118 protein-coding genes, 2 tRNA genes and 2 pseudogenes (1 of these 122 cut by a window edge) are annotated in these 115343 nt (G+C 42.0%); 16 read left to right on the top strand and 106 right to left on the bottom strand.

The window, feature by feature from the left end; genetic code table 11:
• Positions 1-2450: the 3' portion of a GH36-type glycosyl hydrolase domain-containing protein gene (locus ACTNDS_RS02040; protein WP_441033086.1), read on the top strand. Its footprint begins 250 nt before the window's first position; 2450 of the gene's 2700 nt are visible here — the last part of the coding sequence; the start codon falls outside the window, past its left edge; it ends in the stop codon at positions 2448-2450.
• Between the two features lie 78 nt (positions 2451-2528).
• A complete protein-coding gene (locus ACTNDS_RS02035) occupies positions 2529-4940 on the top strand; it encodes a GH36-type glycosyl hydrolase domain-containing protein (protein ID WP_441033083.1) in 2412 nt (803 codons plus the stop codon).
• 97 nt (positions 4941-5037) lie between these two features.
• Here the strand turns inward: ACTNDS_RS02035 and ACTNDS_RS02030 are convergent, their stop codons facing one another.
• From ACTNDS_RS02030 to ACTNDS_RS02015, 4 genes are read right to left on the bottom strand one after another with little or no spacing between them, the layout of a single operon-like run.
• Positions 5038-5835, bottom strand: a complete 798-nt coding sequence (locus tag ACTNDS_RS02030; protein WP_441033080.1) for a helix-turn-helix transcriptional regulator — start codon at positions 5833-5835, stop codon at positions 5038-5040.
• 9 nt (positions 5836-5844) lie between these two features.
• Positions 5845-6513: a YkgJ family cysteine cluster protein gene (locus tag ACTNDS_RS02025; RefSeq protein WP_441033077.1), complete on the bottom strand. Its 669-nt coding sequence runs from the start codon at positions 6511-6513 to the stop codon at positions 5845-5847.
• Positions 6513-6890, bottom strand: a complete 378-nt coding sequence (locus tag ACTNDS_RS02020) for a DUF6483 family protein (RefSeq protein WP_173742914.1) — start codon at positions 6888-6890, stop codon at positions 6513-6515. The genes ACTNDS_RS02025 and ACTNDS_RS02020 overlap by 1 nt, the downstream gene beginning before the upstream one ends.
• A 30-nt stretch (positions 6891-6920) precedes the next feature.
• Positions 6921-8411 carry an AAA family ATPase gene (locus ACTNDS_RS02015; protein ID WP_441033073.1) on the bottom strand — a complete coding sequence of 497 codons (1491 nt, stop codon included), beginning with the start codon at positions 8409-8411 and terminating at the stop codon, positions 6921-6923.
• Positions 8412-8623: 212 nt separating this feature from the next.
• Between ACTNDS_RS02015 and trpS the strand changes: the two genes are divergently transcribed.
• Positions 8624-9685, top strand: coding sequence for a tryptophan--tRNA ligase (gene trpS, locus ACTNDS_RS02010; protein ID WP_441033070.1), 1062 nt, complete (start codon positions 8624-8626; stop codon positions 9683-9685).
• Between the two features lie 117 nt (positions 9686-9802).
• On the opposite strand, the gene ACTNDS_RS02005 is transcribed toward trpS, so the two are convergent.
• From ACTNDS_RS02005 to ACTNDS_RS01990, 4 genes are all read right to left on the bottom strand, one after another.
• Positions 9803-10732, bottom strand: a complete 930-nt coding sequence (locus ACTNDS_RS02005) for an AEC family transporter (RefSeq protein ID WP_441033067.1) — start codon at positions 10730-10732, stop codon at positions 9803-9805.
• A gap of 46 nt (positions 10733-10778) precedes the next feature.
• A complete protein-coding gene (locus ACTNDS_RS02000) occupies positions 10779-11969 on the bottom strand; it encodes a phosphopentomutase (protein ID WP_173742918.1) in 1191 nt (396 codons plus the stop codon).
• Positions 11970-12008: 39 nt separating this feature from the next.
• Entirely contained in the window at positions 12009-14219 is a 2211-nt protein-coding gene (locus ACTNDS_RS01995) for a DNA topoisomerase III (RefSeq protein WP_441033064.1), read from the bottom strand.
• A 163-nt stretch (positions 14220-14382) separates the two neighbouring features.
• On the bottom strand, positions 14383-15063 hold the full coding sequence (locus tag ACTNDS_RS01990) for a response regulator transcription factor (protein WP_441033061.1): 681 nt from the start codon (positions 15061-15063) through the stop codon (positions 14383-14385).
• A 261-nt stretch (positions 15064-15324) separates the two neighbouring features.
• Here ACTNDS_RS01990 and ACTNDS_RS01985 point away from each other — a divergent pair, with 261 nt between their 5' ends.
• Positions 15325-16008 carry a phosphatase PAP2 family protein gene (locus ACTNDS_RS01985; protein WP_441033058.1) on the top strand — a complete coding sequence of 228 codons (684 nt, stop codon included), beginning with the start codon at positions 15325-15327 and terminating at the stop codon, positions 16006-16008.
• Positions 16009-16126: 118 nt separating this feature from the next.
• Here the strand turns inward: ACTNDS_RS01985 and ACTNDS_RS01980 are convergent, their stop codons facing one another.
• The 7 genes from ACTNDS_RS01980 to ACTNDS_RS01950 form a co-directional block, all read right to left on the bottom strand.
• Entirely contained in the window at positions 16127-17143 is a 1017-nt protein-coding gene (locus ACTNDS_RS01980) for a glycosyltransferase family 2 protein (RefSeq protein ID WP_441033055.1), read from the bottom strand.
• Positions 17140-18195 (bottom strand): A/G-specific adenine glycosylase, encoded by a 1056-nt coding sequence (gene mutY, locus ACTNDS_RS01975; protein ID WP_441033052.1) that lies wholly within the window; start codon positions 18193-18195, stop codon positions 17140-17142. The genes ACTNDS_RS01980 and mutY overlap by 4 nt, the downstream gene beginning before the upstream one ends.
• Before the next feature lie 173 nt (positions 18196-18368).
• On the bottom strand, positions 18369-18665 hold the full coding sequence (locus ACTNDS_RS01970; protein WP_303242042.1) for a DUF3784 domain-containing protein: 297 nt from the start codon (positions 18663-18665) through the stop codon (positions 18369-18371).
• 63 nt (positions 18666-18728) lie between these two features.
• A complete protein-coding gene (locus ACTNDS_RS01965) occupies positions 18729-20294 on the bottom strand; it encodes a L,D-transpeptidase family protein (protein ID WP_303242041.1) in 1566 nt (521 codons plus the stop codon).
• 182 nt (positions 20295-20476) lie between these two features.
• Entirely contained in the window at positions 20477-22018 is a 1542-nt protein-coding gene (gene gpmI / locus ACTNDS_RS01960) for a 2,3-bisphosphoglycerate-independent phosphoglycerate mutase (protein WP_173742926.1), read from the bottom strand.
• 158 nt (positions 22019-22176) lie between these two features.
• Positions 22177-23472 carry a homoserine dehydrogenase gene (locus tag ACTNDS_RS01955; RefSeq protein WP_441033048.1) on the bottom strand — a complete coding sequence of 432 codons (1296 nt, stop codon included), beginning with the start codon at positions 23470-23472 and terminating at the stop codon, positions 22177-22179.
• 132 nt (positions 23473-23604) lie between these two features.
• The gene (locus ACTNDS_RS01950; protein ID WP_433844956.1) at positions 23605-23835 is read right to left on the bottom strand and encodes a hypothetical protein; all 231 of its coding nucleotides are present in this window, start codon (positions 23833-23835) and stop codon (positions 23605-23607) included.
• A 104-nt stretch (positions 23836-23939) separates the two neighbouring features.
• On the opposite strand from ACTNDS_RS01950, the gene ACTNDS_RS01945 reads away from it, so the two are divergent.
• The gene (locus ACTNDS_RS01945; RefSeq protein ID WP_019162302.1) at positions 23940-24173 is read left to right on the top strand and encodes a helix-turn-helix domain-containing protein; all 234 of its coding nucleotides are present in this window, start codon (positions 23940-23942) and stop codon (positions 24171-24173) included.
• A 39-nt stretch (positions 24174-24212) separates the two neighbouring features.
• On the opposite strand, the gene ACTNDS_RS01940 is transcribed toward ACTNDS_RS01945, so the two are convergent.
• The 5 genes from ACTNDS_RS01940 to gap all read right to left on the bottom strand — a co-directional run bounded on the left by ACTNDS_RS01940 (position 24213) and on the right by gap (position 29724).
• On the bottom strand, positions 24213-24743 hold the full coding sequence (locus ACTNDS_RS01940; protein WP_441033043.1) for a GNAT family N-acetyltransferase: 531 nt from the start codon (positions 24741-24743) through the stop codon (positions 24213-24215).
• Between the two features lie 40 nt (positions 24744-24783).
• On the bottom strand, positions 24784-25986 hold the full coding sequence (gene rlmD / locus ACTNDS_RS01935; RefSeq protein WP_303242037.1) for a 23S rRNA (uracil(1939)-C(5))-methyltransferase RlmD: 1203 nt from the start codon (positions 25984-25986) through the stop codon (positions 24784-24786).
• A 632-nt stretch (positions 25987-26618) separates the two neighbouring features.
• Positions 26619-27368, bottom strand: a complete 750-nt coding sequence (gene tpiA / locus ACTNDS_RS01930; RefSeq protein ID WP_441033040.1) for a triose-phosphate isomerase — start codon at positions 27366-27368, stop codon at positions 26619-26621.
• A gap of 33 nt (positions 27369-27401) precedes the next feature.
• Positions 27402-28595, bottom strand: coding sequence for a phosphoglycerate kinase (locus ACTNDS_RS01925; protein ID WP_441033037.1), 1194 nt, complete (start codon positions 28593-28595; stop codon positions 27402-27404).
• A gap of 109 nt (positions 28596-28704) precedes the next feature.
• On the bottom strand, positions 28705-29724 hold the full coding sequence (gene gap / locus ACTNDS_RS01920) for a type I glyceraldehyde-3-phosphate dehydrogenase (protein WP_441033035.1): 1020 nt from the start codon (positions 29722-29724) through the stop codon (positions 28705-28707).
• A gap of 224 nt (positions 29725-29948) precedes the next feature.
• Between gap and ACTNDS_RS01915 the strand changes: the two genes are divergently transcribed.
• The gene (locus tag ACTNDS_RS01915; protein WP_441033032.1) at positions 29949-30767 is read left to right on the top strand and encodes a histidinol-phosphatase HisJ family protein; all 819 of its coding nucleotides are present in this window, start codon (positions 29949-29951) and stop codon (positions 30765-30767) included.
• Position 30768: 1 nt separating this feature from the next.
• Here ACTNDS_RS01915 and ACTNDS_RS01910 read toward each other — a convergent pair whose 3' ends face one another.
• From ACTNDS_RS01910 to ACTNDS_RS01895, 4 genes are all read right to left on the bottom strand, one after another.
• Complete coding sequence (locus ACTNDS_RS01910) at positions 30769-33222, bottom strand: cation-translocating P-type ATPase (RefSeq protein ID WP_441033029.1); 2454 nt, start codon at positions 33220-33222, stop codon at positions 30769-30771.
• 135 nt (positions 33223-33357) lie between these two features.
• On the bottom strand, positions 33358-33807 hold the full coding sequence (gene nifU / locus ACTNDS_RS01905) for a Fe-S cluster assembly scaffold protein NifU (RefSeq protein WP_019162310.1): 450 nt from the start codon (positions 33805-33807) through the stop codon (positions 33358-33360).
• A 30-nt stretch (positions 33808-33837) separates the two neighbouring features.
• A complete protein-coding gene (gene nifS / locus ACTNDS_RS01900; RefSeq protein WP_441033025.1) occupies positions 33838-35022 on the bottom strand; it encodes a cysteine desulfurase NifS in 1185 nt (394 codons plus the stop codon).
• A 68-nt stretch (positions 35023-35090) separates the two neighbouring features.
• A complete protein-coding gene (locus ACTNDS_RS01895; protein WP_173742937.1) occupies positions 35091-35525 on the bottom strand; it encodes an RrF2 family transcriptional regulator in 435 nt (144 codons plus the stop codon).
• A 123-nt stretch (positions 35526-35648) separates the two neighbouring features.
• Between ACTNDS_RS01895 and ACTNDS_RS01890 the strand changes: the two genes are divergently transcribed.
• Together ACTNDS_RS01890 and ACTNDS_RS01885 are read left to right on the top strand one after the other, a co-directional pair.
• Positions 35649-36980 carry an oligosaccharide flippase family protein gene (locus ACTNDS_RS01890; protein WP_441033021.1) on the top strand — a complete coding sequence of 444 codons (1332 nt, stop codon included), beginning with the start codon at positions 35649-35651 and terminating at the stop codon, positions 36978-36980.
• Positions 36981-36996: 16 nt separating this feature from the next.
• A complete protein-coding gene (locus ACTNDS_RS01885; RefSeq protein WP_433844951.1) occupies positions 36997-38061 on the top strand; it encodes a 3-deoxy-7-phosphoheptulonate synthase in 1065 nt (354 codons plus the stop codon).
• Positions 38062-38100: 39 nt separating this feature from the next.
• Here ACTNDS_RS01885 and xerD read toward each other — a convergent pair whose 3' ends face one another.
• The 42 genes from xerD to ACTNDS_RS01675 form a co-directional block, all read right to left on the bottom strand.
• Entirely contained in the window at positions 38101-38985 is an 885-nt protein-coding gene (gene xerD / locus ACTNDS_RS01880; RefSeq protein ID WP_441033018.1) for a site-specific tyrosine recombinase XerD, read from the bottom strand.
• A 211-nt stretch (positions 38986-39196) separates the two neighbouring features.
• Complete coding sequence (locus ACTNDS_RS01875) at positions 39197-39775, bottom strand: stage II sporulation protein M (RefSeq protein WP_441033015.1); 579 nt, start codon at positions 39773-39775, stop codon at positions 39197-39199.
• A 155-nt stretch (positions 39776-39930) separates the two neighbouring features.
• A complete protein-coding gene (gene rny, locus ACTNDS_RS01870; RefSeq protein WP_441033013.1) occupies positions 39931-41490 on the bottom strand; it encodes a ribonuclease Y in 1560 nt (519 codons plus the stop codon).
• A gap of 67 nt (positions 41491-41557) precedes the next feature.
• A complete protein-coding gene (locus ACTNDS_RS01865; RefSeq protein WP_441033010.1) occupies positions 41558-42061 on the bottom strand; it encodes a regulatory protein RecX in 504 nt (167 codons plus the stop codon).
• A gap of 2 nt (positions 42062-42063) precedes the next feature.
• Complete coding sequence (gene recA / locus ACTNDS_RS01860) at positions 42064-43110, bottom strand: recombinase RecA (protein ID WP_303242028.1); 1047 nt, start codon at positions 43108-43110, stop codon at positions 42064-42066.
• Between the two features lie 171 nt (positions 43111-43281).
• Positions 43282-44730, bottom strand: coding sequence for a glycogen synthase GlgA (glgA, locus tag ACTNDS_RS01855; protein ID WP_441033007.1), 1449 nt, complete (start codon positions 44728-44730; stop codon positions 43282-43284).
• A gap of 54 nt (positions 44731-44784) precedes the next feature.
• The gene (spo0A, locus tag ACTNDS_RS01850; RefSeq protein WP_441033004.1) at positions 44785-45591 is read right to left on the bottom strand and encodes a sporulation transcription factor Spo0A; all 807 of its coding nucleotides are present in this window, start codon (positions 45589-45591) and stop codon (positions 44785-44787) included.
• Between the two features lie 204 nt (positions 45592-45795).
• Positions 45796-47016, bottom strand: coding sequence for a SpoIVB peptidase (gene spoIVB / locus ACTNDS_RS01845; protein ID WP_441033002.1), 1221 nt, complete (start codon positions 47014-47016; stop codon positions 45796-45798).
• Positions 47017-47111: 95 nt separating this feature from the next.
• Positions 47112-48803, bottom strand: a complete 1692-nt coding sequence (gene recN / locus ACTNDS_RS01840) for a DNA repair protein RecN (protein ID WP_441032999.1) — start codon at positions 48801-48803, stop codon at positions 47112-47114.
• Positions 48804-48854: 51 nt separating this feature from the next.
• A complete protein-coding gene (argR, locus tag ACTNDS_RS01835; protein WP_173743216.1) occupies positions 48855-49313 on the bottom strand; it encodes an arginine repressor in 459 nt (152 codons plus the stop codon).
• A gap of 12 nt (positions 49314-49325) precedes the next feature.
• A complete protein-coding gene (locus tag ACTNDS_RS01830) occupies positions 49326-50186 on the bottom strand; it encodes an NAD(+)/NADH kinase (protein ID WP_441032996.1) in 861 nt (286 codons plus the stop codon).
• Positions 50187-50221: 35 nt separating this feature from the next.
• Positions 50222-51034: a TlyA family RNA methyltransferase gene (locus ACTNDS_RS01825; RefSeq protein ID WP_441032993.1), complete on the bottom strand. Its 813-nt coding sequence runs from the start codon at positions 51032-51034 to the stop codon at positions 50222-50224.
• Entirely contained in the window at positions 51031-52902 is a 1872-nt protein-coding gene (gene dxs, locus ACTNDS_RS01820; protein ID WP_441032991.1) for a 1-deoxy-D-xylulose-5-phosphate synthase, read from the bottom strand. The genes ACTNDS_RS01825 and dxs overlap by 4 nt, the downstream gene beginning before the upstream one ends.
• 13 nt (positions 52903-52915) lie before the next feature.
• Positions 52916-53812, bottom strand: coding sequence for a polyprenyl synthetase family protein (locus ACTNDS_RS01815; RefSeq protein WP_441032988.1), 897 nt, complete (start codon positions 53810-53812; stop codon positions 52916-52918).
• Complete coding sequence (xseB, locus tag ACTNDS_RS01810) at positions 53787-54035, bottom strand: exodeoxyribonuclease VII small subunit (protein WP_173743221.1); 249 nt, start codon at positions 54033-54035, stop codon at positions 53787-53789. The genes ACTNDS_RS01815 and xseB overlap by 26 nt, the downstream gene beginning before the upstream one ends.
• Positions 54022-55242, bottom strand: coding sequence for an exodeoxyribonuclease VII large subunit (gene xseA / locus ACTNDS_RS01805; protein WP_441032985.1), 1221 nt, complete (start codon positions 55240-55242; stop codon positions 54022-54024). The genes xseB and xseA overlap by 14 nt, the downstream gene beginning before the upstream one ends.
• Complete coding sequence (gene nusB / locus ACTNDS_RS01800) at positions 55239-55703, bottom strand: transcription antitermination factor NusB (protein WP_173743223.1); 465 nt, start codon at positions 55701-55703, stop codon at positions 55239-55241. Before nusB ends, xseA begins: the two co-directional genes overlap by 4 nt.
• Before the next feature lie 69 nt (positions 55704-55772).
• Positions 55773-56159 carry an Asp23/Gls24 family envelope stress response protein gene (locus ACTNDS_RS01795; protein WP_173743224.1) on the bottom strand — a complete coding sequence of 129 codons (387 nt, stop codon included), beginning with the start codon at positions 56157-56159 and terminating at the stop codon, positions 55773-55775.
• Positions 56160-56267: 108 nt separating this feature from the next.
• Positions 56268-57857, bottom strand: a complete 1590-nt coding sequence (locus ACTNDS_RS01790) for a peptide chain release factor 3 (RefSeq protein WP_441032981.1) — start codon at positions 57855-57857, stop codon at positions 56268-56270.
• Between the two features lie 111 nt (positions 57858-57968).
• On the bottom strand, positions 57969-58667 hold the full coding sequence (locus ACTNDS_RS01785; protein WP_441032979.1) for a SpoIIIAH-like family protein: 699 nt from the start codon (positions 58665-58667) through the stop codon (positions 57969-57971).
• 10 nt (positions 58668-58677) lie between these two features.
• Positions 58678-58992, bottom strand: a complete 315-nt coding sequence (locus ACTNDS_RS01780; RefSeq protein ID WP_441032976.1) for a hypothetical protein — start codon at positions 58990-58992, stop codon at positions 58678-58680.
• Positions 58985-59548, bottom strand: a complete 564-nt coding sequence (locus ACTNDS_RS01775) for a stage III sporulation protein AF (RefSeq protein WP_173743228.1) — start codon at positions 59546-59548, stop codon at positions 58985-58987. The genes ACTNDS_RS01780 and ACTNDS_RS01775 overlap by 8 nt, the downstream gene beginning before the upstream one ends.
• Positions 59549-59595: 47 nt before the next feature.
• Positions 59596-60759 (bottom strand): stage III sporulation protein AE, encoded by a 1164-nt coding sequence (locus ACTNDS_RS01770; protein ID WP_441032973.1) that lies wholly within the window; start codon positions 60757-60759, stop codon positions 59596-59598.
• Positions 60756-61142, bottom strand: a complete 387-nt coding sequence (locus tag ACTNDS_RS01765; RefSeq protein ID WP_026077024.1) for a SpoIIIAC/SpoIIIAD family protein — start codon at positions 61140-61142, stop codon at positions 60756-60758. The genes ACTNDS_RS01770 and ACTNDS_RS01765 overlap by 4 nt, the downstream gene beginning before the upstream one ends.
• Before the next feature lie 43 nt (positions 61143-61185).
• On the bottom strand, positions 61186-61380 hold the full coding sequence (gene spoIIIAC / locus ACTNDS_RS01760; protein WP_173743230.1) for a stage III sporulation protein AC: 195 nt from the start codon (positions 61378-61380) through the stop codon (positions 61186-61188).
• A gap of 27 nt (positions 61381-61407) precedes the next feature.
• The gene (locus tag ACTNDS_RS01755) at positions 61408-61926 is read right to left on the bottom strand and encodes a stage III sporulation protein AB (protein WP_441032968.1); all 519 of its coding nucleotides are present in this window, start codon (positions 61924-61926) and stop codon (positions 61408-61410) included.
• Positions 61911-62849 carry a stage III sporulation protein AA gene (gene spoIIIAA, locus ACTNDS_RS01750; protein ID WP_303242017.1) on the bottom strand — a complete coding sequence of 313 codons (939 nt, stop codon included), beginning with the start codon at positions 62847-62849 and terminating at the stop codon, positions 61911-61913. Before spoIIIAA ends, ACTNDS_RS01755 begins: the two co-directional genes overlap by 16 nt.
• 66 nt (positions 62850-62915) lie before the next feature.
• Entirely contained in the window at positions 62916-64061 is a 1146-nt protein-coding gene (locus tag ACTNDS_RS01745) for a hypothetical protein (protein WP_303242016.1), read from the bottom strand.
• A 3-nt stretch (positions 64062-64064) separates the two neighbouring features.
• Positions 64065-64625, bottom strand: coding sequence for a 4'-phosphopantetheinyl transferase family protein (locus ACTNDS_RS01740; protein WP_173743233.1), 561 nt, complete (start codon positions 64623-64625; stop codon positions 64065-64067).
• Positions 64622-66448 (bottom strand): ATP-dependent helicase, encoded by a 1827-nt coding sequence (locus tag ACTNDS_RS01735; protein ID WP_441032965.1) that lies wholly within the window; start codon positions 66446-66448, stop codon positions 64622-64624. The genes ACTNDS_RS01740 and ACTNDS_RS01735 overlap by 4 nt, the downstream gene beginning before the upstream one ends.
• Before the next feature lie 2 nt (positions 66449-66450).
• Entirely contained in the window at positions 66451-67902 is a 1452-nt protein-coding gene (gltX, locus tag ACTNDS_RS01730; RefSeq protein WP_441032962.1) for a glutamate--tRNA ligase, read from the bottom strand.
• Positions 67903-68129: 227 nt separating this feature from the next.
• Positions 68130-69845 (bottom strand): acetyl-CoA carboxylase carboxyltransferase subunit alpha, encoded by a 1716-nt coding sequence (locus ACTNDS_RS01725; protein ID WP_441032960.1) that lies wholly within the window; start codon positions 69843-69845, stop codon positions 68130-68132.
• 107 nt (positions 69846-69952) lie between these two features.
• A complete protein-coding gene (locus tag ACTNDS_RS01720) occupies positions 69953-71299 on the bottom strand; it encodes an acetyl-CoA carboxylase biotin carboxylase subunit (protein ID WP_441032957.1) in 1347 nt (448 codons plus the stop codon).
• A gap of 3 nt (positions 71300-71302) precedes the next feature.
• Entirely contained in the window at positions 71303-71734 is a 432-nt protein-coding gene (gene fabZ / locus ACTNDS_RS01715; protein WP_441032954.1) for a 3-hydroxyacyl-ACP dehydratase FabZ, read from the bottom strand.
• 26 nt (positions 71735-71760) lie between these two features.
• Positions 71761-72237, bottom strand: a complete 477-nt coding sequence (accB, locus tag ACTNDS_RS01710) for an acetyl-CoA carboxylase biotin carboxyl carrier protein (RefSeq protein ID WP_441032951.1) — start codon at positions 72235-72237, stop codon at positions 71761-71763.
• Positions 72238-72343: 106 nt separating this feature from the next.
• A complete protein-coding gene (gene fabF / locus ACTNDS_RS01705) occupies positions 72344-73579 on the bottom strand; it encodes a beta-ketoacyl-ACP synthase II (RefSeq protein ID WP_173743239.1) in 1236 nt (411 codons plus the stop codon).
• Positions 73580-73590: 11 nt separating this feature from the next.
• A complete protein-coding gene (fabG, locus tag ACTNDS_RS01700) occupies positions 73591-74331 on the bottom strand; it encodes a 3-oxoacyl-[acyl-carrier-protein] reductase (protein ID WP_019162352.1) in 741 nt (246 codons plus the stop codon).
• Positions 74332-75252 carry an ACP S-malonyltransferase gene (fabD, locus tag ACTNDS_RS01695; RefSeq protein WP_441032947.1) on the bottom strand — a complete coding sequence of 307 codons (921 nt, stop codon included), beginning with the start codon at positions 75250-75252 and terminating at the stop codon, positions 74332-74334. It abuts the gene before it with no gap.
• 185 nt (positions 75253-75437) lie between these two features.
• Positions 75438-75671 carry an acyl carrier protein gene (gene acpP / locus ACTNDS_RS01690; protein ID WP_173743241.1) on the bottom strand — a complete coding sequence of 78 codons (234 nt, stop codon included), beginning with the start codon at positions 75669-75671 and terminating at the stop codon, positions 75438-75440.
• Between the two features lie 146 nt (positions 75672-75817).
• On the bottom strand, positions 75818-77053 hold the full coding sequence (locus tag ACTNDS_RS01685; protein WP_441032944.1) for an FtsW/RodA/SpoVE family cell cycle protein: 1236 nt from the start codon (positions 77051-77053) through the stop codon (positions 75818-75820).
• 75 nt (positions 77054-77128) lie between these two features.
• Entirely contained in the window at positions 77129-80179 is a 3051-nt protein-coding gene (locus tag ACTNDS_RS01680; RefSeq protein ID WP_441032941.1) for a hypothetical protein, read from the bottom strand.
• 60 nt (positions 80180-80239) lie between these two features.
• On the bottom strand, positions 80240-82330 hold the full coding sequence (locus ACTNDS_RS01675; protein WP_441032938.1) for an efflux RND transporter permease subunit: 2091 nt from the start codon (positions 82328-82330) through the stop codon (positions 80240-80242).
• A 219-nt stretch (positions 82331-82549) separates the two neighbouring features.
• Here ACTNDS_RS01675 and ACTNDS_RS01670 point away from each other — a divergent pair, with 219 nt between their 5' ends.
• Positions 82550-83158, top strand: coding sequence for a TetR/AcrR family transcriptional regulator (locus tag ACTNDS_RS01670; RefSeq protein WP_441032936.1), 609 nt, complete (start codon positions 82550-82552; stop codon positions 83156-83158).
• 29 nt (positions 83159-83187) lie between these two features.
• Here ACTNDS_RS01670 and ACTNDS_RS01665 read toward each other — a convergent pair.
• The 8 genes and pseudogenes from ACTNDS_RS01665 to ACTNDS_RS01630 form a co-directional block, all read right to left on the bottom strand.
• Positions 83188-83628, bottom strand: a pseudogene (locus ACTNDS_RS01665) (manganese catalase family protein); the annotation flags it as partial.
• Between the two features lie 76 nt (positions 83629-83704).
• A complete protein-coding gene (locus ACTNDS_RS01660; RefSeq protein WP_441032933.1) occupies positions 83705-84682 on the bottom strand; it encodes an N-acetylmuramoyl-L-alanine amidase in 978 nt (325 codons plus the stop codon).
• A gap of 17 nt (positions 84683-84699) precedes the next feature.
• Positions 84700-84936: a hypothetical protein gene (locus ACTNDS_RS01655; RefSeq protein WP_441032930.1), complete on the bottom strand. Its 237-nt coding sequence runs from the start codon at positions 84934-84936 to the stop codon at positions 84700-84702.
• Positions 84937-84982: 46 nt separating this feature from the next.
• Positions 84983-85276: a phage holin family protein gene (locus tag ACTNDS_RS01650; RefSeq protein ID WP_441032927.1), complete on the bottom strand. Its 294-nt coding sequence runs from the start codon at positions 85274-85276 to the stop codon at positions 84983-84985.
• A gap of 2 nt (positions 85277-85278) precedes the next feature.
• The gene (locus ACTNDS_RS01645) at positions 85279-85530 is read right to left on the bottom strand and encodes a hypothetical protein (RefSeq protein ID WP_117674585.1); all 252 of its coding nucleotides are present in this window, start codon (positions 85528-85530) and stop codon (positions 85279-85281) included.
• A gap of 180 nt (positions 85531-85710) precedes the next feature.
• Positions 85711-85926 (bottom strand): hypothetical protein, encoded by a 216-nt coding sequence (locus tag ACTNDS_RS01640; protein ID WP_441032924.1) that lies wholly within the window; start codon positions 85924-85926, stop codon positions 85711-85713.
• A gap of 13 nt (positions 85927-85939) precedes the next feature.
• Complete coding sequence (locus ACTNDS_RS01635) at positions 85940-86092, bottom strand: hypothetical protein (protein ID WP_441032921.1); 153 nt, start codon at positions 86090-86092, stop codon at positions 85940-85942.
• 152 nt (positions 86093-86244) lie between these two features.
• On the bottom strand, positions 86245-86433 hold the full coding sequence (locus tag ACTNDS_RS01630; protein WP_441032918.1) for a hypothetical protein: 189 nt from the start codon (positions 86431-86433) through the stop codon (positions 86245-86247).
• A 149-nt stretch (positions 86434-86582) separates the two neighbouring features.
• Between ACTNDS_RS01630 and ACTNDS_RS01625 the strand changes: the two genes are divergently transcribed.
• Complete coding sequence (locus ACTNDS_RS01625; RefSeq protein ID WP_441032915.1) at positions 86583-86750, top strand: hypothetical protein; 168 nt, start codon at positions 86583-86585, stop codon at positions 86748-86750.
• Here ACTNDS_RS01625 and ACTNDS_RS01620 read toward each other — a convergent pair.
• Together ACTNDS_RS01620 and ACTNDS_RS01615 are read right to left on the bottom strand one after the other, a co-directional pair.
• Positions 86740-86901 (bottom strand): hypothetical protein, encoded by a 162-nt coding sequence (locus ACTNDS_RS01620; RefSeq protein ID WP_441032912.1) that lies wholly within the window; start codon positions 86899-86901, stop codon positions 86740-86742. The two genes, ACTNDS_RS01625 and ACTNDS_RS01620, sit on opposite strands and share 11 nt — an antisense overlap.
• A gap of 27 nt (positions 86902-86928) precedes the next feature.
• Positions 86929-87162: a DUF739 family protein gene (locus ACTNDS_RS01615; RefSeq protein WP_441033147.1), complete on the bottom strand. Its 234-nt coding sequence runs from the start codon at positions 87160-87162 to the stop codon at positions 86929-86931.
• A gap of 172 nt (positions 87163-87334) precedes the next feature.
• Between ACTNDS_RS01615 and ACTNDS_RS01610 the strand changes: the two genes are divergently transcribed.
• The 6 genes from ACTNDS_RS01610 to ACTNDS_RS01585 all read left to right on the top strand — a co-directional run bounded on the left by ACTNDS_RS01610 (position 87335) and on the right by ACTNDS_RS01585 (position 92110).
• Positions 87335-87799 (top strand): helix-turn-helix domain-containing protein, encoded by a 465-nt coding sequence (locus ACTNDS_RS01610; protein ID WP_441032910.1) that lies wholly within the window; start codon positions 87335-87337, stop codon positions 87797-87799.
• A 9-nt stretch (positions 87800-87808) separates the two neighbouring features.
• A complete protein-coding gene (locus tag ACTNDS_RS01605; protein WP_441032907.1) occupies positions 87809-88594 on the top strand; it encodes a DUF3800 domain-containing protein in 786 nt (261 codons plus the stop codon).
• 201 nt (positions 88595-88795) lie between these two features.
• Positions 88796-89260, top strand: a complete 465-nt coding sequence (locus ACTNDS_RS01600; protein ID WP_441032904.1) for a hypothetical protein — start codon at positions 88796-88798, stop codon at positions 89258-89260.
• A gap of 156 nt (positions 89261-89416) precedes the next feature.
• Complete coding sequence (locus ACTNDS_RS01595) at positions 89417-90004, top strand: coiled-coil domain-containing protein (RefSeq protein WP_441032902.1); 588 nt, start codon at positions 89417-89419, stop codon at positions 90002-90004.
• 21 nt (positions 90005-90025) lie between these two features.
• A complete protein-coding gene (locus ACTNDS_RS01590) occupies positions 90026-90370 on the top strand; it encodes a hypothetical protein (RefSeq protein ID WP_441032899.1) in 345 nt (114 codons plus the stop codon).
• Positions 90371-90541: 171 nt separating this feature from the next.
• On the top strand, positions 90542-92110 hold the full coding sequence (locus ACTNDS_RS01585; RefSeq protein WP_441032896.1) for a recombinase family protein: 1569 nt from the start codon (positions 90542-90544) through the stop codon (positions 92108-92110).
• A gap of 22 nt (positions 92111-92132) precedes the next feature.
• Here the strand turns inward: ACTNDS_RS01585 and ACTNDS_RS01580 are convergent.
• The 30 genes and pseudogenes from ACTNDS_RS01580 to ACTNDS_RS01435 form a co-directional block, all read right to left on the bottom strand.
• A pseudogene (locus ACTNDS_RS01580) lies at positions 92133-92249 on the bottom strand (manganese catalase family protein); the annotation flags it as partial.
• A gap of 85 nt (positions 92250-92334) precedes the next feature.
• A complete protein-coding gene (locus ACTNDS_RS01575) occupies positions 92335-93753 on the bottom strand; it encodes an N-acetylmuramoyl-L-alanine amidase (RefSeq protein WP_441032893.1) in 1419 nt (472 codons plus the stop codon).
• Positions 93754-93799: 46 nt separating this feature from the next.
• Positions 93800-94093 carry a phage holin family protein gene (locus ACTNDS_RS01570; RefSeq protein WP_368221515.1) on the bottom strand — a complete coding sequence of 98 codons (294 nt, stop codon included), beginning with the start codon at positions 94091-94093 and terminating at the stop codon, positions 93800-93802.
• Between the two features lie 2 nt (positions 94094-94095).
• A complete protein-coding gene (locus ACTNDS_RS01565) occupies positions 94096-94347 on the bottom strand; it encodes a hypothetical protein (protein ID WP_117674585.1) in 252 nt (83 codons plus the stop codon).
• Between the two features lie 573 nt (positions 94348-94920).
• Entirely contained in the window at positions 94921-95199 is a 279-nt protein-coding gene (locus ACTNDS_RS01560) for a hypothetical protein (protein WP_441032888.1), read from the bottom strand.
• A gap of 103 nt (positions 95200-95302) precedes the next feature.
• Positions 95303-96772 carry an SGNH/GDSL hydrolase family protein gene (locus tag ACTNDS_RS01555; RefSeq protein ID WP_441032885.1) on the bottom strand — a complete coding sequence of 490 codons (1470 nt, stop codon included), beginning with the start codon at positions 96770-96772 and terminating at the stop codon, positions 95303-95305.
• Between the two features lie 11 nt (positions 96773-96783).
• Positions 96784-97749 carry a hypothetical protein gene (locus tag ACTNDS_RS01550; RefSeq protein ID WP_441032882.1) on the bottom strand — a complete coding sequence of 322 codons (966 nt, stop codon included), beginning with the start codon at positions 97747-97749 and terminating at the stop codon, positions 96784-96786.
• 11 nt (positions 97750-97760) lie between these two features.
• On the bottom strand, positions 97761-98372 hold the full coding sequence (locus ACTNDS_RS01545) for a putative phage tail protein (protein WP_441032879.1): 612 nt from the start codon (positions 98370-98372) through the stop codon (positions 97761-97763).
• The gene (locus ACTNDS_RS01540; RefSeq protein ID WP_441032877.1) at positions 98363-99427 is read right to left on the bottom strand and encodes a baseplate J/gp47 family protein; all 1065 of its coding nucleotides are present in this window, start codon (positions 99425-99427) and stop codon (positions 98363-98365) included. Before ACTNDS_RS01540 ends, ACTNDS_RS01545 begins: the two co-directional genes overlap by 10 nt.
• A complete protein-coding gene (locus ACTNDS_RS01535; RefSeq protein ID WP_441032874.1) occupies positions 99420-99827 on the bottom strand; it encodes a DUF2634 domain-containing protein in 408 nt (135 codons plus the stop codon). Before ACTNDS_RS01535 ends, ACTNDS_RS01540 begins: the two co-directional genes overlap by 8 nt.
• Positions 99824-100147 (bottom strand): DUF2577 family protein, encoded by a 324-nt coding sequence (locus ACTNDS_RS01530; RefSeq protein ID WP_441032871.1) that lies wholly within the window; start codon positions 100145-100147, stop codon positions 99824-99826. Before ACTNDS_RS01530 ends, ACTNDS_RS01535 begins: the two co-directional genes overlap by 4 nt.
• A gap of 26 nt (positions 100148-100173) precedes the next feature.
• Complete coding sequence (locus ACTNDS_RS01525; RefSeq protein WP_441032868.1) at positions 100174-102135, bottom strand: CHAP domain-containing protein; 1962 nt, start codon at positions 102133-102135, stop codon at positions 100174-100176.
• Complete coding sequence (locus ACTNDS_RS01520) at positions 102132-102821, bottom strand: LysM peptidoglycan-binding domain-containing protein (protein WP_441032865.1); 690 nt, start codon at positions 102819-102821, stop codon at positions 102132-102134. Before ACTNDS_RS01520 ends, ACTNDS_RS01525 begins: the two co-directional genes overlap by 4 nt.
• Before the next feature lie 8 nt (positions 102822-102829).
• Positions 102830-104959 carry a phage tail tape measure protein gene (locus ACTNDS_RS01515; RefSeq protein WP_441032862.1) on the bottom strand — a complete coding sequence of 710 codons (2130 nt, stop codon included), beginning with the start codon at positions 104957-104959 and terminating at the stop codon, positions 102830-102832.
• Positions 104960-105136: 177 nt separating this feature from the next.
• On the bottom strand, positions 105137-105541 hold the full coding sequence (locus ACTNDS_RS01510) for a phage tail assembly chaperone (protein ID WP_279031702.1): 405 nt from the start codon (positions 105539-105541) through the stop codon (positions 105137-105139).
• Between the two features lie 11 nt (positions 105542-105552).
• A complete protein-coding gene (locus tag ACTNDS_RS01505; protein WP_441033144.1) occupies positions 105553-105960 on the bottom strand; it encodes a phage tail tube protein in 408 nt (135 codons plus the stop codon).
• A gap of 40 nt (positions 105961-106000) precedes the next feature.
• Positions 106001-107062 (bottom strand): phage tail sheath C-terminal domain-containing protein, encoded by a 1062-nt coding sequence (locus tag ACTNDS_RS01500; protein WP_441032858.1) that lies wholly within the window; start codon positions 107060-107062, stop codon positions 106001-106003.
• On the bottom strand, positions 107062-107508 hold the full coding sequence (locus ACTNDS_RS01495; protein WP_441032855.1) for a phage tail terminator family protein: 447 nt from the start codon (positions 107506-107508) through the stop codon (positions 107062-107064). The genes ACTNDS_RS01500 and ACTNDS_RS01495 overlap by 1 nt, the downstream gene beginning before the upstream one ends.
• Positions 107498-107974 carry an HK97 gp10 family phage protein gene (locus ACTNDS_RS01490; RefSeq protein WP_441032852.1) on the bottom strand — a complete coding sequence of 159 codons (477 nt, stop codon included), beginning with the start codon at positions 107972-107974 and terminating at the stop codon, positions 107498-107500. Before ACTNDS_RS01490 ends, ACTNDS_RS01495 begins: the two co-directional genes overlap by 11 nt.
• Positions 107955-108299 (bottom strand): phage head closure protein, encoded by a 345-nt coding sequence (locus ACTNDS_RS01485; RefSeq protein WP_441032850.1) that lies wholly within the window; start codon positions 108297-108299, stop codon positions 107955-107957. Before ACTNDS_RS01485 ends, ACTNDS_RS01490 begins: the two co-directional genes overlap by 20 nt.
• Before the next feature lie 9 nt (positions 108300-108308).
• Complete coding sequence (locus tag ACTNDS_RS01480) at positions 108309-108605, bottom strand: head-tail connector protein (RefSeq protein ID WP_441032847.1); 297 nt, start codon at positions 108603-108605, stop codon at positions 108309-108311.
• Positions 108606-108633: 28 nt separating this feature from the next.
• Positions 108634-109752, bottom strand: coding sequence for a phage major capsid protein (locus ACTNDS_RS01475; RefSeq protein ID WP_441033141.1), 1119 nt, complete (start codon positions 109750-109752; stop codon positions 108634-108636).
• 149 nt (positions 109753-109901) lie between these two features.
• Entirely contained in the window at positions 109902-110420 is a 519-nt protein-coding gene (locus ACTNDS_RS01470) for an HK97 family phage prohead protease (protein WP_441033139.1), read from the bottom strand.
• An 11-nt stretch (positions 110421-110431) separates the two neighbouring features.
• Positions 110432-111643 (bottom strand): phage portal protein, encoded by a 1212-nt coding sequence (locus tag ACTNDS_RS01465; RefSeq protein WP_441032844.1) that lies wholly within the window; start codon positions 111641-111643, stop codon positions 110432-110434.
• 13 nt (positions 111644-111656) lie between these two features.
• Positions 111657-113348, bottom strand: coding sequence for a terminase TerL endonuclease subunit (locus ACTNDS_RS01460; RefSeq protein ID WP_441032841.1), 1692 nt, complete (start codon positions 113346-113348; stop codon positions 111657-111659).
• A complete protein-coding gene (locus tag ACTNDS_RS01455; RefSeq protein ID WP_441032838.1) occupies positions 113345-113857 on the bottom strand; it encodes a hypothetical protein in 513 nt (170 codons plus the stop codon). Before ACTNDS_RS01455 ends, ACTNDS_RS01460 begins: the two co-directional genes overlap by 4 nt.
• Before the next feature lie 152 nt (positions 113858-114009).
• On the bottom strand, positions 114010-114393 hold the full coding sequence (locus ACTNDS_RS01450; protein WP_441032835.1) for an HNH endonuclease: 384 nt from the start codon (positions 114391-114393) through the stop codon (positions 114010-114012).
• Between the two features lie 18 nt (positions 114394-114411).
• Positions 114412-114482: transfer RNA gene (locus tag ACTNDS_RS01445), tRNA-Arg, on the bottom strand.
• A 66-nt stretch (positions 114483-114548) separates the two neighbouring features.
• Positions 114549-114621 (bottom strand) — tRNA-Ile (locus ACTNDS_RS01440).
• A gap of 234 nt (positions 114622-114855) precedes the next feature.
• Positions 114856-115260 (bottom strand): type II toxin-antitoxin system HicB family antitoxin, encoded by a 405-nt coding sequence (locus tag ACTNDS_RS01435; protein WP_441032832.1) that lies wholly within the window; start codon positions 115258-115260, stop codon positions 114856-114858.
• Positions 115261-115343: the final 83 nt, after the last annotated feature.

Here is a 115343-nt window from a genome sequence, read left to right as displayed (position 1 = left end):
TAACAGGTTCCTCTACTCAGCAGGAAGCCGACCGTTTTACTGACAGGCAGGAAGACAGTGAACTAACCGCCGGATTCATGTGGCATACTTTGAAAAGGACTTCCAGAGAACTTGGGCTCATCTCCACAGTTACTTCTTTTATCCCCAAAAGTGATAATGTGGAGATTATGTATGTGACGGTTGAAAACCAGACAGATACTGTACAGAAATTTACTGCATATGGTGCAATTCCTGTTTACGGAAGAAGTGCGGATAACATTCGTGATCATCGAAATGTCACTTCCATGCTCCATCGTATCGAGACAACAGAACATGGAATCAACGTCTGCCCAACCATGTCATTTGACGAGCGGGGACATCAGCCAAATCATAAAATCTATTATGTAAATGGCTGTTCCGGAAAGGGAGAAAATCCGATTTCCTATTATCCGACTGTAGAAGATTTTATCGGAGAAGGTGGTACCTATACACATCCACGCACAGTATATGAAGGATATAAAGGAGTTCCCGCACACAGTATGGCAGCAGGAAAGGAAGCAATGGGTGCTTTCTGTTTCTCATCTTTCACACTGGCTCCTGGTGAAAAAACAGACTTTATTTTATTATCAGGTATTGCTGACAGTAAAGAAGAAATTGAAAATATTTTTGAAAAATACACTACTTCCGATAAAGTAAAAAATGCACTGGAAGAAACCAGAATTTACTGGAAAAAACAGGTAAACGTTGACTTCCACACACAGGATCCTGACTTTGACAGTTATATGAAATGGGTAAGTTTCCAGCCATTCCTGCGCCGTTTATTTGGCTGTTCTTTCCTTCCTCATCATGATTACGGACGTGGTGGACGCGGATGGCGTGATCTGTGGCAGGATTGTCTTTCTCTTCTGCTGATGAATCCTCAGAATGTAGGTGCCATGATTGAAAAGAATTATGGCGGCGTACGTATTGATGGTACAAATGCTACTATTATCGGAGACGGTGACGGCAATTTTATCGCTGACAGAAACGGAATCGCACGTGTATGGATGGATCATGCACTCTGGCCGCTAATCACGACCAGTCTTTATATTAATCAGACCGGAGATATAGAAATCCTTAAGAAACAGGTTCCTTATTTTAAAGATGCACAAACCATGCGCGGCACAGAAATTGATACTCTCTGGAATGACGCATATGGAAATAAACAGCGCACCGAAGACGGTCAGGTATATACCGGAAGTGTTCTGGAGCACATTCTGATCCAGCAGCTTGCCGCTTTTTATGATGTAGGTGTTCATAATATTTACCGTCTCCGCGGAGCTGACTGGAACGATGCCCTGGATATGGCAGCAGAAAATGGTGAAAGTGTTGCCTTTACCTGTGCTTATGCGGGCAATCTCCACACTCTTGCTTCCATATTACGCCTTATGGAATCTGCAGGCGAAACCAGTATCCCGCTGTCAGAGGAAATTGAAATCCTGCTGAACGACCAGACAGATATGTTTGACAGTGTATCTGAAAAGAAAAAGATTCTTACTGAATATGCCAAAAGCTGCAGGCATAACCTGAGCGGCAGAAAGAAAAACTTCTCTCTCTCCACACTTGCCGCCAACCTGATCCAGAAATCCAACTGGCTGACAGATCATATCCGTTCACAGGAATGGATTGATGGCAAAGACAGCGAAGAAGGATGGTATAACAGCTATTACGATAATCATGGAGAGGCAGTGGAAGGTTTCCACCATGAACAGGTGCGTATGATGCTCACGGGCCAGGTTTTCTCTATTATGGGAAATGTTGCCACTGATGCGCAGATCAGAAAAATCGTAAAAAGCGCAGATCATTATCTTTACAGAAAGGAAATTGGCGGTTACCGCCTGAACACAGATTTTCAGGAACTGAAGTTTGATATGGGACGTATGTTCGGTTTCGCTTATGGCGAAAAAGAAAACGGTGCTGTTTTCTCTCATATGGCAGTTATGTATGCAAATGCCTTATATCAGAGAGGCTTTGCAAAAGAAGGCTGGAAAGCATTGCGTTCTCTGTCTGATACAGCTCTCGACTTTGATACCAGCCATATTTACCCGGGAATTCCTGAATATTTCCGTTCAGACGGACGTGGCATGTATCATTATCTGACAGGTGCTGCAAGCTGGTATCTTTTTACCATGATCACAGAGGTCTTTGGTGTCCGTGGAGTTTTCGGAAACCTTCTGGTTCATCCAAAACTTCTGGCAGAACAGTTCGATGAATCAGGAACTGCTTCTGTCTCTGTTACTTTTGCAGGAAAACAGTTCCATGTTACCTACCGAAACACAGATAGAAAAGATTATGGTTCTTATCATATCGCCGCTGCGGACTGCGACAAAACAGCAATAGAAATCGCAGAAGATTCCCATATTATGATCTCCAGAGAATTTATTAACAACCTCTCTTCTGATCTTCATGAAATTACAGTGACACTTGCCTGAAAACAATAGCTGCTCAGCCTCCATAAAAGCAGTCGACAGGCAGTTATAAATATTGTTCTGACAGAAAGGATTTACTATATGAAATACGGATATTTTGACAATGAAAACCGAGAATACGTGATTACTAATCCGGCAACACCTGCACCATGGGTAAACTATCTGGGTTCCCCGGAGTACGGTGCAATCATTTCCAATAATGCAGGGGGCTACAGTTTTGCAAAATCCGGTGCAAACGGACGTATCCTGCGCTATGTTTTTAATAACTTTGACCAGCCGGGACGTTACATTTACATTCGTGATGACAGATCATCAGACTTCTGGTCTGCATCCTGGCAGCCTGTAGGCAAAGATCTGACTCAGTATAAGAGCGAATGCCGTCACGGAATCGGTTATACAAAAATTTCTGCCGACTACAGCGATATTCACTCAGAAGCCCTTTACTATGTTCCTCTTGGAAAAAGTTATGAAGTATGGGCATTATCTGTGACCAATCATTCTGATCACGAAAGGAACCTGACTCTCAGCGGATATGCAGAGTTTACCAACCACAGCAATTACGAACAGGATCAGGTTAATTTACAGTACTCTCTTTTTATTTCTCGTACACTGTTCGAAGGAAACAGAATTACTCAGCAGATTCATGGAAATCTTGATGCAATTCCTGAAAATGAGAAAGTAGATGAGAAAAATGTGACAGAACGTTTCTTTGGAATTGCAGGTGCTGAGGTTTCTTCTTACTGTGGGGACAAAAATGAATTTCTCGGAAGTTACCATGGATATGGAAACCCTGAAGGTATTGTCTGTGGTGATCTTGGTGATAAGACAAGCTATAATGAAAACTCCTGTGGTGCTCTCTCCTGCAAAATAACTCTTAAAGCAGGTGAAACCAGAACAATTGCTTTTCTTCTTGGAATGAAACCGTCATCTGAAGCTGCTGAAGTAATCAGATGTTACGAAAATCCGGCTCCAACTGTAGCAGAAGAACTGGAAGCATTAAAAGCTGACTGGAACAGTAAGCTTGATAATCTTAAAGTCAGCACTCCAAGTCCGGAATTTGATACTATGATTAATACCTGGAACGCATACAACTGTTTTATGACTTTCATCTGGTCCCGTGCAGCTTCCTTCATTTACTGTGGACTCAGAAATGGATACGGATACAGAGATACTGTACAGGATATTCAGGGAATCATCCATCTGGCACCGAAAATGGCACTGGAAAAGATTCGTTTCATGCTGTCTGCGCAGGTAAATAACGGTGGCGGACTCCCTCTTGTCAAGTTTACTCACACACCTGGAAAAGAAGATACTCCGGATGATGCTTCTTATGTACAGGAAACCGGCCATCCGGCTTACCGTGCAGATGATGCATTATGGCTTTTCCCAACTGTATATAAATATATTTCAGAAACCGGAAACACTGCTTTTCTTGATGAAGTGATTCCTTTTGCCAACAAAGAAGAAGCTACTGTATACGAGCATCTGAAACGTGCAGTTGCCTTCTCCCTTGATCACCTTGGACCGCACGGAATGCCCGCCGGACTTTATGCAGACTGGAATGACTGTCTCCGTCTGGGTGCAAACGGAGAATCTTCTTTTGTTGCTTTACAGTTCTATTATGCAATGACAATCCTGAAAATCTTTGCCGAATATAAAAAAGATACAGAATATGTACAGTATCTTGAAGAAACTCAGAAAGCATTTGGCGAAAAAGTTCAGGAACTGTGCTGGGATAACGACCGCTTCGTACGTGGTTATACAGAATCAGGAGAAAGAATCGGTGAAGCTGCTGCTCCTGAAGCAAATATGTGGCTGAATCCTCAGAGCTGGGCAGTCATCAGTGGTCTTGCTACCCCGGAACAGGGAGACGCAGCACTAAATAATGTATATGAACGTCTGAATACGGAATATGGCGCAATCCTTATGGATCCTCCTTACCATTCACATGCTTTCGATGGTGCACTGGCAGTTATCTATAATCAGGGTACCAAAGAAAACTCCGGTATTTTCTCCCAATCCCAGGGCTGGCTGATTCTTGCTGAAGCACTCCGCGGTCATGGAGAACGTGCTTTTACCTATTTTATGGAAAATTCTCCTGCTGCGCAGAATGACTGTGCCGAAATCCGTCGTCTTGAACCATACTGCTATGGTCAGTTTACAGAGGGAAAAGCAAGCAAACACTTCGGACGCTCTCATGTTCACTGGCTGACAGGAACTGCTTCTACTGTAATGGTAGGATGTGTGGAAGGTATCCTCGGACTTCGCCCTGATCTTGAAGGACTTCGACTGTCTCCTTCTGTGCCAAAAAGCTGGAAACACTTTGAGATTGAGAAAGTTTTCCGTGAAAAACAGCTTCATATCTCTGTAGAAAATCCAGACGAAAAAGAATCTGGCTGCTGCAGTCTGATTCTTAACGGACAGAAATTAGCAGATAATTATATCCCTGAAAAACTTCTTCAGGATAAGAACGAAATCATATTAACTCTTTAATCCCCCGATATTACCAGATGAAAATAAGCGGCCGGCTTACAGAAAATTTATATTCCCTGTAAGCTAGCCGCCTGTTTTTCTTATCTTAATATTTTGATTAATCCTGTTCTTTTTTCAGTTCCGACTCTGATGCGACACAAAGTTCTTTTTCTATATCCCAGTGTATCATATAATGTTCATCCCTGTATTTGCCCGGTGTCATTCCCGTAACTTCCCGAAACTGCTGGATGAAATGACTCTGGGAAGAAAAGGAAAGACGGTTTGCAATCTCAATGATTGGATAATCACTGTACTGCAAAAGATTTTTCGCCATTTCTATCTTCTGTCTGCGGATATAGGCACTGACCGATATTCCTGTTTCTTTTTTAAATAATCTGGAGAGATAGCTCGCAGATACTCCAAGTGAATCTGCAAGATCTTCTATTGTAATTCGTTCTTTGATATGAGAATAAATGTATTCTTTACTTGCGTTGATATGTTTAGAATAGGTGTTGTCTTTGAAATATCTGCGCATTTTTTCAGTATAATCCATCACCATCTCATCATGAAGGCTCTGAACCTCTTCTACTGTATGAATGCCATCCAGCTTTTGAATATAAAAATCACTCAAGCGAAATGCCTGTTCCATCTCCATTCCATTTTGTTTACAGAGTCTGGTTATCATTGCGGTAGTGATAACAAAATGATATTTCATATTTGTGACCGCATTCTTTGACAGTACTCCCACACCATCACACTCTGTAAATCTCTGCCGTTCACAATTCTTCTTAACAGTTTTTATATCTCCACTTGCAACTGCACGATAGAACAATAATTCCTCTGTCGGTTCTCTGTGCTTAATTTCATCAAACTCATCTTCCGCCTCAAAAAGAATCCATTCGTTCTGATAACTCATATGTCTCTCCTACGCCAATGCCAGCAATTCTTTTCCTTCTTTCAGTCTCTCATAAAACTGTATGTAGAAATCCTGATTTTGATCATATGGTTTGAGATAGAATCTGTTCACCACAAAAAGGTTCAGATTTCTGATCAGATCTGGATCCTCAGCATTGTACAGTACTTCCTGCACATCCAGCAAAAAATAATGCCAGTCATTGACAAATTTCTCATAATTTTTCAGATCCGGTGTGTCGATCCATTTTTTTACCTTGATTTTACTTCTGTTTGTTTTGGGACATTCATGGATCTGAAGAATATATTTAAATCCCCCGTCTTCATAAAGTCTTCCCAGAGGAAACAGCCTGCAGAAGCCTGGTCTGACAGCATGAATATTGCAGCGGCCCTCTTTATTCAAAAATACGCATTGTTCCTTCTCACCTGTCATCCGGAGATGAGGCAGGATATTTCCATCTGATACTCCCAGTTCCAGGCATTCCTGCAGAAGCTGCTCTACAGGCTTCTTAAGTCCCACAGATAATCTGTGTACATCATATGGATCCAGGATCACAGAATCTCCCATTCCCTGACAGCAGTCACAGCATCCCTCACAATCATGACAGTCTGCCTTTACCATGTCATTGGAATCATATAACTTTCCGTCGGAAATCTCTTCCAGTGTCTGTTCTCTTCGCATCAGAAAGTCTCCAGTCCTGTAACGCCCCAGTCTGAAGCTAGATCTTTCATACCTTCCAGAACTTCCTCCCTGGAATAATCATTATCGTCCAGAAAATCTCCGTCCATATCATTCAGATACAGATAAAAGGTCAGTGCCAGTTCCAGATAATCTGCATCATCTTCTACCATACCCATGTATAATTCGTTTTCTGCTTCATTGATTTTTCCTTCTTCTGCCAGCTTCATAACAGTTGAAAAAAGCTTATCTGCCTCTGTGTAATCTTCCTCGTTCTCAGGAAGTCTGTAATCCGGCTGCTGCTCATGAAGCAGAAGCTTTGCGATCAGTCTTCCCACATCCTGAATATTTCTTATCATATGATCATCCTGTACTGCCATAACTTTTTCTTCCTTTCTAATTTTATCTCATTAGGAAAGTAACTTCCTTACCATCTCACCGTCAAAGACCACACCTGTCAAATGATCAACCTCAATCTGATACAGTGCATTGGCCGCAATATGCTCTGCTGCCTGCTCCAAATCACGAATACCACTTGTGTTTTTGTGTTTTTCAACAACAGCTTCCGCTCCTTCCTCTGTCACTACACATTCCTCTGCCTTCAAGCTCATTCGTTTCAGTACCTTTGGCAGAACATATTCTGAAAAAATAATTTTCTTTTCTTCAGATGTGTAATCTGGAATATCAATGACCGCAAAACGGGACATTAACGGTGCACTGATCTGGTCTTTCTCGTTGGCTGTGGCAATAGGATAAACGCCAACTGTAGGCACCATACATTCCATATAGTTATCTGTAAATCCAAGATTATCAAGAAGTGTCAGAAGCACATCTGCAGGATTTCCGTTTCCTTTTCCGGAAGCTGCTTTGTCCAGCTCATTGATAATAAATACCAGGTTGGACTCTCCTGCTGCCGAAAATGCTTCCATAATAATTCCAGGCTTTGCATTTGCATAGATCCTGGAGCTTCCTGTAAGCTGTTCAGGGTCATTAATAGAACTCATATCCAGAGTTGTCCACGGAAGCTTCAGGATGCGGGCAACTGCATAGGCAATCTGAGACTTACCGGTACCTGCCGGTCCTACAAGAAGCAATCCATAGGCAGGCAGTGTATGGGTACGGTTGATCTGGATGATCGTCTCAATAATACGCTGTTTTACAGATTCCATTCCATAGAGTTCTTCATCAAGAATTCTGCGGGCTTCCTGAGGGTCAATTGCTTCAAAATAATTATTTTTCCATTGAATGTTCATCATAATGGACAATGCTCTCTGTGCATGTCTTCTCTCCTCAGGAGATACTTCATGAGAGCGGGCAACTGCAAGGTTTCTTCGTGCCCACAGACGAATATTATCCGGCAGGGTTCTGCCTGCGCAGGTCATAAAATCAGTAATGCTCTGAATACTTGTCAGCTTCATCTCATCACCGGTTTCCTCGTCCTCTTCTTCCTCTGTGGTTTCTATGGGTGCACTGCTTGCCAGAAGTCTCTCAATCATAAACTGGAGAAATCCATCTTCTGCAGAAAGCTTTGTTCCACCTCCAAATGCAGTCTCCCGAATCTTATAAACTGTATAACCATTCTCCTGATTTTCCCCTGAGAGGCGCACATTGATATGATTCTCTCCCAGCCATTTCAGAAGGCTTACAAATCTGGAATCAATACTAAGGATATCTGCGCTGAAAACACCATCCTCTTCTTTAAATTCAAAAGAAGTGCGTTTGATAGGGTTTGTAAAAATGCCGCAGGAATGATGCTTCCACCTGCGTCGGCTGTTATCCAGGACCATAATCGGCTGTTCTGGAGATGTTTCGTTTCTATCAGACTTAAAAGTAGTATAAGTACATTCAGACTGTACATCTGTTTTCTTGTCTGAAGCACCACTGAAATCAAATACTGGCATAATAAATACTCCTTTTATTTTATCTTTCACCTGTATAAAACAGTAACTTTCCGTATTTTTTTATTCTAGCAGAATCTTTCCTTTTAATCAATTCCGGAAATGAAATCCTTTCCCAAAAATGTTGACGGTATCCGTCACAGGCTTTATAATAGTGATAACTTAGAATTTCCAGAACTCTCTGGGAAATCGAAATTCACTTTTAGGAGAGCAAAATGAGCAAAATTATTTTAACCGGTGACCGTCCAACCGGCCGCCTTCATGTTGGACATTATGTTGGTTCATTGTCTGAGCGTGTTCGTTTACAGAACTCTGGCTTATATGATGAAATTTATATTATGATCGCAGATGCGCAGGCATTAACAGATAATGCGGAACACCCTGAGAAAGTTCGTCAGAATATCCTTCAGGTTGCCCTTGATTATCTTTCATGCGGCATTGATCCTGAGAAATCCACTATCTTTATCCAGTCTATGGTTCCGGAGCTTACAGAGCTTACTTTTTATTATATGAACCTTGTTACTGTAGCACGTGTACAGCGTAATCCTACAGTTAAATCCGAAATCAAGATGCGTAATTTCGAAGCAAGTATCCCTGTTGGATTCTTCTGTTATCCCATCAGCCAGGCTGCAGATATTACGGCATTCCGGGCTACTACTGTTCCGGTTGGTGAGGACCAGCTTCCAATGCTTGAGCAGTGCAAGGAGATCGTGCACAAATTCAATACGGTATACGGCGAAACCTTAACAGAGCCGGAGATCATCCTGCCATCCAATAAAGCCTGTTTACGTCTTCCAGGTACCGATGGAAAAGCAAAAATGAGCAAATCTCTTGGAAACTGCATCTATCTTTCAGATGAAGAAGCAGATGTGAAAAAGAAAGTTATGTCTATGTTCACAGACCCTAACCATCTTCGCGTGGAAGACCCGGGTCGTGTAGAAGGAAACCCGGTATTTATTTATCTGGATGCTTTCTGCAAACCGGAATACTTCCCGGAATTCCTGCCTGAATATCAGAATCTGGATGAACTGAAAGCTCACTATACACGCGGCGGTCTTGGTGACGTTAAAGTCAAAAAATTCCTGAACAAAGTGCTTCAGGCAGAGCTTTCTCCGATCCGTGAGAGACGTAAATACTGGGAACAGCATCTGGATGACGTATATGAAATCCTCAAAGAAGGAAGTAAGACAGCCGAAGCAAAGGCTGCACAGACACTTCATGATGTACGTTCTGCAATGCAGATCAATTATTTCGATGACAACAGCCTGATCAAATAATTGAGCAGTAATAATTTTTCATTTAAAACTTCTTGAGACGATAAAGAGCCTGTAAAAAACATCTCTTATTTTTTACAGGCTCTTTTTATCATTTATTTATATGATTTCTCTCTTCTGTCAGCAGATGGCAACTGCCAGGATTATGTATACCAGAATAGAAACCAGACAATACATGGAATTGGTTGTAGATACATAAGCGCTGCCTTCTTCATCCTTCATAAAGGTCTGCATACTAAAGGTAGCCGGTGATGACATATAGGTAATAATGGCCAGATTTACAATCTGAGAATCCCCAACCAGAGAATGTACTGCAAAAAGTACTCCAGCCATCATCACTCCCTGCAGAATCATCCTGATCAGGATGGTGGTAATACAGGGTTTCAGCAAATTGGCATTTAGTTCCATACTATAGCCCACCACAAGAAGAATGATAGCAGTTACAGATGTGGTGAGAATATTCTCCACACTCTGATATACACCGCCAAAAGGGCTGTCCAGAAGTATTATAATAATATTTGACAAACCTGCTATAATTCCCAGAACGCTGGCAATAAATGCAGGCGTTCTTATTGCACTGCTGAAGAGTTTTTTTACATCTATTTTTCCACCGTCTTCTACCTGTCCCAGCATTCCCATATAAATACTGAATCCAAAGAGAAGTCCCGCAATATCCAGCACTGCCACATGTGACAGATTTTCGCTGCCACACAGGCTGGTATACAAAGGATATGCCATCAGACCGCCCTCATATACACTTACCATAAAAGGCAGATACCTCTGATATTTTCCCTTGAGAAAGGGCTTCAGCACAAATCCAAGGCTGAAGGAAACAATCAGCATGATCAGCATGATCAGTATGAGAATTCCTGTTTCTTTATTATATTCTGCTGTTGCCAATGCATGAAAAATAGCAACCGGCAGCATAACATTCGTTACCAGGACCTTCATGTTGGCGACTCCCTCACCCGTGAGAATCTTCCATTTACGGCATAGCATACCAAGAATGATCATTACCAGAACCGGCATGACAATTTGCAAAACATCCAATTTTTTCACTCCTTCTGATCAAATTTGAAAAATAACTGCTTTCTGCTTATATTAACTTATCCAGAATAGAGTGTCCAATTGTTCCTTCCGGCATTTTGACATGGAAATTGTCTGCAACAGTTGCACCGATAATCGCAAATGTATTCTCTTCCTCTAAACAGCCTCCCTCAGCCATTGCAGGTGACCAGGAAATAAAAGGAACATATTCTCTGGTATGGTCGGTACCTGTATATGTGGGATCATTGCCGTGATCTGCAGTGATGATCAGCAGGTCATCGGATGTCATCTCTTCCATCAGAACTCCCAGATTCTTATCAAATTTTTCGATTTCCTGTCCATAACCTTCCGGATTTCTGCGGTGTCCCCATAATGCATCAAAATCTACCAGATTCGTAAAACACAATCCATGAAAATCTCTCTTTCCAATTTCAATAGTCTGTTCCATTCCATGTACAGAGCTATTGGAATGCAGAGCCTCTGTCACTCCTTCCCCACAGAAAATATCATTGATCTTTCCTACACTGATCACATCATATCCTGCATCCTTCAATACATTCATAGCTGTCAGTCCAGTAGGTTTCAGCGCATAATCATGTCTGTTACTTGTACGCCTGAACTCCCCTTTTTTCTTGCCCACATATGGACGCGCAATAATACGTCCCACACGCCACTGGTCTTTCATGGTAATCTCACGGGCAATCTCACAGCAGCGATACAGGTTCTGGAGATCAAAGGTCTCCTCATTTCCGCAAATCTGCAGCACTGAATCAGCAGATGTATATACGATCATAGCTCCTGTGTTGATTTCTTCCTCACCCAGCTCCTCAATAATCTCAGTACCGCTGGCACTCTTATTGCCAATCACGCGTTTCCCGCAGCGCTTCTCCAGCTCTGCGATCAGTTCCTGCGGAAACCCTGTTTCTGTGAATGTTTTAAATGGCTTATCTGTCCTGATTCCCATCATTTCCCAGTGTCCGGTCATAGTATCCTTGCCGTTGCTCGCTTCACTGACACGCATAAATCGTCCCATGGGTTTCTCCACAGGAGTCATATTTCCGGCCTGATGAAGATTGATCATTCCCAGTTTCTGCAGATTGGGAATGTCCAGTGTTCCCATACGTTCCAGAATGTGCCCAAAGGTATCTACCCCTTTGTCACCAAATTTCTCAGAATCCGGCATTGCCCCAATTCCCAGTGAATCCAGTACGATCACAAATATTCTTTTATATTTTTCCATATATCATTTCCCCCATTCTTGGTATCATCTTGTTTTTAATCAGTTATTTATTTGTCCCTTTAATCCTGCCAGCGCCTGTGCAAATGCATTGTTCACCGGCTCTTTGGCTTCTTTCTGTTGCTGCCTCATATATTTCTGAACATCACGTTTATTCACTCCTGCCCCTTCTTTGGCTCTTCGCGCCTGAAAAGCAGAAAGTTTTTCTTTATATCCGCAGCCGCAGATAAAGGTCTCTTCTTTGCCTTTGACATACATTTCCATTCGTTTATGGCACTTGGGGCAACGGGCATTTGTTGTTCTGGATACCGTTTCTCTGTAACCACATTCTCTGTCCTGGCATACCAGCATCTTTGCATTCTTTCCGCTCACTGCCAATAGCTTCTTTCCACAGTTGGGACAAATCTTGTTTGTAAGATTATCATGGCGGAAAGTTCCCTGTCCTGTTTTAATCTCTTCCACAATATCACAGGTATAATTTCGGATTTCTTTGAGAAATACCTCCTGCTTTATCCTGCCTTTGGCGATATTTCCAAGTTTCATCTCCCAGTCTGCTGTCAGTTCCGGCTTGCGCAGTTCCTCCGGTACCAGCTCCAGAAGCTGTTTTGCCTTGGAGGTCAGGTAGATTTCATTTCCTTTTTTTTCCATCAGGAAACTGTTAAAAAGCTTCTCTATGATATCCGCCCTTGTTGCAACTGTTCCAAGTCCGCCTGTTTCCCCAAGCGTCTTGGCCGCTTTCGCATCATGGCTTTCCATATACCGCACCGGATTCTCCATTGCAGCAAGAAGTGTAGCTTCTGTAAATCTTGCAGGCGGTTTTGTCTTACCTGTATTCATAGATACATTTTCAATATACAGCTTCTCACCTTTTTTCATCTGAGGAAGCTTCTGGTCCTTCAAAAGCTTTCCTTCCTCGGCCGGCTCAAGGTCCTCCTCTACATCCGTATTTTCGTATACTTCTTTCCAGCCTGCACTTTTCACAACTTTTCCGCTGGCCGCAAACATTTCTCCTGCAGCCATTCCTTCCATGCTTACCTGCTCATAAACAAAGGGTGGATACAGTACACTTAAAAATCTGCGAACTACCATATCATAGATTTTCCGTTCTTCATTTGTCATATGATCAAGCTGGACAAACTGCTCCGTAGGAATAATTGCATGATGGTCACTGACCTTTTTATCATCCACAAAACTTCCATTTGCACGGATTGGCTGATTCATCAAAACACCTGCCAATTTTCTGTAGGGTCCCACTGCACAAGCCTTCAGGCGTTCTTTGATCGTAGGAACAATATCCTTTCCGATATATCTGGAATCTGTTCTCGGATAAGTGAGAACTTTATGATTTTCATACAAACGCTGCATAATATTCAGTGTCTGCTTTGCCGAATATCCATATCTCTGATTTGCTTCTCTCTGCAGCGTAGTAAGATCATATAACCCCGGTGCAAAAGTTTTCTTTTCTTTACTGGTTATTGAGTTCACTTCCAGAAACTGATTTCTGAGAACATTGGAAAGCTCCTCCGCTCGTTCTTTATTAAAGGTTCTGAAGCTCTTACTCTTTGGCTCTTTCCAAGTCCAGGTCACCTCTCCTGCCTTCAGAGTAAGTCCGTAATATTCCTTTGGCTTAAATGCACGGATCTCTTCTTCCCGTTTCGCGATCATTGCCAGAGTAGGAGTCTGCACACGCCCACAGGAAAGCTGGGCATTATATTTACAGGTAAGTGCTCTGGTACCATTCATCCCTACCAGCCAGTCTGCTTCTGCTCTGGCTACAGCAGCCCTGTACAGGTTATCGTACTCATGTCCGTTTTTCAGATTTGCAAATCCTTCTTTAATGGCCTTATCAGTAACAGAAGATATCCACAGTCTGCGAATAGATTTATGACAATCTGCCTTATCCAGAATCCATCTTGCCACCAGTTCTCCCTCTCTGCCGGCATCTGTGGCAATAATAATGTCTTTGATATCTTTGCGATAAAGCTGGGTTTTGACTGCATTATATTGTTTACCGGTCTGACGGATTACTACCAGCTTCATTTTATCCGGCAGCATAGGGAGAGCTGACATTTCCCACTTTGTATATTTTTTATCGTATTCCTCCGGATCTGCCAGGGTGACCAGATGTCCCAGTGCCCAGGTAACTACGTATTCCTTTCCTTCCAACGTTCCGTTACCTTTTTGTGTACAATGAAGCACTCTGGCTATATCCCTGGCCACAGAAGGTTTCTCTGCGATGACTAATGATTTCATTTTTTCACTCCTTATTCCGCCATTTTCAACTCAAAGTATAGCATAGAACCTGCTTACATTCTACCTTTTATTTTTATGATAAATAAAGTCAGGGACAAAGCAAATTTCATCCCTGACTTCATATATGTAAAGCGGACATTCGCGATCTGCGTTCAATATATTGCTATGCGTGAAGTGTGCAGTAATCAATTTTATATCCAACACCGCGTACTGTCTCTATCAGATCCCCGGCAGTTCCCAGTTTTTGTCGAAGAGTCCGGATATGTACATCCACAGTCCTGCTTTCTCCGTCAAACTCATATCCCCAGACCTGATTCAACAGCTGGGTTCTGGAGAGTACTGTACCACTGTTTTTCAGAAGAAGACACAATACCTCATATTCCTTAAGAGTCAGATTTACATTCTGTCTGTCCACAGTTACCACATGCCTGGAAGGACATACATACAGATTTGCCGCCTGATACTCCTCAGCACCTGCATCCTCACTTCTGCGGAGAAGTGCACGGATCCTGGAAATCAGCTCCATCATACGGAAAGGTTTGGGAATATAATCATCTGCCCCGCTGTCCAGTCCGATCACTGTGTCATACTCACTGCCTCTGGCTGTCAGCATGATAACCGGAAGTCTCCGCGTATTCGGCCGTACACGTAATTTCTTCAGAATGGTAATTCCATCCTCCTCCGGAAGCATCACATCCAAAAGCAGCAGAGACGGCAGCTCTTTTTCCAATTCTTTCCAAAATAAAGAAGGACGTTCAAAACCCTTTGCTTCATATCCCTGGCTTTTCAAAGTATAAATTACAAGTTCACGGATGCTTTCATCATCTTCTAACAGATATATCATAATAATTCCTTTCTGAATTCATATTTCTTTGATTATTTTTTACTATTCTTTCGAATATATTCAGTATAAAGAAGCTACGTAAATTCTTACCCCTTCTTTGTGTTAAAATTTCGTAAAATCTACCATGTTTTTAAGATTTTTTTTATAAAAATTTTATGTATTGATCCTAAAAATTTATTTGTAAAAGTATTTCAGAAATGTTATGATTGTTTTGAAAAAAACTGTGATGTAAATTTAATCCCATTTGAAGAAGGTGAAATTTTGAAACAATTTTTATCCAAATACCGTCACGGCCTGGTAATCGGGATTTACAGTATTCTGTATATTCTGGCTTTTCATTATCTGGAATCCCGGCCCATTCACAGTTACCATATTGTACATACTGTTTTTGATGATCTGATTCCGTTCTGTGAATTTTTTATTATACCTTATTTGCTATGGTTTCCTTATATGGTCCTGGCAGTGGTATATTTTATCTTTTTCAACAAAAACAGACATGAATATTATCAGCTGATATTTAACCTGATGATGGGGATGACAATTTTCCTTATTGTATCCTATGCTTATCCCAATGCACAGCATCTCCGCCCTGTTGAATTCCCCAGGGACAACATTTTTACAGATGTAGTCAGATGGCTGTATAAAACGGATACACCTACTAATATTCTTCCCAGCATCCATGTTTTTAATTCCCTGGCCATCCATATGTCACTGACCAATTGCCAGGCCCTTCGTGGAAAGAAGAACGTACGAATTGTTTCTTTTATTCTTACAATGCTTATTATTATGTCCACTATGTTCCTGAAGCAGCATTCTGTGATTGATGTCTGTATGGGATCTACCCTTGCTCTTTTCGGTCATCTTCTTTTCTATCCGGAAAGATCCCTGTCTTTTTCCAGGAACGCCTATTACAACGAAAGAAAACGTAAAAAAAGCGAAAATTAAAAAGTTGTACAGAAATGCAAACACATTTCTGTACAACTTTTTTATTTCTATCCTATAACTGCCTTACAGTTTATCAAATCAAGCGGATATTCGCAATCCGCTTCGCTACTTGCTTGATTCAGTTAAATCCATAAAATTTCTGGCTGATTTTGTAAGCTGCCACAGACATCTTTCTGCCTCCGCGACCCGGCAGATTCATTACCCTTCCAAAAAGGCTGTGTCGAAGTTTATTGTATACAGCCCTATTCTCACTCTTAATATATTCCAGAAGCTCTTTCTTTTTCTGCAGAGATTCCTCTGTATTTGCCCTGATAAGCATGATAGATGAGATTGTTGTAATAATATCCAGATAACTAAACATATATGCTTTCAGACGTCGGTTTGTATTGCCACATTTAATATATGCATCCACCATCAGCTTATTCACACGAATCTGTTGGTCAATACGTTTGATCATTACCTTTTCATTAACTGACTGATCATCTCTGCCTATAAAATAGCGGTAAAAATTCACATCCAGATAATAAAGATTCTTTACATATGGCAACGGTTCAAAAGCAAACAGATTGTCCACATAGAAGGTATGCTTCGGCAGCTCCAGACCGCAGTCATGAAGCAGCTGTGTACGATAGATCATAGAATGCATAAGAAGATATTTGCCCTTTGGCATATGTCTTACTTCATCCCAGCCAAATATTTTGTTCTGAGGAAGGCATCTACGGTACTGCATGACTTTTTTGCGTGTTGCTCCCTGTTTCTCATATACAAAATTGCTGATAAGAAGGTCTACTGTTTCAGGTCCACGCAACAGCTCATACAAAGTTTTCAAAATGCTGATATAGGCTTCCTTATTTACCCAGTCATCACTGTCCACAACTTTAAAATACAAACCTGTAGCATTCCTGATTCCTGCATTTACGGCCTCTCCATGTCCACCATTCTCCTGATGAATTGCTTTCACAATAGTAGGATATTTTTCCGCATAGGCATCTGCAATCTCTGCAGTTCTATCTGAAGATCCGTCATCCACCACAAGGATTTCTACCTCTTCTCCGCCTACGAGCAGTGATTCAATACACTTTTCCATATAATCCTGAGAATTATAACATGGAATGGTAATACTTAACAGTTTCATCTCTTTTCCTCCTTAATATATCTGGCATACGCCCCAAATGCAGATGGTATGGCGTATCTTTTTCCTGTCTGTTCTTTGTCTGCAAAAATAAGATCTTTATCTTTTGCTTTTTCCAGGGATGATACCCTGATTCTGTATGCCTCCATCCTCCATTCAATGTGGGAAAAAATATGTCTGGAAGAAGGCATTTCTTCTATATAAAGAGGATCCAGTCCCAGTTTTCTCACATACTCCAGAGCCCTCTCCCTGTCTATATGTCCAGGGACATTGGGCAACTCATACAGGCCTGCCAGAAGCCCCTTGGACGGTCGCTTTCGAAGTGCTGTTGCTTCTCCGTCCTGAATGATAAAAACTGTTTTATCCTCTTGTCTTCGTTCCTTTTTCGCTGCTTTTACAGGGAAACGATCCACAGTACCATGGCAATATGCCTGACAGAGCGAAGCTACCGGACATTCCTCACATTTTGCCATTCCATTGGGTATACACACTACAGCTCCCAATTCCATCAGGGCCTGATTGAAATCTCCCGGCTTGTCTTCAGGCATAATTTCAGACAGCTCCTCTTCTATTACTCTGCGGACTGACTGTCTGCTGATATCTCCGTTATTCTCTGTAATTCTGGTGATCACCCTGAGTACATTTCCATCTACTGCAGGAACCGATTTATGATAGGCAATGGATGCGATTGCCCCTGCCGTATAGCTCCCTATACCTTTTAACGATAAAAGTGTCTGATAATCTTCAGGAATTATTCCCTGATGTTCAGAAACCACCTGTCTGGCTGCTTCCTGCATATTCCGTACCCGGTTATAATATCCAAGCCCTTCCCAAAGCTTCAACAACTGTTCCTGAGGGCACTGAGCCAGAGCCTGTACATCCGGAAGCGCTGTGATGAATCTCTGAAAATACGGCTTTACCGCCTCCACCCTGGTCTGCTGCAGCATAATCTCAGACACCCAGGTATAATAAGCATTATTTCTGTCCCTCCAGGGTAGAATACGCTTATTTATATTGTACCATTGAAGTAATGGTATGACAATTTTTTTTAACATTTTCTTTATTTCCTTTATTCTCCCAAGATTTCAACAAAACCTTCCATGCAGCAGATCAGTTCCGTCAGTTCTCTGCACCTACGCTATAAAACGACGAGGGCGGTCAATAAAAACCGCCCTTTCTGCCTTACTGTATTTCTTTTCAATTGTTTTCCTTTTCATGAGAGATACTGTCATTTTTTACATTTTACTCTCAGATAATATACCAGTGCAATTATAATGATCAGAACCGCTACAATATATCCGATCTCTGCTGCCAAGCTTGTCGTAAACATGTCCACTGCAGATACCACTCCGATTGCGATCAGAGCCCATCCACAGCCCTTCTCCATTTTCTTTTCGTCATAAAGCTTTTTACGAACATCTGCATTTCCACCCTTCATGAAAATCTCTCCGTGTCCTGTAAGAAGCATAATTCCCACGATAAATGCAGCAGCTGTTAAAATAAGGCTTAATGAATCCATGTTCATAATTGTTTCTCCTTTGTAAATAATCAGGCTGCCTGACAGACAGCCCTTTTAATCATTCATTTTTTAATAGAAGCATACGATAGGAACACCATACTGAATAATATCATAAAGTTCTCCTGCTTTATCCGGTGGCATATTAATACATCCGTGGGAACCACCCTCAAGATATCTGTCACCGCCAAAATATGGCTGCCATGAAGCATCATGAAATCCGATTCCTCCGTTAAACGGCATCCAGTATGTGACAGGCTGTTCATATTCATATTTTCCATTTGGAAGCTGCTTTCCCCTCAAAACATCCGGACTCTTTTTATAATAGAGTGTAAAAATTCCAGCCGGGGTCTGACGGTCTGCATAGCTCATGTTTCCGGATACAATATCTGATTCAAAGATATCTTCTCCGTTCTGGTAATAATACATATGCTGCTCCGAAAGATCTACCTCAATATAAGTATTTCCAAGGTCATTCACACCATATGAATTGGCAGTCATAGAATAAACCGGATCTCTGACTGTCTGAGTACCGGACTGGATCTCCTGGGTAAGCTGAGCCACCTCAGATGCCTGGTCTATCTGCCAGCCGTAAGCAGAGCCGTATACATAAACGGTTCTTCCACTGGTAGTATGGAATTCACGTTCAGTACCTACTGTATCATGTGATGCAGCAAGCTGCGCTACATAATCTGCAATATGCTGCTGGAAGGATGCATCATCTCTGATCAACTGACCCTTCTCATCAAAATTCAGCCAGTCCTTGATCGTACTGCCATCCAAAGTCACTGTCTCATCTCCAAAAGTATAGGTGATGCTTGCTTTGGTAAAATTATTGCATGCATCCAGAGATGCCTGAAGATCTGCATTATCACTTGTCACTGCAGCCTTTGCATATACATCCGGATCACTGTTAAAATCTACCGCATCCTTATTGTCGGACACAGCTTCCGAAAGAGCATTATATGCTTCTTTTAATATCAGCTGACTTCCCTCAGTCTCAGGAACAATTTCAAACTGAGACTCCCCATAAGCTACATAAGCATCCTCAGGTGCAACCTGATTCTCCTCTTGTGCACAATTCAGTGTTTTCACCTGTGCTTTCAGCTTTTCCTTGTCAAAAGTCGTATTTTCATCTGTACTGTAAATTCTGTTCTCAGTAAACCCGGTAATCCACTCATAGGGCTTCTGAGCCTTCAAAAGCTTAAGGACACTTCCGTCAGATACATATTTATAACCAATCTGGTCTCCTGATATGGTCTGGGGATCCAGGTTTCTGGAATCTACTTCAATAGAGTAATTCTCCACTTTCTTTGCAATCAGCTGCTCTACCTGATAGGCAGTCTTACCGGAACAATCTATTCCATTAATCGTTGTTCCTTCAAAAAATTTATCTGAATAATAATATGATATTCCTGCATAAGCCGTACCTGCTGCAACAAGCAGCATTCCCAACGTAATACCGGTAATTTTTAATACTTTGTGTTTATTCTTAACCGGAGGCTCATAAGGTGCAAGATCCTCATCATTAATAGGCACATAGGCGATCTTGTCCGGTCTTGCAGATTTGCGTGCTTTCATTCTTGCACCGCCGCTGCCGTCATCTGCCCTTTTCTTCTTCTCCTCTTGGTTACCCATTTATTATCTCCTCAAAATAAGTATTACAGTTAAATATACCGAAATATTTTCAGTCTCTTTATTATAACATACTTCTTCTAATTTGCATCTGTTATTCAGATTTTTTTCAAAAAAATGCAAAACCATGCACTTTTTTACAAGTGCATGGCTGCATATATCATGATCATTCTTTATTTCGAATCTTATTTTTCAATCAGAAGGCTTTTTCCTGTCATCTCTGCAGGCTGTTCCATTCCCATAAGCTGGATCATTGTAGGAACAATATCTGCCAGGCATCCACCCTCGCGGAGAGTATATTTCGGATCTGCATTTACAAGAATAAATGGTACAGGGTTTGTAGTATGAGCAGTCCATGGTTCACCTGTCTCATAATCGATCAGCTGTTCTGCATTACCATGATCCGCACAAATAAACATCTGTCCGTCAACTTCTTTCAGTGCCTTTACAGCTTTACCTACGCATTCATCTACAGTCTCAACAGCCTTGATCGCAGCTGCCTCCACACCTGTATGTCCAACCATATCCGGATTTGCAAAATTGATCACGATCACATCATATTTATCAGCTTTGATGGCCTCAACCAGTTTTTCGCATACCTGAGGAGCACTCATCTCAGGCTGAAGATCATAGGTTGCAACCTTCGGAGATTTCACGAGGATTCTGTCCTCACCTTTGTTTGGCTCTTCTACACCACCGTTAAAGAAGAAGGTTACATGGGCATATTTCTCTGTCTCAGCAATACGGGCCTGAGTCATATTATGTGCTGCCAGATATTCTCCAAATGTGTTCTTCAGCTGAACCTTATGGAAAGCTACCAGCTTGTTCTGGATGGTATCATCATAATCTGTAAAGCATACAAAAGTTACATGAGGTCTTGTTTTTCTCTCAAAGCCTTTAAACTCATCATCACAGAATGCTCTTGTGATCTCACGGGCACGGTCAGGACGGAAATTAAAGAACACTACTGAATCTTTATCAGATATCACTGCAACCGGTTTTCCCTCTTTCTCGATCACTGTAGGAAGAACAAATTCATCTGTCTTATCATTGTCATAAGAAGCCTGAACTGCCTCAGGTGCAGCAGTTCCCTTAACACCTTCTCCAGAAGTAAGAGCATTATATGCAAGCTCTACACGATCCCAGCGATTGTCACGATCCATTGCATAATAACGTCCGGATACAGAAGCAATCTCACCTACACCGATTTTCTTCATCTCAGCTTCCAGCTGTTCTACAAATTCCTTGCCTGATGCAGGAGGTGTATCACGTCCATCCAGGAAGCAGTGTACATAAACTTTGCTGACTCCCTCTCTTTTTGCCATCTCCAAAAGTCCATACAGATGTGTATTATGGCTGTGTACACCACCATCAGAAAGCAGTCCCATAAAATGAACTGCGGAATCATTTTCCCTTGCATTTTTCATTGCTGCCAGAAGAGCTTCATTCTTAAAGAAATCTCCATCCTGAATCTCTTTGGTGATTCTTGTAAGCTCCTGATATACAATACGGCCGGCACCCATATTCATGTGACCTACCTCTGAGTTACCCATCTGTCCGTCCGGAAGGCCGACTGCCAGTCCGGAAGCATTCCCCTTTACAAAAGGATACTCTGCCATCAGCTTGTCCATTACAGGTGTTTTCGCTTCATAAACAGCATTGCCTTCTTTTCTGTCATTTAATCCATAACCATCAAGGATCATTAATACAGTTGGTTTTTTACTCATAATATTCTCCTTTATATTGTGACTTTATAACTGTATCCTGCATTTTAACTTTGTAGGATATACAGTCTATATCTTTTTCATGTTTCCTACTATATAGTATCAAAAATAGAAAATTTTTCAATTCTTTTCTTTATAAAATCTTTCCGGATTTTTTTACATTATTTACCATACACCCGGATAATCGTGGAAATCTTACGAACAGAGTCTCTGTTCCGGATTTCTTCTATAGCAGTACGGAAATCGCCTTCTCTTACCTTTTCCGTAATCACAACAACCTCCGCACATCCCTCAACTTTGGTATCTTTCTGGATGATCTGGGCTACACTGACCTGATATTTTGCAAAAATCGCTGTCATTTCCGCCAGCACACCACAACGATCCTCTACCTTCAGGCGAAGGAAATAACGGTTATGAGTATCCTCCATCTTCTTCACCGGAATCTGCTTGTAACAGGTACAGCCAATCCGACCACTGCAGCCTGCCAGTATGTTGCGCACAACATCAAAAACATCTCCTACAACAGCACTGGCTGTAGGAAGCTCTCCTGCTCCCCGTCCAAAGAACATAGCATCCTCTACTGCATCTCCGTGTACAAATACGGCATTATAAGAATCGTTTACTGTAGCAAGAGGATGAGTGCTTGGAATCAGCATCGGGCAGACATATGCTTCAATACCGTCTTCCGTATTTCTGGCAACTCCCAAAAGCTTAATAGCCCTGCCCATTTCTTTTGCATAATGGATATCCTTGGATGTGATCTTTGCAATCCCCTCTGTGTAAACATCATTAAACACTACTCTGGAATTAAACGCTACAGAAGCAAGAATAGCGACCTTACGTCCGGCATCCAGTCCCTCAATGTCAGCAGTGGGATCTGCCTCCGCATATCCCAGCTCTGTAGCCAGAGCAAGAGCATCCTTAAACTCCATTCCTTCCTGAGACATCTTGGTCAGAATAAAGTTTGTCGTACCATTTACAATTCCCATAACCTCTGTCATATGGTTTCCTGCAAGACACTGTTTCAGCGGACGGATGATAGGAATTCCTCCGGCAACTGCCGCTTCAAACAGGAAATCAACCTTCTTCGCATGTGCAGCATCCAGAAGCTCATGTCCATGGACAGCAATCAGATCTTTGTTGGCAGTTACCACATGCTTTCCTGCCTTTAATGCCTGAAGAATATATTCTCTGGCAGGATTGATTCCACCGATCAGTTCTATTACGATTTCAATTTCCGGATCCTCTAAAATACTTTCCCAACTGTTAGTGAGTACGGAAGGATCCTTTACCTTTGCAGCAGCTTTCTCTATATTTCTGACAAGAATTCTGGTGATTTCTACCTTACAGCCAACTTTGGCTGACATTTCCTCTTCCTGGCTTTTCAGTACCTTGTACACACCGGTTCCTACTGTTCCCAGTCCCAACAGTGCGGCTTTGATGACTCTATCACTCATTTTCCGGAGTTCCCCTTTCTGCCTGTATCTTCTTTCATTTTTTTAATGGATATTCTCAATCCGCTTTGATTAAGTAAAGCTGTTTTTTATAGTAGGGCAGAATCCGTCATTTGTCAAGTTCGTCTGCGTTTTTCAGCAATTTATCTGTGCCTCCAATTCCCGGAGTTTTTTCTCCTGCCACCTGATATACATTCCTCCCCCCACAAGCAGTCCTGTCAGGCATAGCACAACCCCCACTGCCAGACCAATATATTGCATCTTCCCTTTCTTTTGAGCCGGTGCACCAGTGATCAGGCACCGAAGCATGCATCCGTCAAAAAGCGCAGTAATTCCTGCTGTCATTACACATTTCCATTTGTTCATGAATGCCTCTCCTTCCCATAGTGTCTTTATAAAGACACTATTCTTTCTCTTATTTTACCGTGATAATAAGACTATATCAAGAACAAAACGGACGGTTTATACAAATGATAAGCTATGACAGATTTTGGGAAACGCTAAAAAAGCGGGGGCTGACCCAGTATGACCTGTATACCACCTACGGTATACATCGTTCACTTCTGGACAGGCTCCGCCATAATCAGAATATCGAAATCCTTACTCTGGATCATCTGTGTGCTATTCTCGATTGTAATTTCAGTGACATCGTAGAGCACCTTCCAGATGATGATGAAAAAAATAAAACCTATTACACTCTCTGATGGATTTCTTTTTTATATTTTTATTTCATTAAAAGTTTGTTATTCAAAAGAACATTTTGTACTTTGCAAACCATCTGCATCGTTCTTTTCATCTGTTTTTGTTTTCTGAAATGCCATCCATCCGTTTTTTCCCTGCATTTCAAAGGTTCCGCAATAACTGAACCCACATTTTTTCAAAAGTCTCTGCATAGGATAATTATCCTTATAAGTATCTATCCTCACATTCGGAAACTGTTGGTATGCCCAGTTCAGGCAAAAGGCTGCTGCCCCCTTTGCAATTCCTGTGGAAGCAATTCTGTGAACCACTGCATAAGGACTTTCATTCAGCCATTTCCCCTCAATGTTGCTATAGCATTCCTCGTTCTCAACTGCATAATAAAAAACGCAGGCCAGCTGGTCTCCTTCCATGCATAAATAGGTTTTATCCAGCGTTCTTTCTACCAGTTCCCGAGGTGGGTAGGATTCTCCCCACTGATCTCCATTATTATGAGTTCTCATAAATTCTCTGGCATTATTATAAACATCCAATACTTTTTTCAAATCTACTGAAGTTGCTTTTTGTATTCTCATCTTTTCTATCTATAGCAATCCTCGTAAATAATGCATTATTTTAGAGGATTGCTATAGTACTTGTCCTTTCTGTAAATTGCTTTGTAAGAAGGCAAACGACTTCACAATGTTCTGTGAAGCTGAACATGTCTACCGGCTGTATTTTCCGAGTCACATATCCATGCTTTGTGAGAAATTCCAGATCCCTGGCCAAAGTATCAGGTCCGCAGGAAATATAAACGATCCTGGAAGGTCCCAGTTTTACCATAGATGTCAGGAACTTTTCCGTGCTGCCGGTACGGGGCGGATCCATAAATACCACATCTGCCCTTTCCCCCTCTGACACCATTCCTTCCATAAATTCTCCTGCATCTCCCTGATAGAATCTGGCGTTTGTAATTTTGTTTTCCCTGGCATTTACGATTGCATCCCGAACAGCATTTTTATTCAGCTCTATGCCAATCACTTCCCTGGCTTTTCCTGCTGCCACCAGACCAATAGTTCCAATTCCGCAATAAGCATCGATGACCCGTTCTTTCCTGCCCAGACCAGCATATTCAATAGCTGTTTTATAGAGTAGTTCTGTCTGCACAGGATTTACCTGATAAAAGGATTGGGGTGAAATGCGGAAAGTACAGCCGCAAAGTCTGTCTCTGATAAAACCTTTTCCATAGAGCACGATATCACGTTCCCCCAGAACCATACTGGTTTTTTTATCATTTACATTCAGAACTACTGTAGATATCTGTGGGAACTTCTTACGCAGAGCCTTTACAAAATTATTCTTGGATGGAAAAATCGGAGAGGCCACAACCAGAACCACCATAATTTCATCTGTTGAAAACCCTCTCCTGACCAGTACATGGCGAAGCAACCCATATCCTGTATCCTCATCGTAGGTTTTGATTCTGAAAGATTTCAACATATCTCTGATCGCCCGGATAATTTCCTGGCTGGTTTTATCTTCAATCATGCACTCCTCAACAGGAACCACTCTGTGTGTTCCTGCCTCATAGGTTCCGCAGATGATGTTTCCTTTTTTATCTCTGTCAAATACAGCATGTACTTTATTTCTGTAATAAAAGGGGTTCTCCATTCCAATAATCGGTTTCACATTGCCATATTTCTTCAAAAGCTTATTCATATTTTTCTGTTTGATTTTGATCTGCTCTGTATAGGGGACTCCCTGAAACTGACAGCCGCCGCATTTTTTCCATACCTTACATTTCTCAGGTAACTGTGGTTTTTCTCTCTTTTCTTCCATTTATAACAACCTTTCCTATTTGCAATAAGGCGGACCCAAGCGGATATTCGCCTATAATCTCTGCATCATTATAGCAAGTCCTTCAAATATTCGCAATCCACATTCTCGCTATTTTCCAGATGTTTTCCAGGCATCAAAGTCGAATATTGTATATTTTTGTCGAAATGTTTTTGGAAGAATTATGTTGTAATCCGTAGACCAATGTAGAAAAATATGTTATACTTTGTACATACCAAAGAGAAATATCGTTACTGTTCACTCCGTTCTCAGTAACGTTGCCAAAATTCATTTCAAATTGCCTACGGCAATGGAATTTTGGCTTGTATGTCTCGGGATTTTGGCATATTCATGCCAAAACACCTCGCGGGATAATAGCATGTGAACAGCAACGAAATATCAACAGCGCAAAGGATAAACAGTTCAAATTACAAATGACAGCAACTCACCAGTACAAAGGATAAAATTTTCAGAAATCTGAATATTACAGAACTGCAGATACACTTTCCAAAATACTAATGATAAAACTTAAGGCTTCCGGCATAATAACCGGAAGCCTTTTTCTGTCATTTTTTATCTCAAAAATGTATCAGTATATTATTTCTCGTTTGGACACATTAGCTAAATCTAGCTATTTATTTATAATTTACGATCTGACCGAATTCTTCTTTCAGAGAAGCACCACCAACAAGACCGCCATCAATGTCTGCCTGAGCAAACAGATCTGCTGCTGTCTTGGAGTTTACAGAACCGCCGTACTGGATACGGATAGCTGCTGCTGTAGCATCATCATAGATCTCAGCGATGCATTTACGGATTTCACCGCAAACTTCCTGAGCCTGCTCAGTTGTAGCTGTTTTGCCTGTTCCGATTGCCCAGATTGGCTCATAAGCGATAACTGCTGTCTTAGCCTGATCTGCTGTAACACCCTGGAATCCAACTTTAACCTGCTGACGGATGAAGTCCATTGTCACGCCCTGCTCTCTCTGAGTAAGAGTTTCGCCGCAGCACATGATAGGTGTGATTCCGTGTTCAAAAGCTTTGAGGATTTTCTTGTTAACATCTTCGTTTGTTTCTCCGAAGTATTCTCTTCTTTCGGAATGTCCGAGAACAACATATTTTACACCAGCATCTACCAACATGTTCGGAGAGATTTCTCCTGTATATGCACCTTTCTCTTCAAAGTACATATTCTCAGCACCAACCTGGATGTTTGTTCCTTTAGCAGCTTCTACAACCGGGATAATATCGATTGCAGGTACGCAGAATACTACATCAACTTCTTCGTTAGCTACTAATGGTTTTAATGTTTCTACTAATTTAACTGCCTCGCTTGGTGTCATGTTCATTTTCCAGTTACCAGCGATAATTTTCTTTCTTGCCATGATAATTTATCTCCTTAATTAAACGTTCAATGTTTATTTATCATTTGCTGCTGCAACACCAGGAAGTTCTTTTCCTTCCAGGAATTCAAGAGATGCACCGCCACCTGTGGAGATGTGTGTCATCTTATCGCCATAGCCAAGGATATTAACGGCTGCTGCAGAATCACCACCACCGATGATAGTTGTAGCATCTGTATCAGCAAGTGCTTTGGCAACAGCTTCTGTACCATGAGCAAAATTCGGCATTTCGAAGCAACCCATCGGTCCGTTCCATACAACTGTCTTAGCATCTTTTACAGCATCAGCAAAAAGCTTCTCTGTTTCCGGTCCGATATCCATTCCTTCCCATCCGTCCGGAATCTCGCCACGTTTTACAACCTGAATATTGCAGTCATTGGAGAAGCTGTCACCAATTCTGTTATCTACAGGAAGAAGAAGTTTTACGCCTTTTTCTTCTGCTTTCTTCATCATGTCTAATGCATACTGAAGATAGTCATCCTCACAGAGAGACAAACCGATATGTCCGCCCATAGCTTTGGAGAATGTATAAGACATACCACCACCAATAATAAGAGTATCTACTTTATCAAGAAGGTTATTGATTACAGAGATCTTGCTGGAAACCTTAGCTCCACCAAGGATAGCAACGAATGGTCTCTCAGGATTGTTTACTGCGTTTCCAAGGAAATCGATTTCTTTCTGCATTAAGTAACCAACAACTGCTGTATCAACATATTTAGTTACACCAACGTTAGAGCAGTGTGCTCTGTGTGCTGTACCAAATGCATCATTTACAAATACATCACAAAGAGAAGCGAGTTCTTTGCTGAATTCGTCTCCGTTCTTTGTTTCTTCTGCACGGTAACGTGTATTCTCAAGCAAGATAACGTCTCCGTCTTTCATTTCAGCTACTGCTGCTTTTGCGTTTGGTCCTACTACTTCCGGGTCTGCTGCAAATTTAACTTCCTGTCCTAATAATTCGGAAAGACGTTTAGCAACCGGTGCAAGAGATAATTCCGGTTTTGGTTCTCCCTTCGGTTTTCCAAGGTGAGAGCAAAGAATGATCTTTCCACCGTCAGCGATCAGTTTCTTGATTGTAGGAAGAGCTGCAACCAGACGGTTCTCATCTGTAATCTTACCATCCTGAAGTGGAACATTGAAGTCACATCTTACAAGAACTTTTTTACCTTTTACGTTGATATCATCAACAGATTTTTTATTCAGCATTTGTGGTGCCTCCTTAATAATATTCTTTAACTGTTACAACGCGAAAAAGGTCCGGTCCTAATCAGACCGGACCCTTCGTTGGAGTCTATTCCTTTACACTTACTGAAAATTAAGCGTTCAGTAATTTACCAAAATGTTTGATTGTACGAACCATCTGGCTTGTATAAGAGTTCTCATTGTCATACCAGGAAACTACCTGTACTTCTGTTGTGCCATTCTCAAGTGGAAGAACCATTGTCTGAGTAGCATCGAACAGAGAACCAAATCTCATACCAACGATATCGCTGGATACGATTTCATCTTCGTTGTATCCGAAGGATTCGTTAGAAGCTGCTTTCATAGCTGCGTTGATCTGTTCTTTTGTTACATTACCTTCAACAACTGCTGTTAAGATTGTTGTAGAACCTGTTGGGGTAGGAACACGCTGAGCAGATCCGATTAATTTGCCGTTCAGTTCTGGGATAACAAGACCGATAGCTTTAGCAGCACCTGTGCTGTTAGGAACGATATTAACTGCAGCTGCACGAGATCTTCTTAAGTCACCTTTTCTCTGTGGTCCATCAAGTGTCATCTGATCGCCTGTGTAAGCGTGGATTGTGCACATGATACCAGATTTGATTGCAGCAAGGTCATTTAATGCTTTAGCCATTGGAGCTAAGCAGTTTGTTGTACAAGAAGCTGCGGAAATGATGTGGTCTTCTTTTGTAAGAGTTTCATGGTTTACATTGTAAACGATTGTCTTAAGGTCGTTTCCAGCCGGAGCGGAAATGATAACATGTTTAGCACCTGCATCGATATGAGCCTGAGCTTTGTCTTTGGATGTGTAGAATCCTGTACACTCAAGAACTACGTCTACGCCGATTTCTCCCCATGGAAGTTCAGCAGCGTTAGCCTTTGCATAAATTTTGATTTCTTTTCCGTCAACTGTGATGGAATCTTCTCCAGCCTGAACTGTGTCTGCAAGAGCATATCTTCCCTGTGTTGAGTCATATTTTAATAAGTGAGCAAGCATTTTAGGAGATGTTAAGTCGTTGATTGCTACGATTTCAAATCCTTCTGCTCCAAACATCTGACGGAATGCAAGACGTCCAATACGTCCAAAACCATTGATTGCAACTTTTACTGCCATGATAAAATTCCTCCTATGAATTAAGTGGTTAATCATAATAATTCTTTTGTTTGTTAAAGAATCATCAACCTATATTGTATTGTACATAATTCCAAACAAAAATTCAAGGGGATTTTATAAAAAACAATTAAAAATAAGTAAAAATTCCCATAACCTATGTTATACTGAATAATATTTTAATATACTATGGTAGATTTTCTCTACTGTTTAACAGGAGGTACAGCATGAAAAAAGGTATATTATGGGACTGTCATATGCATTCTTCTTTTTCTGCAGATTCTGACACTCCAATGGAAAACATGGTTCTGAAAGCCCTTTCTCTTGGGCTGAAGGGTGTCACTTTTACGGAACATCTGGATCCCGATTATCCTTCCACCCCGGAATCTCTTGATTTTTCTCTGGATCTATTTTCCTATAGGAAAGAGCTGCTCCGGCTGCAGGAAATCTATAAGGATAAAATACAGCTTCGTTTCGGCATTGAGCTTGGGCTCCAGCCCCAGCTTGAAAAATATTTCCGCAAGCTGACAAAGGATACGCCCTTTGACTTTGTGATCGGATCCTCCCATGTAGTCCATGGGTATGACCCTTATTATCCTGATTTTTTTGAAGGCCGCAAAGAATTCCGATGTTATATGGAATATTTTGAATCTATCCTGGAGAATCTGTCTGCTTACGATGGTTTTGATGTCTATGGACACCTTGACTATGTTGTCAGATACGGTCCTAATAAAAACCATGAATATTCCTATGGGCGATACAAGGATATCCTGGATGAAATCCTGAAGAAGCTTGTCTCCATGAATAAAGGAATTGAACTGAATGCCGGCGGATACCATTATGGTCTGGGAGAGCCAAATCCCTGCATCGACGTCATTCGCCGATACAGAGAGCTAGGCGGTGAAATCATCACTGTTGGTGCCGATGCCCACACCCCGGATAAAATCGCCTGGGAATTTGTCAAAGCCGCAAACGTATTAAACGACTGCGGATTCCGTTATTATACAATTTTCAAAAACCGTAGTCCTGAATTTCTTCCTCTGTAATTTATTTTTGTACTCTGTCAAGGAATCTGGCAAAAAAGCCTTTTTCTGCATCTTCCTTATCCAGAGACTTTGCATAAATTTTTCTGATCCATTCAGTGAGCGCATCAATGACGATAGGAGAAAATGTCATCAGCAGAAATACAAGAATGATCATTCCAAATTCCAAGGATCCAAGGGTCAGAAGATTCTGCAGGATGACTGCACTTCCGAAAAATATAAACTGCATTCCATATATAATCGTCTTTCTATAGGTATTCAGCGGAGAATATACCGTACGCAGAGCAGACATATAATTCCATCCGGTTACCAGCACACATGCTGTATTAAGCATTACAGTTGAATGATAAACATTCTGGCAGACCAGCATAATGGTAAATACACACCCTGTAATCGTAACTGCAGCAGGAAATGCATTCATAAATACATGTCTCAGGAAGGTATGATCAATCTTATTGTAATTATTCTCCTGCGTCAGCAAAAAGGTAGGAATTCCCACTGCACAGGCACTGATCAGCGACATCTGTATAGGTTCAAATGGATATGCACTTCCAAAAAAGATAGTAATCAGTGCAAGCATTACAGAGAACATTGTCTTGATCAGAAACATGGACGCTGCACTTCGGATATTATTTACTACCCTGCGTCCCTGATTTACAATATGAGGCATGGCCGCAAAATTGGAATCCAACAGTACCACATTGGCAATATTCTTGGCTGCATCACTTCCTGCTGCCATGGCAATACTGCAGTCTGCTTCCTTCAATGCCAGAACATCATTTACACCATCACCGGTCATGGCAACTGTATGCTTCTGGGATTGTAGTGCCTGTACCATCTGCTTTTTCTGTTGAGGAGTAACACGTCCAAAGACACTGTACTCAGCCACAGCCTTCTGCATTTCCTCCGGAGTAGTGATCGTTGTTGCATCAATATAACGATCCCCATTCTTAAGGCCTGCTCTCTTTGCAATTGCAGCTACCGTAACCGGATCATCACCGGAGATCACTTTCAGATCCACACCCTGGCTGTCAAAAAAGGCAAGAGTATCCGGCGCTTCCTGTCTGATCACATCTGTAATAAGAATGAAAGCTATAGGCTGCAGTCCCTCCGGAAGCTTCATTTCCTGTGCCTGTTGTTCGCTGTGAGCCAGCACAAGTACACGCATTCCAGACTGGGCATAGCCGGCACAGGCTGCTGTAAGCTGTTCATTTCCCTCCGGAAACAGGAACTGGACAGCACCCATCAGATAAGTTCCCTGTCCTTCAAAAACAGCACCACTGTATTTCCTGTCCGATGAAAACGGAATAGCATGTACCGGCTTCATATCCTTTCTGACAGGAAAGCGCTGACGCAGAGCATCCGCTGTAGCATTCTGGTCTGTTAATACATTCATCAGATTTCCCATAACATAATCCACATTTTTCAATGCTGCCTGATCTTCTTCGGAAATCTGTTCTGTATTTTCTGTATTTTCTGCAGCTTCCGTCTCTTCTGAAATCCTCTCAGAATTCTCTTCTGTTTTATATAATTTCACACTGTCCACGCACATGGTACCTTCTGTGATGGTTCCTGTTTTGTCCAGACACAAAGTATCTACCCTGGCCAGAGTCTCAATACAATAAAGCTCCTGAACCAGTGTTTTTTTTGTTGCCAGCACCAGAGATCCCAAAGTCAGAGCCACACTGGTAAGAAGCACCAGTCCTTCCGGTATCATACCCAAAACTGCCGCTACCATATTGACCACTGAATCCTTCAGGCTGTCCCCAACAATATAATATTGCTTATAAAACAGTAATGCACCCAAGGGAACAATAATAATACTGATTACCTTCAGAATCGCATTCAGAGAATTACGAAGTTCTGAATTATGGCGTTTAAATTCCTTGGCTTCACTGGTGATCTTCGATGCATAGTTGTCCTTGCCCACATGAATCACCTGGCAACAGGCCTCTCCTGACGTCACAAAGCTGCCTGAATACAGCTCATCTCCTGTATTTTTTACCAGGTTATCTGACTCCCCGGTAAGAAGTGACTCATTTACCTCCAGAGTTCCTTCCAGCATTTTTGCGTCTGCCGGAATCTGATCTCCTGTTTTTAAAAATATCAGATCATCCTGTACCAGCTTCTCTGTAGAAATACTCCACTTTTTGCCATCACGCAGCACCACCGTTTTACTTTCAGTGAGAATCGCCAGCTTGTCAATGGTTTTCTTTGCACGTACCTCCTGAATAATACCGATTACAGTATTGATCAGAATAATTCCCACAAACATGGAATTTTTATACGACCTTACACACAATACCAGCACCAGAAGCACAAGGTTCAAAAAGTTAAAAAAAGTTAAGGTGTTTTCCCTTATGATCTGTTTATATGTTCTGGTATTAGGATTTTCATTGGCATTGACCAGCCCCTGTTCAATTCTTTCCTGTACCTGTTCACTTGTAAGTCCTGTCATTTTTACCTCCAGCCTTATTCTTATATCTTTTATAATAACACAGGGCAGATGATAATAATCACCCGCCCCACTTTTTTCACTCTATATAACGAACAAAATCCTTTTATGGATTCAGGCTGCCGGAAGTTTATCTGATCAATATTCTTCCTCTTCAGCTTCTTCGCCTTCATGAATATCAGATTTCGGTTTTTTCAGGCCCTCAATCTCAATATGATGCTTCTGTGCATAGTCCCACAGTGCAGCATGAATTGCTTCCTCTGCAAGCAGAGAGCAATGAACTTTTACAGGTGGAAGCCCATCCAGAGCTTCCATAACTGCTTTGTTTGTAACCTGCATAGCTTCTTCGATTGTCTTACCCTTTACCATCTCTGTAGCCATACTGCTGGTTGCAACCGCTGCACCGCATCCAAAGGTTTTGAATTTACAGTCTTTGATAATATGTGTTTCATCATCAATATCAAGAAAAATTCTCATGATATCTCCACATTTTGCATTACCTACTGTACCTACACCACTTGCGTCTTCTATTTCTCCAACATTACGGGGATGCTGGAAATGGTCCATTACTTTCTCACTATAAGCCATTGTTCTTCCTCCTGACAAGTACTTTTATAATTATTTATGTTTTTTTACAAAATCTTCATATAATGGAGACATATTTCTCAGATGCTCTACGATTTCTTTCAGTCTGTCAATAACAAAATCCACGTCTTCCATGGTTGTCTCTTCGCTGAGTGTCATACGCAGAGAACCATGTGCAATCTCATGAGGCAGGCCAATTGCCAGCAGTACATGGGATGGATCCAGAGATCCTGATGTACATGCAGAGCCGCTGGATGCACAGATGCCGTAATTATCAAGCATCAGAAGCAGGGATTCCCCCTCTACAAACTGAAAGCTCACATTAACATTATTCGGAAGTCTCTTTACACGATCTCCGTTTACCTTTACATACGGAATTTCCGTTTCAATCCTCTGGATCATATGATCTCTGATCTGAATTTCCTTATCTGTACGTTCTTTCATGGATGCATTTGCTCTGGCAGCAGCTGCACCATAACCTACGATTCCCGGAACATTCTCTGTACCTGCACGACGCTTACGTTCCTGTGCTCCGCCATGTACAAAGGAACGGATTTTCACACCCTTGCGGATATAGAGGAAACCGATTCCTTTTGGTCCGTTGATCTTATGTCCGCTGGAGCTTAACATATCAATGTTACACTCATCCACATTGATCGGAACCTGGCAGAATGCCTGAACTGCATCTGTATGGAAAAGAATTCCGTGTTCCTTTGCAATACGGCCAATCTCTTTGATCGGCTGGATAGTTCCGATCTCGTTGTTTGCAAACATCACAGAAATCAGAATTGTCTCCGGTGTGATTGCTTTTTCAAGCTCATCAAGCTTTACAACACCATTCTCATCAACATCCAGATATGTGATCTTTGCTCCACGTTCTTTTTCCAGATACTCGCAGGTATGCAGGATAGCATGATGCTCAATCTTAGTTGTGATAATGTGATTTCCCTTGGATTTATATGCTTCAAAAGCAGCTTTCAGTGCCCAGTTGTCAGACTCTGAACCTCCTGCCGTAAAATAGATTTCCTCTTTTTTTGCACCAAGAACCTCTGCAATCTGTTCTCTTCCTCTGGTAATAGCTTCTTTACTCTTTCCGGCAAAATCGTAGATGCTGGATGGGTTTCCGTAATATTCTGAAAAATACGGCATCATTGCCTGAACAACTTCAGGCGCTGTCTTTGTTGTCGCAGCATTATCCAGATAGATCATTTTTCCCATTTTCTTATCCTCCTGATTTATTCATAGTATATTCGTAACTGTAAAGTATCTTCACTGTTACGAATCCTTTACCCTTTTTTCTCATGTGCTATTCGGCTTTCTTCTATCAGTTCGCCAAGCATCAGAGTATCTACTGCATTTGTAATACTGTCATTAATTCTCTTCCAGACATTCTTTGCCACACATACATCACTTCCGTGGCAGGTTCCGTCATTCTCAATCCCCGGGCAGACCGCAGCCTCCAGACCACCTTCCAGTACACGAAGAATATCACCTACTGAGATTTCCTCTGCCGGTCTGCCAAGGCGGTAACCTCCATATGCTCCTCTGCTGCTTGTCACAAGCCCCGCTTTTTTCAGCATGGCCATGAGCTGCTCCAGATAGCTTACAGAGATGTCCTGTCTTTCTGCAATACTCTGTAATGACACGGTTTCATTTTCACTGTGCAGTCCCAGATCTATTAACGCTTTCAAGCCATATCTGGCTCTTGTTGACAGTTTCATTTTTTCACCTCATTTAATTCCCAGTGTTTCCCTCGGATTTCATGATTACTTTATCAAAAACAAATTGTTCTGTCAAGGCTGTTTTTCACATATATTGACAAAAAAAAGGAATTGTTCCTGAATATGTCCAAAAAGCTCTTTATCCGAGGAACCCTGCTACTTACCTTCAGTGGATTACTGAGCAGGCTGGCAGGCTTCTTTTACAGAATATTCCTTTCCCATACCATTGGTGCGCAGGGACTGGGAATTTTTCAGCTTACAGTTCCCCTGCAGCTTCTGTTTATGTCCCTGTGTGCTTCCGGAATCCAGACAGGAATTTCCCGTCTTACCGCTTCTGCCAAAGCACAAAATCACAGCCATCAAAAAGGAGACTACTTTGTCTGCGGTGCAGTTTTTTCTGTTGTGCTGTCTGTTATTCTGGCCTGTCAGCTCTGTTTCTTCGGAGATTTCTGGGCAAAAGAAATATTAAAAGAACCTGAGACTCTCGGCCTGCTCCGGCTGCTTGCTTTTTCCCTTCCTCCGGCCACTCTTCATGTCTGCATAAACAGCTATTATTTCGGTATTAAAAAAGCCGGGATTCCATCTGCCATCCAGCTCCTGGAACAGTTTTCCAGAATTGGCGGCTGTTATCTCATATATTGGATCCTTCTCTCACAGAACCGTCCTGTAACCCCGCTGATTGCAGCCGGCGGAAACCTGATCGGAGAAGCTGTGGCCGCATTTCTCTCATTATTTCTTATCAGTATGCATTTTCACCTTAATAAATATACTTTTTTCTGCCAATCCCAAAAAACAGGTCTGCTGTTAAAGAAATTTTTTAATACTTTAAAAAAACTTTTTCCCATATCTGTTCCCCTTACCCTAAACAAAGTTCTGCTCACAGTCCTTGCAGGCATAGAGGTTCTGTTAATTCCTGACAGGCTGCGTTTATCCGGTTTAAGCAGATCCGATTCTCTTGAAATATATGGAATTTTTACAGGTATGGCACTGCCACTGATTTTATTTCCCTCTACCCTTACAAACTCCGTATCTGTAATGCTGCTGCCCTCCATTGCCGAACTTCAGGCACTGGGCTGTCAAAAGCGGATCCGTTATGTAATCCGCCGTATCCTTGGATGCTGTACAGTACTGGGAATCGGATGTATGTTTCTGTTTTTTATTATGGGGCAATTTTTAGGAATTTTTTTATTTCACAACGCCACCGCCGGCATCTGCATTCAGGCTCTGTCCTTTGTCTGCCCTTTTTTGTACCTGAACGCAACGCTCACCAGCATTCTGAACGGTCTGGGAAAATCCGGTCTCTGCCTGCTCTACAGCAGTATCAGTATTTGCATTCGCGTTACCTTTGTTCTGCTTGTCATACCCCTTCTTGGAATCCGGGGATATTTCTGCGGACTTCTTTTAAGTGAAATGCTTCTGACTATTTTACTTTTGGTATCGACATTCCGGACGTAATGGTTTATACTTCTGAATGCCGACAAAAGATTTAAAGGAGATACAAACCATGGGATTCGATTTCATAAAAAAATTACCAACTCCTGAAGAAATCCGCAATCAATTTCCTATTGATGCAGAACTTCAGGCAATCAAAGATGCCCGCGACAAAGAACTTAAAGATGTTTTTACAGGCAAATCTGATAAATTTCTCGCAATCATTGGTCCATGTTCCGCAGACAATGAAGATGCAGTGCTGGACTATCTGACCAGACTTCGCAAAGTCCAGGAGAAAATTGCTGATAAAGTTATCATTGTGCCCCGCGTCTATACCAATAAGCCGCGTACTACAGGCGAAGGATACAAAGGTATGGTACATCAGCCAGATCCGGAAAAACAGCCAAATCTCCTTGCAGGTCTTATTGCGATCCGCAAAATGCATATCCACGCTATTCGGACCAGTGGAATGACCTGCGCAGACGAAATGTTATACCCTGAGAATTACCGTTATCTTTCAGACCTTCTTTCCTATGTTGCTGTAGGTGCACGTTCCGTAGAGGATCAGCAGCACCGCCTGACTGTCAGCGGCATGGAAGTCCCTGCAGGTATGAAAAATCCTACAAGCGGCGATTTATCTGTTATGCTCAACTCTGTGGTAGCAGCACAGGGTGGACATCGTTTTATTTACAGAAGCTGGGAAGTGGAAACCACAGGCAATGAACTTGCTCATACCATTCTCCGGGGTGCAGTCAATAAACACGGAGAAGCTATTCCCAATTATCATTACGAAGACCTCCGACTCCTCCTGGAAAAATATCAGCAGAAAAACCTCAAAAACCCTGCAGTAATCGTAGATACCAATCATTCCAATTCCAACAAGCAGTATGAGCAGCAGGTACGAATTGCAAAAGAGGTTCTTCACAGCCGTCTCGTTGACCCGGAAATCCATACTCTGGTAAAAGGACTTATGATTGAAAGCTATATCGAACCAGGCAACCAGAAGATCGGCTGCAATCACATATATGGCAAATCTATTACCGATCCTTGTCTGGGATGGGAAGAATCAGAAAAACTTCTGTATACTATCGCAGAAATGTGCTGATTCAAAAAAAGATCCACCAGTTAACCTGGCGGATCTTTTTTAATGACGGGGATGAGATTTCATATATACATCCCGCATTTTATTTACACTCATTCCCAGATAAATCTGGGTCGTAGAAATATCCGAATGTCCCAGCATTTCCTGCACACTGCGGATATCAGCACCATTTTGAAGCATATGAACTGCAAAAGAATGTCTCAATGTATGGGGAGTAATATCCCCCCTAATCCCTGCAGCATCTGCGTACCCCTTCAGTACCTTCCAGAATCCCTGTCTGCTCATCGTTTTACCTGAACAATTGGTAAACAAAGCTGTTTCTTCTTTGTTCTCAACGAAGGCAGGTCTGGACACTGCCATATATTTCTCCAGTGCCTTTTTGCAGGGAATTCCTATGGGTATAATTCTCTCTTTTTCATGATCATGACAAATCACATAGCCCAGCTGCAGGTTTACATCCGAAATCTGCAAATGAAGCATCTCACTCACTCTCATTCCTGTGGCATATAAAAGTTCCAGCATCGCACTGTCTCTGATGCCTTTTACATTTTCACGGTCAGGCTTCTGCAATAATCTGTCTACTTCCTCCACAGTAAGAATCTCCGGTGCCTTTTTTTCTACCTTTGGAGGTTTCAGATTCTCTGCCGGATCGCTGGTGATCACTCCTTCTTTCCAGAGAAATTGAAAAAATGCCCTGATGGATGCCACACTTCTGGATATAGAGGAAGCTGCAAATTTCTCCCTCTCCATATAGCTTATATATCCTTCCAGTTCCAGCTCTTTTACCTCTGACACAGACATAACGCCACGATTTTTCAGAAAATCCCACATTTTTTTCAGATCACGCTGATAAGACATTTCTGTATTTATTGATGTTTTCTTTATATCATGCAAATATGCAATAAATTCTCTAATTTCCAGTTCCATAGTATGCTACTTCCCGCTCCTGGTTTTGTTTCTCAATATTGCATATGTATTATACTGTTAATTTGACATAAAATCAAACCTTTTTTTATTCCGAAATCCAGTAAAATCAAGGCTTTTCGGGGAATTCTACCACATATCGTATATTTTATGACAACCCGCACAAAATATTGTAATTTTTTTATATCTGACGAATATTGCCTGATTCCTGTGATTATTTCAGATAATCCAGAATTTTTTCTGCGATCCAGGGATTCAGATAACATTCTGCCAGAATTCCTCCGGACAGAAGCAGTACAGATATGCCTGTTTTTCCCAAATAACGTCTTTTGTTCACAGGAAATAATTCTCTGTGTTTCCAGATGTCCATGGACTGTTCCCATATCTGTTCCATCAAAAAAATCCATCCCGGAATATATAAAAGATATTGTGGGAACAGAAGCCCTGTTCCGATCAGACCACCCAGTAATCCAAACTCCAGAATCGAGACCGCAATCACCATCCCCATCCGGCATCCCAGGATCAGAATCCCTGTCACTGCCAATGGTGCCCCAAAAACAGAAAATCCACAGATCATACATAAACCCCAAAGGCTTCCCCTGAGCTTTATAATCTCTTTCAGATATTCTACCTCTGACACACTTCCTGATGCAGTGAATGATGTCAGATAATAGATTGCTTCCAGAGTTCCCTGATGCCACTCTGTTTTCCAGATCAGATTAGGTATAAAACTGCCCAGCAGAAAACCACACATATACAAGACCAGTCCCGGAAATCTCTTTTTTTCTTCCATAACTTCACCCTGTACCAGTCTACTCCCTGCTCAGGAAAATTATGCGTGGCATCTGTTATTTTCCAAACCATCTGTCATCAGATTCACACAGCACAATAAAAGCCCTGCAGACTGTTTTCACACAATCTGCAGGGCTTATATCTGCAAAGAACTATTTATTTAGCGTAGTCTATGGCTCTGCTTTCGCGGATTACATTGACTTTAATCTGACCAGGATATTCAAGCTCTGATTCAATCTGTTTCGCAATATCATGTGCCAAAAGAACCATATCTGCATCGTTTACATGTTCCGGTACAACCATTACACGTATCTCTCTGCCTGCCTGAATAGCAAAAGATTTATCAACGCCCTTGAACTGGTTTGTAATATCCTCCAACTGCTGCAGACGGTTTGTATATGTCTCCAGTGTCTCACGTCTTGCACCAGGTCTGGCTGCTGAAATAGCATCCGCTGCCTGTACAATACATGCAATCAGTGATTCCGGTTCTACATCTCCATGATGGGATGCAACTGTATTGATGACAATGGGGGATTCCTTATATTTCTTACAAAGATCCACACCGATCTGAATATGTGAGCCTTCCACTTCATGGTCAATCGACTTACCGATATCATGAAGAAGACCTGCACGTTTTGCCATCCGGACATCCACTCCAACCTCTCCTGCCAGCATTCCTGACAGCTGTGCTACTTCAATGGAATGCTTAAGTGCATTCTGACCATAGCTTGACCGGAATTTCATTCGTCCCAGAAGCTTCAGCAATTCCGGATGAACACCATGAACTCCCACATCCATTGCAGCAGTTTCACCGTCTTCACGAATCTGGGTTTCTACTTCCTTCTGCGCCTTCTCAACCATTTCCTCGATTCTGGCCGGATGAATTCTGCCATCTACGATCAGCTTCTCTAAAGCTACTCTGGCCACTTCACGCCGAATCGGGTCAAAGGCTGACAACACAACTGCCTCCGGTGTATCATCGATAATAAGATCCACCCCTGTCAAAGTCTCCAGTGTACGGATGTTTCGACCTTCACGTCCGATGATTCTGCCCTTCATCTCATCACTTGGAAGCTGCACTACAGAAATAGTAGTCTCGGAGACATGATCCACTGCACACTTCTGAATGGCATTTACCACATACTCCTTGGCTTTCTTTCCTGCTTCTTCCTTTGCTCTGCCTTCCAATTCTCTGTAAAGCTTGGCTACATCTACTTTTACATCATCTTCAACAGATTTGAGCAGTTCCTCTTTTGCCTGTTCGGAGGTCAGACCTGAAACTCGTTCCAGTTCCTGTACTCCTTTTTGCTCAAGTTCTTCTACTCGTTTCTCTTTTTTCTGCACCTCAGCTGCTCTCGCTGTGCATTCCGCTTCACGCTTCTCCACTGCATCTGCTTTTTTGTCCACCGCAGATTCCTTAGCTAATACACGGTTTTCATACTTCTGCAGTTCGTTTCTTCGTTCCTTGGTTTCTTTCTCCAGTTCATTTTTAGTACGGAGAGATTCTTCCTTCACTTCCAATAAAGCTTCTCTTTTTTTAGTTTCTGCTGTTTTCAGAGCTTCATCTATGATGCTTCTTGCTTTGTCTTCTGCTGTTCCAACTGTTTCAGCATCCTTCTGAATTTTGTTGTTCACAGCAATTTTGCAAGTAACAGGAACCGCAATAAGTAGCGCGACTACCACAGCGACAATTGCAACAATAATTGTTGTTGTCACAGGAGCACCTCCTTATTTAGTTTTCATTGTACAAATACAACAATACAAGTTTATCTTTTTTTGATACTTATGTCAAGTTTTTCAGAAAATTTCTGCTAAATTTTATCTCCAGTTCCTCCAAAACATGCGATATATCAGAACCCTGAAAGCCCCGACGTATAAGATAACCATAAAGGCGGCGCATTTCCCTCTCATTCAGCTCTGAACCAGGGGCAATTTTTTTCTCCACTGTTTTTATTAAAAGCATATGCTCATCCGGTGCATTAAGAGCTGCCTCCGCTTCCCAGGCAGCCACAGCAATGTCTCTGTCTACTCCTTTTCCTATCAGTTCCTGCAGAATCTTCTGACGGCTCTTGCTATCCATCCGATATGCTATATAGGTTCTGGCATAGCGTTCATCGTTAATATATCCATAGGATTTCACATACTCCATAGCAGCCTCAATGGCCGTCTGTGAAAATCCATTCTGCCCCAGCCTGTCCCGCAGCCCCTTTTCTGTACGGTCCATATGCTCCAGAAGCTGCATTGCTTTACGTGTCGCTTTTTTATGTTCCTCTTCCAAAAGCTCCATGCTTATTCCTCAGTTTCCCCAACCGGATCTGACTGGGCTTCCGCATTTTCCCCCGGAAGCAGATTATAATGGATCCTGACCTGCTTTTCAATTTCATCGCAGATATCTGTATGCTCCTTCAGGAATATCTTGGCATTCTCACGTCCCTGTCCGATCTTGTCACCATTATATGCATACCATGCACCACTTTTATTTACAATTCCGCAGTCAGCTGCCAGATCCAGGATATCTCCCTCTTTAGAAATACCTGTTCCAAACATAATATCAAATTCTGCCTGCTTAAAAGGTGGCGCCACCTTATTCTTCACTACCTTAATCCTGGTATGATTACCAACCATCTCGCCGCCCTGTTTCAGTGTCTCAACTCTGCGGACATCCAGACGGATAGAAGAATAAAATTTCAGTGCGCGACCGCCGGTAGTAGTCTCCGGATTACCGAACATAACCCCAACCTTTTCACGAAGCTGATTAATAAAAATAACCACGCAGTTGGATTTACTGATAACTGCAGTAAGCTTACGGAGAGCCTGTGACATCAGTCTGGCCTGCAGACCTACATGGCTGTCACCCATGTCTCCATCTATCTCTGCCTTTGGAACCAGTGCAGCTACAGAATCCACAATTACAATATCCACTGCACCTGATCGTACCATAGTCTCTGTGATCTCCAATGCCTGTTCTCCGTTATCCGGCTGTGATATGTATAAATTGTCAATATCCACACCAATATTCTTGGCATATACCGGGTCCAGAGCATGCTCAGCATCAATAAATCCGGCAATTCCGCCTCTCTTTTGGACCTCTGCCACCATATGCAGTGCAACTGTAGTCTTACCACTGGACTCCGGTCCATAAATCTCTATAATACGTCCCTTAGGCACACCACCTACTCCTAATGCAATATCAAGGCTTAAGGAGCCTGTGGGAACAGTTTCGACCTGCATATTTGCCCCGGATTCTCCCAGCTTCATCACTGATCCCTTACCATACTGCTTTTCAATATGTCCAAGCGCTGCCTCCAGCGCTTTCTGCTTTTCTTCATTAATCATCTATTTGATCTCCTTGAGCGTATTTCGAACCTATGTTCGTATTTCTGTTAATATAGTATTATACTTTTTCCAGTCTGTCAAGCATTTCCTTCTGACAATATCCGATAAAAGAAACAGGAAACATGTTTCTATCCACACATTTCCTGTTTTATCTTTCAGTATCGCTCTTTTTTATTTTTCTCCGATCAGCCAGTTATACATTTCTTCATACTGACGTGCAGAATTATTCCATGAGAAATCTGTTGCCATAGCACGGTCAACCATCTTGTTCCATTCCCGCTTTTTGTCGTAGAAAATACGTTCTGCATTCCGGACTGTATTCAACATCTCATGAGCATTATAATTGCGGAAAGAAAATCCTGTTCCAGTTCCCTCATACTCATTGTATGGTTCCACCGTATCTTTTAGGCCACCGGTCTCACGAACGATAGGAAGCGTACCATATCGAAGACTAATCAGCTGGCTTAAGCCACATGGTTCAAACAATGACGGCATAAGGAACGCATCAGACGCTGCATAAATTCGATGCGAAAGTGCTTCATCATAATAAATCTGTGCAGATACCTTGCCATGATATTTCCAGTCAAAATGGCGGAACATGTTTTCATATCTCTCATCACCGGTTCCCAGTGCCACAATCTGAACTGCATCCTGGCAGAGCTCATCCATCACATAAGCGATTAAGTCAAATCCCTTCTGATCTGTAAGACGGGAAACGATTCCGATCATCATTACTTTCGGATTCTCCTCCAGTCCCAGTTCTCTCTGGAGCTGAATCTTATTCTTCACTTTTTCCTTACGGAAGGTTGTGGCATTATAATTCTGTGCAATACAGGAATCTGTCTCCGGATTGAAAATATCGTAATCAATTCCGTTTACAATACCTCTGAGACTGTTGGCACGGGCACACATCAGTCCGTCCAGACGTTCTCCGTAGAACGGTGTCTTGATTTCCTCAGCATAAGTGTTGCTGACTGTAGTCACCGCATCTGCAAATACAATACCGCCCTTCAGGAAATTGGCATCCTTATAAGCTTCCAGCTTATCTGCTGCAAAGTAATAATCAGAAAGGCCTGTGATATCCTGTACAGTCTTAACATCCCAAACACCCTGGAATTTCAGGTTATGTATGGTCATAACAGTTTTTATATTCCAGAAAAACTCATTCTGCTGGAAGCTGTCATGAAGATATACAGGAACCAGTCCTGTCTGCCAGTCATGACAGTGGATCACATCCGGCCGGAAGCCAATCACCGGAAGAACTGATAAAACTGCCTTGGAGAAAAAAGCAAATTTCTCCAAATCCCACGGTGCACCGTCGTAAGGTTTCGGACCGCTGAAATAGTATTCATTATCTATGAAATAAAACTGAATCCCCTCATATTCCATATGCATAATTCCTACATAGCAGTTCTTATACCCCAGATCCATGTAGAAATGTGTGACATAATCCATTTTATCTTTCCATTCCTGCTTCATACAGGCATATTTCGGTAAAATCACACGTACATCAAAATATTTTTTGTCAAAACATTTCGGCAGCGCACCTGCTACATCGGCAAGTCCTCCCGTTTTAATAAACGGCACTGCTTCAGATGTTGCAAATAAGATATTTTTCATGCGTATACCCCTCCTTGGTAGCCTTTGTTAAAATAATTATACCCCAATTTTTGACTATTGAAAAGAGCGATTTTTATATTCCAGTCTGATTTTATCCGCTATCAGTGCTATAAATTCTGAATTTGTAGGTTTTCCTTTTCCTGTGCTTACCGTATAGCCAAACAGTGCATCTATCGTATCCATTTTTCCTCTGCTCCAGGCCACCTCAATAGCATGACGAATTGCCCGTTCTACCCGGCTGGAAGTAGTCTGATGTTTCTTTGCAATGGTCGGATACAGGATCTTTGTGATAGAATTTAACATTTCCATATCATTTACTGACAAAATAATCGCATCCCGCAGATACTGATACCCCTTAATATGAGCCGGTACGCCAATCTCATGGATAATATTTGTCACATCTGTCTCCAGGTTTCCCATAGCCACACTGCTTTCCTCCTGTTTTGCCGGCTGTCTGTTGATTTCTCTGTATTTCTTTTCTCCTATACTTCGTACATGCTTAATCCGGTTAAGCAGCATTCGGTTATCAAAAGGCTTCAATACATAATAATCCGCCCCCAGACTGAACGCATCCTCTGTGATCCTTTCTTTTCCCACTGCCGAAACCACAATAAACGCCGGGATTTTCTTCAGATTACTGCTATGTACAAATTGCTCCATAACTGCCAGCCCATCCATCTTCGGCATAATAATATCCAATACTACAACATCCGGTTCTTTCTCCCGTATAATCTTGCAGATTTCTTCACCATTGTGAGCTTTTCCCACCAATTCCAGGTCTTTATCTTCTTCTATGATTTGACCAAGTACTTCCACCATTTTCTCATTATCATCCGCAACTGCCACATTTAATTTTTCCATGAGGCCTGTCTCCTCCCTGCTTAAAAATCCTGTCAATTAGTTTCTTTTTTTTGGCACATCAACTATTATAGTGGAATAAGAAGGGAGAAATCAAGCCGAAACAGGGCAGTACAGGCCATTTTCCATCGAGCTGTTTTGCCTTTTTCATACCGAAATCTTCAGGATTCGATATGATAAGTTTACCTTCGACAGCAATTGTATCATCTATGTCATTTTATAGTTTTCATGTTCCATCATAGTCTCAGCAAAAATCCCATATCCGCTGGTAGAATCCTGTACAAACACATGAGTCACCGCTCCTGCCAGCTTTCCATTCTGTATGACCGGAGATCCGCTCATCCCCTGTACTACTCCTCCTGTTTTCTCCAGCAGCTCTTCGTCTGTTACCTGCAGGATAAAGCTTTTATTGGAATCCTCATGATTCAGATCGATCCGTTTGATCTGTGCTTCATATTCTTTTACATGTCCATCCACACTGCATCTAATTAGTGCCGGTCCGGTCTCTATCTCCTGCTTGTGAGCTACCGGCATCTTCACCAGACTAAGCTTCTGTGCATCAGACAAATCCATCTGTCCATATATTCCGTTTTTACAGTTTTCCTGTATACTTCCCAGCACATTACTGTTATCATAACGGATCATTCCGGCAAGTTCACCTGGATTTCCCCTGCTGCCTCTGGATACTGCCAGAATCTGGGCTTTATATAAAGTTCCTTCCTGAATATCCAGAAGTCCTGCTGTATCCACATCACTGATTCCATGTCCCAGAGCTCCGTACTTTCCCTGCTCATCCACATAAGTTAGGGTTCCGATTCCCTGAGTATCATCTCTCACCCAAAGTCCCAGCTTATAAGCGCCCTCGGAATCTTTCACCGGAGTTACAGAGACCGGAATGATTTCTCCCTCTCTGTTTAACTCCAGCTGTACCTGGGTTCCATCCAGTTCATCCAGATCACGGATCAGTTCCTTTTTATCTTTTATCTGCTCTTCATTCATGGACAAAATATAATCTCCCGGTTTGACAATACCTTTGGAGGGTTCTTTCGTCTCTCCACTCTGAGACTGGATTTCTCCGGTATCCACCACAAGAACGCCCCTGGTTCTGAGATAAATTCCTACTGTGCTGCCACTGACATATACAGCTTTATCATCCACAGGAGTGACCTTTATACTTTTAAAAGGAATATACCCCAGAATTTTACAGGGAAGGGTATAGCTTCCGTCTGCTGATACCTCTATGGCTTCTTCAAAGCTTACCAGCGGATGATCCAGCAACGCAGATACACTCACAGTTTCTCCCCTGGAAATCTGGAGTTCATCGGGAATCTGTCTGTCCAGGTACCTATATCCCAGCCACGCCATAGTCATCAGATCCAAAGCCAGCCAGCACAGGATAAAAATTTTGTATTTTTTTCTTCTGTTCATCTCTATCCATCCTTTCTTTCGGATTTTGGGTACAAAAAATAAGAGAGAATGCCTTTTCTCAAAGGTTATCCTCTCTTAGTATATGGTTTCCTGATTTATTTCAATCTTGTATTTTTTTGTTTCTGTGCCAATTCTTTCATTTCTTTGGCATTTTCAAAAACTGCCGGTGTAATCTCCGCCCCGCCAAGGAGACGAGCCAGTTCCCGGATGGAATCCTCTTCCTGAAGCACATGGATCTGTGTGATGGTCTCTGTTCCTCTTAAATGCTTTTCAATTTCAAAATGACTGTCTGCCATTGCAGCGATCTGGGGCAGATGGGTAATGCAGATTACCTGATGGTTTCTTCCGATCACCGCCATTTTCTCAGATACCTTCTGTGCTGTCCTACCACTGATTCCTGTATCAATCTCATCAAAGATCAAGGTCTCGATCTGGTCTCTGTCTGCCAGAATTGCTTTCAGTGCAAGCATAATTCTGGAAAGCTCACCGCCGGATACGATCTGTCCCAAAGGCTTCAGGCTCTCCCCGGGATTGGTGGAAATCAGATACTGGATATCATCCAGTCCGTTATCCGTATAATTCTTTTTTTTCTGAAAATCAATGGCAAAATTTACATCCAGGAAATTAAGATCCTTCAATCCCTGAATAACTGTCTTTTCCAACTGTTCACTATATTCTTTGCGGATTTTGGATAATTCATTCGAATTCTTCAGTAAAACAGCTTCCAGCTTTTCCAGTCTGTTTTTCTGTTCCTGTAAATTTTCTTCATATCTGTGTAATTTTTCCAGTTTTTCCTTCTGTTGATCTCTGTAAACAAAAATATCCTTTATTTCACGTCCATACTTTGCTTTCAGACCATTGATCAGATCCAGACGTCTTTCTGTCTCATAGAACTCACCTTCATTAAAGGTCAGCTCTTCCAGATATGCAGACAACTCCCTGTTAAAATCATTCAGCAGACCATCCACAGAAGTAAGAGTTTCCTCCAGAGTATTCAATTCAGGATCATACTGTTTCACACGGGCAAGCTCACGCAAAGCTTCCCCCACAGTCTCACCGGCTCCCTCCTTCGCCTCGTAGCCTGTGAGATTATGTACAATCTGAAGAGAATCTACAATCTGCTTTCCATTATTCATTTTCCGGTATATATGCTCCAGTTCCTCGTCCTCTCCAGGTCTGAGGTTGGCTTTTTCAATCTCTTTGATTTCAAATTCAAGGAAAGCAAGCTCACGGTTTCTCTGCTCTTCATCCATATCCATGGATTTCAGTTCTACCCTGCATGCACTGTATTGACGGAAAGCCTCCTGAACCTTTTCTTTTACCGGTAAAATTTTTTCTCTTCCATAAGCATCCAGAATAGAAAGCTGCTTATCCTGATATAACAGGGACTGATGCTCATGCTGTCCATGAATATCCAAAAGACAGGCTGCTGCTGCCTTCATCTGACTTACTGTACTTGTCTCACCGTTAATTTTATTGATACTTCTTCCCTCCATAATTTTTCTGGAAAGAAGAACCTGTCCATCCTCCGGATAAATATCAAGTGTTTTCAATGCCTGGGCCACTTTCTCATTCTCTATCTGAAAAAGCAGTTCCACCAGTGCATAGGGCGCATTTTCTCTTATCATGTTCTTTGATGTCTTGGCTCCCAGTATTAGCTGCATGGAACCCAGCAGAATGGATTTTCCGGCACCGGTCTCACCTGTAAGGATATTAAGACCCGGACCAAATTCTACTTCTATTTCTTCTATCAGTGCAAGATTTTTCACGTGGAGATGAGATAACATTTCCTGCCTCCTGTTACTGTTCTCATAACTGTTATCGGTAAAAACCTATTATTACATGTTCAGACGCACAAAGCTTCTCAGCTTCTCTGCCGCACCCAGAGCCATATCAGAATTCTTGGCAGCACACATGATGGTATCATCCCCGGCAATACAGCCAAGAATCTCCGGCCAATGCAGTGCATCCAGCGCTGCTGCTACTCCCATGGCCATTCCTGAAACGGTCTTGATCACAATAATATTCTGCCCTACATCAATAGAAAGCAGAGTGTCTTCCAATACTCTTGTATATTTTGCCCCCAAGCTTCCGGAATCATTATTGATAATGGCATATCTGGATCTTCCATCCTTTCCTGCCACCTTTGTAAGCTTCAGTGCGCGGATATCTCTGGACACCGTAGCCTGTGTAACCTTAAATCCGGCTTCATTCAATCTGGAAGCCAGCTCCTCCTGTGTATCTATCTCATATTGATGAATCAGTTCTATAATTTTTTCATGTCTTGCTACCTTCATGACCTTTCCTCCTTAACTGTCACGCATTTTTCTTCGAAGAACTTCCACAAAGCTTAAATGGTTCAGCTTCAGGATTCTGGTTTTCGCATCAGCCCGCCGTATAATGATACAGTCCCCGGTAACCATGGGGATCGTAGTATCACCGTCAAAAGAAGCCAGTCCTTTTTCACAGTCATTGTGTCTTCCCTTGCCGATTTCTACAGTGATCACATCCTCCGCCGGAAAAATGATACTCCTGGTATTCAGTGTATGAGGTGCAACCGGAGTCATAATGGTCATTTCCGCGCTTGGAGACACAATAGGACCTCCCGCCGAAAGGCTGTAGCCTGTAGAACCTGTAGGAGTAGAAATAATGATGCCATCTGCATTGTAGGAATTCAGATAGACATCATTTACATAGTTTTTAAAACGCACTACTCTCAGATGTCCATCTCTGCCGATCACAATATCATTCAGGGCAATATCCCTGCCTATGAGCTTTTGTCCCCGATAGACAGATCCCTCCAGCATCATTCTCTCTTCAATCTCATAATCTCCAGCCATCAGCTTATCCAGTGCGCTGTACAAAGACTGTTGGTCAACCTCTGCCAGAAATCCCAAATGTCCCAGATTAATACCCAGAAGCGGAATGTCTTTGTGCACCATATCTCTGGCAGCCTGAAGCAGTGTTCCGTCTCCTCCCAGAACAATAATGCATTCTGTATCCTCCGGAATTTTAGAGGGATCCGTATAGTGAAAATTTCCCTCCTGCTTTCTGGATGCCCGCTGCACAGTACAGCTTTTATGAAATTTTTCCAGGTATTCTACAATCCTGCCTGTAAACGCAAATTCCGGATCCTTGTCACTGTTTGTAATAATATAAAACCTGTCCATAATATTCGTTCCTGTTAATTCTTTTCTCCGGATTATTATTTATCCAGCTCCCCATGGGCAGCTGCAACAACTTCCTCCACTGATACCTGCAGACTGTCAGTGATCTCACTGCCCTCCGGATGCTTTTTCAAATGGAGCAGATACTCAATATTGCCCTCCGGTCCTTTGATGGGGGAGAATGAAAGATGACAGGGTTCCATGAAAATACTCATGGCATAGTCCCGTACCTTCTCGATCACTTCTCTGTGAACTGCCGGATCCCGAACAACCCCTTTTTTACCTACTTTCTCACGACCTGCCTCAAACTGAGGTTTGATCAGACACACAATTTCTCCCTCTTCTGTGAGAAGATTTCTCACAGGCAGAAGTACTTTGGTAAGAGAAATAAAAGAAACATCAATGGATGAAAAATCTGCCGGACCTTCCAGATTTTCCGGAAGCACATAGCGGATATTGGTTTTCTCCATACAGACTACCCTTGGATCATTGCGAAGTTTCCAGTCCAACTGTCCATATCCTACATCAATAGAATATACCTTCACAGCCCCGTTCTGGAGCATGCAGTCTGTAAATCCCCCTGTGGACGCTCCCACATCCATGCAGACTTTACCATCCAGAGTCACATCAAAATTCTTCATTGCCTTTTCCAGCTTCAGGCCGCCCCTGCTTACATAGGGAAGTATATTTCCCCTTACTTCTATTTTTACGGTCTCCGGAAACATTGTTCCTGCCTTGTCTTCCTTCTGACCATCTACATATACATCTCCTGCCATGATATACGCTTTTGCCTTTTCCCTGGAAGGTGCAAGGGCGCGGTCCATCATGAGCATATCCAATCGCTTTTTCATTTTTTCTTCAAAACCTCACTGTTTTCTATGGACTCCCGGATATTTTCCACTCCCAGTCCGATTTTTGTACGCAGGCTTTCCACTTTACCTTGAGGTACAAAGTGATCCCACACAGAAGCAGTAAGTACCCGGCTTTCCGGGTGGCATGCCTCCATATAGGCAGCTACATGCTCTCCATATCCACCGCTTTTTACATTCTCCTCAACAGTCACAAACAGACTGTGGTCTCCTGCAAGACAGTCCAGAAGCTCCACATCCAGCGGCTTTACGAACCTTACATTCACTAACGTAGGATCATATCCGTCTTCTCTCAGCCCCTGACAGACCTTTTCGCAATCCGAAAGCATACTTCCCACTCCCAGCACTGCGATTTCTTTTCCCTTGGCAATGATCTCACTTTTTCCAGTCATCACAGGTGCTCTGTAATCTGTCAATCCCTGATAAGCGCAGCCTCTTGGATAGCGAATTGCCACAGGACCTTCACAGGCTACTGCATATTCCAGCATCTGTTCCAGTTCAGCTGCATTCTTTGGTGCCAGTACCTTCATATTGGGCATCATGGATAAATAAGACAGGTCAAAGCATCCCTGATGAGTTTCTCCGTCAGCCCCTACCAGACCTGCACGGTCTATTGCAAAAATCACATGAAGATTCTGCATACAGACATCATGAAGCATCTGATCTACTGCTCTCTGCAAAAACGAAGAATAAATGGCAACAACAGGGATCATCCCTCCTAATGCCAGTCCTGCTGCAAAAGTTACGGCGTGCTCCTCTGCAATTCCTACGTCAAAAAATCTGTCCGGAAATCTTTTTCCAAATTCTACCAGGCCTGTACCATCAGGCATGGCAGCTGTAATTGCTGCCAGCTTTTTATTTTTTTCTCCCAGAGAAACAATCTTTTTCGCAAACACATCCGTGTATGTGAGACTTTTTTTCTTCTCCAGCACACGGCCTGTCTTGATGTCAAAAGGACCTGTGCCGTGAAAACGTGCCGGATGGTTACTGGCCGGTGCATAACCTCTTCCTTTCTTTGTGAGGACATGAACCACCACCGGGCCCTCTACCCGTTTTGCCTCATTAAATAGCTTCATCATCTGACGCATATTGTGACCGTCTACCGGTCCCAGATAAGTAAGGCCCATATTCTCAAAAAGCATACCGGGAATAAAAAGCTGTTTGATACTGCTCTTTGTCTTTCTCATGGTATCGACCACGGCTTCTCCTACCCTGGGAATCTTCTTCAGAGTCTTCGTCACCCCAAGCTTCATCCCTGTATAGGCTTCTGCCGTTCTCAGAGCACTGAGGTAAGTGGACATTCCACCTACATTTCTGGAAATAGACATATTATTATCATTAATAATAATAATAAAATTGGTTTTTAAATCTGCCGCATTGTTTAATGCTTCATAGGCCATACCACCTGTAAGGGCACCGTCACCGATCACAGAAACCACGGTATGCTTTTGTCCCAGGATATCCCTGGCACGCACGTATCCCAGACCTGCAGAAATAGAATTAGAACTGTGACCTGCATCAAAAGAATCACAATCACTCTCATTTCTCTTAGGAAATCCGCTCAAGCCACCTTCCTGCCGGAGATTTATAAATTGTTCTTTTCTTCCTGTAAGGATCTTATGTGTATATGCCTGATGTCCCACATCCCAGATCAGCTTGTCTTCCGGAAAATTCAGTACATTATGCAGTGCAAGGGTCATCTCTACCACACCCAGGTTGGAAGCAAGATGTCCTCCAGTCTTACTTACGGACTGAATTAAAAAATCTCTGATTTCATCTGCCAGGAGCGGAAAATCTGCCAAAGGTATCCTGTGGATATCATTGGGTTTTTTGATTTTTTCCAGAATCATTTGTATCCTTCCTTTATTTTCTGCGATTTACCAGCTTTTCCACCAGTAAATACAGAAATTCATTATTCTTATTCAGGCTTTCCAACAGCTCTACTGCCTCTGCCGAAAGTCCGGCAACCTGTGCTGCCGCCTTTTCTGTTCCAAAAAGTGTTACATAAGTAACCTTATGGTTCTTCTCATCACTGTGAACCGGTTTTCCAAGTTCTTCATCTGTACTGGTCACATCCAGGATATCATCCTGAATCTGAAAGGCCAGTCCGATTCTTTTTGCCGCCTGTTCTATCACCGATACCTGCTCTGCATCAGCACCAGCCAGAATAGCACCAGTCATCATGGAGGCTTCAATCAGTGCAGCGGTTTTATTCTCATAGATATAATCCAGCATATCTTTTTCCAAAGCTTTGCCGTCATTCTCCACATCTACACTCTGACCGCCAAGCATACCGTGGATTCCGGTCTTCTCAGCCATTACCTGCAATGCATCTATCACAGCTTCCTTCTGCTGAAGAGTTTCTGCCATGGCAAATGCCTGCAGCATGGTTTCATAGGCGTAATTCAAAAGTGCTACTCCACTTAAGATACCCATAGCCTCTCCATAAACCTTATGTGTGGTCAGCCTGCCTCTCCGGTAATCATCATTATCCAAAGCCGGAAGATCATCATGGATCAGAGAATGGGTATGGATCATCTCCATTCCTGCCATAAAAGGCTTTACCAGCTTCCCGCTGCCTCCAAACAGCCTGAAAGTTTCCTGCATCAGCATGGGGCGAAGGCGCTTGCCTCCTGCCAGCATACTGTAATTCATAGCCTGAGCCATAGTTCTGGAAAAGCCCTCTTCCGCAGGAAGATACTCCCTGATCACAGCTTCTATTTCTTTGGTTTTTTTAGTCAATTCTTCCTGAAAATTCACTGAATGTCCCATCCTCATTTATCTGCAGCATCTTTTTCTCCACAGTATCCAGTTTCTCACTGCAAAATTTCAAAAGCTCCATCCCCTGTCTGTAAAACCGGAAAGAATCCTCCAGTGAGGTTTCTCTGTCCTCCAGCTTTTCTGCCAGTCCGTCAAGCTCTGTAAAAGCCTCCTCCAAAGTCTTTTCTTCCAGTACCTGATCATTGCTCTTATCCTTGGACATGGATACGCTCCTCCTTTTTGATGCTGTTCACCTTTGCTTCTATAGTTCCATCTGTTACAGATATATAAATGGTATCCCCGTTTTTTACCTGTTTTACACTTGTCAGTGTCCTTTTCTCCTGATCTGCCACATAAGAAAAGCCCTGATTCAGCTTGCGCAGCGGAGATAGTCCGGTAAAACGCTCCACATACAGAGAAAGCCTGTGTCTGTTCTCCTTAAGCTTTCCTTCCATTGCATTCTGCAGACTGCTCTCTGCATCTGCCAGACGCTGTCTCTGCTCTCTCAGCCTGTACTCCGGACTCAGATAGCCAAACTTTGTACTAAAATTTGCCAGTCTGCTCCTGTAAAAATCCAGACGTGTACTCATAGCCCGGTACATTCTCTGTCTGTAAACAGAAACCGACTCTACCACACTTCTGTAATCATTCACTGCCAGCTCAGCCGCAGCCGACGGTGTAGGAGCTCTCAGATCTGCCACAAAATCTGCAATTGTAAAATCTGTCTCATGTCCCACTGCAGAAATAACCGGGGTTCTGCATTCAAAAATTGCTCTTGCCACAATTTCCTCATTGAATGCCCAGAGATCCTCAATAGATCCTCCACCTCTGCCGACAATGATCACATCCACATTTAACCTGTCCAGCATACGGATGCCCTTCACAATGCTCTCTGCCGCATCTGCCCCCTGTACAAGAGCAGGATACAGAATAATCTGAAGATAGGGATTTCTGCGATATGAGATGTTTCTGATATCCTGTACAGCAGCACCTGTAGGAGCTGTCACTACACCCAGACGTCTGATAAACTTTGGAATGGGCTGTTTATACTCTCCGGCAAACATTCCCATTTCCTCAAGTTCCTGTTTTAATGCCAGATATCTCTCATACAAAGCTCCTGCTCCCTCCAGGGTTATCTCCTTTGCATAGAGCTGGTATCGTCCGTCCCTCTCATACACATCAACAGAACCGCCAACGATCACCTTATCCCCATCCTTCATGGAAAAAGCCAGTCCTCTTCTGTGTCCTGCAAACATCACACAGCTCATTGTACCGGTTTCATCCTTCAGGGAAAAATAGATGTGCCCGCTTGTATGATATTTACAATTGGACACCTCTCCTTTTACATATATCTTCTGCAGAAAAAAATCTTGGGTAAACATGTTCTTTACATAACGGTTTACCTGGCCTACAGAATATGCATTTTTCATTCTGTTTTCTCTTCACTTTCGACTTTGACATCTTCTTTAGTATCTTCGTCTTTAGTATCTTCGTCTTTGGCAATCTTGCCAAGGATACCGTTTACAAAGGAGCCTGATGTGTCACCGCCGAAATTCTTTGCAAGCTCCACAGCCTCATTGATAGCCACCCCTGTAGGCACATTTTTATCAAACTTCAGTTCATATACAGCCAGACGCAGGGCGGTAAGATCCACACGGCTCATTCTTTTTGTTTTCCAGCCCTTACTTGTCTCATTTAAAAGTGCATCAATTTCATCCAGATGCTCCAGTACATGATTATATTTTTCCCGCATATATTCCTGATCTTTTTCAGCCAGTTCCTCCAGGCTGTCAAAATAGAGGGAGAGCTGCTCATTCATCTCTTCCTCTGAATTAAATTCTGTCATGAACAGAAGCTTAAATATATGTTCTCTCTGCTCTCTTCTTCGCATAATTCCTCCTAAACAGACATGCCGCCTGACGGCGACAGTACCATGTATGTAACAGAAAAAAGGAAAGGGTTACTTTCCTTTTTCATTCTCCATATCTACACTGGCAATGTGAATATTTACATCTGCAACTTCAAGCCCTGTCATATTCTCAATGGAAGATTTAACCTTCTCCTGAACCTTTTTACTGGTCTCCAGGATATTCTTTCCATATTCAATATTCAGGTTCAGCTCTACTGTCACAACGCCCTCTAATACGGTAACCTTTACACCCTTGGAAAGATTCTTCATTCCAAGCTTGCTTACCAGTTCATTGGTAATATTCCCTGCCATGGAAGCTACTCCTTCCACCTCTGTAGCAGCAAGTCCTGCTATAATAGCAACCACTTCATCTGCAATCTGGACCTCACCAATGCCGCCTAAATCCTGTATTTTATATGTTATTCTTTTTTCTGCCATTGGAAACCCTCCTACGGAATTCATTGATGCCTCCAAAACATAAAAAGCTGGAGACAATAAACCAATATTTTTATATATTATATCAAATTGAAAAACGATTGAAAAGGGTTATTTGCTGAATTCTGTTAATATTAAGCCCGGGTTTCTGTCTTCTGTCATTCCCACACTCCATGCATTGACAAAAAGCAGGAGTGGATTTCCCTTAAGATCCGTTACTTTCTTCATATCGGAGGTTCCTGTGATCTTCTCCACATTGACCTCTTCTTTATTTGCGATCCAACGGATATGTTCATAGGGAAGGTTTTCCAGACGGATGTCCACATTGTATTCGTTTTCCAGACGATATTTCAGCACATCAAACTGCAGTACACCTACTACACCAACTATGATTTCTTCCATACCTGTATTGAACTCCTGGAAAATCTGGATTGCACCCTCCTGGGCAATCTGGTTGATTCCCTTTACAAACTGCTTTCTCTTCATGGTATCAATCTGACGTACCCTGGCAAAATGCTCCGGTGCAAAGGTAGGAATTCCCTCAAAAGCAAACTTTCTGCCCGGTGCACAGATGGTATCACCAATAGAAAAAATACCCGGGTCAAACACACCGATAATATCCCCTGCATAAGCCTCATCTACCACATGACGGGATTCTGCCATCATCTGCTGAGGCTGAAGAAGACGCATTTTCTTCTCTCCCTGCACATGATATACCTCCTGGGAAGCGTCAAACTTACCGGAGCAGATTCGCATAAATGCAATTCTGTCTCTGTGGGCCTTGTTCATATTTGCCTGAATTTTGAACACAAAGGCTGAAAAATCATCATCCATAGGATCAATCAGACCCTCATCTGATGTTCTTGCCAATGGAGAAGTGGTCATCTGAAGGAAATGCTCCAGAAATGTTTCCACACCAAAGTTAGTCAGAGCAGATCCAAAAAATACAGGAGTAAGCTTACCTTTACTCACAAGCTCCTGATCAAAGTCAGCGCTTGCGCCATCCAGAAGCTCAATCTCATCCAGAAGCTGTGCTTTCTGCTCCGGATCCATCACCTCATCTGAACGGCTGTCATTTAAAGGGATTGCCTGGATCACACCTTCCTTGGTTCCCTTCTGAGTATCAGAGAAAGTAAGGATTTCCTTTGTATTGCGGTCATATACACCTCTGAATTTCTTACCGGAACCGATAGGCCAGTTAACAGGACAGGTTGCAATTCCCAGTTCCTTCTCTATTTCGTCCAGAAGATCAAAGGTATCGTTTGCATCCCTGTCCATTTTGTTGATAAAAGTAAAAATTGGAATATGACGCATCACGCATACCTTAAACAGCTTACGTGTCTGAGCCTCCACACCCTTGGAGCCGTCAATAACCATGACAGCAGAATCCGCAGCCATCAAAGTACGGTAGGTATCCTCAGAGAAATCCTGATGTCCCGGGGTATCCAGAATATTAATACAATATCCATCATAATGGAACTGGAGAACAGAAGAGGTAACGGAAATACCTCTCTCCTTCTCGATCTCCATCCAGTCTGATACTGCATGGCGGGCAGTTGCCTTGCCCTTTACACTTCCGGCAAGATTGATTGCTCCGCCATACAGCAGAAATTTTTCAGTCAATGTAGTTTTACCTGCATCCGGGTGGGAAATAATGGCAAATGTTCTTCTCTTTTCTATTTCGTTGGTATATTTAGACACGTTCGGCCTCCTGAACTCTCTTTCTTCTTAATTATCATTATTTTTTTACAGCATTCCTATTCTAGTATATGCTATAGCGGCCTGTCAAGAGCCAATGTACAACATCATTTTCTAGTCATATATGTCTGTAGAATCAACCACCGAATCTTCATAAGGTGAAGCAGCTGTCTCTTCTGTCTGCTGATCGGTTTCTTCTGTCTGTTCTGCCTCATCTTCTTCTACTTCTTCATCCCCTGCATCCTCTTCACTCTGATTCAGAGGTGTGATCACTATATTTTCCGGTGCGATTCCGGTTTTACGTTTTACAATATCTTCAATCTGTGCTCTCTGTGCCTGAGAAAGTTCTTCTTCCGGCACTACCACATCTGCAGTTTCTCCTGTCAGATTGACGATCACATCTTCAAATCCCTTTGCTTCCAGGAGAAGTTCTGCTGCCGCTTCCTTTTCGGTAATATCTGTCATGGAAACCATAGTCTGAATGGCCTCCTGTTTTTTCTCATCATCAATATCCTTATTATTAATGATATCCTGCAGATCTGCCTTATTCTGGGAACGGGTCTGTTCTCTGCTTATCCTTGCCTGTGCTGCAAAGCTGTCAGTTCCTGTAAGAACTGCTTCTCCCGGGGTACTGGTGTCTTCCGAATCTGTCAGATCATACCCTGCATCCTCCAGAATACTGCTGCTGTCCGTACTGGCCTCCTTATCCTTGACCCCAAGATCCACATCTGCGAAATTCAGATATCCGGCCACTGCGATCAGGATTGCAAGGGAGGTGATGATCACCTGATTTTTTTTGATGACTTTTTTCACATTATTCTCCTCATTTCATTTTTACTATTTTTATTTTATGGGCTTCTACCTGAAATAATGCCATTACTGCCTGCTGAATCTTATATACTGTCACCGGATTTTCTCCTCCCTGGGCAGAAATAAGAACTCCTGTAACCTGTACTCCTCCAGACTCCATAAAGCTTTCCCCACTGTTTCTCTCATCTGTCATCAACATCACCTGCACCTTTCCCACCCCTTCCATATTCTCAAGAATACTCTCCAGTTTTTTCTCCAGCTGATTTTTTTCTTCACTGTCAGAATCTTTTGCGAGAGAAATGGCAGACTTTTGTTGTCCTTCAGCCACAGGCAGGGCTGCCACTGCCAGCAGTAACCCCAGCAGAAGCAGAATGATCCACTGCCCGGGAGTCATATTCTTCAGTCTGGATACTATATTCCCCTTCCCTGAGTCCCCATTTTTCCCTGAGATCATCTGCAATCCTTCCTTTCTGTTCCCCGGTGGTCTCTTTGTCCACTGTGATTACTGCCTTGAATTTCTCTCCTTCTATATTTACTTCCACATCTTGTACTTCTATGCCACAGTTTTTTAAAGATTCCATAATTTTTTTCTGAAGCTCTGCAGCATATCCTTTCCGAAGATATATCATCTGAAGATTTTCCACTTCCCTTTCTTCTCTTTTTTCATTCTCCTGATTGAAATTCATCTGAAAGCTCTCTATAATCTTCCCACTTTTACCCAAAAGCATAAACACCGGTGCACTCATCATAACAATCAGCAACAGCCCCATAAAATGACGCACATATCTGTCATATTTCTTATCCGGTATCAGGTGAAGAACTACTGTCAGCAAAATATAGAAAACTGCCAGATTTTTCACCCACTGATAAACAATTTCTTTCATAATTCCCCCGATTCAACTGTTTTCATTTTTTCTCACAGCAATTCTGTTCAGCCTCCTGCCAGCAGGATCAAAAACGCAAGCATGCACAGCAATTCCGCTGTAAAAAAAATCTTCAAAAGCATAGCACAGCCTTCCCCCATAGAACTTAATGCCCCGACGATCCTTTTATCTGAAACCGGCTGAGCCAGAGCTGCCAGAAATCGATAAGACAAGGAAAGAAATCCATAATGCAAAATCGGTCCCAGCCCTGCTGTTGCAAGCAGTACCAGACTCACTCCTCCCAGACTATTCCTTACCAGTACTGCACTAGTAAGCACCAATTCTGTAATCGTATTCACAGCATTTCCGATTCCCGGTATTGCTGCAGCCGTCTTTCCAATCACAGAACGTTTCAGCGAATCCATCACAGGAGCTACCAGATTTCTTATAACCTGCAGTCCTACAGCTGTACCTGACAGAGTTTTCAATCCCCAGTTTATCATTATCTCCAAAAGCTCCGCCATTTTTCCCAGCATTTCTTCTCTGGACAGATGGTTCACCAGCTTCAATAGAACACATATCTTTGCTCCCGGTAAAAGTATATAGACCAGGAACCACTGAATTGTCCAGATAAGTAACATCGCAACCTCATAAAAAACAGTTGCTGTGGAAGCTCCCGCAGAAGCAGCTGTGGCAATAAAATATGCAGGGGCCAGAACCCTCATAAGTTCTGTCAGAGAAACAAGATATTCTGTCAGAGAGTTTCCAAGATTTGCAAAATTCTCCATAAGAGTCATAAACAACACCAGATACACAATATAAAAACTTACATTTCCTGCATATCCATTTTCAAATACATCTGCAAAATTCGACAGCACTGCAGCCAGAAGTATCAAAAGTAAAATGCGAAAAAGCATTCCTTTCTCCTGGTTTATTCCTGAAAAAAAGAAGCTGTGCACCATATCCTGCACTGCTTCTTTTGAAATAGGTTCTTCCCCCTTCATCATATTCATCACTGCATCTTTTATCGAAAAGCTTTTCTCATCCAGAATTCCATCTACCAGCTTCTGGATTTCCTCTAATTCCATCTGTCCCAAAAGTTCTTCCTGAACCACCGATATTTCTCCATCTTCGGTCTCTGTCTGTGCTCCTGCAGCCTGCACCTGACAGAGGCAGATCCAAAGCATCAGGGCAGTTCCCAGTATCCTGACTATCCTCCGGAAACACCTCATACCATAAACTCCGAAATAGTATCCAGAATTGCCAATAAGACCGGCATACTGAGTACCATCACTGACAGCTTACAGAAAAGCTCAATCTGTGCCCCTATCGCCTGATATCCTGCATCCTTACAGATAGATGCACAAAATTGTCCGATATAGGTCACACCAATGATTTTCAGCAAAATGGCTATATAACTTCCATCAATGGAGACACTCTTTCTTAGTCTGTCCAAAGTTTCAAACAAATAAGCCACCTTACCTGCTGCCAGTCCCAGAATTGTCAGACCTATGGTCATAGTAACAAGGGAAGCATATTCCGGCCTGGTGCCTTTTAACAGGAACCCTAACATCACACCACAGATTCCCAGGGCTGAAATTTTAATTATATCCATATCCTTCTCAATCCTGCCTTTCTGAATGCAGAGATGGCCTGTTTCACAGCACAAATAGCTGCTGGATATCTTCAAACAGTTTATATATGTAGGGAATGATCCAGAACAGAACCATTAAAAGTCCCGCCAGGCTTACCAGAAAAGCCTGTTCTTCCCTTCCGCTGTGTTTAAGGACCTGGCAGAGAACAGAGACCAGAATTCCCACAGCAGCTATTTTAAAAATAATACTGACCTCCAATATCTTCCTCTTCCTTTCCTGTTATTTTTATGCTACCAGTACTGCCAGCAAAATACCCAGCAGAATTCCCAGACTCTGATACAATTTTTTCTTTTCTTTCAGATCTTTATTCAGTTCCTGTATTTCATTTTCCAAATCCTCCTCCAGAAGTTGAAGCTGACGAAGCTGCATATCCATTCCCAGATATCCCAGTCTCTCCCCCAGGGAAAAGATTTTCTCTTTTTCTTCTCTGGTAAAATTCTGATCATCCAGACTTTCCCGGGCACAGTTGCGAAAAATTTCCCCAAAGGGTTTTCCTTTTTTCTTTTTTATCTCCTCTGCTGTATTCAAAAAAAATTCTCTGTACTTTCCCTCCAGTTTGCCGGCAGCTCCGGTAAAGGCATCGTACAGAGACGTATTTCCATAACGTATTTCTCCTTTTAACAGGATAATCATTCTCATCAGCATTTCCAGGTGTTTTTTTCTGTTTCCCAGTTCCCTGCTTTTGTTAAACCCCAGACCTGCACCTGAGAGCAGGATCATACAGATTCCTATTGTTTTAAGCATATCCTTCCATTTTCATCCAGAACTCCCTCCAGATATCCTGCCTGATCATTTTTGCCAAGAATAATATATCTCTCAAAAATCTTTTCGCTCATAAGTCTGTAAAAAAATGGCTGGTCCAAAATATCCTCAAGGCTTTCTCCATGAGCAGTGGCAATCAGCTTGCAGCCACAGTGGATCACTGTTTCCACAGCTTTAAAATCCTCCTCGCACCCCAGCTCGTCCACAGCCACCACATCCGGAGACATGGATCGTACCAGCATCTGCATTCCTTCAGATTTCGGGCAACAGTCCAGCACATCTGTGCGCATTCCCAGATCATTTTGAGGAATCCCCTGGTAGCATCCTGCCAGTTCGCTTCTCTCGTCCACTACGCCTACAGTCAGACCCTGAGTATCCGCCCATCCGTTACTGAGCTGACGGATAATATCACGCAAGAGAGTTGTCTTGCCACAGCGGGGCGGTGAAATGATCAGCGTATTCGCTACCCAGTTCTGTGTACGGATATAGGACATGATGCTGTCCGCACATCCCTGCACTTCATGGGCCAGCCGGACATTAATACAGGAAATATATTTCATCCCCATGATCCTGCCCCGGTCCAGAATCACCTTTCCTGTCACTCCTACTCTATGTCCTCCCTGCACACTGATATAACCCTGGCGGATTTCGTCCTCATAAGCATATAGCGAGTAGCCTGTCACATATTCCAGAGTTTCTTTCAAATCCTCACGGGTAACCAGATACTGTTCCTGCCCCGGTCTTTTGAGAAAGCATTCTCCGCCGTCATAAGTCAGAAACAAGGGTCTCCCCACCCGAAGGCGTATTTCATATAATTTATCATAATTCAGTTTCGCATCCATTAAAAGCTGCCGGATATTCCCTGCAAACAGGTTTTCAATCTGTTCTGCTTCTATATATCTCACCTCTTTACACTTAATATATGTGGACAATCTGATTTTATTCCCTGAAACTTTTCTCCCCTGATTTTTTCAGTCCAGATTTCCCACTTCATTTCTGCTTTCGAAAGCCTCCATTTTGGGCAGACTCAGCTTCAGCACTCTGTCTACCACATTTCCTGTATATCCCCGATAAGCATAGGCTCCCGATTCAAACAGCACATAAAGGTCATCTCCCTCTACTACGATCTGCTCGATCATTTCCGGAAATCGAAAGCTTCTTGCTGAATTTTCGTTGACATACAATCTCTTATCCGACTGTTCATAAAAAACCACCCTGGATGGCAAAATCCCAAAAGAATGGGACAGCAAAAGCTTATCATTATAAAATGCCATTCCCTGAGCCTGCTCAGAAATTGTTGAATAATCCAGAGGAACAGCCATCTCGAAATTCATTCCCAGCGTTTTGTCAAAGGTATTGATCAGGTTTCCCTCTCCGTCCACGCTAAACCTGGCAATATTGCTCTCTGTATACTTATTAAAGCAGCCCACATAAAGACAACCTTTGTAAAAAGTCATAAAAGAATCTCTCATGATTCCATAAAGGCTGCAGATCTGATTTGTCTGTACCGGCATATTGTTTTCTGTGTAATTATAATTTTGCAGTACATCCATTTTAATACTCACCGCCTGGGCAATCCCATTTACGTTGGAGGAATACCACAGCATATTATGCTCTTCATCATAGGCCAGTCCTCCCACATGGGGCCGTCCCGGAAGAACAACCTCCTTGATAAACCGGTGGGTTTCTTTATTTATCACATAAATAACCGAATTGTGCTTTCCTGTATGACAATAGGCACTGATCAGCACATATTCCGGGGTGATCGCCAGGCCCTGAGGAGTCATGGAAGTACACACAGCCTTTTTGCTTCCCTGAGCACTTAGGAAGGTTCTGGTATATTTCAGTCCCGGAATAATATAGGTTCCATATTCTTTTTCATTTTTTCTGTCTTCAAAAGCAAATGCAATCAGATCCTCCTTCTGAGAAAGCATCTGGATCTGTCCTCTGAGAGAATAAACCGCTGCATCCTGATTAGTGACCGGATATTTTGCCGGCGGTTCTGTTCTGCCTCTGTAGACAAATGCATAACCCCAGAAAGCCAGCCCAAATACCATTGCCACTATAATCACTTTTACAGTCAGCCTTCGGATTTCTTTTTTCGTCTGTTTATCCATTTTTTAATCAAGCATAATATCTGCATATTTCCAGGTTATTTCTATCGGATCCGCAGACCACAGAGCACAGCTGTACCCCTTTTCCCTTTCCGGCAGGTTTAAAAACCTGCAGACACCTTCTTTTTCAGAAATTTTTCGAAGATCCCTGGAAAGTCCCTCTCCTGTCCATTTAATAAAGGCCTCACGTATTACCCACTGCCTGAAAAATTCCTGTTCCAGATCCGGTCTCTTCAGTATTTCTTCTCTTTCTTTTTCTGTAACCATCCGCCGAAGCATTCTGTCATAGTTTACCTTTCGATGGATCTGTATATCGATTCCCACCTCCTGGTCTGCCAGAACGCATACCACATAAGCACCTGAATGGCTGATATTATAATGTACGCCTGGTCTGTAAGAAAGAAAAGGCTTTCCATGTTCTCCCACTCCCCTGGGTTCCTCACTCAGCTTTATATTCCGCTCCTGCTTCAGGGCTGTTTCCAGAAGCTTATCTCCGATCATGTGCTCCAGATGAGTATTCTGATATTCTTCCCTTATTCTGGTATAATAAATAACCCCTTTATTCATAAGCCTGTCTCCTCAAGAAAACGGGATGGCTCCCGTTCCTTTTCATATTGGCGATTCACATAGGCCAGAACCAGTTTTCTCCTGGCTCTGGTCATTCCTACATAAAACAATCTTCTTTCTTCTTCTACAGCTTCTGCAAGAACAGCCTTTCTGTATGGAATGCTTCCTTCGTTTACGTTCAGAATATAAACAATATCATATTCCAGCCCCTTCACTGCATGAAGAGTCGATACTGTTACTCCCTCCTTACGGTCTCTCTGCCTTTTTGCCTGTTCATTCAGTTTTTCCGTATAATCCTCTATATAATCTTCCCATTGCTTCAGGTTTTTCATACCTCTGGTACTCTCATGGATCCGATCCAGGATTTCCAAAAGCTCCTCCGGCTTCAGTCTTCGAAACTGAGCATATTCCCGCAGATACTCCTCATATCCCATCCCCTTGCGGATAAAATTAACAGCAGCAAAAGGAGAAAGAGTACCAAGAATCCGCAGGTGCGTTTCCAGTGTAGTAATCCGGTCACACATCCAATCCTTATCTTTATAATATTCTCTGAGATCATGAAAACTAATCTGGGAATTCTTTAACGCATCCCTGGAAATATAGCGGTTTGGGCGATTCATCAGCTCCAGAAAATTTTTTCTGCTTCTGTCCCCTGCTGCCATATGCAGATATGCCAACAGATTCCGGCAGATCCAATGTCTGTACAGATTCGGAAGCTGTTCCTTCATCGTAAAAGGAATCTGATACTCCATAAGAGCTGTGATCAGACTCTCTGCCTCCTGATTGGTCCGAAGAAGAATCGCCGTATTTTCCAGTTTTTCTCCTTTTTCCAGTCTTTTTTTCAGAGCTGCCGCAACACAGACAGCCTCTTCCCTGGGATTGTCAAAAACCTTACAGGTAACAGGCATCCCAACATCATTGGGTGTAGTAAGTTTCTTACGAAAACGTTTTTTATTACAGTTGATCACATTCATAGCTGTTTTCAGAATATTACCTGAGCATCTGTAGTTTACATCCAGAAGGACTGTTTCTGCCCCCGGATAATCTCTGGTAAAATTCAGCATGATCTCCGGTCTGGCTCCACGAAAATGATAGATGGACTGATCGTCATCTCCTACAATAAACAGATTATTTGCAGGTGCAGCCAGCATTTGCAGTATTTTATACTGAAGACTGTTAATGTCCTGAAATTCATCCACCAGAATGTAAACAAACTTTTTCTGCCAGGCTTTCAAAATATCCGATCTCTGGGAAAAAAGTTCATAACAACAGAGGATCATATCGTCAAAATCCAGCTTCCGTCGGGTGCGGAGAGCATTTTTATATCCATTATAAATTTCCCGGAAAACCTCATCTGAGCAACAGGATGCATAATAATGCTCAAGGGAAATGCAATTTCCCTTGACTACACTGATTTCTTTTGCTATCTCCTCGAGAAAGTCTCCCTCCTGCTCCATTTCCTGTCCGAATTTCTCCGTCATTTCCCGAAGAATACTATATTTCTCTTCTTCTGACAGGATGTTAGATGCATTCAGATTATATGCAGCCTTTAAAATGCCATAAAAAATTCCGTGAAAGGTTCCGAAGGTCACTTCACTCCGATCACTGTTCACGAATTTCAAAAATCGTTCTTTCATCTCTGTTGCCGCTGCTCTGGAAAAAGTTACAACCAAAATAGAAGAAGCCGGTATCTTCCCCTCATTGATCATGTATACAGTTCTCTCCACAATAACGGAAGTTTTCCCCGAGCCGGGACCTGCCAGAACCATCATAGGTCCTGACAGGTGAGTGATTGCCCGAAGTTGAGATGGATTTCTCTTCATATTTATTTGCTTAATTTCTCAATAGCTGCCTTTACTCGTTTGATTGTCTCGTCTTTACCGATGATCTCCATGATCTCAGTAGCACCGGCCGGCGTCATCTGCTTGCCGGAAACAGCAGTACGCAGAGGCCACATTACATATCCGTTCTTATAACCATGCTCTTTTACAAATGCACTTAATGTTTCAAATAACGGATCATTTGTATAATCTTCCTGTTCTTCCAGAACCGGAAGTACTTCTTTTAACACTGCAAGAGAAGTTTCTTCGTTTGTTTTCATTTTCTTATGGCAATACATAGCAGAATCATATTCCGGTACTTCCTCAAAGAAGTCGATCAGAGCCGGGATGTCAGGGAATGTTTCGATTCTGGTCTGTACCATTCCTGCAATCTTCTTGAAGTTGTAATCTTTCTTCAGAACTTCTTTCATATATGGAAGCGCTCTCTCATAGAATTCATCCGCATCCATTTTCTTGATATACTCACCATTCATCCAACGAAGTTTCGCAATATCAAATACTGCCGGAGATTTGTTGATATGATGATAATCAAATGCCTGTACCAGTTCATCCAGTGTAAAGATCTCTCTGTTGTCAGCAGGACTCCATCCGAGAAGTGCCACATAATTGATAATCGCTTCTGAAACAAATCCCTGATCAAGCAGGTCTTCATAGGAAGAATGTCCACAACGCTTGGAAAGCTTCTGGTGTGTCTCATCTGTAATCAGCGGACAGTGCACATAAACCGGGATATCCCATCCGAAAGCTTCGTAGATACGGTTGTATTTCGGGGCTGAGGAAAGATACTCGTTACCTCTTACTACGTGTGTGATCTCCATTAAATGGTCATCGATTACGTTTGCAAAGTTGTAAGTTGGATATCCGTCAGATTTGATCAGGATCAGATCTTCCAGTTCCTCGTTGTTTACTGTAATATCTCCGTAAATCACATCATGGAATGTTGTAGTTCCCTCTGTCGGCATGTTAAAACGGATTACGTGTGGTTCTCCCGCATCAAGACGACGCTGTACTTCTTCTTTAGAAAGTTTCAGACAACGTTTGTCATAGATAGAAATCTCTTTTCCTGCCACAACACGTTTCATACCTTCCAGTTCTTCCTTCTGGCAGAAGCAGTAGTATGCATCACCCTGTTCTACTAACTGCTGTGCATACTTCAGGTAGATTCCCTGTGCCTGACGTTCACTCTGTACATACGGTCCAAAGCCTTTGTCCTTGTCCGGGCCTTCATCATGGAGAAGTCCTGTTTTTGCAAGGGTACGGTAGATAATATCTACAGCACCTTCTACGTAACGTTCCTGGTCTGTATCTTCAATACGGAGGATGAAATCTCCGCCTTCATGTTTTGTAATAAGGTATGCATATAATGCTGTTCTTAAATTTCCAACATGCATTCTGCCTGTAGGGCTTGGTGCAAATCTTGTTCTGATCTTGGTCATAACTTTTTTCACTCCTGAATTTTTCATATATTCAAAATCTGTAAAAAAAGACCCTGCTTAAAAGCAGCGCCTTTCTACTTTCGGGTTTATTATACGTCAGAGGCTTTCTTATTTCAAGTCGGGATGGAGGAAATTTTAAAAAAGTTTGTTGTGGAAAGGGACGCATGACAACATGCAACAAACCGCACTCCCAATAAAATATTTTTCTGCGCATCCCTTTTTGAGTGCTACATCTTACGAAACCTCTCATACCGTTCCTGCGCAATCTGTTCTCCACTTTTACCAGCTTGTTTCACCAGAAACTGCTTCATTCTGATCTTCATATATTCTGCAATTTCAGATAAGTTTTCTTCACTTGCCGGATATTCCTCCGGTATAATCCGTTCAATGATCCCCAGTTCTTTCAAATGCGCCGCTGTTATTTTCATGACCTCCGCAGCTTCCGGTGCCTTCCTGCTGTCTTTCCAGAGAATAGATGCGAATCCCTCCGGTGAGAGGATGGTGTAAGTTGCATTTTCCATCATCCAGACTTCATTGCCAACTGCCAGTGCAAGTGCACCGCCACTTCCGCCTTCACCAATTACAACAGAAAGAACCGGCACCTTCAGATCAGACATTTCCAGGAGATTCCTTGCAATGGCTTCGCCCTGTCCCCGTTCTTCTGCTTCCAGTCCGCAAAATGCTCCCGGAGTGTCTACAAATGCGATGACTGCGCGCCCAAATTTCTCTGCCTGTTTCATCAGGCGAAGAGCCTTTTTGTACCCTTCCGGTGATGGCATTCCGAAGTTGCATCTGATGTTTTCTTTTGTAGTATGCCCTTTACGGATTCCTATCACTGTAACAGGCTGTCCATCCAGTGTAGCGATGCCGCCGATGATGGCATTGTCGTCTCTGACACCTCTGTCACCATGAAATTCCATGAAATCATCAAAAATAGCATCAATATATTCCGCTGCTGACGGACGGTCACTGCTTCTGGCAATCTGGACTCTGTCCCAGGCAGTAAGGTTCTTGGGTTTCTTCTGTTTTTTCTTTTTTCCAAAAGTATCGAAAGATCTGGCAGGTATTTCCTGAGGAAAATTTCCGTAACATTCTCTGGTGTTGTGCAGTTTCAGAATCAGAGAAAGAACATCCCGCATAGAGCCTCGTTCAACAATTCCGTCGAGAAAACCATGTTCCAGAAGAAACTCCGGTCTCTGGAAGCCCTCCGGCAATTTCTGGCCTATAGTCTGTTCAATGACTCTCGGGCCGGCAAATCCGATCAGGGAGCCTGGTTCTGCAAGGATAATGTCTCCAAGAATAGCGAAGCTTGCAGTGACGCCACCGGTTGTCGGGTCTGTAAGCACAGATGTGTAGAGAAGCCCTGCTTCGGAATGACGTTTGATGGCTGCGGAGGTTTTTGCCATCTGCATCAGTGATACGATTCCCTCCTGCATTCTAGCACCGCCGGAACAGCAGAACAGGATGACCGGAAGACTCTGTCGTGTAGCTTCTTCGAATGAACGGGCGATTTTTTCTCCTACTACATAACCCATGGATGCCATCAGAAATCTGGCGTCCATTACTCCGAGTACGGTGCGCATACCACTAATTGTGGCTTCTCCAATAAGGATGGCCTCATCCATTTTGGTTTTCTCTTTCAGATTTTCTATTTTCTGTGGATAGTCCGGATAATCCAGGGGATTACTGTTATCAATTCCTGTGAACCACTCTTTAAAGCTTCCCTTATCTACAATCATTTTGATGCGGCGTTTTGCACTGATCCTGAAATATCCTCCGCATTTCGGGCACACATAGGTGTTGGATATTACGTCTTCTCTGTAAACCATTTCTCCGCACTTTGGACATTTGATCCATAAACCCTCAGGTACGGAAACAGATGCGGTCTGTTTGTTCCGCTCTTCTGAAACTGTTTTCTTAAAAAATCTCTTCAAGTCTGCCATTAAAATCCTGCTCCTTTATGTAACCCAATTTAATGTTGCTTTCGGACAGCAAAATAACATTAATAACTATTAATCAAACTAATTTTATAATTGCACCATATTTTCTTTTACAGATCCGGATAATGCTGCGGAATGAAATCTGTGGTAATATTCCCCTCCTGGAAATCTGGCTGGTTCAGAAGTTCGTACAGAAAATCTACGTTGGTCTTTACCCCTTCAATTGCAACTTCTCCCAGTGCACTGATCATTTTCCGAATAGCACTGCGGCGGTCTTTGTCATAAACTATGATCTTTGCGATCATGGAATCATAGTATGGAGGGATTGCATAGTCATTATAAACTGCTGTATCCACACGGATTCCGTTTCCGCCTGGCAGATGCAGATCTGTAATCCTGCCGGGACATGGCATGAAATGTCTCTCAGGGTCTTCTGCATTGATTCTACATTCCATGGCGTGACCGCAGATTTCTATGTCTTTCTGCTGAACACTTAAGGGTTCACCTGCCGCAATACGGATCTGCTCTTTAATCAGGTCTACACCAGACACAAATTCTGTCACAGGATGTTCTACCTGGATCCTGGTATTCATTTCCATAAAATAGAATTCTCCTGACTGATCCAGAAGGAACTCTATGGTTCCTGCACTTTCATAGCCTGCTGCCTTTGCTGCACGGACTGCGGTTTCTCCCATTCTCTTTCGCAGTTTGTCTGCAATTGCGATACAGGGAGATTCTTCGATCATTTTCTGGTGGCGTCTCTGAACAGAACAGTCACGCTCTCCCAGATGAATCACATTTCCGTATTTATCTGCAAGAATCTGTACCTCTACATGTCTTGGATTTTCCACAAATCGTTCCAGATACATGGTATTGTCAGAGAAAGAATGGATAGATTCCTGTTGTGCTGTTTCAAATAATTTGGCAAATTCCTGCTCATTACGTGCTACGCGCATTCCTTTTCCACCGCCACCTGCAGAAGCCTTGATCATAACCGGAAAGCCGATTTCTTTCACTGCTTCCTGTGCTTCTGCCACTGTGTAAATCGGCTCTTTTGTGCCTGGTACCACCGGGACCTGAGCTCTGCGCATAGTATTTTTTGCCTCTGATTTATTTCCCATTCTGGAAATAACCTCTGCTGATGGACCGATAAATGCTACATTGCATTTTTCACACATTTCCACAAATCGGCTGTTCTCTGAAAGAAATCCGAAGCCCGGATGGATAGCTTCTGCCTTTGTAGCAATAGTTGCGCTTAAGATTCGCTCCATATTCAGATAACTGTCTGTAGAGTGTGCTTTGCCAATGCAGACTGCTTCATCTGCAAGCTGAGTATGCAAGGCATCTCTGTCTGCTTCTGAATATACAGCAACTGTGCGGATTCCCATTTCACGGCATGCACGGATAATGCGCACTGCAATCTCTCCACGGTTGGCAATCAAAATTTTTCCAAACATTTGTTATGCTCCTACTGCAAAGGTCAGTTCTGCGATCACTGCTACTTTGCCGTCCTGATTTGTAGCTTTTGCTCTTCCAACTCCCATTGGGCCTTTTTCCTTGATGATCTCTACTTCAAGTGTAAGAGTATCACCCGGAACTACTTTGTTCTTAAATTTTGCATTACTGATAGATGCAAAATATGCAATTTTCCCCTTATTCTCCGGTTTGCTCAGGATTGCAACTGCGCCAGTCTGAGCAAGTGCTTCAATGATCAGGACTCCGGGCATGATTGGTTCCTGCGGAAAATGTCCTGCAAACTGTGGTTCATTGTAAGTAATACATTTCTTTCCTGTTGCTTTTACACCCGGAACCAGATCTTCGATTGTATCGATCAGGAGGAACGGGTGTCTGTGAGGAATAATTTCCATAATTTCTTTTGTTGTAAGCTTCATTGTAAATGCCTCCTTATCTTTTTTCTCTATTCTATCACAAACATTGGCTGTCCAAACTCTACCATCTGTTCATTTTCTACCAGAATTTCTTTGACAGTACCGTCAAATTCTGACTCGATCTCATTCATCAGCTTCATTGCTTCAACAATGCCAAGAACCTGGCCTTTGCTTACTTTGTCTCCCACTTTCACGAACGGGGCACTGTCAGGAGATGAAGCTGCATAGTAGGTTCCTACAAGAGGAGATTTCACTACATTTCCTGTAAAAGTTTCTGTTCCGGTTGCCTGACCAGTTATCTGATTCTGCACTGCAGATTGCGCTGCCGGCTGCATCACCGGCTGATACTGAACTGACAATGCAGCATCTGTATTTGCTGCCGCCTGCTGTACGATTGTTTTCTCTGCTGACATGGAGATATTTAAGTTTCCGTCCTGCAGATTAAATTGTGTCAGATTTGAATCACTGACTGCGTGGATCAGTTCTATTATATTTGATAATTCCATTTATGTCCTCCTGCCTGAACCAATCAGAGATTCAGGCTGTCTGATCCAGCCAGATATCTGATCTTTCACCCTCCGCCGGATCTGTATTCATTATGTTTCTGTAAAATCAGTCTTCGTATTTTTTAATAAGTAGGGAAGCATTATGTCCGCCAAATCCAAGTGAATTTGACAATGCATATTTAATATCCATCTTAACCGGGCCGTTTCCTACATAATCCAGGTCGCACTGTTCGTCCGGTACCTGATAGCCCACTGTCTGATGGATCAGTCCTTCCTGAAGTTCTTTGACACAGGTGATCACTTCTACTGCACCGGCAGCTCCCAGAAGATGTCCTGTGACGGATTTAGTAGAATTTACTTTCATTTCTTTTGCATGCTCACCGAATGTTTTCTTAATGGCAATAGTTTCAAATAAGTCGTTGTGGTGTGTACTTGTACCATGGGCATTTACATACCATACATCATCTGTAGATATACCTGCTTCTTTTACAGCAAGCTCCATGGCTTTGGCAGCACCGGAACCGTCTTCTGCAGGGGATGTGATGTGGAATGCATCTCCTGTTGCGCCATAGCCTACAACCTCAGCAAGAATCTTCGCACCGCGGGCTTTGGCATGTTCCAGTTCTTCCAGAACTACAACACCTGCACCCTCACCCATAACAAAGCCGCTTCTTTCTTTGTCAAAAGGAATAGAACATCTCTTTGGATCTGTAGAGGATGTGAGAGCTGTCAGGGCTGCGAAACCGCCAAAGCCTGTTGGTGTGATGGCAGCCTCTGTTCCCCCTGCTACCATTACGTCTGCATCAGACCACTGGATAGTACGGTATGCTTCACCGATACTGTGAGTTCCTGTTGCGCAGGCTGTTACAACGTTGATATTCTTTCCGCGGAGTCCGAACTGAATGGATACGTTTCCAGATGCCATATTGGAGATCAGCAGTGGAATCATAAGAGGATTCAATCTGCCCGGACCCTTTGTATTCAGAATCTCGCAGGATTTCTCTACTACCTGCATGCTTCCGATACCGCTTCCCACGCTGCATCCCACACGGAAGGGATCTTCTTTTGTCATATCAAGACCGGACTGCTCGATGGCTTCTTTTGCTGCAGCCACTGCATATTGGCTGAAAAGTTCCATACGTTTGGCAGATTTAAAATCCATGTAATCTTTTGGATTGAAATTGTTGATTTCTGCTGCCATATGTGCTCTGTATTTTGTCGTGTCAAAGCGGGTTACTTCTGCGAAGTTTGTTCTGCCCTCTTTTACGCTGTTCCAGAATTCTTCTACACTAAGACCTACAGGAGTGATAGCTCCCATACCTGTGATCACTACTCTTCTCATTTTCTTCTCCTTTATACGTTCATACCGCCATCCACACTGATGACCTGACCTGTAATATAATCTGCTTTCTCAGATGCCAGAAATACTGCTGTATTGGCAATATCCTCCGGTTTTCCAAACCGTCCCAGGATAATCTGTCTGCAGGCCGCTTCTTTCACGCTGTCTCCCAGAACCTCTGTCATCTCTGTATCCACGAAGCCCGGTGCAATGGCATTTACAGTAATTCCTCTGCTTCCCAGCTCTCTGGCCATAGTCTTCGTGAGACCGATCACGCCAGCCTTGGATGCTGCATAATTGGCCTGTCCTGGATTTCCCAGAATACCGGACACAGAAGAAATATTGATAATTTTACCACTACGCTGCTTCAGCATCTGTCTTGCGCTGTGACGGATCGTATTGAAGGTTCCCTTCAGGTTGATATTTAATACAGCATCAAAATCCTCTTCCTTCATTTTCATAATCAGCCCATCTCTTGTGATCCCGGCATTATTCACCAGAATATCCAAATGTCCAAACTCAGCTACCACATCCCTGATCATTTTCTCGCAGGCTGTAAAATCACTGACATCGCATTGGCAGGTAACAGCTTTTCCACCCTGTTCTTCAATCAGTTGTTTTACCTCTAAGGCTTTTTTTTCTGAGCCATTATAATTGATAATTACCTGTGCTCCTTCTTTTGCCAGGGCCACAGCAATGGCTCTGCCGATTCCTCTTCCTGCCCCTGTGATCAGAGCTACTTTATTTTCCAGCATTTACAGACACTCCTTTCTGACCGTTTCCAGATCCTCTGCCTTTTCCACATGAAGAGCTTTCACACTTCTGTCGATTTTTTTCAGGAAACCTGTAAGTGTTTTTCCGGGTCCGATTTCCACAAAGGTATCCACCCCGTCACGGATCATAGCTTCCACACACTGCTGCCAACGTACAGAAGAGAACACCTGCCTTACCAGAAGTTCTTTTACTGAATCAGGTTTTGTTACATATCCTGCAGTAACATTAGTGACATATGGTATGGAAAATGGCTGCAGCTCCACTGCTTCCAGTGCCTGTCCAAGCTTCTCACCTGCGCCCTTCAGCAATTCACAATGAAAAGGACCACTGACCTTCAGCGGGATCACTCTTCTGGCTCCTGCTTCTTTCAAAGCTTCTCCTGCAGCAGAAACTGCCTTTTCCTCTCCTGTGATCACGATCTGTCCCGGACAGTTATAATTGGCAACAGAAACAATACCTTCTGTCTCTTCGCATACCTTCTCGATCAGCCCTGCATCTGTTCCCAGAACTGCTGACATGGCACCACCTGTGGGATAAGCCACCTGCATATAGATGCCTCTTTTTCTTACCACCTCAAAAGCATCCTTCTCCTTCATCACACCGGAAGCAATCAGTGCTCCATATTCTCCCAGGCTCAGTCCTGCGTTTACCTGAGAATGGATTCCTGTTTCCTCCAGCGCACGGAGCATGGCAATTTCCGCAGTAAGCATGGCAATCTGTGTATATTCTGTAATATTTAATCTGTCCTCTTCTTCAAAACATAAAGCCCTGGCATCCAGTCCGCTGGCTTCAGACGCTGTCTGGAAAACCTGACGGCTTACCGGAAAACTTTCATAAAAATCCTTCGCCATTCCGGTATATTGGGCACCCTGTCCAGGGAAAACAAATGCAATCTTGGACATATATTATTTCCTCATCTTTCTCCACTCTTATCAGTTATATATTACAAGTTCAGGGCAAAAAATATTTTCCCCTGATATTCCATTAGTTTTATAATTAAATATTTTGTATATCAAAATATATATTTAAAAAATTCTCCCCGGAGCCTGGTAACAGCCAGGTCTCCAAGGAGTTCTGCTTCACTTTATTATGCTTCTACACCTTTGTTTTTAAGGTAATCTATAACTGCACCAACAGTTGTCAGATCTGTAAGCTCCTCTGCCGGGATCTCAACATTATATTCGTCCTCAAGAGCCATAACCAGTTCAAACAGATCAAGAGAATCTGCTCCCAGGTCATCTTTAAAAGAAGTCTCAGAAGTAATCTCGGATGCATCACAATTTAACTGCTCTGCGATCATTTTGCTCATTTTTTCTAACATTGCTTTTTTCTCCTTTAATTAAGTCCTGCAGTATGATTCGGTTATTATCTCTCTGCCGGATGTTTTATTTCATAATTACTTTGATGTTCAAAGTATATATGCTCCTATTCCATTTGTCAAGCACTATTTTTGTTATCTTATTATTGTCAGGAATCCTTAAATTTAATCTGCCGTGCCACACTGAGCGCAAGTCCCATTTCTGCCATAAGGAATACAATGGATGTACCTCCATAGCTGATAAATGGCAGCGTAACTCCTGTGTTCGGCATCAGGTTTACCACAACCGCAATATTCAGGATAACCTGCAGTGCAATGTGGATAAAAATACCGCTGACCATCAGAGACCCAAACATATCCGGTGCATTCTGCGCAATAAAAAATAATCTGTACAAAAGATAAGCATATAAAAGCAACACAATGATCCCGCCGAAAATCCCCAGTTCCTCACAGATAATAGAAAAAATCATATCATTCTGTGCTTCCGGCACACTTCCAAGCTTCTGGATACTGTTGCCCAGCCCTCTGCCAAAAAAGCCTCCGGAACCAATGGCATACAGAGCCTGTATTGTCTGATAGCCCCAGGTATCTGCAAAATCCTCCGGGTGCAGCCATACCATAATACGACGAAGACGGAAGCTGATATCTCCGTCTACGCTGACTGTGGCATTCAAAAACATGACCAAAGCTGCAATCCCGGCAATTCCTGCCCCTCCCAGAATAAAAAATATTTTTGTATCCGGATGTGCCACAAAGATCAGGCCAACCGTAATCGCAAAGATAATAATTGCTGTACTCAGGTTATCTGTAAACTGGTAAGCCCCAAACGCAAGCAGACCACCCACGCCCAACAGAACCATACATGCTTTCAGAGTTTTGATCCTGCGTCCCATTTTGATGATCATGTAGGGCAGACACACGATGACTGCCACTTTTGCAATCTCTGATGGCTGAAACTGGATCGGTCCGATCTGCAGCCACCTCTGGGCACCATTGGCAGCAGTTCCCAGAGGGGTTTTTACCAGAAGCATAAGTCCAAATGCTGCTACATATAAAATTGTAGTAAAATAATATAAAATATGATAATCAATTCTGGAAATGATCAGAGCCATCACAATACACGCTACACTGATCGCTGCCTGTTTTTTAAAATAAAACATATCATTTCCATATTTCACTTCCGCCATATAGGAACTGGTACTGTACAGCATAACCAGTCCAAAGCAGATCAGAAGCACTATGACTGCCACCAGACTGTAATCGTAATAATCTGCCCTGGCATGCTGTATGGATCTGCCTGCTTTTGCACCGGAAATCCCGCTCTGCTTCCGCGTTTTTGTTTTCTGCATGGAATCACCTTCATTATATCGCTTGTTACCATTCATCTTATGATAACCTTTTATCTTTTTCGTATTATAGCAGAAAGTTTCCGCAGACGCAATGAATTACCATAATAACATTTAATCTTCGTCTGAAATTTCCACCGGATCTGTCTCAAAAATAAATTTCACATTTCCGTCCATATCAGAAGCTTTGTCTGTAAAGGTTGTATACATAACATCATCAGACTGGATTGCCTCAAAACGATCCAAAATCTTCTGCAGATCGTCGGTGACTGTCTCATCCAGTTTTTCAATTCCTTCTTTATAGAATTTCTCCTGGCCATCATACAGTTCTTTTGCTCCGTCCTTCAGATCACTGATTCCATCCTTTAACTGATCACTTCCATCAGCCAGCTTATCAGCACCATCCTTCAGTGTACCCACTCCGGAAACCAGACTGCTGGTTCCACTCTTTAAAGTCTTGGTTCCGCTTGCAAGGGTACCTGTTCCATTTGCAAGAGTATCTGCCCCGCTTGCAAGCTGGGAGGCTCCGCTGTTTAATGAAGAGCTGTTTGCAGAAAGCTGGGAAGCTCCACTGGTAAGAGCTCCGCTGTTGGAAGCAAGTGTTCCTACGCCACTTACCAGCTGTCCGGTAGCAGAACTGATCTGAGAGATACCGCTTGTCAAAGTCTTTCTGGCATCTTTAAGAGTCTTAGCTCCCTTCAGCAAAGCATTGGCATTGGCATTATTTTTGCCCTGCAAAGTTGTAATACCATCTGTAAGGGTCTGACCTGACTTCAGAAGTGTATCTGCTCCTGAGATCATCTGTTCAGTGCTTGCCTTTGCCAGGCTTTCATAACCGTTCTGAAGCTTTGTGTTGGCTGTTGTCAGCTGATCAGAACCGGCCTGCAGCTGTTTTACTCCCTCAAGCATAACCGGAAGCTGTTCCTCCATCTGGGTAAATAAGGTGCTCATTCCATTCACACCCTGGGAAAGCTGTGTTCCAAGTCCGGAAAGCTGTGCTCCGCTACTCTTCAATGCTTCATCATTTGCTGTCAATGTCTGTGCTCCTGCATTCAGCGTGTCTACCGCTGTTTTTACATTCTGCATTCCGGAGCTCAGAAGCTCCAGCTGTTTTTGAAGGGTCTCTACACTTGAATTAACAGCTTCTTCCTGGGTTTCTGCAGTTGCTGATGCTGTCTGTGCAGAGCTTCTCAGTGCTGATGCTGCCGCCTGCAGTGCTGAAGTATCCGGTGCTGATGCTGTAATCGTAGAAGTATCAATTCCTGAGGCAGTAGCCTCTGCTGCCTGTACAGAACCCAGTGCACTGTTTACTGCAGATGCCACTGCTGCTGCAGTTTCCTCATCCATGTTACTGTAATCAATATTGTTCAGTGCAGCTTCTGCTGCCTCCAGACTTCCATTCACAGAGCTGATACCTGCTTCCACAGAAGAAGCATCCACTGAAACCTCAGAAGCATTACTGATCCAGGATTCGATTTCGTCAGCCTGGCTGTTCATAGTATCCGCACTGTTGTCCAGCTGTGCGGACATGGCATTTGTTCCCTGCTGAATGGAAGACGTCTGAGAGGATGCCAGCGTATTCAATGAGCTTTCCAATGAGGATAAACCTGCTGCCAGCTGTTCCACACTGTCTATATATTCCTGTACCTTTTCTGTATATGCAGATACACCATCTGTATACTGTGTTACATTCTGTCCAAAATTCTTGATCATATCAGGATCAATCTGTGAAGAAAGGGCTGTCATTTTCTCTGCTGCAGACTGTATTCCCTTTACTGCTGTATCAATCCCGGGAACCATCTGACCCATTCCCTCAACCAGACTCTTGATTCCTCCTGCATACTGGCTCACACCTCCTGCCAGCTGGCTGGCTCCGGCAATATACTGTTTCATTCCGTCTGTCAGTGTGGTAGCTCCATTAACGTAATTCTGCACACCTCCTGCAAGCTGATTGCCTCCTGCAACATACGCATTTACACCGTCGCTCAGGGATTTCATTCCCGCCTGATATTCTTCCATTTTACTGTCCAGTGTATTTACACCTGCTGTATATTGTCTGATTCCTGCTGAAAGAGTATCCGCTCCTGAGGTATAGGAGGATACGCCGCTGTTCAGGGATTTCGCTCCTGTACTTAAGGTTTTTGCTCCACTGTCTACTTTCTGGACGCCTTCATCCAGACTCTTTGCTCCGTCATCCAGAGTCTTGGCACCATCACTTAATTCATTTACTCCAGACTGAAGACTGCTGATTCCATCTGCAAATTCCTTATATTTTTCATTTAAGGTATCTGTTCCGTCATACAGTTCTTTAGAACCATCCACAAGCTTCAGAGCAGCATCCTTCAGATCATTCATGGAATCCTTCAGATCATCCAGTCCATCCACATCACCCAGATCCATATCCTTGAAAATATCTGTCAATGCAGCAGTAAAGGTAGAACTCATTTCACAGTCTGTAACATCTGCCTCCATGGTAAATCCTTCTGGAATATCAATTTTATCTGCCATATCAGAAGTAAGATCCAAACTTTCTTTCAATCCCGGCATTCCCAGGCCTACTACCACATTTCTGCTTCCATCGGAAATAACCTTTCCATTATCCACTGTAATATTACTGAAATTATCTGTGGACAGGATCATTCCTGTAACCATAACAAAGGGCGAATAAATCTCTGTATTTTTTCCATCAATTTTAGTTGTCTTTTTAGAATTATTGGTATAGGTGACCACCATCTTCAGATGTCCTGTTCTGCCGGCCAGCTCCTCCGGAGAAATCTCAGTTCCATCCATATAATATTTAATACTTACAGAAACCGGCAAATCCTTATCTGTTTTACCCTGATAATAAATATCCTTGCCGTCTGTATTCCAGGTAAGATTATCACCTTTCTGAGTAAAGGTCTCATCGCCCTTCACATTTTTAATATCTGCCAGGTCTGAAGCATCCTTCACATCAGTGGAATTTTTTCCTGAATTTTTCAGCCAGTCAGATACTGTTACATCTGTAACTTCTCCCTCTGCGGTTGTATTTACATAAACTGTCTCTTCCTTTGAAACATCACTGCTTCCTGTCTGCACTGCTGCCATCACGGTTCCTGCACTTAAAACTGCTGCCATTCCTGCTGCCAGAGTAGCGGCTGCTGCTTTTTTTCTGTTTCTGTTCATAATAAATTACTCCTTTATATTCTATCTCTTTACAATAAGCTTCTTTTACAGATCTGTTTCTTATTTTTTCTTCTCTTCTGCTGTTTTCTTCTTGGCAAATCCAATAGATGTATGGCAGATAAGTGGGTCAAATATCATAAACATTGCCGGCAGTACCAGAAGTACAACTAAAGTACTGATAACCGCGCCACGAGAAAGCAGATTTGTGATACTTCCGATCATGTCAACCTGTGTATAAAGACCAACACCGAAGGTTGCTGCGAAGAAACTGCATCCACTGATCACAATTGACTTCATGGAAGTCTTATGTGCAATAGCAATGGCTTCTTTCTTGCCTTTTCCAAGGCCTCTCTCCTTCTGATATCTGCTGGTCATCAGGATCGCATAGTCAACAGTTGCACCCAGCTGGATACATCCGATAACAATACTTGCTACGAATACAACTTCCTTTCCCTGATAATATGGAACAGACATATTAACGAAGATTGCAAATTCAATAACTGCAACCAGGATAACCGGAAGAGAAATGGATTTGAATACGATCATGATAATAATAAAGATTGCCAGAATGGAAATGGTATTTACTGTCTTTAAGTCTACATCTGTAACATCCTGTAAATCCTTTGTCAGAGGTGCTTCACCAATTACCATGGATTCAGGGCTGTAACCTTTTACAATCTTCTGGATCTCATCGATCTGGTTATTTACTTCATCTGTTGCTGTCTTATATTCAGAACAGATAAATTCCATTTCATATTCATCACTCTCCAGCATCTTCTTCAGATCACCGGGAATCATGGTATCCGGGAATGCAGCACCTATGAAGGAATCCATTCCCAGTGCCCATTTCACACCGTTAACCTCTTTGATCTGGCTAAGCATTTCTGTTTTCTCTTTTGATGTCAGTCCCTTCTTTAGCAATACCATATGTACATTATTCATGTTAAAGGTATCCTGAAGCTTTGCATTTGCCACATTACTATCCAGAGTAGAAGGCAATGATTTATCAATATTATAGTAGTTTTTCAGATTATTGTTTCCATGGATAGCCGGGAAAAGCATTACCAGGAAAATGATCAGCCATACTTTATAATGCTTTGTAATAAAAGCAGATGCCTTGTCAAAACTTGGAAGCAATGGCCTATGTGTTGTCTTCTCAATTGCTCCGTCAAAGGTAAGTACCAAAGCCGGAAGTAAAGTTACACAACATAAAACACCAATTACAACACCCTTTGCCATTACAATACCCATGTCACGTCCAAGTGCAAATGTCATAAAACAAAGTGCGATAAATCCTGCAACTGTTGTAATGGAACTTCCGATTACAGATTTGAAGGTTGCATTGATGGCATGTGCCATTGCTCTCTCTTTATCACCTTCAAAGCGTTTCTTATTCTCTTCATAGCTGTTCAGCAGGAAAATGGAATAGTCCATGGTAACACCAAGCTGAAGTACTGCTGTCAGAGCCTGAGTGATGTAGGAAATCTGACCAAGGAAAATATTACTTCCCAGGTTATATAAAACTGCCACACCGATGCAGAGCAAAAACAGAACCGGGACTACCAGAGAATCCATTGCAAGGAGAAGTACTACCAGGGAAAGGCAGGAAGCGATCACAACGTAAATCGGCATTTCCTTAAGCGCGATCTGCTTGATATCAGTAACAATACCTGTCATTCCACTGACAAAACAGTTCTTTGAAGTAATCTTACGGATCTGTGTTACAGCCTCCATGGAAGTTTCTGACGACGTTGTATTATCAAACAACGCAATCATCATGGTTGCATCTCCGTTAAAAAAAGCCTCTTTCAAATCCTTAGGGAGCATTTCCACAGGTACCGACAGATCTAATACACTATCATACCACAAAACCTTTTTCACATGATCTACAGCCTCTATCTTTTCTTTCAAAGCCGCTACATCCTTTAGTTCCATATCCTCCACTACAATCATGGAGAAGGCTCCCATTCCAAACTGATCTACCATAATATCCTGACCCTTTACTGTTTCCAGAGTATCCGGCAGATAGCTCAATACATCATAGTTGATTCTGGTGGCCGCTATACCAAGATATGACGGGATCAGCAATGCAATTCCAATGATAATGATCAGTATTTTGTGTTTTGCAATCCACTTTCCTACCTTAATCATCCTTTTCTCCTCTTCTTTCTTTCTTATTGATACTGTTTAATCATTCTATGACCAACAGTCATTTTTTATTTCATGGAATGTTATATACCAAAACTGACTGTCAGTCAATAATCATTCTGCACAATTTGCCTAAATTTTTCCAGAACAAAAATGTAATATTGACTTTCAGTCATTTTTGTTTAAAATAAAAAGTAAGAATGTATGGAAGAGGGAACTGTAATGGGAAAACTGGAGCTGAATAAAAAAAAGAAAAAAGATGCTCTGTTCACTACCGCTTTTGAGCTATTTACCACAAAAGGGCTTACCAAAACCACAATTTCAGATATTGTAGATCAGGCAGGTGTAGCCAAGGGAACTTTCTATCTTTATTTCAAAGATAAATATGATGTCCGAAATAAACTTATCTCCCACAAGACAGGGGAGCTTTTTTATCATGCCCATGAAGCATTGGCTCGAACTGATATCTGTGATTTTGAAGAACAGGTACATTTTATTGTAGATTATATACTTACAGAATTAGACAGAGACCATACTCTCCTTCTTTTCATCTCCAAGAATCTCTCCTGGGGAATCTTTAAGGGTGCTTTTGAGGAAAAAATGCCAGATGAAGACTACCATTTCTATCAGTCCTATCTGGATATGCTTTCAAAAAGCAGGGTTACCTACAAAAATCCGGAGCTGCTTCTTTTCACTATTATTGAACTGGTCGGCTCCTCCTGTTACAGCTGCATCCTCTATCAGCAGCCGGTACCTCTGGTACAGTACCGGCCTTATCTGCATGCCTCCATTACTGCCATTATGAAAACCTTTGAGGCAGCTCCTGCTTAGTCTATTTAAAAATATCCTTATTTTATATGCTATTTGCAGTCTTTACATGACGCCTTGCAGGGATTATCAAAGCTGGGGTTAAAGGCATAGAAATTCTTTGCATCCAGATTCTCCTGAACAGACCGCAGCGCTTCTCCAAATCTCTGAAAATGTACAATCTCTCTGGCTCTCAGAAATTTGATGGGATCTGCTATCTCCGGTATATCCCGCACAACGCGCAGGATATTATCATAGGTTGACCTGGCCTTCTGCTCTGCTGCAAGATCTTCAAATAAATCCGTAACAGGATCTCCTTTACTCTGAAACTCACAGGCATTAAAGGGAATTCCTCCTGCAGCCTGAGGCCATACTCCCACTGTATGATCAATATAGTAAGGTCCAAAACCTGACTTTTCAATTTCCTCCATGGAGAGATCCCGTGTAAGCTGATGAACAATGGTAGATACCATCTCTAAATGTGCCAGTTCGTCAGCACATAAAGGTTATCATTGATTATTTCAAAAAGAGCCCCAAGTAACTTTGGAGCTCTTTTTGAATCATATACTTTTATTTCTTCTTAATTATTGCATCAAAACCGGCCTTTTTCAACTTATCGACCATTTCTTTAGCATTTGTTTTTTTTGCATACGCTCCAACCTGTACATAGTATCTCGTTGTTGGTTTTTTTGTACTTCCAGAGTTTGTTTTTGTTGATGTATCTCCCGTAATGTTCTTACCAATGATTCCTTCTGCAATCAGCTTTGCATGAGCATCAAAGCCAAGTTTCTTTGCTTTTTCGTAATCTGATTTTGAATCGCAGAAGAAGCTCTCGATCAGGACAGCTTTAGCTTTTGTCTTTCTGGTCCAATACAAACCTGTTTTAATCTGTGGTCCTCTATTATCCCAGATAGTCCCAAGTTTCTCGCAAATTCTTGCTGCCACTTCTTTTCCGGCTTCGTTATAGGCATATGCTTCACATCCATGTGCATTGCCATTGAATGCATTCAGATGAAGTTGAACAGACAGATCATAATTCTGTTTTCCTTCTTCTCCGATGAAGTAATTAATTTCATCATTCAGGGAATGAAGCTGTCCTTCTGGAGCAATGCAAAGAGTTGCTTTATGGCCTGCTTTCTTTAGCCATTCAACTACATAAGGGGCAAGCTCTTTGTTATATTTGTATTCGTTCACTCCACCACAACCAGTACCGTCAGCCGAAGAAATAACTCCATTGCCATAATCGGCATGACCTACACAAATAAAATAATTCATAACATCCTCACTTTCCGGTTCTTCTGAACCTAATATAGCGTTCAAGATTCTAATGATCTGTTTTCCATATCCTTTTCCGGCAGCCCAGCCTTGGTGTGTTGGATTCTCCTGGATTCCAAGCCATTCAACATATTCTGCTGGGCCTCTTGCGACATACAAAAAGCGTGGATCCACACAAGTCTGCATCAGTCTTTCATTGCTGGCATACGCTTTCAAATGTTGAATCTGTTCTCTGACCCCTTTGATCGGTATATCAAAGCTGTTTCCCTTCATTCCGTTTTTAGTAACTCCTAGGCCGCAAAAATTATTTTGTTCAAAGTCCACCGCTGATCCGCAGAATGTAAAATTCCCGTTTCCAAGCATGACTGCACAAAAGCTATATCTCCGCGAACGCCTTCTGCTTCTCCTTCTGTTATATAGATTGCCGCTAATTTTGTGACCGAATCGGTCACTTTGGGATTTACCTTTTTAATATAAGTCTGGAGCTGTTCCACTGTAGCTTTTGACTTACCCATGATTCTTAACATTTGTTTTTTCCTCCGCCTAAAAGGAGATATTTTCCCATCCCTTGAATCATTCGTCTTTGTTTGCCTGTTTTACGATCTGGTTCACATATGTAGAAAGACCGGCAATCAGAATTCCCTGTGTGATTGCCGTAAAGATTGCCATTGCAACATCCTGTCCGGTACCGCAGGTGCAAGTGGCAAACACATAGACCGCACAGATTGCAATGCTGATTCCGCCAAGGATAAGCGGAATATACTTATCTTTCACTTCCTGCGCCTGTTTGAGTGCCATTCCTACGAAATATAAGGCAATTGCTACTACAACGAGTTCCGGTTTTACATAATTTGTAATCTGTTCCATAATCATTCTCCTTTTCTTTCCAGGTCTTCTATTCTATGATTCGCAACCTTGATTTGTTCCTCATGTACACTCATTTTTTCTTCCAGAGCATAAGTTCTTTTGATGAGGTTATTGTGTTCATTTACTCTTTTGGTCAACTCTTCCAACTTGTACTCCATAAGAGTTCGTGTCTTTTCCTGCTGTGCATTATTGCTGATCACGCATACAATTAGTGTAACCGCCGCACTGATGCAGGCTGAAATGATTGTTTCCATCTCTTTTTCCTTTCTGGCAATTGCGCCGGCGCAATTTCTTATAAAATAAAAAAGCCTCTCTTGGCTCCGCTCTAATTCTTCTCATAGATTTCTCCTAAACAAAAAGAGAGCATTTCTGCTCTCTAAAAATATGTAATATATGTTCCTCCTTGACATTTCTTTTCATGTTCTTTATACTATCTATGAAAGTTGTTTTTTTGTTGCTCTCACGTTGGCGGACGTGAGGGCTTTTTTAATTGCTTTCTTCTTCTCCTGGATCCAGATCAGAGCGATCAGGCTCATCACGCTCAGGACTATTGTCCCTGTAAAGAGTTCTAATTTCCCTTCCCAGTTCCAGATCGGGAGCAGTGCAGCTATGTACCCAATTAAGAGGGACACGACCATCTTGTACTCCATGTTCTCACCTTCCTTATCCAATTTTCTGTTTCTGGTAATATCCGATAATGATCTTAGATACATTATCAATGATCTTCTGGTTGTCTTCTTTTGTGTTGTTCTTACAGTAGTCATCGTGGATCCGGATTATCCCGGATCCGTATTTGATTTCTTTAATTACTGCCATATGTAATCACCTCTCTTGAGTTATGCTATGTAATATGGTTGTACAGAGTTCCATCCCCTTATCCTGCTCCCTTTCAAAGTCTTCGATGGTTTAAAGGAGCTAAAGCAGTTCATTAAAGCATTCGTTACTTTTATTGATGCTGACTTAGCGTATCAAGATGCCGTGGCATTCATTTCGGGTTCATCAAACTGATTTGCTCTTCCTTCTGCAACAAGTATTCCATCTTTTGTCCAATACTGGATTACTGTTTGCAGAGGGGTTCCTTTTCCATTTATTTCTTTTATCTGCTTGACTTTTATCATAGGTACTTCCTTTGCGTATACTATACCTACTGTGCTCATTCTCTTTTCGCCTCCTAATCTTGATTATTTTTTCTCGATAAATCTCGAATTCTGTCGAACCGTTTTCCTTGACGGTCTGTTCTACTGCTCCTATCTTATAAGTACAGAGTACTGGCATACTCGAGTATAAAAGAAAGGAGACGCAGCCCATGTCTGTTAACGAATCTGCGAAATATCAGCTTGCAAAAACGTTTACTGAACTTGCTATTCAGAATAATTTAATTGCGAAATATGCAACTGCAGCCGAAACAGCAAAAGAAGTTACAAGTTTCTTCAATACAATTGTAGAAACAATTAATAATTCTGCTAAAGAGTAACTTTAAGTTTTGCTCTGGCAGATGTAAGTTCTGCCAGAGCGCTTACCAATGCTACAAGTTCCTCTGTGCATATTGAATTTTCTTTCACCTTTTCCTGTATTCTGTCGCATAACGTTCCTATAGTTTCATCAACTTTGTTCTGTATCGTCATGGTTCTCACCTCTTTCTGGATATTCAATTATTTAGTCGAGTTTTTCTCAACTACATGGGTAAAAAAATAAGAATGAATATCGGAAAGAGGAATCTCTAATGCAACTATTGCACTCTCCATTTCATCCTGTCCCCAGTCCACCACATTGTTTAATTTATTGCTAACAGACACTTCTGATAATCCAATATTCCTTGAAAATTCAGCTTGCGTGCCAAAGTTTTCTCTTATGCGCCCGCGCAATTTTCTATAGTCGTAAAACAGTTTCTTTCACCTCCTATAGTTGAGTTTTTCTCAACCGTCTGTGTAATACCATTGTCATATAAATATGTCAATGGCGTTTTTAAGTTTTTCTCAATTTTTATATATAATTATTGATATTTTCTCAACTTCTGTTTTATAATTCTATTAAAGAAATCTTTAAGGAGGTTTTGCTTTGGACAAGGTTGATATAAAAGAAAGAATAAAACAAGGTTTGGAAATTCGTGAAATTACTCAAACTCAGTTGGCAGCAAGGGCCAATATTGATAAAGGACAACTTAGTTCATATATATCAGGAAAATATAAGCCTAGACAAAATAATATAGATGCTATTGCATCAGCATTGAACGTAAGCGAAGCATGGCTTATGGGTTTTGACGTCCCTATGGAAAGAGTTCCCAATAAGGTAGAATCTGTTCAGAGTTCTTCCGTCTCTGCTCAGTGCAAGGAAATCATAGAAGTATGCAATCAGTTGTCTCCTCACAACCAGAGAAAGGTTCTCACCTACTCTAAGAACCTTCTCTCCACCCAGCAGATGGAAGATGCATTACTGCCAAACGCTGCGCATGAGATGAATCCAACTGAGGAGCAAAAGAAACATGCTGATGATGTTATGAAAGATGATAAAGAATGGTTATAGGAGAAAGTTATGAATACACGAATTGTTTATTGTGATGAAACTGGTGATGACGGACTTAATACCAATTCCAGCAGTGCCTTCATATTGACCAGTCTGAGCATGCCAACAGAATCATGGCAAACGAATTATGATACTTTTAAAAAATTTCGACAATCTTTAAAGGCTGAATATGGTTTTCACACTGGAATGGAAATGCATACCAAACAATTTCTGACCGACAAAAACCCATATCGTACTTTTGGATGGAGTACTGAACAGAAAATTGATATTTTGAAGAAATTTACTTTAGCTATTGCTGCGCTGGATGTTTCTATTATGAACGTAATCATTGACAAACGGAAAATAAAATCCAATGACTATTCTGTACTTGAGCACGCTCTTACATATAATATTCAGCGAATTGAAAATGATAGTAATGGGGATTGGAATTTTATAATCATAACTGATAAGGGCAGAATCAGTCCAATGAGAAAAACCGCAAGAGCTATTAGAGCTTATAACCCTATTCAATCGCAGTTTGGCGGATATGTGAATAAACCCATCAAATATTTAATTGAAGATATTATGGAAAAAGACTCTGAAGAATCTTATTTTATTCAAATATGTGACTTTGTTTCTTTTTTTGTTCATCTTTATTACAAAACCAGATATCTTGAAGAACCTCTGCCAAACAGAGTTGGGAAGTTAATCACCCCTGAGTTTGTCGGACGTGTTATGGCTACATTGGCTAATAATGGAACTTTAAATTTAAAAGCCAGTCCTAAAAAGTATGGTCTTGTTATTTATCCAAAATAAAACACCACCTACGACGCATTCGCGCTTTCAGTGGTTCAAATATATTATCACATGCTTCAAAAGAAATGTCAACAATAGCTTATCTCAAAATTTTGACATTTTAAACCGAAATAAAAACAGATTTTGTTGACTTCAACAAAATCGTTGCTGCTGGAGCTAAGAAATAGAATTCGTTTACTTGATATAAAAGGAGTGATCCGATTGACTTACGAAGAACTATTAACTCTATCCGATTCGGAGAATTTGATTGTTAAAGAAAAGGAGCTTTCTGGTTATGGCGGCCGGATATATAAGAACAGAATTGCCATCAATCGATCACTTCCTACTCAGGTAGAAAAGTCCTGCGTACTGGCCGAAGAGCTTGGACATCATTACACTACTACTGGAGATATTTTGGATCAGAGCAATACCATGAACCGCAAGCAGGAATACCGGGCACGATTATATGGATATAATCTTAAGATTGGGCTTACGGGTCTGATCAGAGCTTATGAGTCCGGATGCAGAAATTTTTATGAGATGGCTGAATATCTGGATGCTACAGAAAAATATTTGAAGGAAGCTATTGATTGCTATAAAGCTAAGTATGGATTGTATGTATCTATAGATAATTACATAATTTATTTTGAGCCATTTGTAGTAATAAAAATAATTTCTACTGAATAATCAAGATAACTATATATTTTTTTTGTAAAAAGTATCTCAATTTGCTTTTATCATACTTGTGTATTACATTTTACAGTAGTAAGATATTAATTATATACTAAGGAATTAATTCGCTTTGGCGTTTTAATAAATATTCCATTTAGGAGGATTAAAAAAATGAAAAAGAAGATTTTTGCCATGCTGTTAGCTGGCACACTTGTTTTGTCTGCTTCACCACCTGTGTTTGCTGATGAAAAAGACGACAAGATTGAACAACTTGAAGCTCAAATCGTTGAAATGCAAAAGACGATAGATGATCTTCAAAAGCAGCTCAACGAAGCTTCATCAAAAAATAAGTCTACTTCTCAGGATACTTATAAAATAGGTGAAACATATACCGTAGAAGGTCAATGGAAAATTACAGTCGATTCTGTTGAAGCAACTGACATTCGCAATGAGTATAGCGATAAAGCTCCAGCCGCTGTTTACCTTGTGACATACACTTATGAAAATCTTGGATATGATGATGACGTCATGAATGGATTGTACATAAGCCTTGAAGATGGAATTGTCGACAGCACCGGAAAAATGGGATACTCCTATCCTGGAGATATTTCAATGTATCCACAAGAAACACCGATTGGCGCGTCTTGTCAAGCACAGGCATGCATCGGTGTTGATAATGCCGGAAGCTTTAAAATCAACTTTTATACCTATGATAGCGATGGTCAAAAACAGTCCGCTGTTTTTGAAATTAACATTTAATATACCACGGAGGAAATAAAAATGAAAACTTGGAAATTAGTATCTGGAATCTTATCAATTGTTTTGTTTTTTATGGTTGCTTTTCAGTCATGTGCTGCCGGAATTAGTAATTCTCTCAGTGAAACAGGCGAAGTAAGTGGTTCTGCTGGAATAATCGTTGCTATTATGCTTCTTGCCGGAGGCATTGTATCTATTGCAACTCGCAAAGGTGGCAAAGGTGGAAATATTGCGCTTATTGTTTTATTTGGTATCGCTGCTCTTTTTGGCTATACATTAGCAGGAAGCTTTTCTGATTTGAAAATTTGGGCAACATGGTGCTTAATCAATGTTATTTTAGCAATTGTTTCACTTGTAAAACATAATTAATAAAACCAAAACCGCCCCTGCTGGTAACAGAGACGGCTTTCAAGAATCTTTGCAGTTATAAAAAACTGTGCTATATTCTTCCTGAACAGTTGAATTATAGCACACTTCTTTACATCTGCAAAGGTGTATTTTTTATACCCTTTTTTCGTAAAATGCAATGGAGGTGTGCTAATGAATCTTGAAAATGTATGTCTTTATTTAAGAAAATCCCGTGCCGATCGGGAGGCTGAGGCACGTGGTGAGGGTGAAACTCTTGCCAGGCATGAACGAATCTTATTGGATCTGGCTAAAAGCCATGGCTATAATGTCGGAGCTATTTACAAGGAAATCGTGTCCGGAGAGACAATCTCTGCCAGACCGGTTATGCAACAGGTTCTTCACGAAGTTGAAGCCGGTATGTGGGATGGAGTTCTCGTAGTAGAGGTAGAACGTCTTGCCAGAGGTGATACAATCGATCAGGGTACTGTATCCAGGGCATTTCAGTATTCTGATACTAAGATCATCACCCCTTCCAAAACATATGATCCAAATAATGAATTCGATGAAGAATACTTCGAATTCGGGCTTTTTATGAGCCGCCGTGAATATAAGACCATCAAACGCCGTTTGAATGCCGGAAGAATCTCTTCTGTGAAAGAAGGGAAATACTGTGGCAATAAGCCGCCTTATGGCTATGAGCGTGTTAAATTAAGCGGTGAGAAAGGATATACCTTACAGCCGATTCCTGCTCAGGCTGATATTGTGAGGATGATTTTCTCCTGGTACTCCGGAGCAGATGGAAATCAGATTGGCGTTGCTAAAATCGTCCGTAAGCTAAATGATATGGGAGTAAAATCTGCCCTTGGAAAGGACTGGACTCCTGCCAGCGTGCAATCTATCCTTGTGAATCCTGTATACACTGGAATGATTCGCTGGAATGGCCGTAAAACCGTTAAATCGATCCAGAATGGCGCTGTTATCCGTTCCCGTCCCAGAGCTAAGGCTGATGATGTTCTTTTGTTTCCTGGGCGGCATCCGGCTATCATATCCAAAGATATGTATGATACTGTACAGCGAATCCGAAAAAAGAATCCTCCGCGCCCTGTGCAGATCACAAATACTATCAAGAATCCTCTTGCCGGCATTGTGTATTGTAGTAAGTGTGGTCGCGCAATGGTCAGAAGACCTTATCAGAAACGTGGACAGGAAGATTCTCTCTTGTGTCCTTATACTTCCTGTTCTACTGTCAGCAGTAAATTGTCACTGGTAGAGAAAGTCTTACTGGATGGAATTAAGAATCTTGTAGATGAATACAAGCTCAGCAGTGATGTTCCTAAGCTTGATATAGATAATGTTATAACGCTTAAAGAAAAACTGATTGAAGAGAAAGAAGCTGAATTGAAGAAATTGGATGCTCAGAAACTAAAACAGTATGATCTGCTTGAGCAGGGAGTATACACGACAGATGTCTTCCTGGAGCGTTCTAAGAGTACTGCTGCCTCTATTGAAGCATGTATCGAATCTATAAAGGGCCTGAGAGAAGAAATTGAGCACGATAAGAAGCTAGTTGAACAGCAGGCTGTATTTATTCCCAAGTGTGAGAATTTATTGGAAAATTACTGGGAATTTGACGCTCAGACAAGGAATAAGCTTCTCAGAGAACTGATTGAGAGAGTTAATTATACTAAAGAGTCAAAGAATTACTTTCTTAAAGGCGATGAGATTACTTTTTCATTGGATATATTCCCGAAAATTCAATGAAAATTAACTACTGATAACCTCTATGTGCCAGTTCCTCTGTGCCGATATCATTCAGCACTGCCGCAGCCATGCGGTTTGGCATGGTAAACCTCTGAGACAGGTACCTCATAGATGCCCCAATCTCACCATCCGGGCCACCAGATGTCAATACCCTATAATATAAAAACATCGAAAAATGATACAATATCTTACTGAGTCAGAGGAATGAAATCCTGTGGCTCTTTTTATTTAAATGTGTTTATCTGTGCATGTGTAAAGACATTTACCCATGTTTCTTTTCCACAGATGCCATCTGCAGTAATCTTTGTATTATTCTGAAATGCTTTCAGAGCTGTTTCTGTTGCCGGTCCGAAGTTTCCATCAGTCTCTACTCCGAGCATTGCTTGCAGCATTAAGACTGCAGTTCCAGTGCATCCGATCTGGATAACAGGAAGCTGGAGTTCCATAGTTCCTGCAAGATCTGCTGTTTTTTTCGTTGTCTTCGGATATACTGCTTTTCCGTTCCAGTCATAGATGGTATATCCCTCTTTCCATTCTTTCTTTGCATTTGCCAGGCTCTTATATGCTCCAATCTGGCTTTTGCTGTCTTCCCAGTTTTTTCTTATTCTATAATATTTTTCTACGGCTACTGTCTCAGAACTTCCAATCAGCAGTTTGAAGTGATTCCAATCTCCTTTTGCACGAATTGCAGATGGACAATTCTTTGCGCACACGTCGTAATGTTGAACCACATGATCTGCATTGATTCCGTACTGTTTCATAAGAATTTTGCATACCTGAGCGGTATTTCGAAATGCTTTCTCATAGTCATATCCAGCATTGACGCACATCTCGATACCGATACTATTATGGTTATTGCATATTCCGAACAGTCGACCTCCGTAATTCACTCCGACATGCCATGCTCCGCGGTCATATGGAAGTGCCTGATAAGCTTCCTGGTCATCTACATAGACGTGTGCAGAGTATCCGGAGAAATTCCCATCATGCTGTGCTTTTGCGTGAGCATGTGCGTTAGCTCCTGCAGCATAGTTGTCTGTGTTGTGAATAACAATATACTTAGGTATCTGTCCAACATAGCTGTTATTGTTGCTGACCAATGATGTATTAATCTTCATTTCTGTCTCCTCCTTATTATCTGTTTCCAGGATTGCGTTTAAAATCCGTATAATTTCCCGTCCATAATTCTTTCCGGCAGCCCAGCCTTGGTGTGTTGGATTTTCCTGGATTCCAAGCCATTCAACATATTCTGCCGTACCTCTTGTAACATACAGAAAGCGTGGATCCACACAAGTCTGCATCAGTCTTTCATTACTGGCATATGCTTTCAAATGTTGAATCTGTGCTCTGACCCCTTTGATCGGTGTGTCAAAGCTGTTTCCCTTTATTCCGTTTTTAGTAACTCCTAAGCCGCAAAAATTATTTTGTTCGAATTCCACTGCTGATCCGCAGAATGTAAAATTTCCCGTTTCCAAGCATGACTGTGCAAAAGCTATGTCTCCACGAACGCCTTCTGCTTCTCCTTCTGTTATATAGATTGCTACTAATTTTGTGACCGAATCGGTCACTTTGGGATTTACCTTTTTTATATAAGTCTGGAGCTGTTCCACCGTAGCTTTTGACTTACCCATGATTCTTAACATTTGTTTTTTCCTCCGCCTAAAAGGAGATAGTTTCCCATCCCCTGAATCATTCGTCTTTGTTCGCCTGTTTTACGATCTGGTTCACATATGTAGAAAGACCGGCAATCAGAATTCCCTGTGTGATTGCCGTAAAGATTGCCATTGCAACATCCTGTCCGGTACCGCAGGTGCAGGTGGCAAACACGTAGATCGCGCAGATTGCAATGCTGATTCCTCCAAGAATAAGCGGGATATACTTATCTTTTACTGCCTGTGCCTGTTTTAATGCCATTCCCACAAAATACAGGGCAATTGCTACTACGATTAGTTCTGGTTTTACATAATTTGTGATCTGTTCCATAATCATTCTCCTTTTCTTTCCAGGTCTTCTATTCTATGATTCGCAACCTTAATCTGTTCCTCATGTACACTCATTTTTTCTTCCAGAGCATAAGTTCTTTTGATAAGGTTATTATGTTCATTCACTCTTTTGGTCAACTCTTCCAGCTTGTACTCCATAAGAGTTCGCGTCTTTTCCTGCTGTGCATTATTGCTGATCACACATACAATTAATGTAACCGCCGCACTGATGCAGGCTGAAATGATTGTTTCCATCTCTTTTCCTTTCTGGCAATTGCGCCGGCGCAATTTTGGATAAAATAAAAAGAACCTTTCGGTTCCGCTCTGATTCTTCTCATAAATTTCTCCAAAACAAAAAGAGAGCATTTCTGCTCCCTATATTGCATATTTATTGTGAGATGCTTTCACATCTTCATCGCTTCCTAATGTGCATCTACATTCATTTGCACGACATTTCATCATTGAAACATTGAAATATTGAACTGTAGATACTCCATACAAGCTTGTTACTATAACCTTAAATGAAAGGACACGAAAAGTTTCCTCATAATTTTTTATATATAATCTATATCCATTTACAATCGGATCGTAATTCATATCATCACAAATATTCTCATATTCAGATATGAATACAACATGTCCCTTTGAGTTTACCTTATAATCTTTAAAATTAATTATTCTTTTATCGCATCCTTTAATTTCAATATTACTTATTGGAACATTAGTAATATTGTGGAATTTTAATTCGACAAACCTGCAACCATTTTTATCTTCAAACCTTATATTCTCCTGAGATAAATTAATATAGGCTTCTTTACCTTCACGTTCTTATAAGTTTAACAATCTGTCATTAATTTCATTTGCTCTGTCAGACTGTCGTATCGTTACATATGCCAATAAAGAAGTACCAATACAGCTTAATGCAGTACCCCAATAATTTAACATGTCTGCTTCATTAATATTAGGATTTAATTTTTCCACTCCGCCTAAATTAAGAACTGGCAATAAAATCCAGCCTCGTATTAGAAATGGCCCCAATATTAAAAGAAAACATATAATAATTAGTATGTAATATTTTTTATCTTTCTTCGGATTATTAGATTTCAAAACAGCACATCCTTCCATATTTTGTATAGAAATTATACATTGATATATGGATTATTACAAATGTAAATTCTGGCATTTTATTAACTAAAGTCTCCTTTAATCATCAAATAGATTTTAATGCTTCTGCTATTTTAGGAGCAATAAAATCAAAATAGCCTTTCTGATTAGGATGCACACCATCCGGCATTAACCCAATTTTTTGTGCATTGATATCGGGATGAATATTACAACAACTGAATAAATTAACAATAGGAACCGAATATTTACTATATATTTCAATTTCAGCATTCACAAAGTCAATTAATTTCAAATTATTCGGACTTGTTGGCACATTCCAATTTCTAGTGACATCACCGCTCGAATAGTTATACTTCGGCGGTATAATTCCGAGCACTTTTGAAGTTGGGTACTTTTCGATAATCGAACTAACGAGTGAATCGAAAGCGGATTTAAAATCTGAAATACTTTGGCTGTTACTCCATAATGCATTATTTGTGCCTCCAAATAGAGTAATATAATCAAGTGTGCTTTCCATGACATCAATCCTATCATGCATTTTTTCGATTGTATCTCCTGAAACACCATAATTATAAACAGATTTAAAACCGCACATGATCTGCATTTTATCAACCCATGAATGATTATTGTTTCCTGCTCCTTGTGTAATAGAATCACCAAGACATCCTAATACTTTACCATAGCATAGTGATGTATTTCTAAGCAGTGGGTCACGTACCATGATAGTTGGTAAATCGGTGATAATATTGAAATCAACAACGCATCTATTACACCCTTCCGGAATAGTAAAGTGATCCACACCATTTAGTGCAGTACCGCTAACAAATGTACTACCATTTAAGAAACAAGCGGCTAGTGTAATTGCACCTGTCACATAATATTCTTTACTCGGCTCAACAATAAACGGTTGTGTCATCATGTAATCATTAGTAATAACGATTCTTCCATTATCCCAGCGCATAAAGTTTTTCGTGGTTTTTACACTGAATTCATATGTTGGTAACACCTGAGTATTAACAATATAATCATCAATTTTTGACTTATGGATGAGGACAATATTTGTGTCTAACCCATTAAATGATATGATAACGTTGTTACAATTAGCAGGTATTGAAAAAGATTTTGGAAGTGTAGACGACCCACTAATAAATGTTTCATCATTGAAAAAGCAAATAGAAAATATATCATTGTTTGAGTATATTTCTACATTTTCCAACTCTGTTACCGGGATTCTACTGCACACGCTTTTACCTTCGTATGATTGAATTACACCTGTATCCCATCGACAAAATTTGTTATTTTCTGTCGTAGGCACATATCTAAAGTCGCTTTTTGCATAATTGTTTAAATCTTCCTTTAGCGAAGCAATTTCTTTCGCTGTATCTCCCAGCCCGAACTTTTCTTTTAGCATATCCGCGATGTCATCAGCTCCTATTCGTCGGAGGGATTCGACTAATTTCCCTGCTTCATCGGTTTCTGGCTGGGTTACGAGGAAATGGGTGTCCGGGGATGGGGATGAGCTGGTTTCGGTTTCTGTAATTTTTTGTATTGGCATGTTTTCACTCCTTATCTGAATGCAATGTAGCGGTATGTTCTTCCGCTAGCATTTGAATATACCTTGTTTTCAGAATAATAATTTACCTTGAACCCATTATTCACGATCATGAGAGTCGTATAGTAATTATCATACGACTCTGCGCTTGATGTCGAACCTCTCTGGCTGCAGCATCCATGATTGCCAATTGCTATACCGCCTATGTAACCATTTATATCATCGTGCATATTGCCATAGTTATCGCACAAAATGACTGCGCGAGGGGTAAATCCAAGGCTGATCGTGCGTCCCTGAGTTCCATCTCCTGTATAAGTTCCGAAAATGGGAATTCCCAGTGCTCCTGACTTGCTCATATTTTCTACGAATTTCTCATATGTATCAGCTCCTGTCCCACCTCTTGCAACAGGGAGTATTCCGCTTTTTACATCGTCTGCAGAATGCATATGCGCTTGTGGACTGGCGCCTATTGTTTTACAGGTTATCTTGTGCGGATTATCTGCATTGCAATGGCTCTTAAATTCCGTTTTTGAAGCAAATGCATCACTATCTATAAGGATAGCTGATACATTCTCTGCTGCCCCCACCTGCACCACAACCGAAAACACGATCTCAATCACTCTTCCTGAGTTTTTGGACGGGAAGAAGTCTACTTCTGACTCGGAATATCTGTATGCGTACAAACATTCGTTTCCTTCTGCATCTCGGGCATACACCCCAAGTTCTTTTCCGTAAAATGCCTCATTTAACTCGGAGCTGTTGCAATATCCTGTGAGTACCAGATATCCTTCATGAGTCTCTGCTTCCGAGATTCCTATCTCAAGTTTCTTATTCGCCAGATCATGGACTGTATTCTTATCTGACTGTGCTCCGTCGCCGAGTGCGATTTTAGTAAATGTTATGCTTCCTCCGTCCATAGCCTTCACAAGAAGATTGATCCCATCTTTCGTAAGACTCGGCGATAAATATGAATCTGCCATCTTGTCTCCTCCTATATTTCCAGGACATTCCCGTTTTCATCAATCAGGGTATCCATCTTTTCATTTGCATACCAGTAGATATTATCAAGTGGATTCTTCACTGTGATTCCTGCCGGTTTTACTGTCTTCGTTTCTTTTACTGTATTTCCTATGTAAAACATATTTTTCTGCTTATATTTGAACCGAATGGCAATCATATAGTCAAGCGGTACCATTTGGTCAAGCAGTGTATGTACTGTGTTGAGCGCAAGTCTTTCAATCGGCTCAGTTTCATACCTGACAATCTTTTCTTCCAGATTGATATTTAAAATATATTTTCCTTTTCCCATAATGGAATCCAGTTTGTTCCGAAGGGTTGTCTCTGTATATACCGGTGTATCATACCATCTTGCAAGCACTTCAAGGCGCCGGTCCTCAAGGCCTGTTGTATCAAGAGGATTGATTCCTAAAATTTTCTCGCGCCTGCTGATTCCAGATTCTTTTGCGCTTTTAATGTCAATGTTCGCATCCAGTTCGTCTAAATCATTTTCCAAAGCTTCCCCGATCCTGTCGCCTGCATCAATTACCGCTTTAATATCTCTGATATTAAGTACCGCATCCGGGTAGCAGACTTTTACGTGCACGATATCACTCCTTTAACTGGAACAGATTTATCTGTCAACTGCAGATTTTTCGCGCTGCCATTAATAGCCGTATCTGTCACATCAATAATTCCTTCGATTTGCACAATAGCAGCTTCTATCTGTAATATTCTGACAACGATCGTATCTGTATTTTCCCAGTTTTTCCTTAATTCAAGCAGATAGGCTTCAATCGCAGAATCTATATACGAAGAAAGACCATCATAACTATAACCCGTATCGTATGTGATTGTTGTACTAATGTTTACTGCGGTTTCAGAAGCGGCAATTACCTGTACGCGATGTCCAATCGGGGCAAATCCGTCTCCCTCTCCACTATTTACGACAGGATCAACCGCGGTTTGTGCTGCAGTAATAATGCTTTCTGAAGGTGCTCTGTAATCCTGACCAATCACTGTAATCTTAACCTTGTCCGAAGGAGCAGATATGCGTTCCAATTTGCACCCATATATTCCGCTCAATTCTTTGATACGACTTTTGTAATATTCGCGGTTCCCGGCAAAGCCCCGGTAATTATATGTTGCCAGCAGTCTTGCGCGATATGTTTCCGTTTCCTCCTGATCTGTACCTTTCAGAGTACACTTGATGATTCTTCCCCACTCGAACCCATCTACATATTCAATCGGCTCCAAATCTCCTAAAATACCATTCGGGTCGGTACCCGGAGTGTCGCATCCTAATCTATATGTATGCTCTTCCTCGCTGATCACATTGAATACTGTGTAATTGTATTCATCCAGATTCCAGCGTGATCCTGCCGGGACAGGACAGTTAAACTGCGCAGTGAATTCCGAATAGGTTGCCTGGTTAATATAGCAGCCCCTGTCATTTCCATTTCGAATGAGATGATCCAGATCTGCTGTATCCGTATACATATTTCGTTCCAGCCCATCCAGAAACAGATAGGCTTCTTCAAGTCGTACTGCCTGTTTAGCGCATGCATTAAAAATCAGGCTGCCTTCCGATGTATCAATATCGTCAGGCATATCTTCCATCATTGTCCGCATAATCGTTTCGTATGTCATATCTTCAAACATCTATACTCACCTCCCCATCTCCAAGCTCTGTAATAAGTGAAAATGTAACAGTTACCTTTTCTTCGATCTTTACACAGGAAAAGTTTTCAATTCCTGTGATATACGGATTTTCTGTTAAACATTCTTCCGTCATGCGTTCCAGTTCGGAATCTGTCAGCTCTGTCGAATAGCTCTTTCCAATCAGGTCCTCGTATTCCTGTCCATAATTCTCAGAATATATATAATACCGGTATCTTGGTGTCTGCAGTGCAAGCCATGCCCATACAAGGAGTGCATCGTATCCCTCAACAATTTTACCGGAAAGCTGACCCGTTTCAAAATTAATCCCATATTCCCTGGGAATATACAAGCTTTCTTCCTGTTCCTCTTCCTCTTCATTGTCTGTAAAAGGAAACATCATTCCGGAACCACCACCTTTGCAATCAGAATGTACTTTTCATGCCTGTCCAGTTTCAGGAGCAGCACTTTATCCCCTTCTTGCAGGATATTTCTTTTGTATTCTTCTAAAGTGCTGTTATGTTCGGAATCTGTCATATACTCTGCTGATTTCGGTTTCGAAGTATGCAAGAATACTTTCTTCGTCCGATCCAGACGTAAATTGCAATTGATCAAATAATCGCTTTTATCAAGGATCATCGTGTCCATCCTGATTTTTCCGGAATCCATCATAATTCCCAGGTGAGGTACCGGGGCATTGTAGAAGCTTCCGGCTTTTCTCATCTGTTCTACAAATCTTTCATATGTATTTATAGCCCTTTGTATCTTCCTCCGTTTATAGCAGCAGTTACTTTCTTTCCCTGCCATTGGCTTACATTTAACAACGCTCCGGAATTTTGTGTATCACTGCCGCCCATGCTTTCAAACTCTATAAGCGAATAGCCGGCAGCCGGATAAGTCTGCCAGTGTCCATATATGCTTCCATTTCTGTCCCCGGCATTCTTTTCATCTGCGACAATACAATTTAATTTCACGCCACCTTCCAAAGTGAAGCTTATGACGTCTCCGCACTTTCCAAAGTAAGAACCAGCAGCGATCAGGTAATATCCGTCAATGGTCGCGATCCCATGATTACTTGTCCGTCCTCTGCTGTTCCACAGGTTCGCCACCTGTCTCTGCATCGTCTTGCTGTTCCATCTGGTGTACCAGAACGGATATATTGTATAATCCCATGGACATATGCCAGACTGCTGTAATCCTGCAGGAATTGATTTTGATGTGCCAGAGATGGTTATTCCACTTCCAGCATCTGATACAGTTGTTGTAGGATAGTCGATATAACAGAAGCCATAAACATCACTTCTTCGATTTCCATATTGCTTTCGCGCCGCAATTCCTCCGCCGCCACCTGTATTTCCTTCAATTGATACATAATCATTGATCCCTGTTCCGGATACGCTTTCGACAATTCCTATATGGCTTCCACCACCAGGTCCATAGACTACCAACGCTCCAGCTTTTGGAGTTTTTCCAAATTTCCCGCGAGCCTGATACCATTGTGTGACATTAATGCAGCTTGCAGTCTTTCCTCCGCCCATGAAGAGATTTCCATGTCCTGATTTATTAAATACAGACCATTGAAAGATGCAGCACCAGGCAACTCCGTTATATCCATAGTACTGCGTAGCTTCATTTGTTGTCCCAGATATTCCAATCCATGCCCTTGCCTGCTTCAAAACATCGTTCAGCGCATCGCTTGTCCCGGTTCCCGAAGCAGAAGAAGAGGCAGATGACGATGCTTCCTGTTCCTCATCCTCTTCCTGTTTGTCCATAATATTCTTGAACGCAAGCTCCAATGTAGTTGTATAAACTCCACTGTTCCATTGATGGCTGTCATTTTCTATCCAGAATTTCCCCTTCAATCCTGTTCTGAAATCTTCTATAATCACGCCTAAGCCGGATACACACCGGCAGTCGCCAATCATTGTCAGACTTGCCGTTTTATCCACTCCATGCAGCTCTGCTTTTGCTTCCTTTATTCCATTTCCGGAATCTACGGATATCGCATTCTGGAAAATACCGAATCTGGACGCCCATTTTGAATTGCTTATGCTTCCAATCTTCTGGTTACTCGAATTATAGATGTAAACACGGTTTACCATGCTATCAATGTTTTCAGAATACGAAGAGTCTGTAATTCTTTCCCCCTGCCGGATATGAAAATCAGGAATGAGTTTTCCTTTTTCAATCACTTCCAGCTTGTCCCTGTTCATTTGTACAATATATGGTTTCTTACTCTTCCTGTAAGCTTTTGTATAGGCTGCCATGATAATTTCGTAATATGGCCTTTCCTGAAAAAACATCTTTGTAATGGCCAGCTTTGTTTTTGCAAGATTCCCTGTCTTTACTTTTACATCTTTGCATACCATCGAAGCTATCTTTTCCGGCGTTTTGTTCAGAAATTTATAGGTACCGTTTGATCTTAGCAAGTGGATCATTCCATCCAGAGCTGTGTATGACAATTCTCCAGCTTCGGATTTCCGTTCCCTGTTTGTCACTATGCCCACAAATTTTGTTTTCTTATCGTCCGGGTATCCGGGGTAAAACGCTATTTTATCAGCCAGTTTAATTCCAAGATCTTTTACGTCCTTGTCATTCGGACTGTATGCAACACTAAAGGTAACCGATCTGGCCGCCTGTTTTGCGCTTCCCGCCCATGTAACAGACGTTACATATTCTGTTATATTGGCATCTTTCCACATCAGTTTCATGGTATCACCAGCTTTGTCCCGTCATATATCCACCATCCATTTACACCATTATGTGCACTGCTTACACGTCCATGCTTTTTTGCGGCTTTTTCTATGACCGATTTGTTTGCATTATATATTTTTGTGTAATACGTCCCTGAACCATAGAATTTTTTTGCAAGCCCCCACAGGGTATCGTTTCCCCGTACAATATGCACCTTTTTCTTCTTTTTGTCGTTCGTCCGGTTGTTCTTTTTAACCGGTTTCTTTTTGGCCGGCTTTTCCGGTTCCAGTGTAGCTTTTACAGGTTTTGTGTATTTCGGCGGCCGGTAAGTTTCCAATGTGATCGAATATTTTATATCCCCTGTTCCGTCCTCTTCTCCAAAGCTAAAGGATTTGAACACCACTTTTGTGTTCACTTTTGTCTTTGTAATTATGAACTGTACCACTGATTCCTGCCAGCTCTTGAGTTTTGTGATATATGCCCATGGGCTTCTATCCTTTTTATAATCCGCAAAAGGATAATCATGTGCCGGGAAAAAGGACTCAAGTGTAAAAGTTTCGAGTCCTTTCTTCCCAAGAATACTTACATCGCCGCGAGTTTGTACATTCACAGTCTGATGGGAGTTTTCAAATGATACCTGAAAAGATGCCGGCTTTATAGGCAACTGTATGGCTTCTTCTCCTTTTTTTATCCAATATTCCATGATGCCTCCTATGCTGCCTGTGGCATGTTGTTACTTGTCTGCTCGATTTTTCTCACAATCGCTTCAGCTATTTTGTCAATATCGGATTCCTCTCTTATTACAATGCTGTCAGCAAGTTTAGCGATTGTAATAGATATGCTCTTCTTTGTTTCCTGTCGAGCCATCCGTACAGATTCATCATGCGGATATACCCTGCTACCGGACGGAAGATCCACGATCTCTCCACCCTTTTCACTGATCTGTACAATGCCGCCTTTCCAATTGTCAGTTCCTTTGGCCAGAGTCGGAATTAGCGGGATGTCGAATCCTATATGTCCTCCTCCCACAATATCCGGCAGTGTTACACTGATGTTATTAATAGCTGAGATTGCTTTGTTTACAAGATTTATAACTGCATTGATAGGAGTTTTTACAAGTGCTTCCAGAGTTCCAAAGATGCCTCCTACTGCTTGTACAATTCCTGTCCATGCTTTTTCCCAGTCTCCCTGGAATACGCCTGTCAGGAACGTTATGATTCCTTCGAAGACGCCAAGTACGTTGTCAATAACTTCGCTTACCTGGCCAAACCAAGTAACGATAGCTTCTCCTGCCGCCTGCCATACTATTTTAAATACCTCAAGCAGAGTGTCTTTTAAGTATGATCCGATTTCTATGCACAAGTCTATGAATGGCTGCAGCTGTGGCTGTACTGTATTCCAGAATTCTACAAATCTATCTCCTATCTTCTGCAGGATTGGTGCGATTTTATCCCAGTTCTTGTAGATTAGCAGTGCTGCAGCTGCCACTGCTGCCGCCGCGATTCCAAACGGTCCGGTCATTATCTTCGCAATTCCTGAGAATCCTGAAGCACCTGTTAGTCCTGTAATCGCGCCGCCTACTTTCCCAAAGTTTGAGATTACTGTTCCGATTCCGGAGGACACTTTCCCGAACCCCAGTAAAACAGGCCCTACTGATGCCGCTACTGCTGCAAATTTGACTATAGTTTTCTGAGTGGCCGATCCCAGTCTGTTCCACTTATCGGTAAATTTCTGTATGAAGCTAATGCCTTTTGTGACATACGGAATCAGCTGATTTCCTATTGGCTGCAAGACATCCACCTGTATCGTTCGCCAAAGTCCTCCCAACGCGCCTGTTAATGTGTCATATTTTACATTTACCAGTTCTTCAACAGACTCCTTGCTTTTATCTATGGCATCACTTGCTGTTGACATAGAGGTTATAACCTGAGGTCCCAAATCTTCCCACATGGTTCCGAACAGGTTTACTCCGGCCGCGCTCTGTGCTACAGGATCATCCATTTCTGCAAGACCTTTGATTACTTCGTTGAATGCTTCTTTTGCAGAATCTCCTCCAGCTCCGAATCTCTCTGCCATTTTCGTCGCGTCCATTCCAAGAGCTTCAAATCCCTGCTTTGTCGTATCTGAACCATCTATTGCTCTGATAGAGAATTCTTTTACAGCATCTCCGACTTTATCCAGGTTAAAAGCACCATTCTGAGCGCCATTGGCAAATATTGAAAACATGTCTTCTGCATCCAGTCCTAGCTTCTTAAACTGCACAGAATACTCATTGATACTGTCTATCATTTCCCCGGAATAGTCCATTCCTGACTGTGCTCCCTGGGTGATCAGATTAAACGCTTCTCTTGCAGATACACCGTAATTCTTTATCAGTGTATCTGCAGCTCTGGTGCTTTCCGCAACATCATATCCGAAAGTGTCCGAAAGAGTATAGGCATATTCTGTGCATCTCTGCAGGGCAGAATCATCCAGATATGACATGTTCTGATTAACCGTTGCCATTGCTTCCGCAACATCATTGATGGATTCGCCGAAATTATTCTTGTAGACATTGTTGATCATGTCCTTGTATTTACCCATCTCTTCTGTTGCTGTTCCGGTTGCCGCTGCAAACTGCTGGAAGGCATCCTGTGAATCAGAGGAGAATTTGACTGCGGCCGTTCCAACGGCTGTTAGCGGCGCAGTGACCGATTTTGTCAGAGTTTCACCGGCTGCGGAGAACGCTTCGCCGGCATGGTTAAACACATCAGCAACGTTGTTAAACCGTTTTTCCAAGTCACGTGCCTGTGCCGCTACTTCTCTGGATGGATTACTGAAATCATCTATCAGCTTTACCACTGCAGCGACTGTCTTACCTGCCCTTGTTCTTCACCTCTTTCTCAATGTCCTGCAGTTCCTGTTTTAAAAAGGCACGGGTGATTAATCGTTCTCCCGCGCCCATTTTGTAGTATTTTGATGGTTTCCACTTCTTTAGGCGGAACAATGCATAAGCTATGCTTGCTTCGCTGTCCACCTTTATGAGTTTTTTACCTCTTCCTCTGCATCTTCTCCAAGTCCTGAGAGTTTTATGATCTCTGCGGCAATTGTTCCGGACTCCATTCCGAATAAAATAGCAGCAAGGTCTTTCGGGGTAGATGCTCCAAAATGGTCCATCAGATTTTTGTCTGTCAGACATGGATCCACAACGCCATGCACGCAGCACATTAAATTAAAATCATATGTAGCATTTACATCGCGATTTCCTTTTTTATCGAAGAGCATGGCCTGAAGAGCATTGTATCTCTTTCCAGACAGTTCTCTGATCGTAATCTCAGCATCTTCTCCCACTAATTTAGCCAGTTTTTTTGATCTGATCTTTTTGGTTGCTTTTTCTGTTGCCTTTTCTTTATCTACGCAAAGTAATTTTTCAATTAAATTCATGTTTTATCTCCTTATACGTCTATTGATTCCAGGACTTCCCATCCCGAGAAGCTGAATGGAATGGATTCTTCCAGGAGCTTTCCTGCTTCCCAGTCTGCCAGTTTGATTTCAGTGAATACGACATCGTCAAAGCGGATACGTTCTGCTCCGAATGCTTCCGGATCTTCGATGTTTGAAATAATCGTTGCTCTGGTTGCTTTTCCTTTCTTCAGATTATCCCCGATCTTTTTAATCATGTACGAAGTCACCTTGTTAAGTTTCAATGTTCCACTGCATGTGATTCCGGTTACTTTATACCCTTTCTCCAGGGTTCCCGTCCTGGCCACTTCTGTTGTATCCAGTTTTACTGTTGCTTCTAGCGCTGTTGTTTCTGCCATGTAGTCATTATCAATCCAGCATTCCCCAAAGGTTCCGTTAATGACTCTGTCCGGTGTATAGTTGTCCCTTATTCATTCCTCCTTACACAGTGATGTTCAGATCAATGTCTTCCATTACGTCCACCAATGTAGCGGATGCTGCTAGGAAAACCTTTTCGTCTGTATACTGTTTCTTGATTTCTGCCTCACTCATTGCTTCTGCTTCATCTCTTGTTACACCCTTGTTTTTAATGATATATTCCTTGATTGCATCAACATCCAGGTCAATTGTGTAACCCTCAATAATTCCATTTCTCTCCATTTCTGCCAGATAGGAATTAATTGCTGAAATAAGTAGGCACTTATTTGCATATGTGTTCGGATATTTCCCGATATAATTGTCTTCTGACAAAAGAACAAGGTCATCGTGGATCATGTCCATACTTTCAACTACACGGATTTTTTTCCACGGGTTCCCTTTTCCTTTGCTAACTGTCTGTAAGGAATTGACTCCCCGTCCAACTTTTACTTTTTCGCCATCGTAATAAAGGACCAGTTTTCCAGCGTCAATTTCTGCGTCCAGTTCGGTTTTTTTCTTTTTCTCACACTCTGTTACATCATCGAGAATTGCGTATGTTGCAGAACTCTTATTAGATGTACCGGCGAGCAGTCCTGCAATTCTTGAACAGAAGGATTCTGCTGTATACTCTTTCTCACCAACTTTTACGCTGGCTGTAGCATAATTTATAATTCCTTCATTATCTGCTTCTGTTTCCGGAAGCACTGCTTTAACCTTATTTCGCTCATCACGCTGATCTTTTACCCATGTCACAATGGTCTCTGTCTGCGTGTCCGTCTTTGCTGTCGGACAGCACAGCCAGGCAACCTTTTTGACTGCGAAATAATTCAGCGCCGCTTCGTAATTCTCAGCGTCGGAACTAAGAACATACAGTACGATTTTAGCAGGTGCTGTATCGTTCCCAACCAGGGCGAGTTTCACTTGCTCTTTATTTGCATCGCTCAGTTCTTCCGGAATATCTTTTTCTTTGTAAATCATAGCCGGATTTGTTGCCGGCACTTTCGCATCTTTTACAATCATTCCCACTACACCGCGTTCAGATCTTCTGATTGTGTTTCTTGCGGCTGCAGTAAAAATAATATTCATTACTGGTAATCCCCTTGTTTTACCTCCTGTGATAATTTCAATTCTTCCATCAACTTGCTACTATCCGTTCTTGGAATTACATCCCAGAACTCCACATCAAACTGGCAGACTGGAATGTTTGCGTTTTCGCCCTGAAAGTTTAGATCCATGTTGCTTGTGTTTAGACTCCTTCTGCCAATCGTCAGCTTCTGCCCGAACATTTCTTCCATGGCCACAAAAAAATCCATTCCGTCTGCTTCATTTCTGTGTTTTTGAATAAAATCAATCTCCACTTCAACATTCTTGTGGAATGCGTTCTTTGTGGATTCAGAAAACGTCTGTGTTATATACACAAAGAAAGAAGGCCGTGTATAGCCTTCTACTGTGTCTGCTCCGTATATCTTCATATCCGGAAATCTTTCTTTCAAAGCGGAATTGACCGCTTTTTTTATTTCTTTAAGAGTCAAGTCCCGCCTCCCTCAAGATTTCTTCCAGAAGTTCCTGTCCGAGTAGCTCTGCGTGTTCTGCACGCTGTGCCATATATTTTGCCACAGTCTTTTTTCCCCTAACTTCTCCAACCTGCCTCAATCCCTTTGTTTTGTCTTTACTTTTATGAGTTATCATGGCATGTCCTTCTTCGTAGAGATGGTAATGCGGAGCTACTGTCGTAACTGCAACTGTAACTTTGTTTCCTGATCGTATTACCTTTCCCTGTCTGAAGCTCTTTTCCAGAGGCTTTGGTTTCTTTTCACTTTTCGGACTTATATAATGATGCCCTTTTGCCTCAGAATTAACTCTGCCCTTTAAGTCTTTTGCTATACTTTTGGATTCTTTTTTGAGGACAGTTTCTGAAGACGCCGGGAACTGCCGAGCTGCTGCTTCGAGTGCTCTTTCCAACTCTGAAACGTCATATTCAAAGCTGATACTCTGCATTCTCGAACACCTCCTCACACTGAATTTCCAGCAGCTCCCTGGCATCATTTACATCCAGCGGAGGACCGGCAATCGCATATGTATGTCCTTTATGCAGGATCCTCATATCTGTTGTTATGTCTTCCCTGTATCTGACATATATACGATGCGTAACCTCTGGCTTTAGTTTCCCCATGAAGTTATATTCTGAAGATTTATATGGCTTTACAGTTCCCCAGACAGTTTTGTAATTCTTCCACTCTGATTTATCCTGTCCCATATCGTCTTCTTTTGCTTCAAGGCGTTGAAAAATAATGCGTCTGTTCAGTTTTCCTGTATAAATCATCTGATCACCTCACAAGAAGTTTACGCAATACATTCCCAGGATAGTCTCTGCCGTTTTGTTCATGATATTTTTATCTACCTGCAGCTGCCGGTTATCGTACATGTCAGCAATCAGCATGAAGACTGCGATCGTAATATCCTCATGCTGATCCAGCTGTTCCTCTGTAAGTCCTGTATATCCTTTGCAGTATTCTATAGCTGCTTTTTTCATGGCCAGTATTTCTTTGTTATCAGATTCCTCCATATTTTCCGGATCTTCTCGGATATGCTGCCATATATCTGCAGTGGTCATTTCACTAATCTTCATATTCTAACCTCATTTGCGCCGGCGCAATTCACGCAGATGCCATAGTTAATTTTGCAATCTTCTGTGCATCCTCTACCTTTGTATCAATTTCCATCCAGGCTACTACGCCAACCGCATGCTGTGTTGCGTATTTTTCCCTCAGTACTTCGATATTTGCATCTTCCGCTACTTTTACCGCTAATCCGGAGAAATCGCCGTAATAAACAGTGACAGCCTCTGCTTCCATCTTCGGCATTGCATCAGAGCAGTATACGTCTTTTCCCAGAAGAGTGTATCCCCATCTGGCTGAAACATCTCTGTTCAAAAGATAATTTCCGTCGTTATCTTTTAATTTTCTGATCGCTGTTCTGGTTGCTTTGTTCATAATCCAGACAGCTCCGGACTGATAAGTATCCGGAATGGACTCCTGTACATCGATCAGTTCATCAGCTGTGACTTTTGCTGCTGCCGCCGCTGTAGTGCCACGAGTAACTTTTGTGAGTCCTTCTGCTTTTCCAGATGTTCCGATCAGGCATTCATGTTCGATAAATACGGAAATCGCTTTCGCCATGTACTGAATAATTTTATTTAATACATCGAATCCGCCGTTGTTGATCAATTTCTTTGAAATTACAGTAAGTGCTCCTGCAAGGAAACCGCTCAGAGAAATGCTCTTGAATGTTCCGGATGTGCTTGTAAGTTCTGTAAACTCATCTGCGTATGCCATCTTAATAGAACTGGTGTCTTCATCATAAAATGGAATACTGATGGTTCCTCCGATGTTATATCTATCTGCCATACTGTAAATCGGGCAGATTTCTACTACTTTTTCAATGATCTTGTTTACGATTGAAGACGGGATCACCGCACCATTGTCTGTATAGGTAAGGTTTGTAGCTCTCTCATTGGTAATCGTACCTCTTATATAATCTACAAATGCTCTCTCTTCTACGGTCAGGGTGTCGCCTTTCTCCTTACCTTCCTTCTTCGGATTTCCAAGATTTCTGGCTCTTTCTTTTGCTTCGATTGTCTTGTCAATGGCATTGATTTCTTTTTCAATCTCATCAAAACGAGTCTGTTCTGTTTCTTCGAAGGCTCTCTGTTCTTCCTGTGCTTTGTTCAGGATTCCTTCCATCTCTTCCACGAGAGCAGTTCTTTTTTCCTCCAGGCTTTTTAATTCCTCTGCTCTTATCTGCAGATATCTTCTGGCAGCTACTCTGAATGCTTTTTTATTTGTGATTTTTCTTTTATGACTCTTCCTTATTTATTTCCTCCTAATCGTCTGATTGTCTCTTCATACTTTGAGTAATCAATTTTTTATTCCGGTTTATTTGAGACTACCCTAGTTTCCAAAGTTCTTACTTCCAGAACTTCATTTCCGTCTGCACGCATCTCTATTGATGTGCTTGCATAACATGGGACTTTTCGGTTGTCAATGATCGACACCTCTTTCAAATCCATGTCTTCCACAAATCTGCGTTTCAGGCCGGAATCTGTATCCTCTTCTTTGGCTGCTCTCTCAATAAATCCAAAGGACCAGCCTCTGAGCTCACCTTTTTTCGCTTTTTCGATCACTTCTGCATCTGTGATTTCCGCAATCGCCCGAAGTCCAATATTATCTTCAAACAGCTGAAGGTTTGTTTTGGTACTTCCAAGTTCCCTACTATAATCATGGTTTAACAGGATCTTGATCTCATCAGCACGTGAGATCGCCCTTTCAAAAGCTCCCGGGACGATCTGCTCAATGAACTGTGTCCCGCTTCTGTCCCGGATGGGTCTGCTGTCTCTTGCAACCGCGTTTACATATCCATCAATTGTGACAGACTGTTCTCTGATCTCGATTCTCCTTACTCATCGCCTCCCTCTTTTAATCTTTCCAAGTCTAATGTTTTGCTTGTATTAAGCACGATCACTTTGTTACTCTCCGGATCATATAATCCATCCTGAAGCCCTAATTTAATGAATTTCATTCCCAGTGGTGGCATATTTTCCTTCTTTCTGACCTCATCTGTCTGAAGGAATCCTTTTTCTATTCCGATGCTGTATGCGCTGTATCGTTTGTCGATGTCGCCTTTAATCAGTTCAGATATATCAAAATCAAAGAAATATGTCTGTTTTTCCGATTCAAGCAACATTGCTCTGTTTAACGCAGTCCGAAATTCTGCCAGCAGGTTTGATAATTCATATTTTATGAAATTCTTTTCATCCTGTTCACCGGCATTTCCATTCAAAAGTGATGGTGGAATCCCCATGACCTTGCAGATCTCATCACCGTTTGTCTTTTTATTCTCATTCAACTGCATTTCTACAGATGTGTTGGATGCTTCCTGGAAGTCAAGTCCTTCATTTAAAATTACAACACTCTCCGTGTTGTTTGAATACAGATTTCTCCAGGCTTCTTTCAGAGCATCAATCGCTGCCTGTGACAATTTTCGCGGAGATTTTATGAAACCTTTCTTATTTCCGCCTGTTGATACAAGGGTTTCCTCAAACTTCAGTGAATTATATGCTACTCTTAAAAGTCCCTCATTCTCTTCTATGATGCTCTTTCCTTTCGCCCCGTCCTCTGTATTTCTGAGAAGTCGTATGAACTGATAAGGTTTATAGGTGTTTCCCTGCACCAGGATATCGTAATCTTTAAAGATCACATCCGGATTCTCGTTGAAGCTTATGTTCTTTTCCGATACATACCTGAGAGAACGTATTTCATTTTTGACTTTATCTATAAAAATATAGCCGCCCCGTCCAAGAAAATAATCCAAAATAACTGCCCGTTTCATCTGATAGGCATCCAGTGTATCCCCTGTTTCGGAATTCAGCAGAACTATTCTGTTATCATCCAGGACTTCTGTTATCCGGTTCGTTTCCCGTTTGTACATCCTGATCGGAACTGCTGCCACCGTCCCTGCGATTTTATTTAAGCATCCCGCCAAAGATGGGATATTCACAGCTCTCTCCCGTCCAACAGACTCTCCTGACAGCCACGCTCTCAAAATCGCCGCGTCCACTTCTGGCTCCTGTGCCGGATCTGCTCTCTTTTTTCGTTTCCAAATTCCCATTTTTCTGGTCCTCCTATGCTGTTTGTGCAACAAAACTGTCGTCATTAAGTAAATACTGCTGTAAGAGGTACATTGCATTGATCAAAGCAACTACCTCATCCACTTTTCCTGTTGATTTCTTTTTGTTAACATATTTATTCAGGTTTGTATCTTCTGTACATCTTGCATTCTGGAAATTAATCTCCAGAAGCCTGTTTTCTTCGTACCTGAAGTGTTGCTGTAAGATTACCTCTTTCAGCCATTTTGTCGGCTGGTGTAGGACTGAGCTGTGCTGTTTGATTTCTACACACTCCAGACCTTCTGCTTCCATCTTCTGTACGCTGGATATCGCATTGTATCGGTCATATCCAACTTGTTCCACAGTCACACCGTATCTTTCTTTCAGTGCATGTATCACGTAATCTTCTACAACGCTGTAATCAATCACTTCTTCCCCGCATGAGATACACTCGCCTTTATTGATCAGCCTCTGGTAATCCACATGTTCCTTCTGTGTCTTTATAGCAGTTTTATCTGTTGGGATAAATCCCATTACCTTTGCGTAAACGAATCCGTCTTCTTCTGTCACCATCGCTACTGCAGTATTGTCATCCGTCTGTGAAAGATCCACGCCCACCCATACCCGGCGGCCAATCCACCACTGTGAATCCAATTCCGTTTTACACAATTTTACTTTCTGGATATCAATGTATCCTTCAACTCCAAGTCCTTTGTAAAGGATATTGTTGTGTTTGCAGAGATAGTTTTCCCTTTTATTCTCATAGAGTATTGCCAGGGTACGTTTCTTTTTTATCTCATCAAAGATATATTTGTGGGATACTGCTACCGGATTGCTCTGATATATGGCTCTGTCGTCTTTCTGCCAGACTTCTCCCTGTTTCAGATCGTCGTCAGGCTCGTAAAGCAACGCAAAATACCTCCGGTCATCAAGCAGACCGTCCAGGGTCTTTTTCGCAATGTCTATTTCATCGATCATCACATTGTTATCATTCGGATATTGTGTACTGATAATAATCCCAAGTTTGTTAAACAGTGTGATCTGTGATGATCTCATCGCTTCTACGGGATAATCGTCCAATGCCCCTGCTTCATCCGCGAGATAAGCATTTGCCAGTTTTCCATCCATGCCGTCCTGACTATATGCGAGCGGTGTGTATTCATTTTCGTTAAGCAGACATATAATCTGGCTTCTGAGAATCTTAAACGCCGGTTCGTCTTCATCGTACAATGCCGGAGAAACTTTTATGATCTTGCGGATCGCGTTCTTCAGCTCCGATGACAACTGTAAATCCGGTGCAACAGAAAAGAACCGGGAAAAATCTGGTTCCGTAAGCATCAGTAGAATGAATATCACTGCTGAATTGAAGGTTTTGAAGTTTTTTCGTGCTATCTCAAGCAGAATCGTCACATAAAACCGGCTCTTCTGTTCTGAATTTTTGCAATATGTACACAGACCAGCCACGATCATAAGCCATGCGTAATCTTCCAAGCCGTCATAAATACTGCATCTAAGATCCGGGTGGACCATTAATTTTAACAATTTGCATACTTTCTCGTACTCCTCTTCATCTACATAAGCATCTGCATCGTATCCGTCTGCAATATACAGCCAGCTCTCAGCCTGTTTTTTCACATATTCAGGGACTTTTCTCTCCTGCTCTGTCACACACCACAGGGCGTACTTATACGCTTTTCCATCTTTCATTTACTTAACGCTTCTTTCAATGGATTCACCTTCTTTTCCGGTTTCTTCGGAACAGATCTGAGAGATGCGGCAATCGTCATGATATTTTCTTTTTCGATGTCTGACAGCATTTTTCTTTTGGACTGAACCTGGCGATCCAGAGAGACCAGATTCTTCTGCATGGATGCTTCAATGCCGTAATATTCTCTCGGAGTCATTTCCTCATTGATGAGGAGATCTTCTTTTGCTTCCTGAAATTCGCATAACTGCTGATAGAAACGTTCTCTTTTTTCTTCAAATTCTTTTGTTTCTGCATACAGAACACAGTATCTGTTGATCACTGCACCGTACATATCATCAAACTTGTCAATTTTTTGCAGCAGCTTTTTTAGGCGAAGAAATTCTTTGTGTGCTGTTTCATTATCCTTTACTTCCTGGCGTTCTTTCAGAGTAATGCCTGTAAGCAATGCTTTTTCTCCCTGTTCCCGCTGGCGGAGTTCTTTCTTTGTCCGATGGGATTTCTTTTCCATTCGGATAATATTCGCAGTCTTTGGTGGTGTTGGCCTTTTCTCTCCTCCTTCCTGTAAAAGTAAAAAGCTGATGTGGGAATTTATTATGAATCGATGGGCATATGTGGTCGTGAGACTTCTGCGTTTTTTCATTTTCACAGACCGGGGGGGAATTATTTGAGGTCCTCCTGCCGCCTTGCAAGCTCCATCAGCTCCATCCGTGGTATCTTCCCAGCTTCTGCCATCTCATGATGCCTGCTACACAAAGAGATAAGATTGCAGTTGTCTAATCTTTTGTCCCAGTCTTCTGATACCGGAACAATGTGGTGCACTTCTATCTCCCTATTATTATACTGCCGTGTAGTTCCATATAATTTTCTTATACAGATCTGGCACAGATAGTTATCACGTGTCCTGATATCCAAGCTCTTTCTCTTCCATGCTTCTGTGCTCCTGAAACTATTCTGCTTTGTTCGTGTCTTTCTGCGTACAGGTTTCTTGATGCACTGATATTTACTGTCATGAATCTTTCCACAATACTTACAGCTTCTTAACATTTCGTATCCTTTCGTAAATAGCGGGAGATGGATTCGAACCATCGTTCCAGGCTAAGGAGACCTGTAAGTTACCATTACTTTATCCCGCGGTATTTTTGTATATTAAAAGAGAGCCTGTTTCCAAGCTCTCTTGTTAATTAATATTTCTGTTTTCATGGACATTCTGGGGTTCGAACCCAAGACAGACCGGTTATGAGCCGGTTGCTCTAACCACTGAGCTAAATGTCCTTAAAATTTAATTTTCACGTTGCAAGCTACTGCTAGATGCTCTTGCCGAACCTCACCGCCTCTCATTCTGTGTGTTAGTTAGTGGAATTTAGGGATTTAATCCCAAAAATGGCCAATATAAACCGATTGTGCTAACTATTGCTATAAAAAAAGAAAAGAGTCCTGAATCGTAGAACTCTTTTCTTTTATTTAAATTTTAATATTAATAGTTTCCTTGCTTTATCTCCTCTTATCCTAATTACATTTTTGTACTTTTGTAAGAATCGCTTCCTGCAATATTTGAGAAAAGTTCATTTGTCTTTTTTCAGCAAAAGTATTCAACCAAGCTGGAATAGTGACATTCTTCCGGACAGCTTTTTCTCCATATTTGTCAGCATATTTGTCGATATCTAACAATACAATATTTACTCTTCCCCCCTCTCTTGGTTTCACATCAGCATAATCAGATGGCTCCGGTACCGTATTGCCTTCTTCTAACTCTTCAAGTACCCAGCCACTTGCAGCATCTGTTGCCATTTCAAATGCTTCTTCAAGATCTTTTCCTTCCGTAACACATCCTGGTAAATCTGGAAATTCCACAGTATAACCACCACTACCATCAGAAAACGGATAAAAGACTGCTGGATAAATCAGTTTCATTGTAGTTTCCTCCTTAATTTTCCTCCATATACTTTTTCCTAAAACATGATTAAAATACAATTAGATAGAATATTGTTAAGATA

It is taken from the genome of Blautia sp. HCP3S3_C12 (genome assembly GCF_052064155.1).
In the GTDB taxonomy this organism is placed as follows: Bacteria; Bacillota; Clostridia; order Lachnospirales; family Lachnospiraceae; genus Blautia_A.
The sequence above is the reverse complement of the archived record's forward strand: the minus strand, read 5'-3'. Positions and strand labels throughout refer to the sequence as shown.

What these genes read in the sequence shown, in the direction of transcription:
- ACTNDS_RS01450 (WP_441032835.1), bottom strand. Translation starts at nt 114,393, where the DNA reads ATGTTAAGAAGCTGTAAGTATTGTGGAAAGATTCATGACAGTAAATAT.
- ACTNDS_RS01990 (WP_441033061.1), bottom strand. Translation starts at nt 15,063, where the DNA reads ATGATATATCTGTTAGAAGATGATGAAAGCATCCGTGAACTTGTAATT.
- ACTNDS_RS01635 (WP_441032921.1), bottom strand. Translation starts at nt 86,092, where the DNA reads ATGGCAGTAATTAAAGAAATCAAATACGGATCCGGGATAATCCGGATC.
- glgA (WP_441033007.1), bottom strand. Translation starts at nt 44,730, where the DNA reads ATGAAAAATATCTTATTTGCAACATCTGAAGCAGTGCCGTTTATTAAA.
- xerD (WP_441033018.1), bottom strand. Translation starts at nt 38,985, where the DNA reads ATGGAACTGGAAATTAGAGAATTTATTGCATATTTGCATGATATAAAG.
- fabD (WP_441032947.1), bottom strand. Translation starts at nt 75,252, where the DNA reads ATGTCCAAGATTGCATTTGTTTTCCCTGGACAGGGTGCCCAATATACC.
- ACTNDS_RS02020 (WP_173742914.1), bottom strand. Translation starts at nt 6,890, where the DNA reads ATGGCAGTACAGGATGATCATATGATAAGAAATATTCAGGATGTGGGA.
- ACTNDS_RS01605 (WP_441032907.1), top strand. Translation starts at nt 87,809, where the DNA reads ATGAATACACGAATTGTTTATTGTGATGAAACTGGTGATGACGGACTT.
- ACTNDS_RS01650 (WP_441032927.1), bottom strand. Translation starts at nt 85,276, where the DNA reads ATGGAACAGATTACAAATTATGTAAAACCGGAACTCGTTGTAGTAGCA.
- xseB (WP_173743221.1), bottom strand. Translation starts at nt 54,035, where the DNA reads ATGTCCAAGGATAAGAGCAATGATCAGGTACTGGAAGAAAAGACTTTG.
- ACTNDS_RS01885 (WP_433844951.1), top strand. Translation starts at nt 36,997, where the DNA reads ATGCCGACAAAAGATTTAAAGGAGATACAAACCATGGGATTCGATTTC.
- nusB (WP_173743223.1), bottom strand. Translation starts at nt 55,703, where the DNA reads ATGCGAAGAAGAGAGCAGAGAGAACATATATTTAAGCTTCTGTTCATG.
- ACTNDS_RS01940 (WP_441033043.1), bottom strand. Translation starts at nt 24,743, where the DNA reads ATGAGAATACAAAAAGCAACTTCAGTAGATTTGAAAAAAGTATTGGAT.
- ACTNDS_RS01725 (WP_441032960.1), bottom strand. Translation starts at nt 69,845, where the DNA reads ATGGCAGACTTGAAGAGATTTTTTAAGAAAACAGTTTCAGAAGAGCGG.
- ACTNDS_RS01890 (WP_441033021.1), top strand. Translation starts at nt 35,649, where the DNA reads ATGTCCAAAAAGCTCTTTATCCGAGGAACCCTGCTACTTACCTTCAGT.
- spo0A (WP_441033004.1), bottom strand. Translation starts at nt 45,591, where the DNA reads ATGGAAAAATTAAATGTGGCAGTTGCGGATGATAATGAGAAAATGGTG.
- ACTNDS_RS01575 (WP_441032893.1), bottom strand. Translation starts at nt 93,753, where the DNA reads ATGTTAAGAATCATGGGTAAGTCAAAAGCTACGGTGGAACAGCTCCAG.
- ACTNDS_RS01720 (WP_441032957.1), bottom strand. Translation starts at nt 71,299, where the DNA reads ATGTTTGGAAAAATTTTGATTGCCAACCGTGGAGAGATTGCAGTGCGC.
- ACTNDS_RS01830 (WP_441032996.1), bottom strand. Translation starts at nt 50,186, where the DNA reads ATGGACAGGTTTTATATTATTACAAACAGTGACAAGGATCCGGAATTT.
- ACTNDS_RS01825 (WP_441032993.1), bottom strand. Translation starts at nt 51,034, where the DNA reads ATGAAAAAGCGATTGGATATGCTCATGATGGACCGCGCCCTTGCACCT.
- dxs (WP_441032991.1), bottom strand. Translation starts at nt 52,902, where the DNA reads ATGATTCTGGAAAAAATCAAAAAACCCAATGATATCCACAGGATACCT.
- ACTNDS_RS01895 (WP_173742937.1), bottom strand. Translation starts at nt 35,525, where the DNA reads ATGAAACTGTCAACAAGAGCCAGATATGGCTTGAAAGCGTTAATAGAT.
- ACTNDS_RS01770 (WP_441032973.1), bottom strand. Translation starts at nt 60,759, where the DNA reads ATGAGGTGTTTCCGGAGGATAGTCAGGATACTGGGAACTGCCCTGATG.
- fabZ (WP_441032954.1), bottom strand. Translation starts at nt 71,734, where the DNA reads ATGAAGCTTACAACAAAAGAAATTATGGAAATTATTCCTCACAGACAC.
- ACTNDS_RS01435 (WP_441032832.1), bottom strand. Translation starts at nt 115,260, where the DNA reads ATGAAACTGATTTATCCAGCAGTCTTTTATCCGTTTTCTGATGGTAGT.
- ACTNDS_RS01525 (WP_441032868.1), bottom strand. Translation starts at nt 102,135, where the DNA reads ATGAAACTGATGTGGAAAGATGCCAATATAACAGAATATGTAACGTCT.
- ACTNDS_RS01595 (WP_441032902.1), top strand. Translation starts at nt 89,417, where the DNA reads ATGAAAAAGAAGATTTTTGCCATGCTGTTAGCTGGCACACTTGTTTTG.
- ACTNDS_RS01670 (WP_441032936.1), top strand. Translation starts at nt 82,550, where the DNA reads ATGGGAAAACTGGAGCTGAATAAAAAAAAGAAAAAAGATGCTCTGTTC.
- ACTNDS_RS01460 (WP_441032841.1), bottom strand. Translation starts at nt 113,348, where the DNA reads ATGAAAGATGGAAAAGCGTATAAGTACGCCCTGTGGTGTGTGACAGAG.
- ACTNDS_RS02030 (WP_441033080.1), bottom strand. Translation starts at nt 5,835, where the DNA reads ATGAGTTATCAGAACGAATGGATTCTTTTTGAGGCGGAAGATGAGTTT.
- ACTNDS_RS01535 (WP_441032874.1), bottom strand. Translation starts at nt 99,827, where the DNA reads ATGATGTTTCCTTTTACAGACAATGAAGAGGAAGAGGAACAGGAAGAA.
- ACTNDS_RS01970 (WP_303242042.1), bottom strand. Translation starts at nt 18,665, where the DNA reads ATGAACATGGATTCATTAAGCCTTATTTTAACAGCTGCTGCATTTATC.
- ACTNDS_RS02015 (WP_441033073.1), bottom strand. Translation starts at nt 8,411, where the DNA reads ATGCCAGTATTTGATTTCAGTGGTGCTTCAGACAAGAAAACAGATGTA.
- ACTNDS_RS01520 (WP_441032865.1), bottom strand. Translation starts at nt 102,821, where the DNA reads ATGGAATATTGGATAAAAAAAGGAGAAGAAGCCATACAGTTGCCTATA.
- recA (WP_303242028.1), bottom strand. Translation starts at nt 43,110, where the DNA reads ATGATTAATGAAGAAAAGCAGAAAGCGCTGGAGGCAGCGCTTGGACAT.
- ACTNDS_RS01640 (WP_441032924.1), bottom strand. Translation starts at nt 85,926, where the DNA reads ATGGAGTACAAGATGGTCGTGTCCCTCTTAATTGGGTACATAGCTGCA.
- nifU (WP_019162310.1), bottom strand. Translation starts at nt 33,807, where the DNA reads ATGGCTTATAGTGAGAAAGTAATGGACCATTTCCAGCATCCCCGTAAT.
- gap (WP_441033035.1), bottom strand. Translation starts at nt 29,724, where the DNA reads ATGGCAGTAAAAGTTGCAATCAATGGTTTTGGACGTATTGGACGTCTT.
- ACTNDS_RS01865 (WP_441033010.1), bottom strand. Translation starts at nt 42,061, where the DNA reads ATGGAGCTTTTGGAAGAGGAACATAAAAAAGCGACACGTAAAGCAATG.
- ACTNDS_RS01875 (WP_441033015.1), bottom strand. Translation starts at nt 39,775, where the DNA reads ATGGAAGAAAAAAAGAGATTTCCGGGACTGGTCTTGTATATGTGTGGT.
- recN (WP_441032999.1), bottom strand. Translation starts at nt 48,803, where the DNA reads ATGTTATCTCATCTCCACGTGAAAAATCTTGCACTGATAGAAGAAATA.
- ACTNDS_RS01570 (WP_368221515.1), bottom strand. Translation starts at nt 94,093, where the DNA reads ATGGAACAGATCACAAATTATGTAAAACCAGAACTAATCGTAGTAGCA.
- ACTNDS_RS01925 (WP_441033037.1), bottom strand. Translation starts at nt 28,595, where the DNA reads ATGCTGAATAAAAAATCTGTTGATGATATCAACGTAAAAGGTAAAAAA.
- fabF (WP_173743239.1), bottom strand. Translation starts at nt 73,579, where the DNA reads ATGAGAAGAGTAGTGATCACAGGTATGGGAGCTATCACTCCTGTAGGT.
- ACTNDS_RS01740 (WP_173743233.1), bottom strand. Translation starts at nt 64,625, where the DNA reads ATGAATAAAGGGGTTATTTATTATACCAGAATAAGGGAAGAATATCAG.
- gltX (WP_441032962.1), bottom strand. Translation starts at nt 67,902, where the DNA reads ATGACCAAGATCAGAACAAGATTTGCACCAAGCCCTACAGGCAGAATG.
- ACTNDS_RS01910 (WP_441033029.1), bottom strand. Translation starts at nt 33,222, where the DNA reads ATGACAGGACTTACAAGTGAACAGGTACAGGAAAGAATTGAACAGGGG.
- ACTNDS_RS01950 (WP_433844956.1), bottom strand. Translation starts at nt 23,835, where the DNA reads ATGAACAAATGGAAATGTGTAATGACAGCAGGAATTACTGCGCTTTTT.
- ACTNDS_RS01565 (WP_117674585.1), bottom strand. Translation starts at nt 94,347, where the DNA reads ATGGAAACAATCATTTCAGCCTGCATCAGTGCGGCGGTTACATTAATT.
- ACTNDS_RS01795 (WP_173743224.1), bottom strand. Translation starts at nt 56,159, where the DNA reads ATGGCAGAAAAAAGAATAACATATAAAATACAGGATTTAGGCGGCATT.
- ACTNDS_RS01915 (WP_441033032.1), top strand. Translation starts at nt 29,949, where the DNA reads ATGAAAAAAGGTATATTATGGGACTGTCATATGCATTCTTCTTTTTCT.
- ACTNDS_RS01465 (WP_441032844.1), bottom strand. Translation starts at nt 111,643, where the DNA reads ATGGGAATTTGGAAACGAAAAAAGAGAGCAGATCCGGCACAGGAGCCA.
- ACTNDS_RS01955 (WP_441033048.1), bottom strand. Translation starts at nt 23,472, where the DNA reads ATGAGTGATAGAGTCATCAAAGCCGCACTGTTGGGACTGGGAACAGTA.
- ACTNDS_RS01490 (WP_441032852.1), bottom strand. Translation starts at nt 107,974, where the DNA reads ATGCAGAGTATCAGCTTTGAATATGACGTTTCAGAGTTGGAAAGAGCA.
- ACTNDS_RS01530 (WP_441032871.1), bottom strand. Translation starts at nt 100,147, where the DNA reads ATGAGAAAAGCCGGAAGCTTCTACAATGCCCCGGTACCTCACCTGGGA.
- ACTNDS_RS01995 (WP_441033064.1), bottom strand. Translation starts at nt 14,219, where the DNA reads ATGAAATCATTAGTCATCGCAGAGAAACCTTCTGTGGCCAGGGATATA.
- ACTNDS_RS01755 (WP_441032968.1), bottom strand. Translation starts at nt 61,926, where the DNA reads ATGCTTAAAACAATAGGAATCTGTATGATCCTGCTCTCAGGTGCAGGT.
- ACTNDS_RS01480 (WP_441032847.1), bottom strand. Translation starts at nt 108,605, where the DNA reads ATGAAGATTAGTGAAATGACCACTGCAGATATATGGCAGCATATCCGA.
- ACTNDS_RS01585 (WP_441032896.1), top strand. Translation starts at nt 90,542, where the DNA reads ATGAATCTTGAAAATGTATGTCTTTATTTAAGAAAATCCCGTGCCGAT.
- acpP (WP_173743241.1), bottom strand. Translation starts at nt 75,671, where the DNA reads ATGTTAGAAAAAATGAGCAAAATGATCGCAGAGCAGTTAAATTGTGAT.
- accB (WP_441032951.1), bottom strand. Translation starts at nt 72,237, where the DNA reads ATGGAATTATCAAATATAATAGAACTGATCCACGCAGTCAGTGATTCA.
- ACTNDS_RS01775 (WP_173743228.1), bottom strand. Translation starts at nt 59,548, where the DNA reads ATGAAAGAAATTGTTTATCAGTGGGTGAAAAATCTGGCAGTTTTCTAT.
- ACTNDS_RS01675 (WP_441032938.1), bottom strand. Translation starts at nt 82,330, where the DNA reads ATGATTAAGGTAGGAAAGTGGATTGCAAAACACAAAATACTGATCATT.
- ACTNDS_RS01685 (WP_441032944.1), bottom strand. Translation starts at nt 77,053, where the DNA reads ATGAATGGTAACAAGCGATATAATGAAGGTGATTCCATGCAGAAAACA.
- tpiA (WP_441033040.1), bottom strand. Translation starts at nt 27,368, where the DNA reads ATGGCAAGAAAGAAAATTATCGCTGGTAACTGGAAAATGAACATGACA.
- ACTNDS_RS01655 (WP_441032930.1), bottom strand. Translation starts at nt 84,936, where the DNA reads ATGTTAAGAATCATGGGTAAGTCAAAAGCTACAGTGGAACAGCTCCAG.
- ACTNDS_RS02000 (WP_173742918.1), bottom strand. Translation starts at nt 11,969, where the DNA reads ATGGAAAAATATAAAAGAATATTTGTGATCGTACTGGATTCACTGGGA.
- ACTNDS_RS01555 (WP_441032885.1), bottom strand. Translation starts at nt 96,772, where the DNA reads ATGCCAATACAAAAAATTACAGAAACCGAAACCAGCTCATCCCCATCC.
- ACTNDS_RS01590 (WP_441032899.1), top strand. Translation starts at nt 90,026, where the DNA reads ATGAAAACTTGGAAATTAGTATCTGGAATCTTATCAATTGTTTTGTTT.
- ACTNDS_RS02035 (WP_441033083.1), top strand. Translation starts at nt 2,529, where the DNA reads ATGAAATACGGATATTTTGACAATGAAAACCGAGAATACGTGATTACT.
- ACTNDS_RS01660 (WP_441032933.1), bottom strand. Translation starts at nt 84,682, where the DNA reads ATGAAGGGAAACAGCTTTGATATACCGATCAAAGGGGTCAGAGAACAG.
- ACTNDS_RS01745 (WP_303242016.1), bottom strand. Translation starts at nt 64,061, where the DNA reads ATGGATAAACAGACGAAAAAAGAAATCCGAAGGCTGACTGTAAAAGTG.
- ACTNDS_RS01485 (WP_441032850.1), bottom strand. Translation starts at nt 108,299, where the DNA reads ATGATTTATACAGGAAAACTGAACAGACGCATTATTTTTCAACGCCTT.
- ACTNDS_RS01630 (WP_441032918.1), bottom strand. Translation starts at nt 86,433, where the DNA reads ATGAGCACAGTAGGTATAGTATACGCAAAGGAAGTACCTATGATAAAA.
- nifS (WP_441033025.1), bottom strand. Translation starts at nt 35,022, where the DNA reads ATGGGAAAAATGATCTATCTGGATAATGCTGCGACAACAAAGACAGCG.
- ACTNDS_RS02025 (WP_441033077.1), bottom strand. Translation starts at nt 6,513, where the DNA reads ATGCGAAGAGAACAGACACTGGAAGAGATTTCCGACGGAAAGTTATAT.
- ACTNDS_RS01540 (WP_441032877.1), bottom strand. Translation starts at nt 99,427, where the DNA reads ATGTTTGAAGATATGACATACGAAACGATTATGCGGACAATGATGGAA.
- ACTNDS_RS01645 (WP_117674585.1), bottom strand. Translation starts at nt 85,530, where the DNA reads ATGGAAACAATCATTTCAGCCTGCATCAGTGCGGCGGTTACACTAATT.
- xseA (WP_441032985.1), bottom strand. Translation starts at nt 55,242, where the DNA reads ATGAAAAATGCATATTCTGTAGGCCAGGTAAACCGTTATGTAAAGAAC.
- ACTNDS_RS01455 (WP_441032838.1), bottom strand. Translation starts at nt 113,857, where the DNA reads ATGGAAAAGAAATCCCATCGGACAAAGAAAGAACTCCGCCAGCGGGAA.
- fabG (WP_019162352.1), bottom strand. Translation starts at nt 74,331, where the DNA reads ATGCTGGAAAATAAAGTAGCTCTGATCACAGGGGCAGGAAGAGGAATC.
- ACTNDS_RS01980 (WP_441033055.1), bottom strand. Translation starts at nt 17,143, where the DNA reads ATGAAACTGTTAAGTATTACCATTCCATGTTATAATTCTCAGGATTAT.
- ACTNDS_RS01965 (WP_303242041.1), bottom strand. Translation starts at nt 20,294, where the DNA reads ATGGGTAACCAAGAGGAGAAGAAGAAAAGGGCAGATGACGGCAGCGGC.
- ACTNDS_RS01765 (WP_026077024.1), bottom strand. Translation starts at nt 61,142, where the DNA reads ATGGATATAATTAAAATTTCAGCCCTGGGAATCTGTGGTGTGATGTTA.
- ACTNDS_RS01500 (WP_441032858.1), bottom strand. Translation starts at nt 107,062, where the DNA reads ATGAATATTATTTTTACTGCAGCCGCAAGAAACACAATCAGAAGATCT.
- ACTNDS_RS01625 (WP_441032915.1), top strand. Translation starts at nt 86,583, where the DNA reads ATGTCTGTTAACGAATCTGCGAAATATCAGCTTGCAAAAACGTTTACT.
- ACTNDS_RS01550 (WP_441032882.1), bottom strand. Translation starts at nt 97,749, where the DNA reads ATGGCAGATTCATATTTATCGCCGAGTCTTACGAAAGATGGGATCAAT.
- ACTNDS_RS01510 (WP_279031702.1), bottom strand. Translation starts at nt 105,541, where the DNA reads ATGAATTTAATTGAAAAATTACTTTGCGTAGATAAAGAAAAGGCAACA.
- ACTNDS_RS01945 (WP_019162302.1), top strand. Translation starts at nt 23,940, where the DNA reads ATGATAAGCTATGACAGATTTTGGGAAACGCTAAAAAAGCGGGGGCTG.
- argR (WP_173743216.1), bottom strand. Translation starts at nt 49,313, where the DNA reads ATGAAGGTAGCAAGACATGAAAAAATTATAGAACTGATTCATCAATAT.
- mutY (WP_441033052.1), bottom strand. Translation starts at nt 18,195, where the DNA reads ATGTTAAAAAAAATTGTCATACCATTACTTCAATGGTACAATATAAAT.
- trpS (WP_441033070.1), top strand. Translation starts at nt 8,624, where the DNA reads ATGAGCAAAATTATTTTAACCGGTGACCGTCCAACCGGCCGCCTTCAT.
- ACTNDS_RS01680 (WP_441032941.1), bottom strand. Translation starts at nt 80,179, where the DNA reads ATGAACAGAAACAGAAAAAAAGCAGCAGCCGCTACTCTGGCAGCAGGA.
- ACTNDS_RS01620 (WP_441032912.1), bottom strand. Translation starts at nt 86,901, where the DNA reads ATGACGATACAGAACAAAGTTGATGAAACTATAGGAACGTTATGCGAC.
- spoIVB (WP_441033002.1), bottom strand. Translation starts at nt 47,016, where the DNA reads ATGAACAGAAGAAAAAAATACAAAATTTTTATCCTGTGCTGGCTGGCT.
- gpmI (WP_173742926.1), bottom strand. Translation starts at nt 22,018, where the DNA reads ATGAGTAAAAAACCAACTGTATTAATGATCCTTGATGGTTATGGATTA.
- ACTNDS_RS01735 (WP_441032965.1), bottom strand. Translation starts at nt 66,448, where the DNA reads ATGAAGAGAAATCCATCTCAACTTCGGGCAATCACTCACCTGTCAGGA.
- rlmD (WP_303242037.1), bottom strand. Translation starts at nt 25,986, where the DNA reads ATGGAAGAAAAGAGAGAAAAACCACAGTTACCTGAGAAATGTAAGGTA.